Raw genomic sequence first — 113,435 nt, 5'->3', positions numbered from 1 at the left:
TCGTTCTTCAGGAGCCGGCTCAGCGGGGCGTACAGGGCCCGGACCAGCTCGTCCGTGACGGCGGGAGCCCCCTTGCCGTCCTTCGGGGCGGCCCCGGCGTTCCCCGTCTCCGTTACGGGTCCGGGCTCGGCGTCCCCGCCGCCCTCCGGTTCCGTCACCGGGTCGGGCTCGGGCGGCGGCGGTTCCTCGACGGCCTCCGCGATCTCGGCGGCCCGCTGGACGACCGGCCGCGAGGTGCCGGAGGCCGGTGCGCCCCGGAAGACGACGCTGCCGTCGGCCATCCGCTGCGCCACCCCGGCGGCCACCGCGACGGCCCCGGCCGAGAGCCGTCCCCGCGCACTGCCGGAACCCGGCAGGGAACGCGCCACCGAGACCGGCACCGGAGGCCCTCCGGCTGCCTGCCGCTGAAGGGGCGCGGCGGAGGCGTGCAGGGTGCCAGTGGGGGCGGACAACGGGGGCGCGGGCCCCACGGAGACCCCGCGACCGTTCATCGGCCCCCCGCCCTCCACCCCGGTCCACCGGACCGGGACGCCCTCGGGGGGCGAGGCGGACCCGCCCGGGTCCGACGCGGGTCCCCCGGCGGGCCCGGAACGCGGCTCCGCGGCACGCTGTACGTCGACGTTCCGCGGAACCAGGGGCCGGTCGCCCAGGAGGGGGGCGACGGGCCCGCTGTCAGGCAGGGCGGGCGGGGCGGGGGGCGGACCGGAGAGGCCGGGCGGGCCGGCCGACCGCTGGACGGAACTTCCGGCATCTCCGGCGTCAGCCCCATCACCCACGTCACCCACGTCGCCCGCGGATGCCGGCGCGCCCACCGTGAGGTCATCGGGACGGCTCGGGGACACCTCCCCCACCAGCGGATCGTCACCGAGCAAGGGAGCGGTGGGCTGGTCCGCTCCCCCCGCCCGAACGGCATCGGGAAAGCCGGGCACAGCCGGGGCAGCGGGCGGAGCCTGGCTCGCGGATCCATCCGGGGCGGAGGCGGCCCGACGCTGGGCGGTCGGCGGCAGACCGGGCAGGGGCGCTCCGAGCCCGGGAGCCCGCCGGGGCCGCTCCCCCGCAGGAGGCATCGCAGTCCGCTGAACGCCGATGCTGCCGGATTCCGGACCGGGTCCTGCGGCGGGCGGCCGCACCGGAGCCGGAGGTTCCGGCACCACGGCCCGCTCACCCACCAAACGCCGTACCGGCAACTCCTCCACGTCCCCGGGACCGCCCCCGGTCCCCGCGACGGACGTCATGGCCGCGCCCTCACCCTCGTCACCCTCGTACGCACGCTGTACGGGTACGGGTACGGGTACGGATTCCGGTACAGGTACGGGTACGGGTACGAGTGCGGGGAGGGCCGGCAGCTCCGGCGAGCGCGCGGACACGGCACCGACCCCCGTCACCGCACCCGGGCGCGAGCTCTCGGCGGCTCCCCGCAACGGCATGTCCACGGAGCGCTGGGCCGCGACCGGCGACGGCGGGGCGGTCTCCGCGACACCGACTCCGTGCACGAGCCCACCCGGAGCGTCCGGGCTCACCAGATGTCCGAGCGGGGTTCCGAGCGCGGTGTCCTGTCGGGTGGTGAGTGATGCCTCGAACGCCTGTGGTCCCAGCGTCAGTTGCTGCCCCAACACCATCCGCTGCATCGGCGCGATCCGGTTCACGTCGACACGGTCGGCGCGATCGGCCACCGGCGCGGGCACCGGCACCGGCCCACCACCGGAGGCACTACCGGAGGCATCACCGGGCGCGGCTCCGCCACCGAGTCCTCCCCGCAGCCAGGACATCAACCCCATGAGCTTCTCGTCCTCCCCTGCACGGTGTGTGCCGCCCGGCCGCCGCTAGTGCCCGTTGAGGCGGGCGACCTGCGCGACGAACTTCAGGCGTTCCGGATGTTCCAGGTCCAGCAGGTCGTCCAGCGGCCAGTGGAAGTGGTAGGCGAGGTACGCGACCTCCTCGTAGAGCAGGTCGGCCGCGTACGTCACGATTCCCCCAGGCGGCCACCGGCGAGATTCACCGCGAACTCCTCGTCGCAGGACGGGCAGGTGACGGCGGCGCGGGTGTGGCCCTCGGCGTTGATCCGGCGGTAGAAGTCCTGGAGGAAGGCCAGATCGGAGGCGAACAGATCCTCGATGACGCCGGGGTGGATGTCCTCGACCGTGCCGATGCGCGTCACGACCCGGGAGATGAGCACCACCGACAGATAGGCCGAGTTCTCCCTCACCCGGTCGTCCCGCAGGGGGACCAGCTCGTCGCGCGCGGTGGCGAGCCGCATCACGCCCGCACGGTGGACGGTCCCCGAATCGTCGACGTAACCGCGCGGCAGCTCGAACCCGAACTCCGTTCGCAGTGGATCCTGTTGACGCGCCGAGCCGTCCCGCGATCCGGCCGCCCCGGCCTCGGCCTGCTCCGGCCGCTGGAACTGGACCGAGCGGCGCATCAGTCGAGTTCCATGCTCTCGTAGGTGATCGCCAGTTTCTCGGTCAGCACCGAGGTGTCGCCGGCCTTGAGGGTGCCGATCTCCAGGGACTTCGGCCAGGCGTTGATGAGCTTGTAGCGCTTGATCGGCAGGCCCTCGTAGTCGTAGACGATGACGGCGCCGTTGCGGCGGGCGTTCGTCATGCGGCCGAACCGTGAGTCCTTGATCCACCGCTCGAAGCTGGTGTCCTCGGTGAGCCCGCGCGTCACGGTGACCTCACCTGCCTTGGGGCGGCCGGGCAGCTTCTTGATGGCGTACTTGCCGTCGAAGGTGTTCTGCTTCAGCTCGATGACGTCCTGCTCCATCTTCAGACCACTGACCTCGGTGATCTGCTTGATGATGACGCTGTCGAATTCGAGGCCGAAGGAATGCCCGACGGAACTGTCGAGATCGGGAAGTGGCACAGCAGACTCCTTACGCCGGGCTCAGGAACGGGCTGTCAACGGTCGGCGGTCGGCGGTCGGCGGTCGGCGGTCGGCGGTCGGCGGTCGGCGGTCGGCGGTCGGCGGTCGGCGGTCAACGCGTCCGCGGCGGATCGTCATTCGTCGACACCACCGCTGCCGCCGGTCAGCTGGGAGAGCCGGAACACCACGAACTCGGCCGGTTTGACGGGGGCGACCCCGATCTCGCAGATGACCTGACCCGCGTCGATGCTCTCCGGGGGGTTCGTCTCACGGTCGCACTTCACGTAGAACGCCTCCTCGGGGGTCAGCCCGAACAGCGACCCCTTGCGCCACTCGTTGACGAGGAACGCCGAGACGGTGCGCCGGACACGCGCCCACAGGGCGTCGTCGTTCGGCTCGAACACGACCCACTGCGTACCGGCGAGGATCGACTCCTCCAGGTAGTTGAAGAGCCGCCGGACGTTGAGATATCGCCAGGCCGGGTCGGAGGCCAGCGTCCGTGCGCCCCACACCCGGATGCCCCGCCCGGGGAAGGCGCGGATGCAGTTCAGCCCGATCGGGTTGAGGAGGTCGTGCTCGCCCTTGGTGAGCTGCGTCGCCAACGCGACGGCTCCCCGGACGACCTCGTTCGCCGGTGCCTTGTGCACCCCGCGCGTATCGTCGTTGCGCGCCCAGACCCCGGCGATGTGCCCGCTGGGCGGTACGAGGGTGGCGCGGCCGGAAGCGGGGTCGGCGACGCTGATCCAGGGGTAGTAGAGCGTGGCGTACTTGGAGTCGAAGTTGGCCTGCCCGGTGCGCCAGCCGCGGATCTGCTGCGGGGTGAGACCGGGCGGCGGATCGAGGATGGCCACCCGGTCGCCCATCAGCTCGCAGTGGGAGACCAGCCCCTGCTGGACGGCGATGACCGACTCCAGGTCCAGCAGCCCGCGTTCGTACGCGCTCATCAGGTCGGGCACGGCGATCATGGTGACCTCGTCGACCGCTTCGAGGCCGCCGAGCCCCGTACGGCGGTCGGCGTCGCCGACGTACACGTCGGGGGCCATCGCACCGGAGCTGCCGGCGGCGGGGGCGGCCGGGGCGAGGACCACCGTCTGCGGCGCGGGCGGGGCGGGTGCGGCGCCGCGCCCCGACTCCCGTACCTCGATCAGCTCGGACTTGGCGTTGACGCGGGTGGCGACGTTGTCCTTGCTGCGCTTGGTGGTGACGGAGGGGTACGTCTCCACGACCTGGCCGTCGCGTTTCACGAGGAACCGGAAGACGTCGGCGGGCGGATCGTCGCTCTCCACCGGGGCGACCTCGACGCTGATCTCCCCGCTCACGCCGGGCCGGGGGCGTACGGCGTAGGGCCCGACCGGGACTTCGGCCCCGGCGGGCAGTTCCCCGGCCTGCCCGACCTGCCCGGCCTCGCCCTCGCCCTCGCCCTCGCCCTCGCCAGACCCACCGTTCTCCGCGTACGCCGTGCCGTCGTCGACCCGCACGATGTAGCAGACGCCGCCTCCGTTGGCGAAGAAGCCGTAGACGGCGGACGCGAGGTACGCGCCGTCGACGAAGTCGCCGAACGTGGCCGCGAACTGGCTCCAGTTGGTGATCAGCGTCGGCTCGTCGAACGGCCCCTTCTGCGCGAAGCCGACGAAGGCGGCGACCGAGGTGCCCACCCCTTCGATCGGCCGGGATCCGGACTCGACCTCTTCGACGTAGACGCCGGGGGACAGGTACGACGGCATAAGGGCCTCTCCTCGACACACTCCTGGACGCACTGCTCGACCGTGGGACGCGGGCCATTCTCGCCACTGCGGCGATCACCGGGAACGGGCGGTCGGCCGCCCCGCCGCGCATCGAGGGCTGCCCGATGAGGCAACACGACCGCGCCACGGGTGCCGCCCCGCCCTGCCCCGTACGCGGTCCGCGCGCGCTGCGTACGTCCCCGGATTCCCCGGCACGGTGGCAGCCACCACGCATGCACCACATCCGGGCCACCCGAGCGACCTCATGGCCGACGGGGGCGGGAGGGGCGGGAGGGGCGGATGAAGGCGGTTCCGGAGAAGCCTTCCGCCACCTCGCGCTCCGGCGCACCGCGAACGGGTACGGCGCCCCAGCCGGCCTCCTCACCCCCCGACCGCCGCTCCATCCAGCGGCTTCAACGGCTGGCCGGAAACGGTGCGGTGTCCCGGCTGGTCGCCCAGCGGTACACGGCGCCGGTCAAGCCGTCCCCGGCGCAGTCGCCCCGCTTCCGCAACGTGAGGGCCGACGTGGCGGGGAAGAAGACCCGGCTCGCCGCGCACGCCCCGGCGGCGGCGGAGTCGAAGGCCTCGCAGGACGCGGCGGTGGCCCCGCCGGACGACAAGGAAGCCCAGGGCAAGGCGGCGAACGCCGAGAGGATGAACGCGGCGAAGCCCGGGGAGTTCGACAAGAAGGCGTTCATCGACGCGGTGAACAAGGCGATCGACTCCCAGGCCCCCAAGAACCTCGACGAGGCCGACAAGTTCGCCAAGTCCGGCAAGGCGGACCAGGTCAAGGCGGAGGTCGACGGCAAGGTCACCGACGGCAAGGAGACGTCGGCCAAGGACATCGACACCGCCACCAAGGCCCCGCCCGACACCTCGGCCGCCAAGGACAAGGAAGTCACCCCGCTCTCCCCCGACCAGGCCCCGGGCAACCCGGGCGCGCCGTCCGCGACGGACGCGGTCCCCGAGAAGCAGCCGGCGGCGGTCACGGACTTCTCCGAGGGCCCGGCCGAGAACGACAAGGCGATGGCGGACGCCGAGGTCACCGAGGAACAGCTCGCCAAGGGCAACGAGCCGGAGTTCAGCGAGGCGCTGTCGGCGAAGAAGACCTCCGAGGCGGACGCGGCGAAGGCCCCCGCGAAGGGGAAGGCCGCGGAGGACCAACAGCTCTCCACCGCCAAGGAGAACGCGGCGGCTTCCGGGGCCCAGGCGATGGCGGGCCTCACGGCGACACGCGCCACGGCCGGCAAGCAGGTGGACGGCGGCAAGAACGACACGAAGTCGAAGGACGAGAAGAAGCGCGCCGAGGTCACGGCCAAACTCCAGAAGGTCTACGACGGCACGAAGAAGGACGTCGAGGAGACCCTGTCCGGCCTGGACAAGAAGGTGGACTCGGCGTTCACGTCGGGCGAGAAGTCGGCGCGGGACGCCTTCACGGCCGACCACAAGAGCCGGATGAAGAAGTACAAGGACAAGCGGTACTCGGGCCTCATGGGCAAGGGCCGCTGGGTCAAGGACAAGTTCGCCGGCCTGCCGAAGGCGGCGAACGACCTCTACCAGGAGTCCCGCAAGCTCTACGTCTCCCGCATGCAGACGGTCATCTCCTCGGTCGCCGACATCATCGGCGCCGAACTCGGCAAGGCGAAGGCCCGCATAGCCAAGGGCCGCACGGAGCTGAAGGCGGAGGTGGACAAACTCCCAGCCGATCTACGTCAGTTCGGCGAGGAGGCGGCAAAGGACTTCGCGGGAAAGTTCGACGACCTGGAAGCCACGGTCAACGAGAAGTCGGAACAGCTGGTCCAGGACCTGGCCCAGAAGTACACGGCCGCCCTCAACAAGATCGACGAGGAGATCAAGAAGCTCCAGGAGGCCAACAAGGGCCTGATCGACAAGGCGAAGGACGCCATCGTCGGCGCCATCAAGACGATCAACGAGCTGAAGAACCTGCTCCTGGGCATCCTCGCCAAGGCCGCCTCCGCGATCATGAAGATCATCAAGGACCCGATCGGCTTCCTGGGCAACCTGGTGAGAGCGGTCGGCGCCGGCCTGAACCTCTTCATCACGAACATCGCCGACCACCTGAAGACCGGCGTCGTCTCCTGGCTACTGGGCACTGCGGTGAAGGCGGGCCTGGACCTCCCGGCCAAGTTCGACCTCAAGGGAATCATCCAGCTCATCGGCTCAATGCTCGGCCTGACCTGGGACAACATCCGCACCCGCGTCACCCGCAAGGGTGTCCCGGACGAAGCGATGAGCGCGGTCGAAACCTCGGTCCCGGTAGCGAAGAACCTCGCCGCCGAAGGCCCGGCAGGCGCGGTCAAGGAAATCCAGGCCGAGACGGGCGACCTCAAGGCCACCATCCTCGGCAAGCTGACGACCTATCTGATCCCCACCGTCCTCATCGCGGGCATCACCTGGATCATCTCCCTGCTCAACCCCGCCTCCGCGTTCGTCCGAGCGGTCAAGGGAATCATCGACATCGTCACGTTCATCGTGACGCAGGGCGCGCAGATCGCCGACTTCGTCAACGCGGTGCTGGACGCGGTCATAGCCATCGCCAACGGCGGCCAGGCCGGCGTCCCCAACCTCATCGAAGCCGCCCTCGCCTCCAGCGTCCCCCTCCTGATCGGCTTCCTCGCCGCCCTGCTGGGCATCGGCGGCCTGGCCAACAAGGTCAAGTCGGTCTTCCAGTCGGTGTCCCGACCGGTGACCCGGGCGATCGACAAGATCGTCGACTTCATAGCGAAGAAGGGGAAGGCGCTCTGGGCGAAGCGTAAGGGCAATAAGAGCAAGGCCGGGCCGGGTAAAAAGCAGCCGGGCGAAGGCCGCACCCTGAAACCAGACTGGGTAACCGTCAATTTCTCTGCGGGCGGGCACGGGCATCGACTCTTCGTCGTGGCGGCCGGTGGCAAGGCGACGCTGATGGTCGCCAGCACGGAACAGCCGGTTGCGAACTATCTCAACCGCGTTATCACCGACGAGGAGACTAATGCCGAGACTAAGCAGAAGGCTCAGGAAGCGCTCCAACTGGCGACAACCGCTGGCGGTCAGGCGGACGAGATCGCGAAGCTTGCGGTGCACGTCCCCAAGGCGGAGGAAATAGCGTCCAAGCAGAAAATGTCCAAGGAGCAGGCGGAGCTCTCCGGCGATCAAAAAAAGCTTGCCGACTTACTCAAAGGAATCTTTAAACAGAAGAACTCCATCGAACCTTGGCTCGGTGAACCCGTCGCCGATGTACCGAAGAAACTGCTCGGCTACGACGTGCGGCCGGACAGTGGAACGTTCCTGTACGGCGGGAGCTACTCGTTCCTGCAGATTCAACGCGCAGGCGGGTTCGGGTCGGCCGACGAGAATAGCTTCCCGAAGGTGCACGTCAACCCGGACGAAAAGGTGCAGAAGGACGCGGGCATCCTGCGAGCCGACATGGAGGTGATCAAGGCATACCGCGCCGAGATCGCCACCCACCAAGACAAGCTGAAACACGACGGAGCGCCGGATCTCGAGGGTAATCCCGATGGTCTCGCGAACCAGCTCGAGAAAGGCGCCAACAAACAACGGCCATTCAACATGGGCATCCGTAAGCAGATGGAAGCCATCGTGAACTTCCTTCGGAAAGGTGAAGATCTCACCGGCGTCGAGGTGAAGGTCGGAAAGAAGCGTGTCGACTACACTGCCAAGATGCACATCGACGACAAGTCTCGACACGTCATGATCGAGTACAAGCACGTGACGGGAAAGCTCAGCGGCGAACGCCGCTCCGAGTTGACGGCTAAATTGACAGCTCAGCTCACCGGTCAAATAGAAGGCGGTCGCGGAAAATACACCACGCACATTATCGAATGGCCTGAGTTCAGCGGCCTCGACACCCTTTCACAGAAAGCGTTCCGTGAGGTCATCGAGGACGTCAAGGGATTGGGTAAGGGGATGGACATCGACGTGAGATGGAGCGGGTGATGGCCATGGGTGATTCGTACGCGGCGGGCAGCGAGCTGGTCCTTCAGATAAAAGCCTCCGAGAGCACGGTGCTACGCAGAGCCGTTGCCGCGCTGGGTCAGTTCGCCGGAGAAGGATTTCAGCCGAAAGGTGCCCGCAGTACACGATTCCTCAACGGGGAGGGAGAGGCTATGACGGTCGCCCTCACGCATCCTGCTCACTCGGCGCTCAACTCCTGGGTTCATGTCAGTCTCGGCGATTTCGAGCCGGATGGCATAGGCACAATCTTCATGACGGTCCACCTGGACGAGCCGGGGGACGTTCTCAAGCAGGAATGGGAGATGGCTGTCGCCCTGACATCACAGCTCGTGGCGGACCTCAGCCCGAGCATGGCGCATCTGACGGCATGGCACCTCGACGGGTACGGGCCGATCTACCCGGCCACCCGCCTTCGGCCCGGCTCCAACCTGCCGGAAGAGTTCGGACCGTGGACCTATATCTCCGGTAAGGGGCTCACCGACCAGGTTCGTGTTCGCCTCTCGGCTCTGCCTGGGTACGCTTCCCATACGCTCGGGGATGGCTGGCTGGTGAGGGCCGTCGAAAGCCCCGGTGCCGAGCCGACCGAAGAGTTCCGGGACGCGCTGATGGAACTGGACACCGAACCGATTATCTACCGAGCGGCTCGTCTCGCCGCCGCTTGATCGGGTAGAGCGGCGACTGGGGCCGCTCGATTACCCTGCCATCGAGCTCCAGGCCGCAGTCGGCCCGACATAAGCCTCTCCGTCGCCCATTAGAGACTCTATTAGAATGAGCCCATGAGCGAAGACGTCACCTACCGGCCCGGCGAAGGCCCCACCGCCAACGTCTCCGTCAGCCTGCACTCCGGCAACATCGCTGCCATCCGCGCGCGCGTCGGGAAGCGGGGGTTCTCCGCGTACGTGGACGCCGCCGTGCAGCGCCAGATCGAGCGCGACAACCTCGCCGAGCTGACCGCCGCCCATGAGGCGGAGCACGGAGCCTTCAGTCAGGCGGAGATCGACGCCGCCCGCGCCCTGCTGCGCGGAGACGCCGACGGCGGCGTGGGGAGCGCGGCTTGATGAACCGGCCGGGCACTCTCGTCCTGGACAGTGAAGGGCTGTCGAAGGTGGTCGCCGATGACCGCCGGATCATGGCCTTGGTGCGCGGGGCGGAACAGGAGGACATGCGGGTCGTGACCAGCATCCTCACTCTCATCGAGGCGCACCACGCGCGGGTGAACTCGGCCCGCTTCAACTGGGCCGTGTCCCAACTGAATGTGGAGCCGGTCAGCGAGGAGATCGGACGTACGGCGATGGCCCTGCTCGTCGACGCGGGCCTGCACGGGCACAAGTACGCCATCGACTCCGTGGTCGCCGCCACCGCGCTCCACGCTCCGAAGCCCGCTGTGATCCTGACATCCGATCCCGAGGACCTGACCATGCTCTGCGGCGACCGCGTGCGCATCGTCAAAGTCTGATCCCCTCTTTCAGGACCTTCAGGTCACCAGCTCCAGATAGGGCCCGAACTCCGACGCAAGCGTCAGCCGCCCCAGCTTCTGGTACTCCCGCTGGATCGCGCGGATCGCCGTCTCCATCGTCACCGCGCCCCCCGCATCCGCCGCCAGGTACGCCGAAGTCACCGCGATCGAGCGGATGTTGCCGCCCGCCAGCTCAAAGTTCTCGGCGCAGAAGGGCAGGTCCAGGTCCGTGCCACGCGGGAGGGTCGGGCCCAGGCAGCGGTCCCAGAGGAGCAGGCGTTGTTCGGGGTCCGGGACCGGGAAGTCGATGACCAGGTCCAGGCGGCGGGTGAAGGCGTCGTCCAGGTTGGCGCGGAGGTTGGTGGCGAGGATGGCCAGGCCGTCGAAGGACTCCATGCGTTGCAGGAGGTACGCGCTCTCCACGTTGGCGTAACGGTCGTGCGCGTCCTTCACGTCCGAGCGCTTCCCGAAGATCGCGTCCGCCTCGTCGAAGAGGAGCACGCCGTTCACGCCCGCCGCCTCCGTGAAGATCCGCTCCAGGTTCTTCTCCGTCTCGCCCACGTACTTGTCGATCACCGTCGCCAGGTCGACCGTGTACAGGTCCAGCCCCAGGTCCGCGGCGATCACCTCCGCCGACATCGTCTTGCCCGTGCCGGAGTCGCCGGCGAACAGCGCCGACACCCCCCGGCCCCGGCCCCCGCCCGGCCGCATCCCCCACTCCCCCAGCACCCGGTCGCGGTGCCGGGCGCGGGCCGTGAGTTCGCGGAGCTGGGTGTGGGTGTCCGGCGGGAGTACCAGGTCGTCCCAGGTCACCGTGGGTTCGATGCGGCGGGCCAGGCGGTCCAGGCCCGCCGCGTTCTGGGCGCGGGCCCCCTGCCGTACGTGGTCCGGAGTGAGTTCGCCGCCGGCCAGACGGGCCGCTTGGGCGGCGGATCGGGCGGCTCCGGTGATCTGTTCCGGGGTGAGGAGGAAGGGGGCCAGCAGGTGGTCCGGGGCGATGGTGGGCGGGAGCGGCGCGTCCTCCCGGAGCCGGTACGCGTCCCGCCACAGCGCCCCGCGCGCCGACGGCTCCACCCGGGGCGCGTGCAGCAGCAGGGGCGGGGCGACCGACCAGGACGCGTCCCAGGGCGCCCGGCCCACCAGGACCGTCGGGACCGGGGTGGCCGTGAGGAGCCTGAGCAGCCCCGGGCGCTCCCGGGACACCGCGTCCAGCGGCGCGCAGACCAGCCCCGCCCCGGTCAGGCGCGCCTCCCGGACCAGGGTGTTCACCGCCTCGGCGGGTGACGGGTCCTCCGCCAGGCGGCCCAGGTCCAGGCCCAGGACCCCCCGGCCCGCCCGGGTCAGCGCCGACGCGGCCAGCGCCGTGCCCGCGCCGCCCTGGTCCTCGCTCAGGTAGGCCAGCCGGACGCCGTCGGCGAGGACCCCGGCGAGCGGGGCCGGGTCGCCCACTCCGGGCACGGCCTGCCACGGGGCCAGCAGGTCCGCCAGTCGCGGGTCCGGGGTGTCGTCGCCCAGCAGGTGCGCGGCCACCCGGTCCGGCACCCGCAGCGCACGGCTCAGGAACGGGCGGTTCAGGTCCTCCGCCAGCAGCAGACCGCCGGCCCGTAGCGGCGCCCCCGCGGCCAGCCGGGCACGGGCCGCGGGGTCGGAGAGAGCCACGCCGCACAGGCCCAGGGCCAGCCCGATGGACGGGCGGCGACGGGACACGTCGTCGTTCAAATAGCCGTAGAAGGCCTCGAAGCGGTCGTCCAGATCCGGTACGAGCGCGATGAGCAGGATCTCCGTATCGAGCGCGGTGAGGCCGAACTCCCGTGAGAGGCAGACCAGTCGGGAATCCTCGTCCTCCTCGACAGCCCCCTCCCCGTCCAGCCCGACAGGTTCTCCCGCGCTCACCCCGCCCAGCCCGGCGGGCTCGCCCGCCCCCTCCCCGTCCAGCCCGGCAAGCCCACCCAACGGCCCGTCCACCGACGGGAACCCCCTCGCCCCCTCGTCGTCCAGCAGCCGCACGATGTTCTCGTCCGTCAGATAAAGCCCCCGGAAGTCGTCGTCCGGGTCCGGATCGGTGCTCCGCCGCAGCTCCACCGCGTGCCGGATCCGCCGCTCCACGGCCGCCGCACAGGCGAGAAGAGACCGAAGGTCCGGGTCGACAGCATCACGCGCGGGCTTGTGCTCCGCGCCCCCGTCGGCATCCAGCCCGCTCATGCCTCCCGTCCCGACGACCCCGCTCATGTGTCCCGTCCCGAAGGAGGCGTAGGAGTGCCGCTCTCCTCCACCGGCCTCCCCCGCCGCTCCGTGATGCGCAGCGACACCGCCCGGCCGCGCGCCCCGCCCGAAGGCGCGGAGAAAGGCTCCCGGGCCGGCCGACCGGGACGCGCCCCGTACACCGGCAGCCCCGGCCGCCCCGGCTGCGCCTCCGTCGCTCCCACACCCGCGCTCTCCCCGGGCACCGGCGCGGGCATGTCCCCGAACCCTGCCCGCAACCCCTCGTCGCCCACCGGCGGGCCCGCCTCGTAGACCGGCGAGGCCGTCACCGGAACGCTGATCACCAGGTCCAGCGAGGGCTTCAACTCGCCCCCGAGCGCACTCCACACATCGGCGAACGACCGGTCCTCCGGCGGTGGCAGGGCGATCGACATCGGGACGGCGGCCCCGACCTCGGCCAGCGAGCCCGCCAGCCGCTCCGGCGGCAGCGCCTCGTACCGCAGCAGACACGCCAGCAGGGAGGAGAGCAGGCGGTGTTCGTCCTCCGGGCGCTTCGTCCACGCCGTGATCAGGTACGACAGCTTGAAGAAGCGGGGCGGGCGGCGGCGCGCGACGATCGCCCCGCGCTCGTCGTACTCGTTGTGCAGGCCGCGCTCCCGCCGCCGCATGTCCTCGCGGATGTCGTAGAGGTAGAGGTTGACCATGGGCGCGTTGACCTTGGCCGCCCACTCCCGGGTCGGGGCATCGAAGACCACCGAGATCTGGCGGCCCTCCAGCACTTCGGCCCGGATCAGGGCCCGCAGGACGTCGTCCACCTCATGGATCATCCGGGGACCGCTTTCGACGCGAAGAGTGACCTCATGAACGGCCCGCGAAGTCCGGTGGCTGGAGGTTGTGCTGCACGACCAGGACCGGCTTCCGGAGGCGCGGGAGATCGCGGGCCTCCGCCCGCAGGACGCGCGGGCCCAGCGTGTCCTTGCGCAGGACCAGCACCTGCACCTCGAAGGTGCCGTCCCGGCCGACCCGTACACCGGACCGGTCCGCGGTGATGCCGATGTTCCACGTGAAACGTACGGTCTCGCCCGGCGGATAGTCCTTGCCCCGGGCCAGTACCGGCTGTCCCGGTTTCGCGACCTGCGGGGTGACCGTCAGCGAGGGCTTGAGGACCCTCAGCCGGTCCACGTCCCGGTTGTTGGCCGTACGCCCGTCGGGCAGGGCGCCTCGCACAGTGGCCCGTACGTCACCGGTAACCGCCGCCCGGTAGGTCGCCCTCTGTGTCACCTCGACCCGGTCCCCTGCGGCGATCGTGCAGGGCCGCGCCGCCGTGCACCGGCTCAGTCCGGGCAGGCTCCGGTCCTTCGACTCGCCCGTCCTCGGCCAGGCCGTCCCGAGGACGACGCCGGTCGCCGTGTCCGGACCCGCGTTGGTGATCGTGAACCGGGCGGTGGCAGGCCGCCCCACGTACGTACGGTCCGGGCTGACATCGGCCCGTACCGCGAGGTCGGAGGCCGGAGGCGGGGGAGGCGGCGGAGGAGCAGGCGGGTCCGGGGGGTCCGGCGGGACGACGGGTTCCAGCACCTCGAACCGCGCCGTGTCCGCCCCCGTGTTGCCCGCCGCGTCCGTGGCGGAACAGGTGACCGTCGTCGTTCCGACCGGGAAGAGCGCCCCGGACGGCGGGGCGCAGGTCACCGGGAGTTCCCCGTCCTGCGGGTCCGTCGCCGTGGCCGTGTAGTCGATGCGGACGCCGTCGTCGTCGGGCGCCCTGGCCGTACGGTCGTCGACGGTGACGACGGGCACGTCGACGTCGTTCACGGCGATGCTGATCTGCTGCTGGAATTCCGGATCGGCAACCGCGGCAGGTCCGACCGTGTCCGTGCCCGGAATCTGGGGGCCGAGCAGGAACTGCACGGTGCAGGTCAGCGTCGTGCCCTGCGGGGCGTCCTCCGACACATCGATCGTCTCCGCGAAGTGCGCGGTTTCGCCGCTGGTCAGTCGGCGCACGGGCGGGTCGAGGGTCACCGTCAGATGGGGGTCGCAGTCATCCAGGTGGTAGCCGACGGACGTGGGCAGGTTCTTGAAGCCCGCGATGACGGCATCGGTCACTCTGTCGCCCGGGATGCCGCTCAGCATGCTGCCGTCGGTGACGTCGACGATCCGCTTGGCTTGATCGGGCTCGTGGTAGGGGTCGTGATAGGTGGGGCTGCTGTAGCCGTCGCCGTTGAGGCTATCGCCGTCCTCCGTCGTCACGTCCACGGCGATGAGGCGTACGCCCGCGTCCTGAAGGGCGATCACCGCTTGCTGGAACGGGATCCCGTTACTCGGATCGTGGCTCGACGCGTCGCCGACGAGGACGATCACGGGGCTCGCCCCCTCCCGGAAGACCGTCTTGCCGTCCGCGCCGCCCGCGACCTTCCACAACGCGTAGAGCCAGTCCTCGGAAGGCCCCTTGCTCTTGAAACCGCGCGAGGTGTCCAGCTGGTCGACTCCGATCTGGACGTCCTCGATGTTGTCCGTCAGTTCCTGGAGGACAGCGAACTCCGCCGTCGGGTCGTCGATCTCGTCGCCGTACGTGGCCACGGCGAACCGTGAGTCCGGCTGCTCCGCGAGGACCGCCGAGGTGATGCTTTTCAGGCCTGTCTGCACGTCCCCGATCGGTACTTTCATGCTTCCGGTGCCGTCCACCAGCAGCACCACATCCGGCCGCGGCGGAATCGCCGGGGTCCGCACCTGCTTGTCCACCCCCGTCGAACCGCCCGGGTCGAGCGCCTCCTCCAGGGTCGCCGGGGTGACCCACGGCTCCGGCCGCATGGGCACGGCGGACGCCACACCACTCGCGCCCGAGGCGGGGGCGAGGCCGGCGGCCAGCAGGAGAAAGGCGCACGCCACCGACCGGCGGCGCGCCCCGGGACGGCTGCCACGCCGGGGTCCCACGCCGGTACGGCGGCCCGCCCGCGCTCCCGGCCCGGTGCTTGGCTGAAACCACCGCACAGCGTTCCCCTCCCCGTGTCCTGCCCAGTACCCGGAGACCACCGTGGCGCGCCGGCCGTCCCCGTACAGAGAGAGGCGAGCCACTTCCGCGGGAAGGCCGAACTGCCCGATGGTGCAACGGCGCCCGTGCCGCCGTGGAGCCGTGCCGCCATGGAGCCGTGAGGCGGTGACGCGGTGACGCGGTGACGCGGTGACGCGGTGACGCTCAGATAAGCCCTTGCCGCATCGCGTACGCCACCGCGTGGGAGCGGTTGCGCAGTTGCAGACGGGTCATCACCGAGTGCAGCACGTTCTTGATCGTGCGCTCGGAGTAGGCCAGCTTCGTCGCGATGTCAGCGGTGTCGTACCCCTCGGCGACCAGGCGCAGCACGTCCACCTCGCGCGCGGCCAGGCCGGTGAAGTGCAGGCCGCGCGGACCGAGCACCTGACCCTGGAGCCTGCCCACCTCTTCGAGGAGGCGTCCGAGCAGGTCGGAGGGGAGATGCCCCTCGCCCCGCGCCACTGTGCCGATGACCTGCACCAGATGGTCCGGTGTCGACTCGGACCGCCTGACGACCCCCGCGACCCCGCACTCCGCCGCGCTCACCAGCTTCTGTTCGTCGATGTCCGTGGTCACCAGCACCGTGCGGCAGGCACTGGTGCGCTGGATGTTGCGCAGGACGCGCAGGACCTCGTCGTCCACGGTGTCCACCACCATGACCACGACCTGGGGTGTTGGTTCGCCGTCGTCCCGGTCGACGACGGCGACCTCGGGACGGGCCCGTAGCTGACTGGCCACTCCGGCCTGGGAAATCGGGTCCTGCGCGCGTAAAACGACGGTGATGCGCTCCATGCGAATGCTCCCCCTGGGCACCAGCCGGAAGCATCACACTGCAGGCACAAGCTCCACAGCTGTATTCGTCCGCCCCATCAGTGTGAGGCGGTCTAGAGATTCCCGTTCTTACCCGTGAGGAAACTAGAAGGTTGCCTCGGGCACCACATCTGCCCGAAAGTGTTCCTCCGCGACCGGTGCCCGGCCTCCGGCCCGGTCCTACGGTCCGCGTATGAGTCTTACCGCAAGCCTCGACGCGTCGTCCGTCACCGTCGCACCGGGCGAGGAGACGACCCTTCCCCTGCAGATTCTCAACTCCGGCCGGACCGTCGAGGAATACCACTTCGAGGTGGTCGGTGCCTGTGCCGCCTGGTCGGCGATGGAGCCCGCGGTCCTCTCCCTGTACCCCGGCGACTCCGGAACCGTCTCCCTGGTCATGCGCCCGCCGCGCGAAGCGACGGTCCTCGCGGGCGAGAGCACGTTCGGGATCCGGGTGATGCCGACCGGCGACCGGAGCGACACCGTGGTGCCCGAGGGCCGGGTGACCGTCCTGCCGTTCACCGAGACGACCGCCGAGCTGGTCCCGCGCGGCTCGAACGGCTCGCGGAGCGGACGGCACCAGTTCGCCGTCGACAACCGGGGCAACACCCCGGTGACCGTACGGCTCGGGGCCCGGCCCGGTACGGAGCAGGCCCAGGTGGTGTTCGCCGCCTCCGAGCTACGGATCGAACCGGGGCAAGCGGAGTTCGCGAAGCTGCGGGTCCGGCCGGCGAAGCGACTGTGGCGCGGTACGCCGGTGACGCACGCCTTCCAGGTGTTCGCCGCCCCGCAGCCGCCCGAGGGCGAGGATCCACCCGCCCCGGTGCTGGTGGACGGCTCCTACCAGCAGGATCCGATCCTGCCGCGCTGGCTGCCCCGGGCCCTGCTCATCGCGGCTCTGCTGATCCTCGTCCTGGTGGGGCTCTGGTACGCGCTGCTGCGCCCGGCGGTGAAGTCCGCGGCCCGGGAGGCGGTCACTCCCGAGGCGGTACGGTCGGCCGCCGCGGCCGACAAGAGCAAGGCCCCGGACGGGGGCGACCCGGGCGGTGCGGACTCCGGGGGCGGCGACTCCGCCGGTGCGGGCACGGACGGCGGCTCGGCCGGCCCCACCCCGTCACCAGGTCCTTCCGCCCCGGGCGACAGCGGCAGCGGCGGAGCCGGAGGCGACGCGGCGTCGGGTGCCCCGACCAGCGCGCAGGTCCGGGTACGGGACGGGGTGGGCGGCGGCCCGAACACCGGGACGGCCCTGGAGGTACCGGCCGGCCACACCTTCCAGCTCACCGACATCGTGGTGCAGAACCCGCAGGGCGACGCGGGCACGGTCACCGTCACGGCCGGCGAGGGCACCCGTGTCCTGAGCCTCGGTCTGGAGAACTTCCGCGACTCCGACTACCACTTCGTGACCCCGATCCTGGTACCCGCGGGCGGCAAGGTCACGATGACGATCGACTGCAGGCGGGTCGGCAAGCCGGTGGGCGCCCCGGCCCCCTCACGGTGCTCGTCCTCGATGTTCCTGGGCGGGACGATGCGCGCGGACACGGCAGGCTGAAGGCCGCACCTGGACCGTCCGACGCACACCCCCGTCAAGCCGGGGACCTGCCGACCGACTGACCAGCCGACCGACCGACTGACCTGCCGACCAGCCGACCGGCTGAAGGCTGAGGGCTGAGGGGCCGTATCGGAGGGCTGCGAAGTGCGCGTCCTCAAGCCGGGGGCGTCTCCTCCTCTTCCTCCCCGGGCTTCTTCTCCGCCGCACGCTGAACGAACGACCCCTGTACGTCGGCGGGTTGCTCGTCCTCGTCCTCCGTGGCCGCCCGCTGCACGGCGGAGGCGGCGGCGGAGGGCGCCGGGGCGGAAACGGAGGCGGCGGGGGCGGCCTCCGGCGCGGGACCGGCCAGCACCCGGTCCGCGTTCGCGACGGCTTCACGCTCGAACCGGTCCGAAGGGTCGCTGACCCTGATGCCGCCCGGGGCCTCGGTTCCCTCCACCGGACCGTTGCGCTGCTGGATCACATGGGTCAGCTCATGGGCCAGCGTGGTGCGGCCCTGCGGCGATCCGGGGTCGTAGGCGTCGCGCTGGAACACCACGTTGTTGCCCACGGTGTACGCGTGCGCCCCGACGCCCTTCGCCGACTCGTGCGCGGCGGAGTCGTGGTGGACGCGCACGTCGGAGAAGTCCGCGCCCATCCGGCTCTCCATGTCCGTACGGGTATCGGTGTCCAGGGGCGAACCACCGGAGGAGACCACGTCGTGCACCGGCGACCGCTGCTGCTCGGCCCGCCCCGCCCGCCCCGTCTGCTCGGCCTGCTCGGCCTGATCCGCCTGATCCGCCTGTTCGGCCTGCTTGGTGGCGATTTCCGCGGTCGCCCCGGACCGGGCCCGCTGGACCATCGCCCCGATCGCCCCGTTGCCGGCCGTCCGCTGGAGCAGCCCCATCCCGGCCGCCCCGACCACATCGGCCCGGCCCGCGGCGGCGGCCCGGAAGACGTGGTGGGCCTGCTCGACGGGCGCCTCCGCAGCGGTTTCGCCGCGCCGCTCATCGCGCTCGTGGGCCTGTTCCCGCCCACCGTGTTCGCCGTGCTCACCGTGTCCGCTGTGTTGGCCGCGCTCACCATGTCCGCTGTGTTCGCCGGGTCCGTGATGTCCGTAGTGCTCGTGGTGCTCCTGCTCGATGTCGTGCGCGTCCATGCTCATCTCCCCTGACCGCGCTGTCCTCGGCATCCCACGATTGCGGCGCGGCCCCCGGGCCGTCCAGCCCGCGCCCCGGCCCGGCCGGGGCATCCGGAACTGCCTCATCGGGCAGCGCGGCGGCACGGCCGGACGCGCGCACCTCGGCCGTGCCCGCCGCCTCCTTACTCCCTTCGGCCGACAGAGAAGAGGCCATCGGCGCAGTCCAGGTCGCCATCGGCGCAGTCCCGGTCGCCGTCGTCCGCCGTGCTCGCGATGATCGGCAGCATGACCACGAGCGACAGCGGCAAGAACATCACCCTGCGGATCGCCCAGAATCCGCAGGCCGACGAGCTTCTCGGCCGCAGCCCGCTGGCCGCCCTGGTCGGCATGCTGCTGGACCAACAGGTGCCGATGGAGTGGGCGTTCACGAGCCCGTACACCCTCGCGGAACGGATGGGCTCCGACGACCTGGACGCGGGGCGGATCGCCGCCTATGACCCGGACGCCTTCACCGAGCTGTTCACCACCAAACCGGCCCTGCACCGCTACCCCGGCTCCATGGCCCAGCGGGTGCAGCAGCTGTGCCGGTTCCTGGTGGCGGAGTACGACGGCGACGCGAGCGCGGTGTGGCGGGACGCGGCGACCGGCGACGACCTGCTGGAACGCCTCAAGGCGCTGCCCGGATTCGGCGACCAGAAGGCCCGGATCTTCCTGGCGCTGCTCGGCAAGCAGCTCGGCGTACGCCCGAAGGGGTGGCGGGAGGCGGCGGGCCCGTACGGGGAGGCCGGGTCGCACAGGTCGGTCGCCGACATCACGGGCCCGGAGTCGCTCGTCGAGGTGCGCGCGTACAAGCAGAAGGCCAAGGCGGCGGCCGGAGCGGCGGCGAAGGCGACCAGAGCGGCGAAGAAGCCGGGCCCCCGATCGTCGACCGGGAAGTGACGTGGTCGAGCGCCGGATCAGGCCGACCCCTCTCTCTTACCGATCAAATTCGGCCACATCTGTTCACATGCGCCACCCCACTCGCTAGCTTTCGCAGCACATTCGTTCAGCCGTTCAGTTACTGAACCGCTCGAAGCACCGGCGGTTCAGCTACTGAGCCGCTCGGAGCGCCGACGGTTCAGGGACTGAGCCGCTCAGAGCACCAGCCGTTCAGACCGGAAGGACTCCTGTGCACGCAACACGTCGCAGAGCCATGGCTGTCGTGGCCGCCACCGCCCTGGCCACCCCGCTCCTCCTGGCCGCGTCCCCGCACCCCGGACGCCCAGCGCCGCACGACCCCGGTAAGGAAGCAGCCAAGCTCTCGCGGGAGTTGGTGAGGAACGCGTCCGCACGCGACGCCTACCGCCACCTCCAGCAGTTCCAGGCGATAGCCGACTCGACCGACGGCCACCGCGCCGCCGGCTCGCTGGGCCACGACGCCTCGGCGGCATACGTCTACCGCCAGCTCCAGCGGGCCGGGTACAAGGTCTCGTACGAGAACTTCCGCTTCACCTACACGGAGACGCTGGCCGAGAAGCTCTCCGTGGTGACACCGACGCCCCGCGACATCACGATCAAGGCCATGACGTACACGCCGTCGACGAAGACGGGCGGCCTGACGGCAGCGCTCGTCCCGGTGCCCGTGGACGCCACGACGGGCTGCGAAGCCGCCGACTACGCGTCCACGACCTTCACCGGCAAGATCGCGCTGATCAAGCGCGGCGGCTGCTCCTTCGCCGAGAAGCAGGCGGCCGCCGCCCAAGCGGGCGCGGCCGGGGCGGTCATCTACAACAACGTCGAAGGCGTCCTGTCCGGCACGCTCGGCGAGGTCGCGGCGGGCCGGATCCCGACCGGCGGCCTCACCCAGGAGGAGGGCGAGAAGCTCGCCGCCGACCTCGCGGGCGGCGAGGTCACGGTCTCCTTCGAGATCCGCGAGCTCCAGCAGGACCGTCCCACCCGCAACGTCATCGCCGAGACACCCGGCGGCAGCACGGAGCGGACCGTGATGCTCGGCGCCCACCTCGACTCGGTGACCGAGGGCCCCGGCATCAACGACAACGGCTCCGGCTCCGCCGGCCTGCTCGAAGTCGCCCTGGACCTGGCGAAGTCGAAGAGCAAGCCCGCCAACAAGGTGCGGTTCGCCTGGTGGTCGGCCGAGGAGAACGGCCTGATCGGCTCGGAGAAGTACGTCGCGGCGCTCTCGGAGAAGCAGCGCGAACAGATCGCGCTCTATCTGAACTTCGACATGATCGCCTCGCCGAACGGCGCCCAGTTCGTCTTCGACGGCGACAACTCCGATCAGGTCGGCGAGGGCCCCGGCCCTGAGGGTTCGGCCCAACTGGAGCGCGACATCAACGAGTTCCTCGACGGCAAGGACAAGCCGCACGAGGGCACCGACTTCACCGGCCGCTCGGACTACGGGCCGTTCATCGAGGTCGGCATCCCGTCCGGGGGCACGGACACCGGGGCGGAGGGCATCAAGACGGCCGCCCAGGCCAAGGTGTTCGGCGGCGAGGCGGGGATCGCGTACGACCCCTGCTACCACGCGGCCTGCGACGACCTGGACAACATCGACATGGGCCACTTCGACACCAACATCGACGTGATCGCCAACGCCGTCGGGACGTACGCCCACGACCTGCGCTCCCTGACCCGCCCGGTCACTCCCGACACCGGCACGGGTACCCCCGGCAGCGGTGGCAGCGGTGGCGGCCTGCGCGAAGGGCACGGCCGGGTCGCGGAGTAACGGCCGCCCGGAACGGATCGCGTGAGCGGCAGACCGCGAGCGCGGTGAACCAACAGTGAGCCCCGGTGCGCGATCCGCACGGATCGCGCACCGGGGCTCACTCGGGCGACCCGCCGGGCCTGCTCGGGTGACCCGCCGTACCAACTCAGGTGACCCGTGACCCGTGTCCCGTATCCGGTCCTATTCGGTGCTATACGTCCTTTGCGCCGGCATCGCGCCGCGCTTCCCTGGCTGCGCCCGGTGGCCCCTGCCCGGTAGGCTTTCCGTGTGATCTTCAAGCGCATCGGAAATGGGAAGCCATACCCCGACCACGGCCGGGAAAGCACCCGGCAGTGGGCGGATGTCGCGCCGCGTCCGGTTCGCCTGGACCAGCTCGTGACCACCAAGGGCCAGCTGGACCTGGAGACCCTCCTCGCCGAGGACTCCACGTTCTACGGCGACCTGTTCGCCCACGTCGTGAAGTGGCAGGGCGACCTCTACCTGGAGGACGGCCTGCACCGGGCCGTCCGGGCCGCGCTCCAGCAGCGCCAGGTGCTGCACGCCCGCGTCCTCGACCTGGGCTGACGCCGCCTCCCGGCCGCCCGCGTGCGCCGCCGCGGGGGCGCCCGCACACCCCACCCGGGTTCCACACCCATCGAAGACGGCTTCGGGCCTTTCGGGTGTTTTCACGCTCATCCGGGTGCCATACGTTGATCATTTTGTACGCATCGTCACCGGGTCGCACTACGCTGCGTCCATGAGCATGCTCACTCCCCCCGGCATGGGCGGAAAGTACCGCATCACGGGCGACACCCATCCCCGTATGCGCCGCCCCCGGCACCGCCACAGGCTGGTTCTCGCGGGCATCGGAGCCGTCGCCGCCCTCAGTCTGGCCGGCTGGGGCACGCTGCAGCTCATCGACGTCTTCACCGGCGGCGACAAGAGCGCCAGCGCGGCCGACCACAAGCGGGACTGTCCCACCCCGAAGCCGTCGGCGGCCCCCGTCAAGGCCCTGCCGAAACCGGCCGCCATCAAGGTCAACGTCTACAACGCGACGACGCGCAGCGGGCTGGCCAAGTCCGCCGCCGAGGAACTGAAGAAGCGCGGCTTCGCCATCGGCGAAGTGGGCAACGCGACGAAGGCGTACGACAAGAAGGTGCCGGGCACAGGCGTGCTGCTCGGCGCACCGACCGCGACGAACGGCAGTTTCTCGGTGCTCGGCACCCAGCTGGCGGGCATGGTGCAGAAGACCGACACCCGCAAGACGGGCGAAGTCGACCTGATCCTCGGGGCGAAGTTCAAGGCGTTCAGCACCCCGCAGGAGGCCACCGCCGCGATGGCGACCCTGACGAAGCCGGCCCCGGCCCCGACCCCGTCTTCCTGCTGACCCCTGAGACACGAACTGGCCCCTGACACACGAAAGCGCCCCGCACCGGCACCGTACGGAGACCGTCCGTACGACACCGGGACGGGGCGCGCGTTCTCGTGGCCCGGACCGATCCGGAGCTACTCGGCGGTGCCGTACATGCGGTCTCCCGCGTCCCCGAGGCCCGGCACGATGTAGCCGTTCTCGTTGAGCCGCTCGTCGACGGAGGCGGTGACGACGGTGACCGGGGTCCCGGCCAGCTCGCGCTCCATCACCTCGACACCCTCGGGTGCCGCGAGGAGGACGACGGCGGTGACATCGTCGGCCCCGCGCTTGATCAGCTCGCGGATGGCCGCGACGAGAGTGCCACCGGTGGCCAGCATCGGGTCCAGGACATAGACCTGGCGGCCGGAGAGGTCCTCGGGCATCCGGGTCGCATACGTCTCCGCCTGGAGCGTCTCCTCGTTGCGGATCATGCCGAGGAAGCCCACTTCGGCGGTCGGCAGCAGCCGCACCATGCCCTCCAGCATGCCCAGACCGGCGCGCAGGATCGGGACGACCAGGGGCCGCGGGTGCGAGAGCTTCACCCCGGTCGTAGGCGTCACCGGGGTCTCGATGTCCACCAGCTCGGTGCGCACATCCCTGGTGGCCTCGTAGGCGAGAAGGGTGACCAGCTCGTCGGCGAGCCGCCGGAAGGTCGGGGAGTCGGTGCGCTTGTCGCGCAGCGTGGTGAGTTTGTGCGCCACCAGCGGGTGGTCGACGACGTGGATCCGCATGTGTCAACAGTAACCGCGCCGCCCGGCACTCTGCGCTGGCATCAACCACCTGTTCGGAGGGAAGGTGGGGGCATACGGACCCAGCACCGGGGTGGTGTATCGATGGCTGACGGGGAACTGCGGCGCGACCCGGCCGCGCGCGGACCGCGCGACGCGCGCGACGCCGAGGGCGCGGCGGGTGACGTCGAGGACGCGCAGGAGAGTGACGCGGCCCGCCGTCGCCGACGCGCCCACTTCCTCCGCGAGCTCCACGAGGCGAAGCAGCTGCGCGACCGGGTACAGCCGCGCCGCGCCCGTGCGGCGCGTATGCGGCAACAGATGCGGATGCGCACGTTCCGTTGGTGAATCCTTCTCGTACCACCGGCGCACTCCCCCCGCCGATCCGCTCGTCAGGGGGACGGCCGACCAGGCACTCCTGGAACTGATGGCCGACGCAACGGCCGAAGAGGTCTCGCACGGCGCTTGTTTCTGCCACGATGCCGATTGGGCGGGGCCAAGGACGGACGGATCACCGTTCGCCCTCCCGTCGGACCGATTCGCCTATGACCAGTGGGAGAGTCACGGTGTACTTCGCCGCACTGCTCGCGCGCACCGAAGACGGGTGGGAAGCGAGCGATACAGAGCTCGACGATGTGGAGACCCTGTCCGATCTGACGGATCTGGCCCGGGAGGCCTCGGTGGACGAGGACACGGTCCTGGTCTACATCGAGCAGGAGGACGCCTGGTTCGGCGTCGTCCGGGTGGACGGTGAGGAGGACCCCCGAATCTACGTCTCGGACGCGTCCGCCGCCGCCCGCTCCTCGTACGGGGAGATCCTGCTCACCGACGAGATCCTCGGCCGCGAACCAGGGACCGAGGACGAGATCGCCGCCCTCGAGGAGCTCGTCGACCTCGACGGCACCGAGGACGGCGCACCGGAACGCGCCGCCCCCGCGGCCGTCGACCCGGACGAGGACGGCCCCGACCCGGACGCCGTGCCGCCGGGACCGATCGGAGAGCTCGGGGTCCTCGCCGACCTGGGGATGTCCGAGAAGGAGCTGCTCACGCTGCAGACCGACGCACTCGCGGAGATCGCCGAGGCCGTGGGAGCGGCGGAGGTCCTGGAGTCGGTCCGCTAGCCAGGCGTTCCCCTCCCCCTCCACCACCTGTCCCGTCCGTCCCGTCCGTCCCGTCCGTCCCGTCCCATCCGTCCTGTCCCGTCCGCTAGGGTCCGCGGGTGACCGCCGGACCGCCGAACCCTTCACCCGAGCCCGCCCCGGGTCCCGTACGCGTACCCGAGCCCGACCCCGTACGCGACCCCTGGCAGGCCCCAATGCGCCGCGCCCTGGCCGAGGCCGAGCGGGCGGCGTCGGCCGGCGATGTGCCGGTCGGCGCCGTCGTCCTCGGCCCCGACGGCGTCGAGCTGGCCGCCGCCCACAACGAACGCGAGGCCACCGGCGACCCGACCGCACACGCCGAGATCCTGGCCCTGCGCCGAGCCGCCGAGACCCACGGCGAGTGGCGCCTGACCGGCTGCACGCTGGTGGTCACCCTGGAACCCTGCACGATGTGCGCGGGGGCCCTGGTCCAGTCCCGCACCGCCCGGGTCGTCTACGGAGCCCGCGACGAGAAGGCCGGCGCGGCCGGCTCCCTCTGGGACGTCGTCCGCGACCGCCGCCTGAATCACCGCCCGGAGGTGATCGGCGGCGTCCTGGAGGCGGAGTGCGCCGAGCAGCTGACGACCTTCTTCCGGGCCCTCTGACCAGGTACGGCCCCGACCACTGACCAGGTGCGGCCCAGCCACCCGACCAGGTGCGGCCCAGCTACCGACAACCGATTTCTATCCACGCCCCGCCATGGTCTAAGCTCTCTCTCGGTAGCGTGTCCGAGCGGCCGAAGGAGCTCGCCTCGAAAGCGAGTGTGGCGTAACCCGTCACCGTGGGTTCAAATCCCACCGCTACCGCTTGTGGAAGGGGCGTCCGACTGATCTCAGTCGGGCGCCCCTTCCGGCGTTCGTCTCGGCTGGCGTTTCCGTGGGTCCGAGAGTCCGAGGGCGCCCTTCACGCCCTGCTGGGCCGGATGGCCTCGGCCGGGTCCCGCAGCCATACCTGCTGGCCCCGGTCGGTCACGGTCAGCCCGAACTGCCCGGCGTCGGGCCGCCCCGCCGACTCGTACTCCCACCAGACCTGCTCAATCTCCTCCCACAGGAACCCCGGCCCGTACTGCCACACCTCCTCCCCGGTGGCAGCCGTCGCGGCGCTTCCGTTCTCACGCGTCACCCACACCCGGGCACCTTCGGCAGTGTCCTGGTGGATGAGCCGTACGCCGGGCAGCCGCGCCCCGGCGAACAGGGCGAACCCGAGGTCGAGGAGCCGGGCCGGGTCCAGACCCGCCGCACGGGCCCGCCCCTTCCCCCGCACCTCATGCAGATCAGGCACACGGTGGGCTCGCATCGGCAAGTACGCGGCCCCGCCGCAGAACGGCCCCACCGCCGTACCGTCGCCCTGAACACGGAGCTGGACCAACGCACCCGACCAGAACTCCCGGGCGAGCGGGGCCACGACAACCCCACCGGGCCGGACCTGCCGCAGCAGCGCGTACGGGACATACCGCAACGCGCACGTCACAATCAGCCGGTCGACGAGCCCCAGACCGGGCCACGACTGCTCACCGTCCCCGACGCGGAGGTACGGCCGGTAGCCGGACTGCGCCAGGGCGTCGGCCGCCTGCGCGGCCACGACCGGGTCCACCTCGACGCTGTGGACCAGATCGTCGCCAAGCCGTTCACAGAGCAGCGCGGAAACGTACCCGGTACCAGTTCCGATCTCCAACACACGCTGTTCGTCCTCGACTTCGAGGAGCGTGAGCATCCGGGCGACCATCGAGGGCATCGAGTTCGACGAGGTAGCGATGCCCGGGCCGTCGTCAACTCCATCATCGAGCTGGGTGACGACCGGCTCGTCACTGTTCACCAACGCCAGCCACGCGTCCGGTCCCACGACGAGCTCGCACCGGTCGGGCAACTGCCGCCACACATCCGCCGGAACAAACCGGCTGCGCGGCACCGCCTCGAACACCCGCCGCCACCCGGCAGTGAGCAGCCCACGATCGGCCAGCTCCCGCACCAGCGACGGGTACGTAGGGACCTCCTGCGCCGTGTTCACGGCTGCGGAAAGCACTGAGGGCGGCTGCCGTCCGGAAACGGCTTCGGCTCCGACGGCGGCGCCCACGGCTTGTCCGACGGCGCCCCACCACGCTTGCCACCTTCGGCTCGTACGGGGGTGGTGGTCATCGTCCATCTCCTCTGATCGGTGAAACTGATCGGCCGGCAGGGCCGTGAAGCCGGTAGACCCCGTACGGCGGAAACAGATCGACCCGACACGGACAACCACCCTCGGCACACCCACGACACAGCAGATCCCGGCCACCCTCGGTACGCCGTACGGCAGTGACCCGAGCGCGCCAACACGCCTCGCACATACGGACATCTGTTGCTGAGAGGCTGATGCTCATCCGGCTTTCCGGCAAGCGGTGGTCGCCGCATGGCACGGGCAGGCACAATCCGGCCGCAGGCACAGAGCGTGCACGCCGGCCAGATCCGTCACCAACGCACTCCGGCAGACCACGCCGTACGGACCGTCCGCCCCCACCGACAACCCATCCAGGTCAGCCACCGCACCCTGATGCACGTCGGTGGCGGTGATCGGATCACCACGCCACAGCAACGTCACCTCATGCTCCGGGCAGTAGGCCCCGATGTCGTCCTCGACCGGAACGTCGTGCGCGTCCCCCTCCGCGTAGCACCTCACCCGCGCGCCTCCCGCCAGGCCCGGTACGCCCTTTCGCCACTTCTTTGCGGTCGCTTCCCCTTTACCCCGGTCACAACGCCCCCGCTGTGGCGGACCTCGAAGCCGCGAGCAGGCGCGCGATACGGTCGGCGCACGCCCTCTCGCGTCCCCGCTCGGCGATCTCGTAGAAGAAGGTTGTGACGTAGCGCCCTCCCTCGGCGACGATCTCCTCGGTGAGGAGGCCGTGCGGCGGGTTCGTGGCGTGCGGTCGAAGTCCGGGGCCGTGCAGTCGAAGTTCGGGTTCGAGGCCGACTACCCGCAATCCGTGATTGCGCAGGTGCCCCGCCAGTCCCCGCAGGTCGGTGGCGTTCATGCTTCGACGGTCTCAACTGCGTCCGGACCTGGGAATATGACGACCTATGACACGGAGTGGATCATGAGGACGGTGACGATCACGGGAACTCGTGAAACGGGCCACAAGACCCTCGCCGAGTACACCGACCTGTTCGAGCAGTACCTCGAACCCTTCGCTCCGGAGGCGCACTTCTACGTCGGCGGTGCCGTGGGCATCGACTCACTCGCCCTTCTCTGGCTCGCCGACCGGACGACGGCGGCCATCACGGTCGTCGCGCCGGGCACCATGAACCAGCAGCCGGGCGAGGCGCAGGAGGCCGTCGCCCGTACGAGGGGCCGCATCACGGAGATCGTGGAGCTGGCCGCGGCCGAACTCCGTTCCCCGGCCTACCACGCACGGAACCGGTGGATGGTCGACCGCACCTCAATGACCATCGGGTTCCCCCACGCCACGGAGCCGTCGACCGGCACATGGCAGACGATCAACTACACAGCCGAGCAGGGAAAACCACGACTGATCGTGCCGGTGTAGCGACGCACGGTCGCGGGGTGCGTCACCATGGCCGTATGGGCAACCGGGCCGCGGGGGCGGCAACGCTGAAACGCTTACGGCACACCCGCGGCCTCTCCCTGGCCGGTGCCGCACGGGCGCTCTCCCAGATCGCCGTGGCCCTGCATCACCCGCGCCTGCCCGCCGTGGCTAGCGTCCAGCGTTCCGTTGCCCGCTGGGAGTCGTCAGCGCCGGCGCTCCCCGACGAGCGGTATCAGCTTCTCCTCGCTCACCTCTACGCCCGCACCCCGGCCGGGCAGATGGCAGTAGGTCCCGGGTCCGACCTGGCTGAGCTGCTCGGGGCACTGCTCGATCTCGGCGAGAGCGAGTCCCGCGTCGCCGTTCTGCGCACCGCGCTCGTCCGTACGGCGACGGACACCGGCGGCATGCCGGCCTTGCTCTCCACGCCCCTGCGGGCCGGCCTTTCTGCTGCCCTGACCGACCCCGGCCAGGTGACCGAGGAGACCGTGTCCGGGCTCGGTGCGGTCGTGGCCGACATCAACGCGCAAGTGGGCGCGGTGCCGATGGTCCGTCTGCAACTGCTGGTGACGCCCGTGATCGACGCGTGCCGCCGTATGCAGGCAAGGGCGCTCCCCGGCCCGCTGGTTGGTCACGTCCGCGCGGTCACCGTCGCCGCCTGTTCCCTGGCCGGCCGCCTGGCGTTCGAGAACAGGGACGATCAGGCTTCGCGGGCTCTGTACGCCACAGCAACCGCACAGGCCGAGCAGCTCGGAGACACGTGGCGGCAGGCATCCGCGCATATGAGCCATGCGCTCGTGACGCTCTACTCGTCACTCGACCTCTCTGACGCCCAGCGGCTCGTCGACCGAGCGGTGCGTGCGGCGCGCACGGGGGACAGCCTCCGGGTACGGGCGCGAGCGCACGCGCTCCAGGCCGAGGTCGCCGCGCGGGCGGGGCTGAAGCGGCAGGCACAGGCGGCGCTCGGGCTGGCGTGGTACGACATCGAGGGCCAGCCCGACGACGATCCGTCGGGCAGCAGCTTCTCGGCGGGGCACCTGCGGGGGTTCGAGGGGATGTGTGAGCTGTACGTCGGTGATGCTTCGGTCGCACATGACCGGTTCGCTGTTTCGGCGGCCGCGTTGGTCGCTCCTCGGGAGCAGGTGCAGCGCGCGATCGTGAGGACCGATCAGGCTCTCGCCCGCATTCGGATGGGTGATCCTCGGTCGGCTGCTGAGCTGCTGCACGAGTGCGTGCTCTCGGCGACGGCGACCGGCGGCCGAGTGCCGGCGATTCGGCTGCGCAGGGCCAGGATGGAGTTGCGACCGTGGCGACGGGAGGACTTCGTCACCGACCTGGACGATCACGTGATGGACGTGCTGGGGGCGTGACGTGCGGCGGCTACCACCCGACCACCTGCCCGGGCTCCGTGGCACGATGCCCCGGTCGGCCGGGACCTTGCGGAGATCCTGGCACCGGTGGCCGAGGGGAAATGACGATGAGCAAGGATCCGCTGCCGGACGAGGAGATCGCCCTGAGGCTGGCCGAGCTACCGGGCTGGATGCGTGAAGGGGAGTCAATCACCCGTACGTTCAGGATTCGATACCACGGCGGCGTCGCACTGATCGTGAACGTCGCAGACGTCGAACGGCTCGTCGGGCACCATGCGGACATCGACCTGCGCTGGGACCACGTGCGGTTCGCCAACACGACACACGACGCCGGGCACCGGCTGACCGGAGCAGACTTCGACCTGGCCGCACGAATCGACCGGATCGCGGCGGCGCACCAGGAGCAGCCTCACAACGCCTGACCAGGGCACGCAATCCGCCTCGCTGAGGCGGGAGAGGAGGAAGTCGTGGCTGACGACCTGTCTGCGGTGGGCCGCTTCCTGTACGAGGCGGGCACGCTCAAGCAGACGCGGCGCACCGGGTGGTGGATGGCCGGAGTACGTGATCCCGAGAGTGTTGCCGAGCACTCGTGGCGTACGGCGCTGATCGCGACGATCATCGCGAAGCTGGAGGGCGCGGATCCTGCCCGCGCTTCCTATCTCGCCGTCTGGCACGACACGCAAGAGAGCCGGACCGGCGACGTGAACCACCTCGGGAAGAAGTACGCGCCCGCCGGCGACCCGCAGGAGGTCACCGCCGACCAGACGGCGGGCATGCCCGAGGTGCTGGCCTCGGCGGTCCGCGAGCTGGTCGCGGAGTACGAGGCGAAGGAGTCACCGGAGGCGGTCTGCGCCCGGGACGCGGACAAACTGGAGTGCATGCTCCAGGGCATCGAGTACAAAACCCAGGGCTACGAGAACGCCCAGCGGTGGATCGACAACAGCCGAGCCCGTCTCGTCACCGATACCGCCAACCGCCTGGCCGACGAGCTTCTGGCGCAGGGGAGCCTTGATTGGCTGCGTACCGCCCTTGGCGAGGGCAGGAAGTAGCCCTCCCTCGAAGCTCGGGTCCTGAGCTTCGGGCTTCGGGACGGTCGAGTCACTCTTCCGGGGGTACGTGAGCGAGGCCCCGGCCCGAAGCTCGGGTGCCGGGACTCGGGCGTCGGGATACGGGACCCGGGGTTCGAGCGCCTTCTTTAACCGGTTGGTAGAAGAAGGGGGTTGGGGAAACCTCCCTTACCTCCCCTACCCCGTCACGGCCAGGAAGTATGACTAATCGTGACGGCTTGCGGCGCAGTGTCACGACTGCTTACGGTGCGAGAACCAAACGACCCCGACGCGGTGTAAGAGCACCAGGCCGGGGTCTCACCGCAAGATCGATAACCCAGAAAGCCGATCCCATGGCTACCCAGCACCTTAGCTCTGCCCTGACCGTTCCAGCGGCCTCGCCTGCATACCCGATGGCGAAGTCCGGCTACGGCAAGCGCTCCGCGCCCGACCAGCAGGCGCGTACGCGAACCGACTTCGCGCGCCTGCCGACGCGAGAGCGGTACGTCGCCGGGTTCGTCGACCACCTCCCCGAGGGCGCGGCGATGAGCGTGAAGACCCTGGCGAAGCAACTCCCGCTCTACGGGCAGCAGGCCATCTCCACCGCCCTCACGGCCCTGTCCGTCGCCGGGCACCTGCGACGTGTCCGGTGCCCCGTCGGCGCGGGCGACGAGACCCGCTGGGTCTTCCGCACCTTCTGGTCGCGCACCGCCCGCGACAACGAGTGGTGGAACACCTACCTCGCCACCGAGAAGGCCGCCCTGGCCACAGCCCCCGTACCGGAAGCCTCCACCCACGACACGGCACCGCCGCCACTGTGGGCCCCGGCCGAGGAAACGTCGCCGCCACCCGCACCGGAGGGCCCCGGTCCGGAACCGGACCCCGAGCCCACCTCCGTACCGCAGCAGCGCACCCCGGCCCGGATCTCCGATGCCGAGCCCGCGCCACCCGCCCCGGACGCCGTTCCCGCGAGGCCCCACTCCGCCGGAACCAGCCCCGCCTACCTCGCCCTGGCCCGTCTCGGTCGTGACGATCACCGCCTCACCCTCTCCGCCGACGACTGCACCGCCCTGGAAGCGCAGGCAACGCAATGGCTCGACCGGGGCGTGAGCGTCGACTACCTGACCAGCGCCCTGACGGCGGGGCTCCCCGCCAAGGTCGACAGCCCCCTCGGCTTCCTCCGCCGCCGCCTGACCGACAAGATCCCGCCCCGGCTGACCACCGAGAACACTCAGCCAGCCGCCCCCGCCCCCACCCGCCGCATCCTCGTGGAATGCACCGACTGCGGACGCCCCGGCCGGCCACAGGCCCTCCCCGACGGCCTCTGCCACCCCTGCCGCGAAACCCACTCCGTGGACGGCGAGAACACGCCCACCCCAGCCGAGATCTCCGCCGTCAGGGCCCACATGGCCAACCTCCGCGACCTACTGAAGACACCTTGAGCCAGCCCAGCGGACCAGAACGCGTGTCCCGGCGCCGGAAATCACCGCCGAACGCACGCAGTGAAGCCCAAGCCCGAAGTCCCGGACAAGATGATGAGCAACCTCGCCATAGGGAGAATGAACCTCCCCGCACGACCGACGGAGGCAGAATTACGCTCTGACACGCCCAGCCTCGAACGGTGACCGCTTTGCCACACAGGGGAAATATGTCCGCTTCTCAAGAAGTAAGTAAAAACAGCCCCTCGGCCACATAAACCCGCAGGTCACGAACTGTGGTCCCCGCGCATGCGGGGGTGGTCCCTTCGGGTTGTCGCGCAACGCACTGCGGCCACCGTGGTCCCCGCGCATGCGGGGGTGGTCCCCACATGGTCCCGCTCGCCGAATCGTGGGACTCGGGGGCCTCCGCCTGGACCCCGGCGCGGCGCGAGGCCTACGCGAACGACCAGGGCGCGCACACGTCCCTGGTCACGGTGACGGCCCGCTCCAACCGGCAGAAGTCCGACCAGGACCCGGCCGACTGGATGCCGCCGTCCCCGGAGGCGCAGTGCCGGTACGTAGGGCAGTGGGTAGCCACCAAGCTCCGCTGGCAGCTCACTGCGGACGACCGCGAGCTGGAGGCGCTGAAGGTCTACGCCGACGGCCCGTGCGAGGACACCATCGTCCGCTACACACCGGCCGCCTGACCACGCCCGGCCTCCCGGGCCCCGGCCCGGTGAAGCTGCGGCGGCGGGCCGGGGGGAGACCGGCGGCCGGAGGGCGCCGCGTGATTCGGCCGATCCGGTGGCCGGTCACTGGATAGGGTCGGGGGAGTCCGTGCCGTATGGGTGTGCGGGTCAGGGCGGGTCTCTGGAGTACGGCCCGAACCGACGGTGCCGGCGGCGGAAGCCACCGGGACCGCCTGCGCTCGGCTGCTACCGCCGGCCGCGTCCAGCTACGCCTGCTGCGCTGCGGTGCCCAGGCACACCGAATGGTGGCGGATCGAGGGGTGCGGGGTGGGCTTCCGCCGGCGCTCGCGTACTAGCGATGGTTGAGATGCTTGCGCGCGACGTCAGCGAACGCGCTGATAGCTGACTTCAGGAGTTCGGAGTGTTCCCGGGGAAGATCCGCCGGCGTGGAGGGATGCAGGCTCCCGTTGGGATCGTCGAGACCGTCCTCGATACCGCTGAGTGTGGCGCCTAGTCGCTCGGCTGCGGCCTGAACGGCACGGGCGGCCGCTGCGACGCGCGAGGGCCCCTCCAGCTCGACCTGACGAGCTGCTGCCGCCACCGGCTGAGGCTCGGCTGCGGACGAGATCGCCCGTCGAAGGGCAGACCGTTCAGAGCTGCTGTGCCGGACCGGGAGACCTTCCAGCTCGTTGAACAGGTCATCGAGCAGGAAGCCCGCGCTTTCCAGCACTGCTCTGGTCCCGGCCTCGTAGGCATGTGCGGCTTTCAGGAGCTCGGAGTACACCTCGCGTTGCGCGGTACGGCGCGTGACGTCGAGCGATCCGAGATAGGCGCTGCGGGCCGCCTTTGACGCTCCGACCACAGCAGCGGCACCGCCGATCAGAGCGCCAGTGAGAGCGCTGCCCGCCCCGATCAGCGCGATCATCAGCTCGTTCTCCATAGGCGGATCCTGCCGCGAACCGGCTGGACCGTCTACGTCCGGGTCGCTCCGTGGTAGTCGGCGCGCGGCATGGCGGTGTCGAGTGGCTGGACCTGGACCTGGACGTCGCGGCCGGTCCGGGGTGCGTGCAGGACGCGGTCTTCTCTGGCGTAGAGGCCGACGTGGTACAGGTTGCCGCGGCTGACGGGCCGTTCGGAGGTGGCGTTGTACTGCGCGGCCGCCGTCCGGGGTAACTGGACGTCTGGCCAGTACCCGTACTGGACCAGCGACGAGCGGACTGTGCCGCTGCATGCGTCTGGCCTCTTCAGCGAGCGAGGTGACCAGATGTCATCCCCGCGCGTGCGGGGCTGTTCCCGAGGCGGCGCTCACTTGGACTTCCTCTCGGCTGTCATCCCCGCGCGTGCGGGGCTGTTCCCGTCTTCTCCGTCTCCCAGCCCACGACGATCGCGTCATCCCCGCGCGTGCGGGGCTGTTCCCTCGTCCCGGCTGCCCGCCTGCCGTGCGGCGGTGTCGTCCCCGCGCGTGCGCGGCTATTCCCCGGCGACGAACGCCACCGAACCGGCCGATCTTCCGGCACCGGCCACTCTCGCGGAGAGCCCCGAACACGGGACCGACGCGCCTTCGGCGACGAGCCCGGTGCGCTGAACCACCCTGCATGAAACCGCCCGCCCGGAAGCCGGCACACCGTCCCGGCCCGCCAACGCAAAGCGCCCGGCCGCCGTACAGAGGATGTACGGCGGCCGGGCGCTCCGGCTTCACGGTTCAGGTCGGGGGAAGCGGCGTCGGGGGGACAAGCCGCTTCCCCCGATGAGAACAGGGCCTGCTGGTCTCCGCCGCGGTCAGGGGGGTATCGCGCGGCGGTGACCCCACAGAGAGGCCCCGTTCCGGCCGTCCGGGTCCTGCCTGGTCCCGTCGGGCTCGGTATCCATCCTGCCGGGCGACCGGAGCCGTGAGGTCGGGCAAAAGGCCTTGATCCCGGGGCCATAGGTCCTTAAAGGGTGCATCAGTGATCGAAAACGGTCACCGGATACGGCCATCCGTGCGGATACAATCGCCCGATCGCACGCGGGGTCGATGGGGAGGCAGGACTGTGGCCAAGGCAAAGACGATCATCATCTACATACTGGTGGTCTTCGTGCTGTACACGATCATCATGTCGCCGCGGCGGGCCGCCGAGCTGGTCCAGGTAGGGTTCGAGGGCATTTCCACCGCCGCGCAGAGCGTCGGTGACTTCATGTCAGAACTGGTGAAGTAGGAGACGTCCGATGATCCGCCACCTGGTCCTTTTCAAGCTGAACGAGGGCGTCGAGCGGAACGATCCGCGGGTCGTCGCCGGGGACCGGGCCTTCCGGGAGCTGGAGGGGCAGGTTCCGGAGCTGGAGTTCTGGGAGTGCGCCTGGAACATCACCGACCGGCCGATCGCGTACGACTACGCCATCAACTCCGCCGTCGCCGACGAGGACGCGCTCAAGCGGTACATCGAGCACCCGGCCCACCAGGCCGCCGCGGGACAGTGGCGGGAATTCGCCACTTGGGTGATCGCCGACTACCCCTTCTGACACCTCTCCGGCGCCGGTTCGTCCCGGTTCCAGCGACCCCTCGCCGTACAGGCGGGGGGTTTCTTTGTTCCGTTTAAACCCTTATGAACTCAACACGGCGCTATGAGGTGCTTGCACACAGTGGACATGTCTTGTGATGCTATGACCGCTTTTGACGGATGAGTTGATCGTAGTTGACCGCAAAGGGGTGGCGTCACCGTGCCGGCCAGTACAGCGCCTCAAGTGCCTCCCCAGACCGTCCAGACCGTCCGGGCCGAGGACATCCAGACCGAGACCCCGGACCCCTCGGCCAGGCCCTCCAAGGCCCGCGGCGCCGATACCAGGGCGCTTACCCAGGTCCTCTTCGGCCAGCTCAAGAACCTGGAGCCGGGCGCTCCGGAGCACCGCCGGGTCCGGGCCGCCCTCATCGAGGCGAACCTCCCCCTCGTGCGGTACGCCGCCGCACGGTTCCGCAGCCGCAACGAGCCGATGGAGGACGTCGTCCAGGTCGGCACCATCGGCCTGATCAACGCCATCGACCGGTTCGACCCGGACCGCGGGGTCCAGTTCCCCACGTTCGCGATGCCCACCGTCGTCGGCGAGATCAAGCGGTACTTCCGCGACAACGTGCGCACCGTCCACGTCCCCCGCCGGCTGCACGAACTGTGGGTCCAGGTCACCGGCGCCACCGAGGATCTGACGACCGCCCACGGCCGGTCCCCGACCACCGCCGAGATCGCCGAGCGGCTGAAGATCTCCGAGGACGAGGTGCTGGCCTGCATCGAGGCCGGACGCTCGTACCACGCGACCTCGCTGGAAGCCGCCCAGGAGGGCGACGGGTTGCCCGGACTCCTCGACCGGCTCGGTTACGAGGACCCCGCGCTCGCGGGCGTCGAACACCGCGATCTCGTCCGGCACCTCCTCGTCCAGCTCCCCGAGCGCGAGCAGCGCATCCTCCTCCTGCGCTACTACAGCAACTTGACCCAGTCTCAGATCAGTGCGGAACTGGGCGTCTCCCAGATGCATGTGTCAAGGCTTCTCGCCAGAAGTTTCGCCCGACTGAGATCCGCAAACAGGATCGAGGCGTAACCGGAACGGGTAGACCGTCCACAGAGCAGTTCTGACGGCATAAAAGGGCTACACCCCCTGTTTCCAGGGCGGATTCGGCGCTGACTTGTCGACATGTCACTACAGCGTGTTGCCGACATGTGACATTCTGCTCGAAGCGCGTTTGCCGCAGCTCCGCCTCCGGTATTCAGGTGGAGGCTGCGTTCCTCCGATGGTCGCGGCCACCGCGACCGTCCGCGACCTCAAGGGGGTGGCATGTCCGAAGAACAGGGCAGCTCGAAGGTGCTCACGCTCACGAAGAGCGTGCCGGCACCAGCCGTGCTCACCAGCTCGCCGGAAGCCATCGACACCCGCACGCTGTCCCGCTCCCTGTTCCTGCGGCTAGCCGCGCTCGGCCCCGCCTCGGGCCCCGAGGGAACGGACAGTCCGGAGCGGACCTATGTGCGGGACACACTGATCGAGCTGAACCTCCCGCTGGTGCGGTACGCCGCGGCGCGGTTCCGCAGCCGCAACGAACCGATGGAGGACATCGTCCAGGTCGGCACGATCGGCCTGATCAAGGCGATCGACCGGTTCGACTGCGAACGGGGCGTCGAGTTCCCCACGTTCGCGATGCCCACCGTCGTCGGCGAGATCAAACGCTTCTTCCGCGACACCTCCTGGTCCGTGCGGGTCCCCCGCCGCCTCCAGGAGCTGCGGCTCGCCCTGACCAAGACCAGCGACGAGCTCGCGCAGAAGCTCGACCGCTCGCCGACCGTGCCGGAGCTGGCCCGCGCGCTCGGAGTCTCCGAGGAGGACGTGGTCGACGGTCTCGCCGTCGGCAACGCCTACACCGCCTCCTCCCTGGACTCCCCCTCCCCCGAGGACGACGGCGGCGAGGGCTCCCTCGCCGACCGCCTCGGGTACGAGGACTCGGCGCTGGAGGGCGTCGAGTACCGCGAGTCGCTCAAGCCGCTGCTCGCCAAGCTCGCCCCGCGCGAGCGCCAGATCATCATGCTGCGGTTCTTCGCGAACATGACGCAGTCGCAGATCGGCGAGGAGGTCGGCATCTCCCAGATGCACGTCTCCCGGCTGCTGACCCGCACGCTCGCGCAGCTCAGGGAAGGGCTTATCGCGGACTGAAGCCGACCGGCAGAGCTCTGCTGATCCCTGCCGATCCCTGCTGATCCCTGTCCATCTCTGCCGATCCCTGCCGACACCCATGGAACCCTGCCGATCTCTGCAGCGGGGTTCAGATTTGACGATCCGTCAGCCACACTGACGCGATGCGACGTCAGACATTCGGTTCGACCGGCCGCCGGGGCACCGTCATCGCCGCCTCGGCGGCCGCGCTGTGTCTGGGCGGCGGCTTCCTGGCCGCCTGCGGCAGCGGACCGGGCGACGACGGGTACGTGGCCGTGGGCGCCGCCGACGGCGGGCACCGGCCGGCGGGCGGCGACGGGAAGCCCTCGGGCGAGGTGACGCTGGTCCCGCTGGACGGGAACGGCGACAACGGCGGCGGGAGCGGTGAACGCGGCCCCGGCGGTCGCGGGTCCGGTAAGCCCTCGTCCACGCCCTCCTCCCCGGGCGCAGGCGAGCCCGGTCGCACCCAGGACAGTCCCGGCGGGGCGCGTACGGAGACGCCGGGCGGTCAAGGGGGCGGCTCCCTCGACGGGCCGGGCACGAAGCCCTCTGAACCCTCGAAGCCGGGCAGCGGATCCGGGCCCCCCTCGTCGGACGGGCCCTCCGCCCCTTCGCCTCCGGGTGACGGCACCCCCGGCACCCCCGGGACCCCCGGCACCCCGGAACCTCCCGTTCCGCCCGCGACCCCGGCCGCGCTGACGTTGAGCGCACCGCAGCGCACTGCGGCGGACAAGCGGTGGTGCGAGAAGGTGACCGTGGAGTTCCGCAACACCGGCGGCTCCCCGGCGCGCTCGGGGACCGTCACCTTCGCCACGCACATCATCGGCGCCCTCGGCGTCGACTGGGCGACCATCACCTCGTCCCAGCCTCTGCCCGCCCCGATCGGCGCGGGCTCGGCGCGCTCGGAGACGTACACCGTCTGCGTGGAGTCCTGGCGGGTCCCGTTGGGGATGCGCGTCGAGACACAGGACGTCTCCGCCGCGTGGAAGTGACGCGTAGGAGTGACCTGTGAGGTGAAGTGACCTGTGAGGTGACCCGTGGGCCTGCCCCGCGCTGCCCCGGGGCGGCCTCGTGCGAGCGCGGGTCAGCCCAGGGCGAGCCAGGCCACCGCACCGAGGACGACGACGACCGCGATCACCGCCGCGATCACCCCGGCCTTCGGCCCGGAAGAGGTCGCCGCGGGCTGCTGCCGGCGCTGCGGCTCGCCCTCGTCGACGAAGGCGCGGAACATCTGTGTGCTGCCCGCCGGGTCAGGGGTGCCCTCGGGGCCCGACTGAGGGGCGTGGGGGTTGTGTGCCATGGGGCAGGACCCTAGCGAACTCGGGCCCACGGCCCAACCCCCGGGCCACCCGGCACCCCGTCCGACCTGCGCCGGCGCGGCCGGGGAACGGGCTTGACCGGGACCCTACGGAGCCTTTTGCGTTCCTTTACTTCTGCAAGGCCATTTTCGTTTGCCTGCAGCAACCAACCGCTTTTATCGTTGCCCTAAGCAACAAGATGGTCGCGAGTGTGTTGGGGGTTCCCGTGGCCGCACGGAGCAGTTACGAGGAACTGGCCCGGCAGCTCAGCGCCGTCGGGGCCGTCAAAAGGGGGCTCGCCCGCGCGTTGCCCCCGGAGTGCCCCGCAGGCTCCGCCGCCGTGCTGACCCTCCTGGACCGGCACGGCGAGACGCGGATCAGCCGGCTCGCCGAACTGCTCTCCGTGGACATGTCGGTGACCAGCCGCCACGTGGCCCATGCGGCCGATCGCGGCTGGATCGAACGGTCTCCGGACCCGGCGGACAAGCGGTCCCGCATCCTGCGGCTGACCCCCGGCGGGTACCAGCAGCTCGACGAACTGACCCGGCGGACGACCGAGGTGTTCGCCCACAACCTCCAGGACTGGTCCGACGACGACGTCGGCCGGCTCATCGCGCTGCTGTCCCGGCTGCGCGACAGCTTCGCCTGTCGTGGATCCGGCGGCTGCGCCCCCGGACGTCACACCGGCGAGTGCAGGACCCGCCTCGGCGACGAGGTTCACACCCGTACACCTGTGTAACAGAAGCAAATTCGCACGGATAAGGAACTCAATGGCTACGACCACACCCACCGGTGTGCGGGGCGGCCACGCCAAGCACGGAGGGCACGCGGGCGCCACCGCCTCCGGCGCCCCCGACGGAACGCCGATGACACACCGGCAGATCATGGAGGCGCTGACCGGGCTGCTGCTCGGCATGTTCGTCGCGATCCTGTCGTCGACGGTCGTCTCCAACGCCCTGCCCGAGATCATCTCCGACCTCGGCGGCGGCCAGAGCGCCTACACCTGGGTCGTGACGGCCTCGCTGCTGGCCATGACCGCCACCACCCCGCTCTGGGGCAAGCTCTCGGACCTCTTCAGCAAGAAGCTGCTGGTCCAGATAGCCCTGGTCATCTATGTCCTGGGCTCGGTCGTCGCCGGTCTGTCGACCAGCAGCGGCATGCTCATCGCCTGCCGGGTCGTCCAGGGCATCGGCGTCGGCGGCCTCTCCGCGCTCGCGCAGATCGTCATGGCCGCGATGATCGCCCCACGCGAGCGCGGGCGTTACAGCGGTTACCTGGGCGCGGTCTTCGCCGTCGCCACCGTCGGCGGTCCGCTGCTCGGCGGCGTCATCACCGACACCAGCTGGATGGGCTGGCGCTGGTGCTTCTACGTGGGTGTGCCGTTCGCGGTCATCGCGCTGATCGTGCTCCAGAAGACCCTGAAGCTCCCGGTCGTCAAGCGCGAGGGCGTCAAGGTCGACTGGACCGGCGCGTTCTTCATCAGCGCCGCCGTCTCCCTGCTCCTGGTCTGGGTGACCTTCGCGGGCGACAAGTACGACTGGTTGTCCTGGCAGACGTATGTGATGGTCGCGGGCTCGGTCCTGCTCGGCCTGATCTTCGTCTTCATCGAGTCGCGGGCCGAGGAACCGATCATCCCGCTGCGCCTCTTCCGCAACCGCACCCTCACGTTGGCCTCGATCGCCTCGCTGTTCGTCGGCATCGCGATGTTCTCGGGCACCGTCTTCTTCAGCCAGTACTTCCAGCTGGCGCGCGGCAAGTCGCCGACGATGTCCGGCGTGATGACCATCCCGATGATCGCGGGCCTCTTCCTCTCCTCGACCGTCTCCGGCCAGGTCATCACCAGGACCGGGCGCTGGAAGGCGTGGCTGGTCGCCGGCGGCTTCCTGGTCACGGCCGGGCTCGGGATGCTCGGCACGATCCGGTACGACACCGCGTACTGGCACGTCGCGGTCTACATGTTCGTCATGGGACTCGGCATCGGCATGATGATGCAGAACCTGGTCCTCGCCACCCAGAACCAGGTCGCTCCCGAGGACCTCGGTTCCGCGAGCTCCGTCGTCACCTTCTTCCGCTCCCTCGGCGGTGCGATCGGCGTCTCGGCGCTGGGCGCGGTCCTGGGCAACCGGGTCACCCACTACGTCGAGGAAGGCATCGCCGACCTCGGCCCCAAGGGTGCGGCGTTCGGCCACGGCGGTACCGGGGGCGGGGGCATCCCCGACCTGGACAAGCTGCCCGAGCCCCTGCGCCTGGTCATGGAGGCCGCGTACGGGCACGGCGTCGGCGACGTCTTCCTGTACGCCGCTCCGGCCGCGCTCGTCGCCTTCATCGTGACGATCTTCATCAAGGAGGTCGCGCTGAAGAGCAGCGTGACGAACGACTCCCCCGTCGATGCCCCGGCCGCCGCCGGGACGGCCGAGGTCCCCGTACCCGCCGCCGTCGGCGCGGCCGGGCTTGCCTCCGAGGGCGCGGCCGGGGTCATCTCGCTCGACACCGCCGAGACCCCCGCCCCTGACCTCGCCCCTGATCCCGCCCCTGATCCCGCTCCTGCCTCCGCCTCGTACGACACCGTCGACGGCGTCGACGGCATTCAGGGGGGCGCCTCGGTTCACGGTGTGGTGCGCGGTGCGGAGGGCGCTCCGGTGGCCGGCGCAGCCGTCACCCTGATCTCGCTGGGCGGCCGGCAGCTCGGACGCTCCGTGGCCGGGCCCGACGGCGGCTACACCCTGGACGCCCCCGGCTCCGGCAGCTACGTGCTGATCGCCTCCGCCGACGGCTTCCGGCCGCAGGCGTCCACGGTGGTCGTCGGCGAGGGGCCGCCGGCCTTCGACATCCTGCTGTCCGGTACGAGCGGACTGGCCGGAACGGTCACGGCCGCCCAGTCCGGCGCCCCCGTCGACGGCGCGATGGTCGTCGTGGCCGACGTCCGGGGCCACGTGCTGGCCACCGGAGCGTCCGGGCCGTCCGGCGCGTTCGCCTTCGGCGAGCTGATCCCGGGCTCCGTGACCGTCGCGGTCAACGCGGCCGGCTTCCGTCCGCTGGCGCTGCCGGTGGAGATCGGCGGCCAGGGCGTCACCCGCGTCGAGGCCGCGCTGCGGTCCGGCGCGCTGGTCCGGGGCGTCGTGCGGGCCGGGTCCGCCCGGAGTCCGCTGACCGATGCGCGGGTCACGCTGATCGACGCGGCGGGCAACGTGGTCGCCACCGCGACGACCGGCGAGGACGGGGCGTACGCCTTCACCGACCTGGACGCGGGCGAGTACGCGGTCATCGCCACCGGCTACCCGCCGGTGGCCGGATCGCTGACCGTGAGCGGCCCGGTAGTCGACGGGCACGACATCGAACTCGCGCACCCGGGGCAGTGATTGCCCCCCGGACTGATCACTTCGGGCCCTCAGGCTGATCACTTCGGATTGATCACTTCGGACTGAGGCCTGGGTACCGGCCCCTTCGATACAGGCTCGCTCGCGCCCAGAGGAATGCGCGCGAGCACGTGAAGGGATCGCGAAGACCCCTGGTCGGACGGCACTTCCAGCGGAGAGGCTGTCACGACCGGGTGGAAATGGGCCCCGGTGGCGGGTACGGCGAGCAGGGGACGGCCTGCCGTAGCCTCCCCGGGGCCCGACTCATGTGGCCCCGGCCTCCTTCGGGCCGGCCGCGGGTCATCGAGCTAGGAGAGAGATACGGGATGGGACTTCGCGTACAGGTACGGACGCGGGACGGCTGGGCGGTCCAGCACGCCGTCGTCACCGTCACCGACATGACCGGCGCCCAGGTGCTGCGTGCCGCGGCCGACGAGGAGGGGGCCGTCCGGACGGACGGTTCCCTGATGGCCGGCGCGTACACGGTGATCGTCACGGCGGTCGGGTACGCGCCCGCCGCCTCCACCGCCCTCGTCACCGCGAGCGGCCGGATCGAGGGCGGCCAGATCGTGCTGGCCCGCCAGGGCGGGGTGGAGCTGCCGCCGCCGGGCGTCTGGTCGCTGGACCCCGCGCACTCCTCGGTCGGCGCGGTCGCCCAGCACCTGGGGATCTCCAGTGTGCACGGCCGCTTCACCGACTTCGGCGGCCGGATCGAGATCGCCCAGGACGTCTCCCGCTCCCGGGTCGACGCGGTGATCAGGGCGGCCGGTATCGACACCGGCAACGAGATGCGGGACAAGCACCTGCGCTCGCCCGACTTCCTGGACGTGGACCGGTATCCGGAGATCACCTACAGCTCCACCGCGCTGGACCCGGCAGGACCCGACCGCTGGACCGTGCACGGCGAACTGACCATGCACGGCGTCTCGCGCCCCGTCGACCTCTACCTCAGCTACCTCGGCACCGGGCCCGACCCGTGGGGCGGGGTGCGCGCCGCTTTCCACGCCACCGCCGAACTGCGCCGCGCCGACTTCGCGATGAACTACAACCAGGTCGTCCAGGCGGGCATCTCCGCGATCGGCACGACCCTGCGCGTGGAGCTGGACATCCAGGCGGTACAGGGAGAGGCGCTGCCCGGGCAGTGACCCGGCCCGGTCGTAGGGTGGTGGGCATGGCACCGAACATCGCGACCAACACCTCCGTGGAGCTCGACGAGTTGCTGGCGTTCGTACGCCCCCGGCACCGGGCGGTCCTGCTCACCACCCGGGCCGACGGCCGCCCCCAGGGCTCCCCGCTGACCTGCGGCGTGGACGACGCGGGGCGGATCGTCATGTCGACGTACCCCGAGCGCGCCAAGACCCGCAACGCGCGGCGCGACGACCGGGTCAGCGTGATCGTGCTGTCGGACGAGTGGGACGGGCCGTGGGTACAGGTCGACGGTTCGGCGGAGGTCATCGACGCCCCGGACTCCGTCGAGCCGCTCGTCGAGTACTTCCGGAACATCTCGGGCGAGCACCCTGACTGGGACGAATACCGGGCGGCGATGGTGAAGCAGGGCAAGTCGATCATCAGGGTCACCCCGGAGCGCTGGGGTCCCGTCGCCACCGGCGGCTTCCCGGCCCACCAGGCCCCGGGGAGCTGACCCCGCGATGACCGGAGAGAAGAGAGAGGCCGGAGAGGCAGGAGAAGCCGGGAAGGCCGGAGAGGCCGGGAACACCGGGCCTGTTCCGCCGATACCCGTCCCGGGGCAGCCGCCCCACTCGCTCCTCGGCTGTGGGCTGCCCGTCCCGGCCCCGCTGCCCGCGCCCGACGCCCTCACAAGAGCCCGGCTGCTCGTCGCGCCCACGCTCGACAGCGGTCTGGTGCGGGAACTGGAGCGCATCACCGGGCGGGACGCGGAGCCGCTGAAGGACGTCCCGCCGCCGGGCGACGCGCCTCTCCTGTGCGTGGGCGAGACACTGCCCGACGCGCTGCGGACGAGCCGGCTGCTCTGGTTCCACAGCGTCAACGCGGGGACCGACCCGCTGTTCGCCGGAGGTACCTGGCCGGGCTCGGCGCTCCTGACCAGGACCGTGGGCCGGATGGGCGAGCGGATGGCCCAGTACGTCCTGGCCTGGATGCTCGCCGAGTGCCAGTCCGTACCGGAGTTCACCGACCGGCACGCCCGCGCGCACTGGGAGCGCCTCCCCTCGGAGCTCATCGTCGGGCAGACCGCGCTGATCTACGGGACCGGTCGCATCGGCGCGGCCGTCGGGCGGCTGCTGGGCGCCTGCGGGGTCAACACCGTGGGCGTCGCCCGCACGGCACGGTCCGGGCCCGCGCCGGGCAACGCCCGGGTGGTGCCCGGCTTCGACCGCGTGATCGGGGCCGCCGAGGACACCGAGGTGCTGGGCGAGGCCCGCTGGGTGATCTCCACGCTGCCGCTGACCGGGGCCACGGAGGGCTTCTTCGGGGCCGACAGGCTCGCGGCGGTGCGCGGGGCGACGTTCGTCAACGTGGGGCGGGGCGCGACCGTGGACATGGGGGCGCTGGAGACCGCGCTGCGGGACGGCCGGCTGCGGCGCGCGGTGCTGGACGTGTTGCCGAAGGAGCCGGCCGCGCCCGGCGACCCGGTGTGGAACCTGCCCCGTACGGTCATCACCTCGCACTCCTCGGGGATCACCACCGACGAGGACGTCTCCGTCGACTTCAGCGCCTGCTGGGAGGCCGTGACGGCGGGCCGCCGGCCCGAGCTGACGGTGGACGTGGTGCGCGGGTACTGAGCGTTCCCCGGAGAAGCGACTACCGGGCGGGCGAGCCCGACCGGTCGCGCACCGCCTCGATGCCCGCGATCAGCAGATCCAGCGCGAAGACGAAGTCCCGTTCGCGCATCTCCTCGACCGTCTTCCCGCCCCGGGCCGCCATCAGTTCGTCCGACGTCTCGGTGATCCGCCGCAGGTGCGGCTGCGCCCTGATCGTGCCCATCGCCTGCTGGTGGTACTCGTCCTGGGTCAGCCCGGTCGCGTCGCACCGCGCCTTGAAGTGGCCCTCGACGGTGCCGAATCCGTACACGAACTGGAAGACCGCCGAGAGCGCGCCCGTCTGCCGTTCCAGGGGCAGTCCGGTGGCCCGGACGACGGTCTGGACGGCATACGAGAACAGCATGGAGTTCGGGCCGATGTTGAGGAAGGTCCCGGCCAGCGGGGAGATCCAGATGTGGCGGACGAGGAGTTCGCGGTAGCTGCGGGCCAGCTCCCGCAGCCGGTCCCGCCAGTCACCGTCCTCGCGGGGCGGGGCGATCTCGGCGTAGACCGAGTCGAGGGCCAGCTCCAGCAGGTCGTCCTTGGTGTCGACGTACCAGTAGAGGGACATCGCGGTGACGTCCAGCTCGGCGGCGAGCCGGCGCATCGAGAACTTGGCGAGGCCGTCGGCGTCCAGCAGCCGCACCGACGCCTCGGTGATCCGGTTGCGGTCCAGGCCCGCCGGGGACTCGGACCTGCGGGAGCGCGAGGGAGCCCCACGGTCCAGCCACACGCTGGTCCGCGCGGCGTCGTTCGCGCGGCCGGCCCCGGGCTCCGGCCCGGACACGGACTCACGGTCGGACTCGGACACCATGGCGCACTCTCCTCGTCTTGCGCGGACCGCTCCGCCGAGCGGTCCTGTCGGAAGGGCGGGACCGAGCCGTCCTGCCGGAAGGACGGCGGACCGGACACTGGTGGTCCGGTCCGCGCGTCCGGTTCGATGCTATGCCGCCGGTCCCGTCGAGTCCGCCCGGTCCCCGGCCTTCGCCGCACCGGTCATCCCCGTCCCGGCCATCCCCGTCCCCGCCTTCACCGCACCGGCCTTCGCCGCACCGGCCGGCAGTGCCTTCGCCCGCTCCACCCGCTCGGCCCGGTGCAGCAGGAGCGCGGCGAGCAGCCCGCCCGCCAGCACCGCGACCGAGCCCACCAGCTGGCTGACCTCCAGGCCCGAGGCGAAGGCGTCCTTGATCTGCTCCCGGGCGGCGGGCCCGTCGGCGGCGGCCAGGGCCGCCGGCAGCGAGGCGGCGCCGACGGCGGCCGGCACGAGAGCGGCGAACCGGGCGTTCATCACGGCGCCGAGCACCGCGACCCCGAGTCCGTTGCCGAACTCCGCGAGCGTGCCGTTGACCCCCGCGCCCACCCCGGCCTTCTCCGGCGGGATCGCGCTCATGATGGCGTTGGCCATCGCGGGCATCGCCAGGGCGATCCCCGCACCCATCACGACCAGGCCGAACAGCATGCCGCCGTACCCGGCCCGCCCGAGCAGCGCGATCGCGGCGAGTCCGGCCGCCAGACAGCTCATCCCCGCCGCGATGACGACCGGCGTCCCGATCTTCCGCACGAGGCGGGCGCCCAGGCCGGTCAGGTTGAGGGCGACCACCGTGAGCGCCATCGGAGCGGTACGCAGCCCCGCCTCCAACGGCCCGTACCCGAGCACGAACTGAAGGTGCTGGGTGAGCAGGAAGAGCGAACCGCCCATGCCGAAGGCGACCAGGATCGCGCCCGCCACCGCGCCGATGAACTTCTGGTTCCGGAAGAAGTGCATGTCGAGCATCGGGTTCGGGATGTGGAGCTCCCACCGGACGAATCCGGCCATCACGACGATCCCCAGAGACGCCGTCAGCAGCACCCGCACGGACGTCCAGCCGTGCTCGGGCCCGGAGATGATCGCGAAGACGACGGCCGTCATGCCGATCGTGGAGAGCAGCGCGCCCAGCAGGTCCGGCCGCTCCCCCCGCCCGTTCTTCGACTCCGGTACGAGCCGGACGACGGCGGCCAGGGCGATCAGGGCGACCGGGATGTTGATGAGGAAGATCGCGCCCCACCAGAAGTGGTCGAGGACGATCCCGCCGAACAGCGGTCCCGCCGCGAAGCCGAGGGAGTTGACGGTCGACCAGATCCCGATCGCCTTGACCCGCTCGGCGTCGTCGAAGATCTGGACCACGACGGCGAGCGTGGTGGTGATCAGCAGCGCGCCCCCGATACCCATCCCGGCGCGGGCCGCGATGAGCTGGCCCGAGGACTGGGAGAGCCCGGCCGCGAGCGAGCCGACGCCGAACAGGGCGAGGCCCACGATCAGCATCTTCTTGCGCCCGTAGCGGTCGGCGGAGCTGCCGGCGGTGAGCAGCAGACCGGACTGGACGAGCGAGTAGGCGTTGATCATCCACTGCACGTCGGCGGTGGAGGCGTTCAACTCCGTGGTGAGGGAGGGGATCGCGACGTTGAGGACGGTGTTGTCGAGCAGCACGGTGAGCTGGGCCAGGCAGATGACGCCGAGGATCAGCCAGCGTTGCGGATGCCCCTGGGGGGCGAGGTCTGATCTCTGTGCGACGGGCGCCGTCATGCGGGCTCCTTCAGCTCCCGGTGCGGCGACAGCTCGCTCCGGAGTAGTTGTACGGCGTACGGGACGTAGGCGATGTACACCGTAAGGCAGTTGCTGTACGTCGTACAAGTCGGTATCCGTGGAGCCGGACCGGCCGCGCCGGAGGACCCGCGCGACGACCGGGCGGTACGGTTCTCGTCGCTGACCTGACAAGGTGCGCGATTTTCGGCCGGTTGGAGAGCCATGTCGCTGCGTCGCCGTACCTCTCGCACCCCTCAACTCCTGCTCGTCGCATCCCTCTTGGGCGCCCTCATCGCGCCGCCCGCCGCCGCCACCACGGCCCGCCACCCCTCCGGCGGGGGCCTGCCGCTACGGGTCGCCACATACAACATCCACGCCGGGGCGGGCATGGACGGTGTCTTCGACCTGGACCGCCAGACGGCCGAACTCCGTTCGCTCGACGCTGATGTGATCGGGCTTCAGGAGGTCGACCGGCACTGGGGCGACCGGAGCGGATGGCGGGATCTCGCGGGAGAGCTGGCACAGCGGCTGCGCATGCACGTCTCCTTCGCCCCGATCTACAGCCTGGACCCGGCCCGACCGGGCGGCCCTCGGGCGGAGTACGGGGTGGCCGTGCTGTCGCGGCACCGGATCGTGAGCGCCGAGAACCACGAGATCACCCGTCTCTCCACCCAGGACCCGAACCCGGTCCCCGCCCCCGCCCCGGGGTTCGGCGAGGTCGTCGTACGGGTACGGGGGCTGGCCGTGCACGTGTACGTGACCCACCTCGACTACCGCCCGGCCCCCGCCGTCCGCGTCGCCCAGGTCGCCGACACCCGGCGGATCATGGCCGAGGACCGGGGCCCGCGGATCCTGCTCGGCGACTTCAACGCGGAGCCCGCCGCACCGGAACTGGCCCCGTTGTGGCGGGAGCTGACGGACGCCGACCCGGACGCGCCCACCTTCCCGGCACGAGACCCGGTCAAGCGGATCGACTTCGTGGCGGTGTCGAAGGGCGGGCCGAGCACCGGGATCACGGTGCGGAAGGCGTGGGTGCCGGAGACCCTCGCCTCCGACCACCGGCCGGTGGTGGCGGACCTGCTGGTACGGGGAGGAGGCAGCCGATGAGCCCACCGACGAGGGCCGGACGGATGAGTTCGGGGCGGGGCCCTCGAGACCCCAGGCCAACGAGACCCAGAGCCCGGCCGATGCAACCTGGGCGGGGCCTACGAGACCCGGAGCCCGGCCGATGAGTCCCGGACAGTCCGGGAGTCTCCAGTTCCGGCCCGAAAGCCTCCTTTTACGGCCGGCGCGCGTCCTCCTGTCCGAGGGCCGCGCCCGGTCCACCACCCGCGGTCGCCCGCCGCGGGACACCCCCCGTGGGGCAGGCCTCCGACAGCACACGCGGTACCGGACGAAGAAGGACGACCCATGACCACCACCCCCCTGCACGAACTGCTGGACACCCACATCGCCAAGGGGTCGATGCCGGGCGCGGTGGCCCTGGTCGCCCGGGGCGGACGGACCGAGGTGGTGTCGGCCGGTACGGCCGGCCTCGCCGGGTCCGCGCCGATGCGGCGGGACTCGCTCTTCCGCATCGCCTCGGTCACCAAGCCGATCGTGGCGGCAGCCGCCATGACGCTCGTCGAGGACGGCCTGATCGCCCCCGCCGACCCGGTCGCGGCATGGCTGCCCGAGCTGGCCGCACCCCTGGTCGTACGGACTCCGCGGAGCCCGGTCGACGACGTGGTGTCGGCGGTCCGCCCGATCACCCTGCTGGACCTGCTGACCTTCCGGGCCGGATACGGCTTCCCCTCCGACTTCTCGCTCCCGGCCGTCGCCCCGCTGTTCGCCGAGCTGAAACAGGGCCCGCCACAGCCGCAGGCCGTCCCCGCGCCGGACGCCTGGATGGCCGCGCTGTCCCGTGTCCCGCTGCTGCACCAGCCGGGCGACGGCTGGCTCTACAACACGTGCTCCGACATCCTCGGCGTCCTCATCGCCCGGGTCGCCGACCGCCCGCTGCCCGCGTATCTGGCAGAGCGGCTGTTCGAGCCCCTCGGCATGACGGACACCGGGTTCGCCGTGGAGCCCGCCGCGCTGGACCGGTTCACGGGCTACTACCGGGCCGGGGCGGACAGCGGAAGCGATCCGGTACTGGTCGACGCCCCGGACGGGCAGTGGAGCAGCCCGCCCGCCTTCCCGTCCGGCGCGGGCGGCCTGGTCTCGACCGTGGACGACTGGGCCGCCTTCGGCCGGATGCTGCTCGCCGGAGGCCTGAGCGACGACGGCCACCGGGTGCTGACCGCAGAGTCGGTCCGCCAGATGATCACCGACCACCTCACCCCGGACCAGCGCGCCGCGAGCGGACTGTTCACGGAGGGGCAGGGCTGGGGGTTCGGCGGTGCGGTGGACATCGAGATCGCAGCCCCCTGGAACGTCCTCGGCCGCTACGGCTGGGTCGGCGGAACCGGCACCACAGCGCACATCGTCCCGTCCACGGGCACCGTCGCCGTCCTGCTCACCCAGATGGAGATGTCCGGGCCGGCCGCACCGCAGGTCATGCGGGACTTCTGGACGTACGCGGCCGGGTTCTGAGCCCGGCCGCGTACGCCCCGGGCGTCAACCGGTGGACTGCGTCGGGTCGTAGAACGTGGCGCTGCCGACGGTGAACTCGGTGCCGACGGTGAACTCGGGCTCTCGGTGACCTCGGTGACCTCGGTGAAGTTCTCCGTCACCCAGGAGGAGATCCGCGACGAACCGGCGGCCCCGCGTCTCGCTCTCCCGGCGGGCCGCGACGGCCGAACCGACCGTGCACGAACATCCGGTTGAGCGCACGCCCACCTGCCCGACCTCCGTGCGCGGGTCGGCCCCGGCGCCCGGCGGACACGACGAGCCGGCTCCGCGGCGCCCATGGCCGCCGCGGCACCGCCCACCGCCCCTCGCCTACTCACCGGGCTTGATCAGATACCCCGCGCCGCGCCGGGTGTGGATCATCGGCGCGCGCCCGGCGTCGATCTTCTTGCGGAGGTAGGAGATGTAGAGCTCGACGACGTTGGCCTGGCCGCCGAAGTCGTAGTTCCAGACCCGGTCGAGGATCTGCGCCTTGCTGAGCACCCGGCGCGGATTGCGCATCAGGAAGCGCAGCAGCTCGAACTCGGTGGCCGTGACGTGGATCTCGTCCCCGCCCCGGCTCACCTCGTGGCTGTCCTCGTCGAGCACCAGGTCCCCGACGACGAGCGTGGACTCGCTCCGCCCGGCGGCGACGGCCGCGCCCGAGCGGCGGATGAGCCCACGCAGCCGGGCCACGACCTCCTCCAGGCTGAACGGCTTGGTCACGTAGTCGTCGCCGCCCGCGGTGAGCCCGACGATCCGGTCCTCGACGGCGTCCCGGGCGGTCAGGAAGAGGACCGGCACGTCGTCGTACTCGCGGCGCAGCCGGCCCAGCACGGACAGCCCGTCCATGTCCGGGAGCATCACGTCCAGGACCACCGCGTCCGGGCGGAAGTCCCGCGCGGCCCGGACGGCCCCGGCCCCGTCCCCGGCGCTGCGCACCTCCCACCCCTCGTACCGCAGGGCCATCGAGAGCAGCTCGGCGAGCGGGGCCTCGTCGTCCACGACCAGGACCCTTACGGGGGTACGGTCCGGCCTGAGCAGTTCGGTACGCCCCTGGGGCGAGGTCATCGTCGTCATGGGGACCACTCTCTGAGACACCCGTGAGAGAAGCCTGACCCGTTCCTGTGAATTGCCTGAGAAAGCCGTCCGCCGCGTTGATTTCGAGAGAGGCACGTCCGGGGACCGTCAGAACCGGGTGGGAACCGTCAGGACCGTCAGAACCGGGTGGGGACCGTCAGAACCGGGTGGGGACCTTCAGAACCGGGTGGGGAACAGCGCCTCCGCGTTCCCGTGACAGACCGCCCGCAGCCACTCCTCCCCCAGCCCGAGCCGCTCCAGCGCCTGGAGTTGATGGACGTACGGGTAGGGAATGTTCGGGAAGTCGGTCCCCAGCAGGATGCGGTCCCCGAGGTCGGCGAGCCGCCCCCGCTCCGCCGCCGGGAAGGGGCTGAACCCCTCGCTGAAGTCGGTGAACGCCATCGTCGTGTCGAGCCGGACCTCCGGATACGCCTCCGCCAGCGCCAGGAACTCCACGTACTCCGGCATCCCCATGTGCGCGACGACCAGCCGCAGCCGGGGATGACGCGTCAGCAGCCGCCCGATCGGCCCGGGCCCGGTGTGCGCGCCCGGCGTGGGCCCCGACCCGCAGTGCATGACGACCGGGATGCCGGCCTCCGCGAGCAGCCCCCACACGGGCTCCAGGAGCGGGTCGTTGGCGTCGTACGCGCCGACCTGGAGGTGCGACTTGAAGACCCGCGCCCCCGCCTCGACGGCCTCCTTCACGTACACCTCCACGCCGTCCTCCGGGAAGAGGGTCGCGGTGTGCAGGCAGTCGGGGGTCCGGGCGGCGAAGTCGGCGGCCCAGCCGTTCAGCCAGCGGGCCATGCCGGGCTTGTGCGGATAGAGCATGGAGGTGAAGCGCAGCACCCCGAACGACCGCAGCAGCTCCAGCCGCCGCTCCTCCTCGTACCGGTAGGTGATCGGCCACTCCAGGCCGGTGAGCGGCCCGACGGCGTCGAAGTAGGCCCATACCTTGCGCAGGACCTGCTCCGGCATGAAGTGGGTGTGCACGTCGATGATCCCGGGCAGCCCGAGCCGCTTCCAGAACCGCACCACGTCGTCGCTCTCCGGCCCCACGGACGCTCTCCCTCGGTCGACGGTCAGAACAGCCCACCCTGCACACCGCCGCCGCCGATGTCGATGAGGGGGACACGTACATCGCTCTCCGCCGCCCCGGGCACGGCCCCTCCGGAAGCGCCCCTTGCGGACGCGCCCCCTCCCGGCACGGCCGCGAGGTCCCACCCGGTGATCAGCCGCGTGTCCAGGACGACCACGCCCACGCCGTCCACCGCCAGGTGCAGATCGGGCCCGGCCGCCGCGACGAGCCGCCCCGCGACGACGCCCCCGTCGACCAGCTCCCGCACCGACCGGACGGGAGCGGGCGCCCGGTCGATCCCGAAGACCTCCGCCTGATCGACGACCTCGAGGGGCAGCCGCTCCAACGACTCGGGCCGGCCGTGCCCTTCGAGGCGCCCGGCCCGCCCGTACAGCTCCGCCACCTCGGCGGCCCGCTCCTCGCGCCCGGGCAGTCGCCCGCGCACCGCCCGCTTCCTGGCGTACGGGATCCGGTCGGGCACTCCGAGGGCCGCCCGCAGCACCTCCTCGGTCCGCCGGGCCGCCATGAGGGGCCCGCGCCCCAGCCAGCTGAAGACCACGGCCCCCTGCTCCCTCAGCCGGGCGGCCCCGCGCTCCTCCCCGGTGATCCCGACCTTGACCATGCCGGGACCGAACCACGCGAGGTACACGCGGTACGTCCGGGGGTCGTCCGCCATCGTGTCGGCGGCCACCGAGTGCGCCCGGTCCAGCCGCGCGCACTCGGCGCACCGCCCGCCGGTGGAACGCCCCGGCACCACGGCGCCCAGCGGGCACACGTTCCCCCGGGCTCCCACACAGCGCCGCTCCCCGAGAGCCCGGAACCCGAGGCCGGCCCCGTACGCGAGCACGCTCACCCGCCGGTCACCGCCCCTGCTCCACCCCAGCTCGGGCACCTCGCCGGGCCACCGCACCCCGGCGCACCACCACCCTCCGGACACCCCGACCCCGCTCTCCTCCACCGGCACCAGATCACCGGTCGCGCACCGGTCCGGCGATGCTACGCGCAGCCTCCGACGCCCTGGATCCGCCGCCGCATCGCGGCCATGCGCCGCTCGAAGCGCCGGTGGAACCAGATCATCCAGCCCATGAACGCCACGCCGAAGCCGAGGCCCCACAGCCCGATCGGCACGTTGCCCGCGGCGAACCAGAGGAACGGCATCCCGAAGAAGATCAGCCCCAGCAGCGGGAAGGCCCACCACCGGCCCTGCCAACGCCCTCCCCGCTCCCGCTCCCGCTCCCGCTCCCGCTCCCGCTCCCGCTCCCGCTCCCGCTCCTGCTCCTGCTCCTTCGAGCCCACCGCCGACCTCCGAGCTGGACGCGTCCGTCATGCCCCGCACCTCGTCGGCTACCCCGCCACCACGGCGAAGGCTCCGGCCGTGGCGGCGGCCGGTAGACGAACGCCACGTCCGTTCCCCGATCCGTGTCCGATGCGAACGCGTCCCCGCCCCTGGTGTCCATGGGCGGCGAGATCCTGACGAGGCAGCACCCACGCAACCCGACCACCGCCCGCGCGGGGAGAACGCCAGAGGCCCCCAGGATTTCTCCTGGGGGCCTCTGGCCTGCTGTGCACTCGGCAGGATTCGAACCTGCAACCTTCTGATCCGTAGTCAGATGCTCTATCCGTTAAGCTACGAGTGCTTGGCGTTCCGGGCTTTTTCTTCCCGGTCGGCGTTGCGAGAACAACATTACATGACCTGCGCCGTGACGCGAAATCCATTGGCTGCACCACTGCCGACCTGCGGAAACGGCCTCCCGAGGCTCATCTCGGCCACCCTCCCGAACCAGCCACGATCCGGCCCCGGAACACCCTCCCCGCCCTCGCGTGCCCCGGAACGACCGAAGCCCCGCGCCAGGGGCGCGGGGCTTCGGGATGGAGCGGAGGCGGAGGGATTTGAACCCTCGATGGGCTTTAAGACCCAAACCGCATTAGCAGTGCGGCGCCATAGACCGGACTAGGCGACGCCTCCTCCACACACCTCGCGCGGACGCGAGTGGTGCGTGCAGATGATGACACAGTCGAGTGTCGTGCCACCAATCGCGGCCAACGTTACTAGGCCTCCGGGGGCCGGGGCAAAGCAGTTCGGCGTGGTGGCGCAACGTCCGGGCGCGGTGCGCGTTAGAGAGGGATGGGGGCCCCGGTCTCCGTCAGTTGTCGTCGCCCGTCAGTCGTCCGTCAGCCGTGGCTCCGGGGCGGGGCCGTGATCGTCCGTGACCGCCGCCCGTGGCCGACCGTGCTTGCAGAGATCCTGGAGCTCCCGCATGCTGCGCCGTCTCGCCCTCACCGCCGTCGTCTCGCTCGCCGCGCTCGCCACCGCCGTACCGGCCTCGACCGCCTCCGGCCCCGCGTCCTCCGGGCCCGTGCCCTCCGCCGTGCCCACCACCGGCCCGTTCGCCGCCGCCCGGCCCGCCCTCGGGCCGCTCCCGCTGCCGGTTTCGGAGCTGCCCGGGTTCCTGAACGGCGGGGTGGGGGAGGGCCCGGGTGAGGCGGGCGAGGTTCTGACGCGGCTCACCGTGTCCGTCGAGAACACCGGGGTCGCCGGGGCCGACGGCACCTTCGAGCTGGAGTGCGGGCCCACCGGGGGCAGTCACCCGCAGGGTCAGGCGGCCTGTGACCGGCTGGCGGAGGCCGGCGCCACCCGGTCCGGGCGGCAGGAGCTGTTCCGGCCGACCCCCGAGGGCACGATGTGCACGATGATCCACGGCGGCGACGCCACCGCGCGCATCGTGGGCACCTGGGAGGGACGGGCCGTGGACACCACCGCGAGCCGCCGTGACGGATGCGAGATCGCGCGCTGGAACAGCCTCGTGCCGGTACTCCCGGACGTTCGATAGTCCGTCAGCGGCGGCGTAGAGGCGTTGGTCCGTCGGCGGCGGTGCCTACGGCGGTCGCCCTTCCGTGCAACCGCCGTAGGCGGCTCCAGGGGCCCAGCAGGACCTGAAGGGCCTGGCCGCACCGCGCGTCCGCGCACGTCACCGGGTGCGCGGACACTCACGTCATGGGCCTGCGGCATCCACGGCGCGCACAGAACCTTGGTGAGAGCTCCCCCTCATCCGCCGCCCCCGGGGCCTCCCCTGCCCTTAGACTCCTCCAGTGACAGTGCGCGGCCCGAGGAGCAAGATGGGGCCCGCTGTCGGCAAGGTGCGGTAATCAGGGAGGAAGCGTCGTCGTGAGCAGCAGGCCGTCCCGAGGCACTGCTCGCCTCGCAGCCATACTCGATGCCCTTCCTGACGGACTTCTGCTCGTCAATTGCAACGGCACGGTCGTCAACGCCAACACCATCGCCCTCGAAATGTTCGAGACCCCGGGCACCGCGCTCGTCGGTCGCGGACTGCTCGATCTGCTGCCGGAGTTCGACTCCAGGCTGATCCCGGGTTCGATGCGCCGACCCGAGACCGCGGACGAGCAGGGCAGGACCAAGCCGACGCGGATGACCGCGCGGCGCACCGACGGCAACGAGTACCCCGTCGAGGTCACCAGCGCGAGCCTGGAGAGCGGGCAGGCCGCGTACAACGACATCCACTCCAGCTACACCGGTGACGAGCTGCTCATGCTCGTCGTGCGGGACCTCTCCGGCACCGTCGACACCGAGGCGGAGCTGGCCCGTTCGCAGCGGCAGACCGAGATGATCCTGCGGGCCGCCTCCGAGGGCGTCGTCGGCACGGACACCGACGGGCGCGTCGTCCTCGTCAACCCCGCCGCCGCTCAGATCCTCGGCTTCCGGGCCAGCGACCTCGGCGGCCAGGAACTGCACCCGCTGATCCTGCACTCGCGGGCGGAGGGCGAGCCGTTCCCGTACGAGGACTCCCCGCTCGCCGACACCCTCAAGTCCGGGCGCAAGCACCGGGTGCGCGGGCAGGTGCTGTGGTCCAAGAGCGGCGCGCAGGTGCCGGTGGACCTCACGACCGCGCCGGTACGGGACGGGGACCAGCTCGTCGGCGCGGTGATGACGTTCACCGACCGCCGGCCGTACGAGGAGTTGTCGGCGCAGCACGAGAGCGTCGTCGCCGAGCTGACCACCAGCCACTCCGCCGAGGTCACCGCGCTCAAGGAGGCGCACGCCGCCGGGCTGGCGGCGCTGAAGGAGGCGCACGCCGCCGAGCTCGCCGACCGTAGCGAGCGGTACGCCGCCGAAATCGAGGGACAGGCCGAGCTGCTGGCCTCCCTGGGCGCCCAGCACTCCCAGCTCACCGCCGTCCTCGGCGGTTCGCTGCGCGGGCCGCTGGAGGAGCTGCGCGGCGAGCTGTCCACGCTCGCCTCCGACCCGGCCGGGCAGCTGTGGCCCGAGGCCAACCAGATCCTGCACCATCTCGCCGCCGGGTACGCCCGGATGACCACGCTCGTCGACAACGTGCTGGGGTACCAGCGCCTGGACGCGGGGGTGGAGGGGCTGCGCAAGGCCCCGGCGATGGTGGACGGGATCGTCACGGGCGGTATCGACGGGGCGGTCGAGCTGATCGGTCCCGGACGCGCCCAGTTCGCCGTGCACGCTCCGCCGATCGAGGCCGAGGTCGACGCGCCCCGGCTCGCGACCGCCATCGCCCACCTCGTCGCGGACGTCTGCGGTGTCGATTCGACCGGCAAGACCCGGGCGGTTCCCGGAGGCGGCTATGTCGACTCCACCGTGGTCGTGGCCGCCGCCCAGCGCGGTGACGTCGTACGGATCGAGGTGCGCGGCCCGTTCGCCGGGGGTGACCCCGTGCATGGGCCGATCGTGCGCGGCATCGTCCGGGCGCACGGCGGGGTCCTCCAGACGCACGAGATGCCGGGCATGAGCGGCAGCGCGTACGTGCTCGACCTGCCCATCGGCACCGCGTCCGGCACGATCGCGCCCCCGGCGGGGGACGGGAACGCCCGGCCGCAGGAGCCGGCGCCCGCCACCGCCCCGCCCGAAGGCCTCGGGGCGCCGGGCGTCACGAGCGGCGGCCGCCGCCGGGCGCGCAGGTCCTCCACCGACGCGTTCCTGGACAGCCCCGGCGGTACGCCGGAGAGTGTGGGCGACAACGCGGCCGGCACCGTGGATCCCGCTCCCGAGGACCATCCGGCCGCCGAGCCGACCGGGCGGCGGCGAGCGCGCCGCGGACCGGCCGCGCCCGAGGAACAGCAGGCCCCCGAGCTCATCCCGGCCCCGCAGGGCGAGGGTTCCGGGCGTCGGCGCGGCCGTCCCAGCCCGGCCGAGGCGATCCCGGGCACGGTTCCGGCAGACGCCGGGTCCGCCGTGCGGGAGCAGCCCCGGCCACCGCAGCGGGGGGCGCTGGCCCTGACCTCCGCCCCGTCCGCGGCGCCCACCGCCCCGTCCGAGGGGTCGGTCGTCACCGCGGCCGAGAACGCCCAGGGTGGTGGTCGCCCGCAGCTCGGGCAGACCGTGCCGCCGCAGGGTGTCCCGGTGGATCCGCAGCAGCCCGTACCGCCCACCGGACGGCGGGCACGTCGTGAGGGCGAACCCGCCCGCCCCGCCCTTCCCGCCCTTCCCGCCCTCACCTCCGGCAACAGCGGCAACAGCGGTAGCAGCGGTAACAGCGGTAACAGCGGTAACAGCGGTAACAGCGGCAATGAAGGCTACGGCGGCTACGGAGGTCACCCCGGCCCGGAGCAGCCCCAGCAGTCCGGAGGGCGGCGTGCCCGGCGCGCGCTGGCCGCTGCCCAGGAGCGCACCGCGGCCGAGGCCGGACCGCGGACCGCCTTCGCCCTGCCGCCTGCCGACGCGGACCGGGCGCCGCTCGCCCCCGACGCCCCGGTGGCCCCCGGCGACGGGGCGAGCACGCACCACGCGCGTACCGCACCGGAGGCCGGTCACACGCCCCCGCAGGCGCACCCCGTCGCCCCGGCGCACACCGGCCCGCAGACGGACGGAACCTCCGGGCAGGACTTCCCCGGCGCCCCCGCAGCGGCCCACCGCCCCGGGGCGGCGCCCCACGCGCCCGGCCCGCACGACGGTGGCGTACCGAAGGCTTCGAGCCCGGCGCCGGAGCTCGCTCCGTGGGGCGACACCGGGCAGACCGCCCACACCGGCACCGGGCGGACCACCCACACCACCGGCGTCGCGGCCGTCGCCGATCCGGTGGCGCACCCGGCCGACGATGACGCGGGCGTCCCCGCCCCGGACGCGCGGCGGCAGCCACTGCCCGCCGAGGAGCCGATGCCGGACGGCAGCAACCCCGACTCGACGCAGGGGAGGGCCTTCAGCGTACGAACGCTGGGCCAGGGCGTGCCGTTCGCCCAGCACCTCGCGCATCAGCAGAACCAACCGCAGAGCCTCGGCGGGGCCGGCCGGCGCCGCAAGCTCGCCGCTCCGCCGGAGGGCGACCGCACCCCGGCCCGGGCCGCCGACGACCGGCCGGGCCCGGCCGAGCCCACGGGTCCCGCGCAGGCTTCCGGGCCGCAGCAGAACCAGACCCGAACCCATCCCCAGGATCAGGACCGGCGGCCGGACCGGGCGCAGGAGTCCGGTCGGCCGGGTCAGCCGGCGCAGGCCGGGCCCGGTGCCGCCTACGGCGAGGGGCAGCTGCTCGCGCCGCCCGTCGCGGAAGGGCGCGCGTACGCCATAGGGGCCCCCGACGAGGGGGCGGAGGGTCCCGAGCCGCTGGACGGGCCCGGGGGCGCGGTCGAGGTCGCCAACCGGCCGCACCCGCACCCGGTCGACGACGAACTGCCGCCCGAGCCGCTGGACAACCCGCGTCGGCTGCTGGTCTGGCCCGCGCCCGACGTGCCGACCCAGCAGGCGCTCAGCGACCGGGGCTACCGTCCGGTGATCGTGAACTCCCGCGAGGAGGTGGACGCCCAGATCGCCGCGTTCCCCGCCGCGCTCTTCGTCGACCCGCTGACCGGCCCCATCACCCGTACCGCGTTGCAGTCGCTGCGTCAGGCGGCCGTCGCGGCCGAGGTCCCGGTGCTGGTCACCGCCGGTCTGGGGCAGGCGACCCGGGAAGCGGCGTACGGCGCCGACCCGGCCGTCCTGCTCAAGGCGCTGGCACCCCGTGACAGCGAACAGCATCCCTCGAGGGTGCTCCTGATCGAGGAGCACGAGGAGATCGCGGTGGCGCTGACGCAGACCCTGGAGCGGCGCGGAATGCAGGTGGCGCGTGCCACGACGGACAACGAGGCCGTCGACCTGGCGGGCCGGATGCGGCCGAACCTCGTGGTGATGGACCTGATGCAGGTACGCCGCCGACGCGCCGGGATCATCGACTGGCTGCGGGCCAACGGGCAGCTGAACCGGACGCCGCTGGTCGTCTACACCTCTACCGGGATGGACCAGGCTGAGCTGCCACGGCTCGCATCGGGCGAGACCGTCCTCTTCCTGGCGGAACGGTCGACCAGCGACGAGGTCCAGTCGCGGATCGTCGACCTGCTGGCGAAGATCGGCACCAACTAGACGGATGCGGAAGGCAGAAGAAAGCAGAACAGGGCGAGGGCGGTACGGGTGTCCCGTACCACCCCCGCCCTGTTTCACGTGAAACCGAAAGGAACCGAAGCCTCAGAGCCGGGTGACGTCTGAACCGGGTGACCTCAGAGCCGGGTGACCTCAGAGCCGGGTGACCTCAGAACTGACTGACGTCAGAGCTGAGTGACGTCCAGCTCGCCTTCCGCGTACTGCTTGCGGATCGCCTTCTTGTCGAACTTGCCGACGCTCGTCTTCGGCACCGCGGCGATCACCGACCAGCGCTCCGGCAACTGCCACTTGGCGATGCCCGACTCGGCGAGGAACGCCTTCAACGCCTCGTAGTCGGTTCCGGCGGCACCCTCCTCGAGGACGACGGTCGCGAGCGGCCGCTCGCCCCACTTCTCGTCCGGCACGGCGACGACGGCCGCCTCCGCGACGTCCGGGTGGGCCATCAGCGCGTTCTCCAGCTCGACGCTGGAGATCCACTCCCCGCCCGACTTGATGACGTCCTTGGCCCGGTCGGTGAGGGTGAGGTAGCCGTCGGTGCTGATCACGCCGACATCGCCGGTCTTCAGCCAGCCGTCCTCGCTGAACTTGTCCTCGGGGCGCAGGTGCTCGCCGTCGGCACCGCCGTAGTAGGCGGCGGCGATCCAGGCTCCTCTGACCTCGAGTTCACCGGCCGACTCGCCGTCCCACGGAAGGTGTTCGCCGCCGGGGCCGACCAGCCGTGCCTCGACCCCGGCGGGGAAGCGGCCCTGGGTGACCCGGTAGGACCACTCCTCGTCGGCGCTCAGGCCGGCGGGCGGGCGGGCCATGGTGCCGAGCGGCGAGGTCTCCGTCATACCCCAGGCGTGGCAGAGCCGGACGCCGAGCTGCTCGTACGCCTCCATCAGCGAGGGCGGACAGGCCGCGCCGCCGATGGTCACGTTGGCCATGGAGGTGAGGTCGCGCGGGTTGGCGGTGACCTCGGCGAGCAGGCCCTGCCAGATGGTGGGAACGGCGGCCGCGTGCGTCGGGCGCTCGCTCTCGATCATGTCGGCGAGCGGGGCGGGCTGCAGGAAGCGGTCCGGCATGAGCATGTTGGCGCCGCTCATGAACGTGGAGTGCGGCAGCCCCCAGGCGTTCACATGGAACTGGGGCACGACGACGAGCGTGGTGTCCTTGTCGGTCAGCCCCATCGACTCGGCCATGTTGACCTGCATCGAATGCAGGTAGATCGAGCGGTGCGAGTAGACGACGCCCTTGGGTTCGCCCGTGGTACCGGAGGTGTAGCACATGGCCGCGGCCTGGCGTTCGTCCAGCTCCGGCCAGTCGTACGTGGTGGGGCGGCCCGCGATCAGTTCCTCGTACTCGTGCACGCGCGGCGTGACACCGGCGAGGGCGGAGCGGTCACCGGGGCCGGACACGACCACGTGCTCGATGCTCGGCAGGTGGGGCAGCAGCGGCACGAGGAGCGGCAGCAGCGAGCCGTTGACGATCACCACCTTGTCGTCCGCGTGGTTGACGATCCAGGCGAGCTGCTCGGGCGGCAGCCGGAGGTTGAGGGTGTGGAGCACGGCGCCCATGGAGGGAATCGCGAGGTACGCCTCGACGTGGACGGAGTTGTTCCACATGAGCGTCGCAACCCTCTGGTCGCCGTCGACGCCCAGCTCGTCGCGTAGCGCGTTGGCCAGCCGGGTGGCGCGCGCGCCGATCTCGGCGAAGGTGACACGGTGCGGCTCGGGTTCGCCGGTCCAGGTCGTGACCTGCGACTTCCCATGAATCGTCATCCCGTGGCGCAGGATGCGGGTGACGGTCAGCGGTACGTCCTGCATGGTGCTCAGCACGGCGTCCTCCCGGTAGGCGCTACGCGGCAGTAAGGTTCCGCTGATTCTGCGCACATACCATGCGGTATGTCACTACTCGCGGGAAAATTCCTGCCGGGGAGCCGGGTTCGGGGCCCTGTGGCCGAACCTGCTGGGTCGCCCGGATTCCGTGCCGCGTCACCCGGATCCCGTGCTGGGCCGTCCGGATCCCGTGCCGGGCCCTCCGGATCCCGTGCCGGGCCGTCCGGATCAGCGGACCGGCGTCAGTTCCGGGTCCTCGCGGAGTTTGCCGAGGGCACGGGAGACGGCGCTCTTGACCGTACCGATCGACACGCCTAGCACCTCCGCCGTCTGGGCCTCGCTCAGGTCCTCGTAATAGCGCAGGACGACCATCGCGCGCTGGCGGTCCGGGAGCTTGAGCACCGCGCGCCACATCGCGTCGTGCAACGACTGCTGCTCGGCCGGGTCCGGCGCCGGAAAGGCCTCCCGCTCGGGCAGCTCCTCGCACGCGAACTCGTCGACCTTGCGCTTGCGCCACTGCGAGGTACGGGTGTTGAGCAGCGCCCGCCGGACGTAGCCGTCCAGCGCCCGGTGGTCCTCGATCCGCTCCCACGCGACGTACGTCTTGGCGAGCGCGGTCTGCAGCAGGTCCTCCGCGTCGCACGGGTTCGCGGTGAGCGAGCGCGCGGTACGCAGCAGGACCGGTCCACGGACCCGTACGTACGAGGAGAACGACGCGTAGGACGCGTGGGGGTGGCCGGCGGCGGTGGCGGAGGCCGCCCTGGAGGCGCCCGTGCAGACTGGCGTGGTCATGTACCCAACGCTAGGAGCGGGCACCGCCGAGGGGATCGCCCCCAGGTCCCGAAGCGTCGTCCGCCTCAGGTTGTAGGGGGTGTGCACCCTGCACCTCCTGAAGGTGGACGGGCCTCCGCCCGCCCGTAAGGGTCCGCCCCCGAGAGCCTCCCGGGGGCGGGGCATCGCCGCTCAGCCGTCCGCGCCGATGACCAGGCCCGACGTCGGAACCCCTGTACCGGCCGTGACCAGCGACCTCGCCGCCCCCACCACCTGGTTGACCGAGGTCCCGCGGATCTGCCGGACGGCCTCCGCGATGCCGTTCATCCCGTGGAGGTACGCCTCCCCCAGCTGACCCCCATGGGTGTTCAGGGGCAGGGCGTCGGCCGCGACGAACGCCCCGGCCTCGCCGGGACCGCAGAAACCGAACTCCTCCAGCTGCATCAGGACGAACGGGGTGAAGTGGTCGTAGAGGATGCCCACGTCGATGTCGGCCGGGGACAGCCCGGAGCTGCGCCAGAGCTGCCGGGCGACCACGGCGGTCTCCGGCAGGCCGGTCAGCCCGTCCCGGTAGAAGCTCGTCATCTGTTCCTGCGACCGGCCCGCGCCCTGCGCCGCCGCGACGACGACGGCGGGCGGGCACGGCAGGTCCCGGGCGCGCTCCAGGCTGGTGACGACGAGAGCCTGGCCGCCGTCCGTCTCCTGGCAGCAGTCCAGCAGTCGCAGCGGCTCCACGATCCAGCGGGAGGCGGCGTGGTCGGCGAGCGTGATCGGCTTCCCGTGGAAGTACGCCGCGGGGTTCCGCGCCGCGTGCCGCCGGTCGACCACCGCCACGTGCCCGAAGACCTCCGGATCGAGGCCGTACGCGTGCAGGTAGCGCTGGGCCGCCATCGCCACCCAGGAGGCCGGGGTGAGCAGCCCGTACGGCAGGTTCCAGCCGAGCGCCGCGCCCTCGGCGGTGGGCTCGCGCCGTTGGACGCCGGAGCCGAAACGGCGGCCGGAGCGCTCGTTGAAGGCCCGGTAGCAGACGACGACGTCAGCGACCCCGCTCGCCACCGCCAGGGCGGCCTGCTGCACGGTGGCACAGGCCGCGCCGCCGCCGTAGTGGATCCGGGAGAAGAACGACAGCTCGCCGATCCCGGCCGCCTGGGCGACGGTGACCTCGGGGCTGGTGTCCATGGTGAAGGTGACGAGCCCGTCCACGTCGGCGGGGGTGAGGCCCGCGTCGTCGAGGGCGGCGCGGACCGCTTCGACGGCCAGCTTCAGTTCGCTGCGGCCGGAGTCCTTGGAGAACTCGGTGGCCCCGATGCCGACGATCGCGGCCTTTCCGCCGAGTGAGTCGGCCCTGCGGATGCTCATGCTCCGGCCCTTTCGCCGCTCGGCGCCGGGAGGATCACGGTGACCGTGCCGGTGACGTGCCGGCCGATGCCGTTGTCGCCGGCGACCTGGACGGTCGCTTCGGTGGGTCCACCGGCTGATGCCCCGGCTCGCCCACCGGCGGTCAGCTCGGTGATGCGGCCGGTCAACCGCATGACGTCCCCGGGATAGTTGGGAGCGCCGAGGCGGATCGCGACCTTGCGGAGGACGGCGGTCGGGCCGAAGTGGTCGGTGATGTAGCGGCCGACGAGCCCGTTGGTCGTGAGGATGTTCATGAAGACGTCGGGGGAGCCCTTCTCCCGTGCCAGGTCCGCGTCGTGGTGCACGTCCTGGTAGTCGCGCGAGGCGATGGCCCCGGCGACGATCAGGGTCCGGGTCAGCGGGATCTCCAGAGGCGGCAGCTCATCACCGACGCGGTACGCCCGCGTCACGACGCGTCCTCCTGACAGCTGTCCCCGAGCAACAGGCCCAGCTCCTGAAGGACTTCGCTGCCGCAGCCGAGATACGCGTCGAGCTGACGGCCCCAGAGGAAGTGCCGGTGCACCGGATGGTCGAGGTCGGCCCCGGTGCCGCCGTGCAGGTGCTGCCCCGCGTGGACGACCCGCTTGCCCGCCTCCGAGGCCCACCAGGCAGCGGTCAGCGCCTGTGCTCCGCACTCCCTTCGCTCGTCGTGCCGCCAGGCCGCCTCGTACGCGGTGACCCGGATCGCCTCGGTGTCCATATGGGCATCGGCGGCGCGCAGCAGGACGCCCTGGTTGGTGGAGAGCGGGCGCCCGAACTGCTCACGGGTGGAGGTGTGGTGGACCGCACGGGCGAGTGAGCCCGCGCACACCCCGGCCTGGAGTCCGGCGAACGCGGTACGGGCTGCGGCGAGGACGGCCGCGTACGCCTCCGGCCCGTCGCCGAGCCGCTCTCCGCGCACGCCGTCGAGCACGAGCCGCCCCGCCGACCAGGGCGCGGTCGTCTCCACCGGCACCACGGCCACGCCCGGCGCGCCCGCTTCGACGATCCACAGGGCCCGGTCGGCGTCCACCACCAGCACCAGGGTGGCATCGCGCAGCCAGGGCACCCAGGGCGCCGCCCCGTACAGCGCCCCGCCCGACGTGCGTACGCCGCCACGGGCCGGGAAGGCTCCCGTCGCCACCGCCGTACCGTCGCGCAGGCCGGGGAGCAGGCGCTCGCGCTGCTCAGCCGTGCCGTGCTCGGCGACCGCGAGCAGCCCGTACACGCAGGTGGCCGCGAACGGGACCTGGGCGGTGGTCCGGCCCTGTTCCTCCAGGAGCAGGACGAGGCCGAGCAGCCCGACGTCCTCGACCGCGCCGGGCAGTCCCGCCGCGCACAGCTCCTTCCACAGCTCCGCGTCCGTTCCCGTGCCGGCCGCCGCCAGCCGCTCGTGGGTGGACAGGTCGCCGAAGACGCGCGCGGCCAGTCCCTGTGCGGCGGACTGTTCCTCGCTCGGGGTGAAGTCCATCTCAACCGCCTTCGCTCGCCCGGAAGACCGGTAGTTCCAGGTCGGGGTCCGTGACGAGGAACTCCAGGTGTACGGGCATGCCGACGCGGACCTTGTCGTACGGCACACCGATCACGTTGCTGACGATGCGGACGCCCTCGGCCAGTTCGATCAGCGCGACGGCGTACGGTCCGCCCTCGCCGGACGGGCTGAAGGCGGGGAACGGCGGGTGATGCATCACGACATGGCTGAAGACCGTGCCCTCCCCGCCCGCCTTGACCGTGTCCCACTCCGCGCCACCGCAGGCGTTGCAGCCGGGCAGCCAGGGGAAGCGCAGGGTCGCGCAGTCGGTGCAACGCTGGATGAGGAGCCGACGGTCGGCGACTCCGGCCCAGAACCCGGCGTTGTCGCGATTGATCACCGGCCGGGGGCGCGGCGGAGGGCCGGCGGACCGTTCCTGTCGCGCGGGGCGGTACTTGAGGATGCGGAAGCGGTGCGTTCCGGCGGGTTCGCCGTCGGCTCGGACGTCCGTGCGGGTGGTGACGAAGTAGCCGGTGCCGAGCTTGGTCGTCTTGCGCCGGGAGACGGACTCGATGACCGTGTCGAAGGTGATCCGGTCGCCGGGGCGCAGCGGTCGCAGGTACTCCTGCTCGCAGTCGGTCGCGACGACGGAGGTGAAGCCGCCGCCGTCGAGCAGGGCGAACATCCCGTCGTACGCGGCCGAGCGGCCCGTGCCGTCCGTGTGCCCGGAGAGCCCGCCCATCGTCCACGCCTGGAGCATCGTGGGCGGGGCGACGGCGTCCGGACCCCGGTAGGCGGCCGAGGTGTCGCCCATCGCCTCGCACCAGTGCCGGATCATGGGCTCGTTGACCGGGTCCTTGCCCCTGCCCCCGGTGGCGGCGGCGCGGCCCTCGTAGGCGGCGAGCTGCTCGTACAGCTGATCCCGCACGTCAGACCCCCGGCCGTCACGCTCCCGCACGTCACGCTCCCGCGCGTTCATCGCTTGCTCCGGGGCATCCCGAGCCGGGCCGTGGCGACGATCTCGCGCTGCACCTCGCCGACACCGCCCCCGAAGGTGTTGATCTGCGCCGCGCGGTTCATCCGCTCCAGCTCACCGCCGGGCCCGAAGCAGCCGGGAGAACCACCCCGGAGCAGGGCGGCGTCGCCGACGGCCTCCTGGCACATCCGGTAGACCTCGACCGCGCTCTCGGTGCCCGCGAACTTCACCCCGCTGGCCTCCCCGGGGGCGGGCGCCCCGGCGCCGACGGCGTCGACCAGCCGCCAGTTCAGCAGGCGCGTCGCCGCCAGCCGGGCGTACGCCTCCGCGAGCCGGGCGCGCACCCACGGCTCGTCGATCCGGCGGCGCCCGGTCACGGGATCGGGGGTACGGGCGTGGGCCAGGGCCTCCTCGTAGAAGTCCTCGGCCTGCATGCCGATCGCGGCCAGGGCGACGCGTTCGTGGTTGAGCTGGCTGGTGATCAGCGGCCAACCCTGGTCCTTCGCGCCGACGAGGTTCGTGGCCGGGACGCGTACGCCGTCGTAGTAGGTGGTGGTGGTGGTGACCCCGCCCACCGTCCGGATCGGCGTCCAGGAGAAGCCGGGGCAGTCCGTGGGCACCAGGATGATCGAGATACCTCGGTGCTTGGGGGCCTCCGGGTCCGTACGGCAGGCGAGCCAGATCCAGTCCGCCTGCTGGGCGTTGCTGGTGAAGATCTTCTGGCCGTCGATGACCCAGTCGTCGCCGTCCCGCACGGCACGGGTCCGCAGGGCCGCCAGGTCCGTACCGGCCTCGGGCTCGCTGTAGCCGATCGCGAAGACGAGGTCGCCGCCGAGGATACGGGGCAGAAAGTACGCCTTCTGCTCCTCGGTCCCGTACGCCATCAGGGTCGGGCCGACGGTATTGAGCGTGACCATGGAGACCGGGGCGCCGGCCCGGTACGCCTCGTCGAAGAAGACGAACTGCTCGTCGGGTCCCCGGCCCCGGCCACCGTACTCCTCGGGCCAGCCGAGACCGAGCAGGCCGTCGGCACCGATCCGGCGGAGCAGCCGCCGCTGTTCGCCCGCGTCCGGCCCGGCGACACCGCCGCCTCCGCCCGTCCCCCCGTCCGCCCCCTCATCCTTCCCTCCGCCTTTCCCTCCGCCCGACGGATCGGGCATCAGCGCGCGGAAATACGAGCGGAGTTCGGCACGGAGCCGCTGCTGGCGTTCCGTCGGAGCGAGATGCACGGAGGGGCCTCCCGAGCTGCGGATACGGAAAAGCCGGAACGCTCCCGTCCGGTGACCGGCGTACCCGGCGACCGGCGGCCCACGTTCCGACGTTTCTGACTGTCCGTCAGATACTGGTCCCTGTCAAGACGGCGGCAGCCCGCGCGAGGACACCTGAGTGCCGTCGCGCGGGCTGCCGTTCAAGCTGCCGGAACCCACCCCCCGGGAGGTCCCGACGACGGTGTCACCCGAGGAGGATCACCAGAAGAAGGGCGTGAAGTTCACCGCGACACTGTGGTCCGACTGGTCGATCGGCACGAAGGCGGAGTTGCTCACCTGCGCGGACGTGTTCTGGTTCGACGCACCGGCCCCGACCGCCTGCTGCTGGGTCGTGGACGAGTTGCCGGCGTTGTTGCCGCCGACACCACTGGCGCCGACCGTCGCCACCGCCGCGTTCGATCCGTCGTTCGCGAAGGAGCCGTTGTCCGCCATGGCGACCCCGCCGCAGAGCGCGACGGTCAGCGGCAGAGCAGCGACAGCGGCGAGGGCGCGAGCGGTACGGATACTTGCCATGTCATTTCCTCCAGGAAACGGAATTGCGGCTTCATATTCGACTGGTCCCGGGGGAGTTGGCCGACCACCCCGGTGCTGTTCACAACGTCGCGAGACCAGAGTTGCCCAGCGCGCCCCCGGTGAACTCCTCACCACCTCCCGATTACCCCGCACGCATGAAGAAGAGCGGATAAACCTCCTGAACCGCGCGAAAGTTCAGGTCAGCGAGGTAACCCCGGTGACCCGTTGGCACGCCCGGGAAGAAGCGTTCCGCCACTTGCCTCTCGCGGACGCCTCCACCCCCACTCCGCACCTCCCCCCTTCCCTTCTTCGAACGAGTGTACGAATATGAATCCATGGCCACCATCGACCGGCAGACCCCCACCCTGGCCCTCGCCCACGCCCTCGCCGCCGCCGGGCGCGGGCTCCCCGTCTTCCCCCTGTCCGCGACCAAGCTCCCCGCCCTGCGCTCCCCGCACCGCGGCGAGCAGCGCCCGGCGCACTGCCGGGGCGAGTGCGGGCTGCCGGGGCATGGGGTGCACGACGCCACCACCGACCCCACGGCCGTCCGCGCCCTCTTCGCCGCCACGCCCCGGGCCACCGGTTACGGCATCGCCTGCGGACGGGCCCCGCTCCGCCTCATCGGCATCGACCTGGACATCGACCCCGCGCACGGCGGCGACGCGGCGGGCGCGCTGCGGCAGCTGGCCCTCCAGCACCTGTTCACCATCCCGCCGACGGTCACGGTGCTCACCCCGAGCGGCGGGCGCCACCTCTGGCTGACCGGCCCCACCGACGCGACGGTCCCCAACTCCGCCGGCCGCCTCGCCCCGGGCATCGACATCCGCGGCAGCGGCGGCTACCTGGTCGGCCCCGGCTCGGTCACCACCCACGGCCGCTACCGCCTGGCCCCCGGCACCGCCCACCTCACCCCGGCCCCCTGCCCCCGCGCCCTGCTCCGCCTCCTGACCCCACCGCCCGGCCGCACCCCCCGCACGGGTGCGAGCCCCGTCTCGAGCACCGCGTCCGGACCGGCAACCGGGGCGGACTCCGTCGCACCGGCCACCGTGGCCCGTCGCGGGGAGGGCCTGGTCCAGTTCGTCCTGGCCGCCCACGAGGGCCAGCGCAACACCCGCCTGTTCTGGGCGGCCTGCCGCGCCTACGAGCACGGCTTCGGCGACGCCCTGGCGGACGCGCTCACCGCCGCCGCCGGCCGCACCGGACTGCCGGAACACGAGGCCCGCGCCGCGATCGCCTCGGCGGCACGACTGACCTCGGGACGGGACGGGCAGCGGGACGGCACCGCCTGATGGCCCCCACCCTGCGAGGGGACCGGCGGGCTCCCGCCCACTGCCGACTCCCGGCAGGAAGCAGCCTCGCGGTGTGCCCATCACGCTCCTGCACGCCGTGATTCTCGCCAGGAGTACCGCCTGGACGCCACGCCGTTACAGGTGAGGGGCCGGCACGTTGCCCAAAACACGTGCGTGAGTCCGGACAACCCTGCCTCCGACTCACGAGTCACACAGGCGCCTGACTTTTCCTGTGATCTGCCTTGGTCCGAAAGGGGCCTCTCCTCTGTGATAACTCGTACCCGGCTGTCCGCGTTGGCCGCGGCGGCCGCGCTCGCCACCACCGGCGGCCTGATGACTGCCGCCCCCGCCTCTGCGGCGGTCACCTGCACCTCTCCCGTCTGGAAGGCGCAGTACTTCGGCAACTCCACCTTCAGCGGCACGCCGAAGCGCACCGCCTGCGACACCGCCATCAGCGAAAGCTACGGGCGCGGCGACCCGGCCGGCGTCACGCTGCCCAAGGACGACTTCTCCGTCCGTTGGTCTCTCGAACGTGACTTCGGCTCGGGCGGACCCTTCCGGCTCTCCGCCGCCACGCAGGACGGCATGCGCGTCTACGTCGACGGTGTGCGGAAGATCAACCTGTGGAAGAACGTCTCCACCACCGCCCGCAAGACCGTCGACCTGACCATCCCGGCAGGCAAGCACACGATCCGCGTGGACTACGTCGCCTGGACCGGCGTCGCCAACGCCGCCTTCACGTACACCCCGCGCACCGAGACCGCCGTCGACAAGGTCAAGCCGCTCGCCCCGACCGGCCCCGCCGCCGTGTACGACTTGACGACGACCAGGACCACCCTGCGCTGGAGCGCGAACAAGGAGATGGACCTTGCCGGGTACCGCGTGTACCGCCGGCTGAGCACCACCAACTGGGCCAAGGTCAGCGGGACGCCCCTGCTGACCACCCGGTCCTTCGCCGACGCCCCGCCCGCCACCGGCCAGACCTTTCTGTACGAGGTCCGCGCCGTCGACAAGGCGGGCCGCGAGTCCACCGGCAGTCCGGACGTGACGGCGACGACCGTCGACCGCACCGGGCCGGCCGCCCCCACCGGACTGGTGGTCACCACCGGCGACGGGTGGTACGACACCCTGAACTGGCAGAAGGCCGCCGACACGGCAAAGTACGAGGTGTACGCCTCGCCCGTGCCCACCGGACCGTTCGAGCTGCGCGGCACGACGACCACGACGTCGTACCGGACCGGTGGCGCCGTGAACAAGAACACGTACTACCGGGTCCGGGCCCTCGATGCGGCCGGCAACCCGGGGGCGTACGCGTCGGTCACCAGCGACGGCGTCGACCGGATGTCACCGCAGTCCCCGACCGGCCTCAACGTCGTCGCCCGCCCCGGCTACACCGACCTGCACTGGTACCAGCCCGACGGCTTCTTCGAGGACTACGACAACGGCGGGTACTACCGCGTGTACCGCTCGCCCGGCAAGACGTTCGACCCGGCAGCGCGCACCCAGGTGAACTGCGTCGCGGAGCAGAGCGACGACGCCGGCAACGGCGGCAACTGCTACGACGTGGACATGCCCGCGAACACGTACGTGACGTACGCCGTCACGGCGGTGGACCCGTACGGCAACGAGTCGGCGTACTCCGCCCCGCTCGTCGTCCGCACCGGCGACACCGTGGCGCCCGGCCCGGTCACCGGCGTGAAGGTCACCCCGCGCAACGACGGCATGCTGGTGAACTGGGCCGCCTCACCCGAGGACGACATCGACGAGTACGTGGTGTGGAAGGGCGTCCGGCAGGCCGGCGGCACGGTCAAGTGGCTCGGCCCCGACACCTGCTCGGAGGGCACGAGCAACTGGCTCGCGATCCTCTGCGGCAACCTGCCGGACGGTGAAACGCACGTGTACGCGGTGGTGGCCAAGGACCACTGGGGCAACACGCTGCACCCGAGCGATCCGAAGGTCACCGTGGTCGAGGCCACCGAACTCGACGTCCGGCCCTCCGTGACCGTCACCCGGGACTGGAGCCTCGGCACTCTGGGCCACAACCGGACGGCCCCTCGTCCGTCCGTCGACTGGCAGTGCACCGACATGACCCGCTGCGCCACGGTCACCGGCTACCGTGTAAGCCGGTGGAACCCGGCGGCCAAGGCGTACGAGCCCCAGCACGACGGACTGCTCCCAGCGGGCTCCCGGACCTGGCAGGACGCCACGGCTACGAAGGGGGACACGTACTTCTACACGCTTGAGGCCGTGACGGCCGACGGCACCGTCGTGGGGACATACCCGTGGTACACCGTCTTCCAGGACCGCGTCTGAGAGACGTGGGGGCCCGTCCTCCGAATCTTGCGATCGACCGGTCCCAGGGGCGGGGCCGCCCCTCGAAATCCACGATCCCCGCAACTCCCTGAAATCCAGGGTGTTGCGGGGATCAGTAGAACCCGCCACACCATCCTCCGGGGCGCCGCTGTGTTTCGCCAAGGCGTCGACGTCCACAACTTCCCCCCACCGGGGCTGGGCGAGAAAGTCTCCGATGCCGCCTGCCGTTGCGGGTCCCGAGGAGAGGGCCGGACTACGACATCGGCCTCTCCCCGGCCCGGAGGCACCCCACCGTGCCGGTCATCGCCCAGCCCCGGCACTATGCCGGATCGGGGACCTACGTCGCCGAGCCCCGGCAGCGCGTGAGAGTCGTCCGGTCGTCGGCACGTGAGCAGCCCGGTCGTCGGCACGTGACTCGGCATCCAGAAGGCCGCACTCGTGACGCACATCCGGCGGACGTACTACAGCGACGAGGGCCGCCCCGTGGAGACAGCGGACATCGTGGTGCCCGCAGCGCACTGCGAGATCGTCTACGAGATCCCGATCAGCCGCTGACGAGCCGACCCCGGCAGCTCCAAAGTCGCGGCCCAGCCGTGCCCCCCGCGTGCCCCTTCCGTGCCCGAAAGAGCGGGAAACCAGGGGGAACAGCGGTGCCCGGTGGGGACCGGGCATGGCAAAGGCCCCTGACCATACGAACTGGTCAGGGGCCTCTCGCCTGCGGTGGGTGTGGGATTTGAACCCACGGTCACATCGCTGCGACGACGGTTTTCAAGACCGGCAACTCAAACGCACTTGCAGGCCCCTGACCTGCACAATCGATCCGACATCACCCCGCCTGGGCTACACGGGCCCGTGTATGGCCCATGAGCACGCCAAGGCCGTGCTCGTGGGCATCACTCGACTACCCACAGCGTCCGCTAGTGCAGAGCGGCGCCTTAAGCGTCCCTCGTGCGCACCCGTGACACACGGGGCTTCACCAGCTAGCCTGACCCCGAATCGATCATACGTTCGGTTTAAGTTGAAGCACCAAAGACACGCTGCGGTTCATTTTCACGCATGAAATGCTGTCCGGGGGTATAGTCTCGCCGCATGAGCGAAGAGCAGGATGCGCTGGACGGCCTGAGGGAAGCAGGCGTTCTGGCTGGCATTGGGTGGGCGGCCAAGTCTGCGTACGCGCGGGCCATGCAGGACTATGACCCCGAAGCGGGCCATGGACCTGGCGTGGTCGGCTACACGGCCCACGACCTTCTCAAGAACAGGCAGGACCGCGTCTTCTCATGCGGCCGGTACGCCGTTAGCTCACCCACGGAGGCAACTGCCGGCATGGACGTGGTGGAGCACGGTCTCCTACCGGGAGAGTACGAAACCATGCCTCGGATTACTCCGGGGCTGGTCACGCGCTCCAACCTCAACGGCTCGCCGGGTTGGCGCTTCGCCAACCTCCGTTGGCTGCAGGCGTCGTTCACCTTCGGAGGCGTCGACGAGATCCCGTGGCCACGGAAGAGTCCTACCAAGCGGGGCGTGGCATCTCAGCCCGACCCCGACCCCGAGCCCACCCTGTTTGACCTCGACCCCAGTTTCGCGGAGCTCGTCTCAGAGCTGGGTGACGGGGAAGCCGACCTTGAGGGCCTAATCACTTTGGTCCTTGCCCACTCGGTCCAGCGAGAACTCAACGTTCGGGAGCTCTTTCTGGGGCGCTCCCGGCTCAACTCTGGGGGCGGCCGAGCGTGGTATTGGAAGCATGATCTACTCAGTTACACCCCGGAAAATCTTGACCGAAAGCCGCGGCCAGCCCTGCCCGCTCCCCGCCAAGGGGCTGACGCTGTGGCCGATGCCACCGTTCGCCTTCGTCGTCACAGCAACGAAGGCAATAGTAAACAGTGAAACGAGCGGACGTTCATGGAATCTACTCGCCCCACCGAAGTACGGGTCGGTGACGCGTCTCGCCTATTCGATGGGCGCCGACTGACGCTGGCGCGCCAACTCGCAGGCCTCCGGAAGAGCGCCTTGGCCACTAAGATCGGGAAAAGCCCGACCGCCATCGCGGCCTATGAAAGCAACGCCAAGCGCCCCGCAGCCCCTACGGTGGCTCAGCTATGCCTGACGTTGGGCGTGGAGCCGGGTTTCTTCCTGCCGGGTGCCCAGCGGGAATCAGCAACAGAACCCGTGCCGCACTTTCGGTCCCTGCGGTCTACTTCGCAGCTCGTCCGTGACCAGGCTTTGGCATACGGCGTGGTTGCGGGCGATGTGGGTGTTGCGTTGGAGCGCCATGTCGAGTACCCAGACCCTGATATCCCTCGCCTTAATGTCGATGTCGATGACGAGGACAGCGACCTTCCGGAGCAGGCTGCCCGCCTGCTACGGGAGCACTGGGGTCTACCCGTGGGGCCGGTGGGCCATCTGGTCAGAAGCGCCGAGAATAACGGCGTCTTGGTCGTGTATAGCCCAGTTCAGGCTTCTACGGTTGATGCATACTCCTTCGAGAATTCGCACCGTCCTACCGTGGTTCTGAACCCTGCCAAGAACGACTACTTTCGGCAGCGATTCGATGTCGCCCACGAGCTAGGACATTTGGTCATGCACCTCGATGCAGAACCGGGGGGAAGAATCGTTGAGTCTCATGCACATCGCTTCGCTGCCGAGTTTCTCATGCCAGCAAAGGAAATCGCAGAGGTGCTGCCCGCCCAGGCAAATTGGCGCATCCTTGGGAGCATCAAGGAAGAGTGGAATGTCAGCCTCCAGTCCCTCCTGTATCGAGCCCGCTCTCTTGGCGTGATGTCTGATGTTACCTATAAAAACGCAATGGCCTACTTGTCATCTAGAGGATGGCGCCGCCAAGAGCCGGGGCCAAGCCCCGCTCCCGAGCAACCCTCCCTATTCGCCAAGTCGGTTGAGATTTTGGAAGGGGTTGGCGTCAGCGAGGCGGAGCTAGCCCAAGATGCACGTGTTCCGCTAGAGCTATTTCGCACTATTACTGCTCGCCAGCCACGCTGGGGCGAATACGAAATCTCAGAAAATAGGGACAAGGCTTTGCCAGCAGGTGTAATTTCCCTTTTCGCATCGTGACACGGTTACAGATGACTTAGGTAGGCCGTAACAGGGGGTCCGATCGGTGTGCGCTTCCGATCGGACCCTCCCGTGCGTCCCTGAACGAGGGCCTGACTACGCTCAGCAGTGAGATTGCACTGAGCAGTTTTGGATACGGCTCGCTCAGGCGCTTCCTCGTGAGGTTGGCACGGCGATGTGCAACTGCTGGTACCCGTAGATGGCAGCGTGAAAGGCTGCAGCGATCTCGCGGGCCCGTGCCTCGCTCCCAACCTGATGGATAGAGATGTACTCAGTGCTGAAGTTGGCTCCGCCTGCTGCAGCACCAGTGGCCACTAGCTCCTCAACGGCAGACTGCAGTGCCTTAGCTGCCTCGCCAGTGACAAGCGGCCTGGCGATGACGTCAAGCACCACGCTCCAGCGCGTCCCTCGCCGAGTGATACACACGAAGTTGGAGTTTTCGGCCTTGGCCTTCTTGTAAGCCGCACGATGGTCCTCCTCTGAAGTGCAGTCGGGTATCAGCGCTGCGGGGAGCGGCATTCCAGGTGTCATCGGCATGAAGCCATAGTGGCAGCCACCCTTCGACTCGGGGGCCGGTTAGTGCATAGAGGTATGGCCTTAAGTGCAGGCGGGTAACACGTCGTGAGCACTTCCGTGATTGCGCTCGTTGGCGTCACCGCTGTGGCCCCGTCTCCACCAACACAGCTCCCCATGCCACATGTTGGTACCCTGAACGCCTGCGTTCGGCTCTCAATGAGACGGAAACATGAGATGGGCGCGGCCTCGCAATGAGGCCGCGCCCATCTCTGGTTTGTCCTGGTCAGGAAGGGAGGAACCCCGGCTTCTCCCTTCCCAGGTCTTGTAGTTGGTTCAGGTAGTCCTGCGCCGTGGGCTCGGTGCTGTAGCGCTGCCGCATGACGGCCGCGAGTTCCCGACTGGTCATGATGAGCGAGGGGACGGACTGACGGTCACCCTGAAGTGCCCGCTCACCATGAAGGAGGGCCTGTTCGAGGTCCCCCTCGCGCGCGGCGGCAACTCCCAGGGTCACTCGTGCTTCGGCGTTGCGCATTGGTGAGCGCTCCGTGCCGTCGAAGTCAGTACCGGCCCTCAGAACCTCTTCCGCGAGCGTCCGTGCAAGCCGGTCCTCCCCGACCAGCCGATAGCAGTCCATCGAGTAGAAGTCGAACTTCGCAGGGTCCACCACAAAGTGGTTGTCAAGGTTCTCGGGATGCGGCATCCCCTCAAGCAGGCGCCGCCCTTTGTCGAGGGCTACCTCAACCTGCCGGCGGTCTCCAAGGCGAGCCCATGCCTTAGCTTCCTGGCCCGCAAGCTGCACGGCAACACTGTGGTTCGGCGCTGTCTCTGCTCCGGCTTGCGCAGCTGAGATGACGCCTCGATAGTCGCCGGTCGTCAGGGCGAACCAAGCCCGCATCTCATGCGCCCATCCGGCTACCTCGGGGTGGCCGGCCTCAGTGGCGAGCGAGAGGGCGGCGCGGCGTGTCGACTCTGCGGCGTGCCGGTCCCCCATGTCGTACTCGACGCAGCCGACCAGGAGCGCGAGCCAGCCGGACAGCGCTAGCACCTCTCGATGCTGGGCAAGCGTGAGGCTCTTCGTGTGTAGTTCGACAACCCGGCGCAGCCACTGCCGTCCCTCGATGATGAGCTGCCCACTCGGCATGAACGGGTACTCCGAGCACAACCGGTCCGTTGTGATCCGCAGAGCGTCGAGAGTGGCACCATCGACGTCGGACCGGTTGAGACGACTCACGATCTCCAGAGTCTCCATACCGCTCGCGGCCAGGATCTCCTTCTCTCCGTCTCGACGAGAGGGCGCTGGGAAGAGCGCGTGAGTCACCGTGCCAAATACGGCCGCGATGATTGGTTGGTAGAAGTCGTTCGGTGCCTGGCCTGACTCCCAGCGCTTCCACTGGCGAATCATGCTGTCCTCTGCGGGCAGCTCCGTGGGGGCATGCGCCCGGAGGGCCCTGACCGCGTCGCGCTGCGACCAGTCGCGGGCCTGTCGTTCGGCTGCGATACGCCGCGCCCATGCGGGCCTGTCGTCAGTCATGCGCCCTCCTCCGAGTACCTGTACCCCGAGTCTCGCGCGCGAGGCGGGGGGACAGGGAAGGGGACAGGGGGGTGTCACCGGACATGTCCCCTACTCCGCTCTGCCGTCCCCAAGCTGTCACTTACCCCACACCCTCCGTTACTCCCATGCTGGTTGCAGATCAATCGCCACCTGGTTCGGAGCGGTTTTCCAGCGCTTCAAGCCGTTCACTCAACGCCCGGAGCTGGGAGTGGATTTCCTTGATGTCATCACGTACGTCGCCGTTGGGGGTTGACCCGTCGCTGACGAAGTTGCCCAGGTTCCCCGCCGACACGATCAACCCCTCGGCACGGAGCGTGGCTAGCCCGTTCTGGATGGTCTGGCTTGCGTACCCGAAGCGGTCGATCAGCTCTCGCTGAGACGGGAGTTTCTCCCCCGGCTTCATCTTCTTGATGTCGCTGCGGAGTGCGTCCGCGACCTGCACCGCCTTCGGCTTGGGCCCTCTTGTGACAGTCATGCCTTGAGGTTACCCACTACAGCGAACTAGTGCGCATCACTCCATGAGGGTTGTGCACCACAGCAGACTAGTGCAAGCTAGTCGACAAGAGATCGCCCCGATCTAAAAGGGGCAATCGCTTGACCTGCATGTACCGCAGTACCAGCGCCCGGAGGGCCCCGTGAAACGGGTTCGAAGGAAGCGCCTGTTCCTTGACAACTGAATGAGGATCACGCCGCCTCTCCTCGGCCAAGTAGGCGGCCACGCGGTCTTCCGCGTGATGTACAGCGCAACCTCGTACCTGTCCGCAGCGGGTTCATGCTGCGGCCGGTTGCCCGATCCGCCTGTCTCGTACAGGCGGTGAGGGGGAGCCGAAGAACGACCTTTCCTGCTTCACCTCATCTGAACGGCGCGCGGCCCCGGTGCAGGAACACCGGGGCCGCTGGTCTGGGCCGTTCCACCGACAGGAGAAAACGACCCATGAAGAACATTGTGGCCGGTCGCATCGCGACCAGCACTACCGAGTTCATCGAACTGGCCCTCGGTACCCCGCTGGATCTGTGGCTGGGTGTGGAGGGCGAGAGCGAGACGGAGCGGACGGCCCGCATGGACGCGGCCCGCGACATCCTCGCCGACAACCCCGACTTCCCCGACCGCGTGAGCCAGGTCGCCGCCGAGGCGATCGAGGCCCACGCCCCGGAGCTGTTCAACGTCACCCTGCTCCCGGCGCGCCGTCCGGCCGGCCGACGGCAGTACCGGGGCGGTGTCGCGGCATGACCACCACGACACAGGAAACCGTGCGGCCGGCGGTTCCGCCGCTGACCCGCCCGGAGATGGGCCTCGCCGGGTTCGGCGCTCTCGCCGCGGCCGGTGTCGGCGCGCTCGGGCTGATCTCTTCCTTCGACGCCGTGTCGGACGCGGCGGCGGGGTGGGGGTTCGGCGAGGCGTGGATGGTGCCGGTTGGGATGGACGTCGCGATCCCGGTGTTCTCGGTGGCCAACCTGCTCCTCATCCGCATGGACATGCCGTTGGCGTGGGTGCGCTTCGTCCCCTGGATTCTGACCCTGGTGACCTGCGGGCTGAACGTCTCGGCTGGGCATGGGCTGTGGGCAAAGGTGGCGCACGGGACGATGCCGCTGCTGTGGGTGGTGTTCTCCGAGATCGGCGCGCACATCTATGCCTCCCGCATTGGCGCGGTGACCGGACGCCGTATGGACAAGATTCGTGCCTCCCGGTGGCTGCTCGCCTTCCCCTCCACGTTCGCCCTGTGGCGGCGGATGACGTTGTGGGAGGTCACCTCCTACGCTGACGCCCTCACCCGCGAACGCGAACGCCTGCTGGCCCGTGCCGAGCTGCGCGAGCGGCACGGCCGCCGGTGGCGTTCGCAGACCCCCCGCAGGGAACGCGTCCTGCTCAAGCTCGGGGAGCTCAACCCGGCGGCCGAGCAGGAACCGGCCGCCCCGTCGGAGCCTGACACGGCCCCGGCTCCGGAACCACTCGATGCCCCGGAGATTGAGCCGAAGCCCAGGACCAAGCGGCCTCCGCGCCGCCCGGTCAAGGCGAAGCAGCCGAAGCGGACCCCGGAGGAGATCCTGGCCGAGGCGCGGGAGGTCACCACGGCGTGGCCGGACGCGGCGCTGACCGCTGACGGCATCCGTACGGCGGTGCGCGTCTCGCAGGCCACCGCCCGCACCCTGCGCGACACCCTCAAGGCCGAACGCGCCGCTCAGCCCCTGCACAGCGTCGACACCGAGCAGGACCACGACGGTGCCGGTGCCGGTGACGAGCAGGCCGGGGCGGTGGCGGCATGAGCATCCTCTTAACCGCTCTCGCCACCGCCGGTCCGCTCGCGGCCGGGTGGTCGGTCCACACGGTGTGGCTGCGCCGCTCCCTGCGTAGCGCTCGCCGTGACCCGCTCACCGGGCTCCGCACCCGTGACGGCTTCACTCGCCGCGCCAACGTCCTGTTGAAGGACCCGCGGGCGGTGGTGGTTCTCGCGGACGTCGACCACTTCAAGCAGATCAACGACCAGTACGGCCACGCAGCGGGGGATGCCCTGTTGAAGGCAACTGCGGACCGGCTCGTCCACTACGTGGGCCGGACCGGGGTCGCCGGACGACTGGGCGGTGATGAGTTCGCCGCTGTCGTCATCGACACCCACGGCACCATCGGCGACCTGCTCGCCGTCCTGCACGGCGTGCTCGCCCGCCCCGCCGACGGCATGAACCCGGCGGTGCGCACAACGGTGTCGCTCGGCTGGGTCCGCGCCGCCGACCACCCCGGCGAAGACCTCTCCAGTCTGCTGCGGCGGGCCGATGAGGCGATGTACGCGGCGAAGCAGGCGCGGGCCGGGGTCCGCCGGGCCGGGCTCGGCAGGCTGCTCGCCACGTGGTCGGGGCGTCGTGCCGGCCGACGCGGCACCGCCCTCGCCGGACCCCGGGACGCGGCCTGATGTCCCCGGCATTCGGCAAGTGCTACGACCCGACCGGTGCCGTGCACGGGGTGCCGACGTTCCCGTGGAAGTACGCCCCCGACGGCTACGCCACCCGCCGCCAACTCCGCGCCCGAGGACTGCGCCCCGGCGGCCAGCCCGTTGCTGCACAGGTGATGCGCCGCGCCTCCCGCCGCAAGGGCGGGGTATCGGTCGCCTTCCTCTACCGCCTCGACCTCGCCAAGCCCGTCCGCCCCATGACCCCCGGACGGGCCGCATCTCTCGCCGCCGCGATGCGGGCCCGCCGTACCTGCCCGCAGTGCCGGACGGACGTCGGGTACTGCATCCCGACCTCGCTCGGCATGTGCCCCGGCTGCGCCTACCCCAACCACTGAGGGAACCCCATGACCACGAACATCACCGCCGAACAGCTCATCGCCAAGCACGCCACTGACATCGCGTTCGTCGCCGAGCAGGAGCCCGCCACCACCCTGGAGGACTTCAACGAGCAGCTCGACACCGCCGCCGAGCGCCTGGGCCCGACGTGGGCCGACATCAACGGCGCCGAGGAGCTGGACACCGCAGTCACCTACCTCGCCGACGCGATCCAGAGCACCGACGACGCCGAGCGTGCCGTACTCGTGAACCGCGCCGCCCGCTACCTCACCAACGTCGACGACGTGGTTGAGGAGTACCGGGAGATGGTCTGACCTGCCGCAAGGTCGCCCCGATGGTCGTAGCGCGGGTTCGACTCCCGTGCGGGGCACGCACCCGCTCTGCCGGGGCCCGGACGGTCGGCCTACCACAGCGCCGTCCGGACCCCTCCCAACCCTGTCGTCCGGGAAGGACAGTCAGTGAATCACGACGACGAAAGCGAACTCTTCAACCGACTCGAAGCCGACATGAACACCCCCACCGAACCCGACTCGGTCGGGGATGTGGTCGACCTCGACAAGGCCCGCACCGCCCGCGCCGAGTCGGCCGACCCCGCCACCGGCCCGTCGGCCGACCCCACGCCCGACCGGCCGGACCGTGAGTCGGGTACCGAGTCGGGCGACCCGACCGAGCCCGTCATGGTCGACGGACCCACCGAAGTCGGCCCCGGCTTCATGGGCCGACTCATGGGGGCGAAGCGGCGGGCGATCGTCCCGGCCTGGCTGCGGTCGGGCAAGGAGTTCCGGACCGCCGCGAAGTGGGCGGGCGGGCACTACGGCCATCTGGCCGGGTATCACGCGTTGCGCTCCCCGTACTACGCCGCCAGGCTCACGTTCCAGGCTCCGGTCGGGGCGGCGAAGTTCGTGGGCGCGAGCATGCGGTGGGTGGCCGACCGCGAGGGAGAGCCCGTCCGCCTCGCCTCCGTCCGGCGCGAAGACGCAGCCGAGTACCTCAAGCTCTCCCGTCAGCGCGACGGCCGGGTACGGCTGCGTACCGTCGTGGCGACGCTGGCCCTGTTCGTCGGGGTCGGGGCAGCGGTCGCCATCTACGTCCTCGCCCCCGGCTGGCTTCAACTCCTCACCGTCGGAGCGTTGTTGATGGCGCTCGGGTCGGCCGGCACGCAGGCCGACGCTCCGGTCATCACCCGGGCGGTGGAGATGACGAAGGCGCCCAAGCTCACCTCCGACATCGTCCTGCGCGCCCTCGGTGCGCTCGGCATTTCGGCTATCAGCCAGGCTCAGGGCAAGGGTCGGGACGGGTTCACATTCACCGCCCCGATCACCCGCGACGGGCCCGGGTGGCGTGCGGAGGGCGACCTCCCCTACGGCGTCACGGTCACCGACGTGATCGAGCGCCGCGACAAGCTCGCCTCCGGCCTGCGCCGCCCGCTCGGGTGCGTCTGGCCCGAAGCCGTCCCCGACGAACACACCGGCCGCCTCGTCATGTGGGTCGGGGATCAGGACATGTCGACCGCCGCGAAGCCTGCGTGGCCGCTGGCCAAGGGCGGCTCCGTCGACCTGTTCAAGCCCGTCTCCTTCGGCACTGACCAGCGGGGACGCTGGGTCGACATCACCCTGATGTACATCGCCGGGGTCATCGGCGCGATCCCCCGCATGGGCAAGACGTTCCTTCTGCGTCTGCTCCTGCTGATCGCCGCTCTGGACGCGCGTGCCGAGGTCCACACCTACGACCTCAAGGGCACCGGCGACCTCGACCCCGTCGGCGAGCGGGTCTCGCACCGGCACCGGGCCGGGGACGATGACGAGGACATCGAATACGCCCTCGAAGACCTGCGGGCCCTGCGCGCCGAGCTGCGCCGCCGGGCCAAGATGATCCGGTCCCTGCCGCGGGACATCTGCCCGGAGTCCAAGGTCACCTCCGAGCTGGCGAACAAGAAGGAGCTGGGCCTGCACCCAATCGTGATCGGGGTGGATGAGTGCCAGGTCTGGTTCGAGCACCCCAAGCACGGCGGGGAGTTCGAGGAAATCTGCACCGACCTGGTCAAGCGCGGCCCTGCGACCGGGATCGTGCTCCTGCTCGCCACCCAGCGCCCGGACGCCAAGGCCCTGCCCACCGGGATCAGCGCGAACGCGTCGGCCCGGTGGTGCCTGAAGGTCATGGGCCAGCTCGAAAACGACATGGTGCTCGGTACGTCGTCGTACAAGCGGGGGATCCGGGCGACGATGTTCAGCTGGAAGGACAAGGGGATCCACTACTTCGTCGGCGAAGGTGCCGACGCCCGGATCGTCTCGTCCGTCTACGTCGACGCCCCCACCGCCGAGGTGATCGGGCTGCGGGCCCGCCGCCTGCGCGAAGCAGCCGGAACCCTCACCGGCCACGCCGCGGGCGAGTCGTTCGAGGACCGGGAGACGAGCGGGTTCGACCTGCTCGCCGACATCCTCGCCGTCGTGCCGGCCGAAGAGCCCAAGCTGTGGTCCGAGACCGTCGTCGCCCGCCTCGCCGACCTCCGCCCGGACGTGTACGGGGGCTGGGAGCCGGAGCAACTGGCCACCGCGCTCAAGCCGCATGGCGTTCCCACCGGTCAGGTGTGGGGCAAGACCGAGGCCGGGAAGGGCGCGAACCGGCGCGGTATCGAACGCGCCCGCATCCTCACCGCGATTGCGGAGCGTGACGGAAAGCGGGACGCGAGCTGACCCCGCCACGCCGCTAGACCTAGCAGCTACCCCCGCTAGGTCTAGCGGCACCGCTAGCGGCCCATACGCCGCGTGATCAGCACGCTAGTACCTAGCACCCCACCTGCGAAAACCCCGGAATCCGGCCTGGGAGGCCCTTGATGACCCCTGCCCTGCTCGCTAGCGCACTCCTCATGTTCATCACGCTCAGTTACGCATCCCTGTGTGCGGTCGCGCCGTTCGGGAACTGCCGCCGCTGCCGTGGCTGGGGGTTCGCGATGAAGACCGACCGCAAGGGCCGGGCCAAGCGCGGCAAGGACTGCCGCCGCTGCAAGGCCACCGGCAAGCGCATCCGGATCGGCCGCCACCTCTACAACGTCGCCGCCCGCCTCCACCGCGACGGCACCCGCTGACCACCCCCACCCATCGCACCGTCGACCGCCCTCGGAAAGGGGCCCATCGTGGCCGTCACCGTCTCCCTGGTCCTGCTCTTCGGACTCGTCCTGTTCTTCCTGCTCCGCTCCAACTCCCTCGGCTGGGGCTCCGCGTTCATCGCCGTGATGTTCGGGTTCTTCCTCGCCTCCACCGGAGCCTCCGCACCGATCAACGAACTCACCACCGCCGTCATCGACGCCATCCCGGACCTGTAGGAGGCATCGTCATGAACGAACCTCTCGTCCAGCGTCACTGGGCCGCGCTCGCGGCTCCGAGGGTGGCCCCGGCCATCGGCACTTCCACGGTGCTGATCCTCGGGCGGATCTGGAACGCCAACGGGGCCGAACACTCCACCGGCAACGCCGTGCTGATGGTCGCCCTCGCGGCCGGTGCCGCAACGGCCGGCGCGTTCGCCGCCGTCGGGCACGGCGGTGGTGACGGGGTCCTCGCCGGGACCGCGTTCGCCACCTCCGGAGCCCTCGCCCTCGCCGGGGTCTCCGGCTACGCCGACGGCTGGTCGCTGCCGATCCTGCTGTGGGCGGTGGCCACCGCCGTCGCGTACGGGATCGCCGCCCGCTACTGGCGCACCGACCGCCGCAACACCCTCGCCCACCACCGGCAGAGCGTCGTCCGGCGCGAGGACCACGCCCACGTGGAGCGCGTCGAAGCCCTCCGCGCCGGAGCCGAGATCGAAGCTGCCCGGGCCGGGGCCGCGTACGCCGAGCAGCTCGTCACCGCGCTCATCACCCGCGCCGCCCTCCCCGGCTACGACCCCGCCGCGCTCACCCGCGCCGGGCTACCCGAACTCCCCGCCGTCGACATCACCAAGGAGCACTGAACCGTGTTCGAGATCCGCATCATCTGCGAGGCCGCCGACCGCGAGGCCGTCGTCAGCGGGCTGCGATCCAAGTTCGACATCGGCTCCGTCCGCAGCAGCTTCTCCCGCACTTTCGGTGGCGAGCGCCTCTACATCACCGCCGAGCTCCCCGCCGCCAACACCTGGCCCACGCCAGAGGATGCCTACGCTCTCGCCCCGAGCATCGTCCGTGAGATTGGATGGACCGCGCAGGCAGCAGCGGAAAGGCCGTTCGGCACGGCGGCGACGCGTGAGTTCTGGCTCCGCAAGGCGGCCCTCCTGGACCGCATCGCCCTCGCCGACGAACGCGAGGACGCCCCCGGCGACGCGGCCGAAGCCGCCACCGAAGCCGCCCGCCGCCTCATGGACCTCGACGGTGCAGGAGTGATCCGCAACCCGCGCCACTACACCCGCCAGCAGTACGTCCGCTGGACCAAACACCAGTAGCTACGCCAAGGGCGGCCCCCTCTCGGCAAAAGACCGGGGCCGCCCTTGTCTCCCAGCCCTCAACAGAACTGGAGACCTCCAGCATGACGCATGACCGCAAGGCCACGCTGCTGTCCGCGGCCCTGGCCGCCGCAGAGCGCGGCTGGCCCGTCTTCCCCATCCGCCCCGGCGACAAGCGCCCTGCCGGGCACCCGGAACGGTCCTGCCCCGGCACCGGCCGGTGCGCGGACGGTCACCGCACCCCGGAGCAGCGAGCCACCCTGGACGCGGACAGCATCCGTGCCTGCTGGGAGTCGGCCCCGTACAACGCCGGGATCGCCACCGGCCCCGCCGACCTCGTCGTGGTGGACCTGGACCTGCCCAAGGACGCTGACGACACCGCACCGTCCGAGTGGGCGGGCATGGCCGATGGGCTGGACGTGTTCGCCGCACTCTGCGAGCGCGCCGGTCAGCGGATGCCGACCGAGACGTACACCGTGCGCACCCGCCGTGGCGGACAGCACCTGTACTTCACCGCCCCCGAGGGAAAGACGCTACGCAGCACGGGCGGCACCCTGGGGTGGAAGGTCGATACCCGGGCTTGGGGCGGGTACGTGGTCGGCGCCGGAAGCCTGGTCGGCACCGGGGGCTATGAGGTCATTCACGAGGCCCCGGCCGCCCCCCTCCCTGCGTGGCTTAGTGACCTGCTCATCACCCGGCCCGCACCGGCCCCGATGCCCCTGTCGGAGCTGTCGGCCCGGATGCGCAACGCCACCGCCTACAGCACCACGGCCCTGCGCGGGGAGCTGGAAAAGGTGCTGTCCGCCCGTGAGGGCGGTCGTAATCGGTCGGTGTACTTCGCCGCCTACGCCCTGGCCCGCCTCATCCGCACCGAGGACCTGACCGAGGCCACCGTCACCAGTGAGCTGATGAGCGCCGGACAGTCGGCGGGCCTGTCCGCGTCCGAGTGCCGGACCGCGATCCGCTCCGGCCTCGTACGGGGCGGCGCACGGGAGGCGAGTGCGGCATGAGCACACAGCCTGTGGACAGTGCGGACCTGTGGGCCGGATTCGCCGCCCTGGACGCACAGCAGGAATCCGCGGCGGTGTGGGACGACCCGATCCCGCTGACCGCCCGCCGCGAACTGCCGGCGTTCCCCACGGAGGTCTTCCCGCCCTGGCTCGGTGACTTCGTGCGCGGGGTCGCGGAGGAGACGCAAACGGCGGTGGATGCTGCGGGGTCGCTCGCTCTCGCGGTCCTGGCGACCGCTGCCGGAGGCCGCGCCACCGTCCATGTCCGGGGCCGGTGGCGGGAGCCGCTGAACCTCTTCGTCGTCATGGCCCTGCCTCCGGGCAGCCGCAAGAGCGCCGTGTTCGGGCTGATGACGGACCCGCTCTACACGTGCGAGAAGCTGATGGCCACAGCGGCGGCCGGGGCCATCATCGAGGCCGAACTCACCGCACGCCTCGCCAAGGAAGTCGCGGACAACGCAGCCACCAAGGCAGCCCGCGCGGACGCCGACAAGCGCGATCAGCTCATGGCCGAAGCCATCAGCCTCGGACAAGCCGCCGAAGCCGTCACCGTGCCCAACAAGCCCCGGCTGCTGGCCGACGACGCCACCCCGGAAGTCATCTCCTCACTCCTCGCGGAACAGGGCGGCAGGCTCTCCGTCATGTCGGCCGAGGGCGGGATCTTCGACATCATCGCCGGACGCTACTCCGGCACCCCCAACATGGAGCCCTTCCTCAAGGGCCACGCCGGGGACCGGCTGCGGGTGGACCGTAGGGGGCGTGAGGAGTTCATCGACTCCCCCGCACTCACCATGGGCCAGACCGTTCAGCCCTCCGTCCTGGAGGACATCAGCCGCATCAAGGGAGCGGGGGACAGGGGCCTGTTGGGCAGGTTCCTGTACTCCCTCCCCGAGGACCTGGTGGGCTATCGGGAAGTCACCCCGGAACCCCTGGCCGAGGACGTGGCCGACCTGTATGAGGAGCGCGTCACCTCCCTGGTGATGTCTCTGGCGGGCTGGACCGATCCGGCTGTACTCCAGCTCGCACCCGAGGCCAACGAGGCCCTGGCCGCTTACGAGCGCAGGCAGGAACCCCGGCTGCGGAAGCGGGGCGGGGACCTCGGGCACATTAGGAACTGGGCCGCGAAGCTGGGCGGCGCGACTGCCCGGCTCGCCGGGCTGCTCCACCTGGCCGCGCACACCGAGAACGGGCACACCCAGCCCGTCACCGCCGACACCATGCGCGACGCCATCAAGCTCGCGGACTACTTCACCGGCCACGCCCTGGCGGTGTTCGACCTCATGGGAGCCGACCACACCGCCAACCGCGCCCGCACCGTCCTGGACCTGCTCCGGGCCAACCAGTGGGCCGAGGTCAGCAAACGCGAGGTCATGACCAAGCTCTCCCGCGCCGAATTCTCCACCGTCGCGGACCTCGACCCCGCGCTGGACCTGTTGGAAGACCACGGGTACGTCCGGGCCCAACCCGTCGCCAAGACCGGAGGACGCGGCCGCCCGCCCTCCCCGCGCTACCTCACCCACCCCCAGCTCAGCGAACCCACCGCCTGAACCCCGCCACAGAAACCACAGAATCACAGAAATAACCCCACGCCACCCCTGACCTGCGACAACACCGCCCCGAGCGGCCCCGGGGCGGCTGCCACAGAAACCCGCAGAAGAACCACACAAATACGAGCCGCCCACCGGCCCCTTATTTCTGTGGAACTTCCCGCGCTTTCTGTGGCAGCCCACCCCCACCACCAAAACCGCAGGTCAGACCACCCAGACAGGGTTTCTGTGTATTACGTGGTTTCTGTGGCGACCAGACGTCTCGAAGGAGCCCACACGATGGCCCGCCCCCAGATGCTCAAGCTCCCCGAAGTCCTCGCCGAACTCAACATGTCTCGCGCCGCGTTCTACCGGCTTCGCGCACGGGGCCTCGCACCCAAGCTCATCAAGCTCCCGAACCACCAGGTGCGCGTACGCCGAGCCGACCTTGACGCCTGGCTCGCCAGGTACGAGGAAGCCGCCTGAGTCCGCACCGACCTGACCAAGAGAGGGCCCGCTACGGCGGGCCCTCTCTTCATGGAGACACATGCTCACCTTCGATGTCGTCATCTGGTCCATCCGGCAACGCAAAGGCCGGCCGAAGCCCTGGGAACTCCGCTGGCGTGTGGGAGCCGAGGGGCACTCGAAAAGCTTCACCCTCAAACCGCAGGCCGATGGTCGCCGCTCTCAGCTCATGGCTGCTCTGCGAGCGGGCCAGCAGTTCGACGAGGAGACCGGTCTTCCTGAGAAGGAGCTTGCCGCCCTCGCAATGCCAACATGGTTCGAGCACGCCAAGGCGTACGCGCTGATGAAGTGGCCCGGGGCGGCTGCGAAGCATCGAGCGAGCATTGCGGAATCCCTTGCAGTTGTGACACCCGTCTTCACGACTGGGCCCAGTGCCCGACCTGATGCCCGCGTACTACGTACCGCTCTGTACCAGTGGGCGTTTCGAGCCGTGGACGGCCCGAAGGATCAGATCGTCTCGCGCTCCGACGCCCAAGAACCCCCCGACGACGTCCGGAAGGCACTGGAGTGGGTTGGGCAGCATTCGATGCGGGTGGACGAAGCCGCGAAGCCGGAGCACGTGCGAGCGGCGCTCACGGCCCTTTCCCGGCTCCTGAACGGCAAGCCTGCGGCGGAGAACACCGCCAACCGGAAGCGCATGGTGCTGAGCAACGCCTTCCGCTACGCGGTTGAGGAACGGGCCCTCCTCATCCGCCACCCGTTCCTCTCGGTGGACTGGGCAGCTCCCCAGACCTCAGACGAGGTCGATTTCCGGTGGGTGCCCGGCCCTCGACTCGCTCGCGCACTGCTCGCCGCCGTGGCCGCGCAGGGAGAACGTGGTGAGGAACTGGAGGCGTTCTACGGAGCTGTCTACTACGTGGCGACGCGTCCCGGCGAAGCCGCGGCACTCAAGGAGTCGGACTTCATCCTGCCTTCGGAGAGCGAGCCGGAGGCGTGGGGCGAAGTGCTCGTTTCGGAGAGCCACCCGGAGGTCGGGGGAGGCTGGACCGACAGCGGGAAGTCCCACGACGAGCGCGGCCTGAAGCACCGGGCTCGGAAGGCTGTACGGGCGGTTCCCGTCCCGCCGGTATACGTGCGCATGGTCCGCGCCCACATCGCGCGCTTCGGCGTCGCACCGGACGGTCGGCTGTTTCGGGCGGTGCGCGGCGGCCGTCTGACGTCGAACGAATACTCCGACGCCTGGAGCGAAGCGCGGAAGGCAGTGCTCAGCGAGCAGGAGCTTCGGACCGCGCTGGCAGAGGTCCCGTACTCCCTGCGGCACGCCGCGATCTCGCTGTGGATCAAATCCGGCATGGACCCGGTGGAGGCCGCCTACCGCGCCGGCCACAGCCTCGCCGTGCTCTACCGGTTCTACGCCAAGCTCCTCAAGGGCGGGTCGGCGGCGGCCAACCGGCTAGTTGAGCTGGGGCTTCGCGCCGAGGAGTAGGGCTGATCCTGGCCCGCCTATGGCCCACACGCCCTGGTCGGCACCGGGAATCAGGGGCATGAGGTGAGACAAGGTGAACGCAGAGGGCGGGCCCCCGTTCCGGAGACCCGCCCTCTGACCTGCTACTTCTCTCACCTGGCGGTGGGTGTGGGATTTGAACCCACGGTGACATCGCTGCCACGACGGTTTTCAAGACCGTTCCCTTAGGCCGCTCGGGCAACCCACCCCGCGTCGGTGGTCCGGTCGCTGTGCAAGCCGATGGGCCGCCAGGCCCCGCGTGGGGCCCGTTCGACGCGTGGGACAGCCTAGCCGGTCAGCTGTCGCCCTCGCGCTGGCCCAGGGTGACTTCGGCCGTGGCCGTCTTGCCGTCGCGCTCGTACGTCAGGGTCACCTTCTCGCCCGGCTTGCGGGTCCAGATCTCGCCGATCAGGGTCGGGCCGCTGTCGATCACGGTGTCGTTGAACTTCGTGATCACGTCACCCGCCTTCAGGCCCGCCTTGGCCGCCGGGCCGTTCGGGCTGACGGCGGGGGTGCCGCCCGATCCCTCGGCGGAGATGGCCGCGCCGCCCGTCTTCTCTTCCATCGTGACCGTCGCGCCGATCACCGGGTAGACCGGTTTGCCGGTCTTGATCAGCTGCTCGGCGACGTTCTTGGCCTGGTTGACCGGGATCGCGAAGCCGAGGCCGATGGAGCCGGCCTGGGACTGGCCGAGGCCGCCGCCGGTCGACTGGATCGCGGAGTTGATGCCGATGACCGCGCCCGTCGCGTCCAGCAGCGGACCGCCGGAGTTGCCCGGGTTGATCGAGGCGTCGGTCTGCAGGGCGCTCATGTACGAGTTCTTGTTGCTGGAGCCGTCCCCGGACGCCACCGGGCGGTTCTTCGCACTGATGATGCCCGTGGTGACCGTGTTGGAGAGGCCGAAAGGCGCGCCGATCGCGATCGTCGAGTCGCCGACCGCGACGCCCTCCGAGTTGCCCAGCGGCAACGGGGCGAGGCCCGCGGGAGGGTTCTTGAGCTTCAGTACGGCCACGTCGTAGCCCTGTGCCCGGCCGACCACCTCGGCGGCGTACTTCTTGCCGTCGGAGAAGGTCGCCGACAGTTCGCCGGACTCCGCGGCGGACGCCACCACGTGGTTGTTGGTGAGGATGTGACCTTCCTTGTCGTACACGAAGCCCGTGCCCGTGCCGCCCTCTCCCTGGCCGCCCTGCGCGTCGACGGTGACCACGCTGGGAAGCGCCTTCGCCGCGACCCCGGCCACCGTGCCCGCCGGGCGCTTCAGGTCCCTCGGGGTGTCCGACGCCGAGATGGTGGTCGAGCCGCCGCCATTGCCGTCGTTCCGGTCGGCCGCCCAGAACCCGAGGGCTCCGCCGATGCCGCCCGCGACGAGGGCCGCGACGGCCACGGCCGCCACCAGACCGCTCCCTCGAGCCTTGCCGCTCTTCCTGCCCGGGGAATCGGAGCCGGGCGGGACGGGAGCGCCCCAGACCGGGCCGTGACCGCTGCCGTTGCCGATACCGCCGGTCGCGTGACCGGCACCCCCGTCGGCGTACGACGGGACGGCGGGCGGAGGCGGCGGCCAAGACGCGGCGCCCGCGGGGACCCCGGGCTCCGCTCCGTATCCGGGTGTCGCTCCGTACGGGGAGTGCTGGGGCGGCCGCGGCGGCTGGGACGGCGCCGGGTGAGCGCCCTGGGCGTACGCGGGCGTGGTCGGAGCGCCCGGGTAGGCCGGGGAGCCCTGGTGCGTGGGGTCGTGGCGCGGCGCTACGGCGTGCGCCGGTGCTCCCGGTGTCTGTGCCCCCGCGCTGGGGGCGTGCGGGGCGGGCTCCGCTGCTCCGGTGTCGTGCGCGGGAAGACGCGCGGTGTCGTGCGGCGTCTTGTGCGTGGCGTCCTGATCCGGGTTCCGGGCCGGGATCTCGGCCGGGGCAGGCGGCGGCGTGGCTCCGTCGGTCACCGGTTCGGGAGTGGCGGCCGGCCCGGGAGGTGCGGACGGAACGGACGGCACGGCCGGTACCGCGTTGCCCTCGTTGCCCTCGTTCTCGGTGCTCACAGCTCTTTACTCCTCGGTTCCACTCGGCATCCAGTCGGCGTTCGGCAAGAAATCCGCTGTGCTCGTGTCTGCGGTCAGCTTTTCCCACGACACGTCGGGCCACTGTAAGCAGGACCTGTGCATCCGCACACCAATCTTTACATCCGACAAAACAGACCTCCAGGGTGACATGTGCTCAGCCATCCCCGCGGCGATGACACCATGGCGCGGGTGACCCACGCACGGCAGCGCAGCGCGCACACCTCCATCCAGGTCATCGCCCACCGCGGGGCCTCCGACGATGCCCCCGAGCACACCCTGGCCGCCTACCGCAAGGCGATCGAGGACGGTGCCGACGCCTTGGAATGCGATGTCCGGCTCACCGCCGACGGCCATCTCGTCTGCGTCCACGACCGGCGGGTGAACCGTACGTCCAACGGGCGCGGCGCCGTGTCGGCGCTGGAGCTCGCCGACCTCGCCGCCCTCGACTTCGGCTCCTGGAAGGACCGCGAGGAGTCGCCCGACTGGGATCCGGTACCGGGCGAGCTCACCTCCGTACTCACCCTGGAACGGCTCCTGGAGCTCTTCACCGAGGTCCGCGCCACCGGGCGGCCGCTGCAGCTGGCCATCGAGACGAAACACCCCACCCGCTGGGCCGGACAGGTCGAGGAGCGGCTGCTGCATCTCCTGAAGCGCTTCGAGCTGGCCGATCCGCCTGCGGACGGGCCCTCCCCCATCCGCGTCATGAGCTTCTCCGCCCGCTCCCTCCACCGCGTCCAGGCCGCCGCTCCCACGCTGCCGACGGTCTACCTGATGCAGTTCGTCTCGCCCCGGATGCGCGACGGCCGGCTGCCCGCCGGGGCCCGGATCGCGGGGCCGGGCATGCGGATCGTGCGCAGTCACCCCGGATACATCGAACGGCTGCACCGTGCGGGGCACCGGGTGCACGTGTGGACCGTGAACGAACCGGCCGACGTCGACATGTGCGCCGAACTCGGCGTCGAGGCGATCATCACCAACCGCCCCAAGCAGGTTCTGTCCCAACTGGGCCGCATTTAGCACGGATGAGGACCCACCAGGGCCCCGACCTCGACCGTTACGGGGTGTGCACCGGCGCACTCACTGCGGGTTCGACCGTCACGAGTGCGTCACCGGGAGTGCATTGGCCGGTTTCCGGTGCAGCTCAGTGGGGCATCCAACCCGTGGCGTGGGGCAAAGGAGGTCTCGGGGGTGGCGTTGGTGGTGGCACAAGAAGTGCCCGCGTCGTCGAGCATGGCCATTCCTCATGGCCCTGCCGGCGTAGGGCAGGCACGACGCCGGATGCGTGAACAGTTGCGCGGCAACGGGGTGTCGGACGCGGTCGTCGACGACGCCGTTCTGATCCTTTCCGAACTTCTCAGCAACGCCTGCCGACACGGCAGGCCTCTGGGGCGGCACACCGACGTGGGCGACGGAGATGTCCGCGCCGCCTGGCGGATGGACACCGCCGGCGCACTCACCGTGGAGGTCACGGACGGCGGCGGCCCGACCCGCCCGGTGCCGGCCACCCCTTCGGTGACGGCACGCGGCGGCCGGGGCCTCAACATCATCAGCGCCCTGGCCCAGGAATGGGGCGTACGGGACGACTCGTCCGGCGAGGTCACCGTCTGGGCCCTGGTCTCCTCCAGGAAGCCGCCCGGCATCGGCGGCAACGGCTCAAGGACCAACGGATCAAGGACCAACGGATCCGGCACCCATGGCATCGGCTCGAACGGCATCGGCGGGCTCACCGGGTTCGAGGAGCTTGGCCTCTCCGAGGCCTTCGACGACGTGGGCTGAGCGCACGACTCACGTGAAGGCCTGGCGCACGAACGAGGCACGCCGCGCACGCGGACGACATGGGCCGAGCATGCGGACGACGTGGCCGGGGCGTGCGGATGGCGTGGGCCGAGCCCGTACTGGGGACGAGCGAGGCTTCCCGGGCGGCTAGGCTCGCGCCGAGTCCGCACTGTCGCAATCGGGAGAATGCCCACCATGGCCAAGAAGCGCCCTCAGTCCAAGGCCGGGAAGCAGCAGCTCAAGGACGGTGAGATCCCGGTCGTCGGGGCCCGTGAGCCCTGCCCGTGCGGATCGGGCCGCCGTTACAAGGCGTGTCACGGACGCGCCGCCGCCCAGGCCGTGACCGAGCTCGTGCACCGCCCCTTCGAGGGACTCGCGGGCGAGTGCGACTGGGTCGCGCTGCGCGAGCTGGTGCCCGCCGCCACGGTCGAACTGACCCTCAAGGACGGGCTGCCCGAGGGAGTTCCGTCGGTGACGCTCGCGACGGTGCTGCCGATGGCCTGGCCGGCACTGCGCCGAGACGATGGTTCCGTCCTGCTCGCCCTGCAGAACGACACCTCCTCGGGCGACCTCAGCCGCGACCTCGCGGACACCCTCCAGCGCGCGCTGGAGGCCGAACCCGGCTCCCCGGTCACCGCACGGCGTGTGCCGGCCGACGGTCCGCGCCTCCAGGACCTCCTCGCCCCGGACGCCTCATTCGAGCCGAACGTGCACTCCGGGTTCGAGTTCTGGGTTCCGGACGCGGAGAACGCCACGCCGGAGGTGTCCGCCTCGCTGGAGCGCGCGAACGCCGCCGCGATCCCGACGACGCTGCTGTCCGGCGTCGACGCCGCGTACTGGTGCGAGACCCCGGACAAGAACCACCTGCGCTGGGTCATGCCGCACCCCGAGGAGCAGCTCCTCGACGCGCTCGCCCGGCTGCACGCCGCCGGCACCTCCTCACTCGGCGACGGCACCCGCCTGGTCGGGTCGTTCCGGGCGCACGGACTCGTGGTCCCCGTCTGGGACCTGCCCAGCTCGATGGGGGCCGAGGCGTGCGAGAAGCCCGCCGTCGAGTTCGCCGAGCGGCTGGCGACGGCACTCGCGTCCGACGTCCCGCTCACCGCCGAGGAACGCCGCGCCCGGGGCGGTCTCACCAACCGCCAGGTGACCCTCAGCTGACAGTGACGACAGGGCCCCGCAGACGGTGACCCGCATCACAACTCGCCGTACTCGTAAGTAAATCGGCGTCCCTACGGGCGAGATCGAATTTGCGAACGGCAGATCTCTTGTTACGGTTCTAGAAGCCCGGTCGCTGGTGCATCCCCCGTCGCCAGCGACCGGGCGTCTTCGTTTCCGGCTGCGGCCCGCCCTGCGACACCCCCGGGCGCGGAGGCCGCACCACTCCTGAGACCGCGCCCGCCGAGCCGGAGCCCGTCACGTCGGAGCCCGCCGCACGTCAGGGTCCGGTCCCCGCCACGGCCCGTCCCGCCATGGCCCGTATGCCCCTGTGGCCGGCCCCAGTCAGCCCTTGGCACCCTGCGGCCGCTCGGATCCGGCGCGGAGCAGCAGCGGCACCTCGTCCACGGGCCCGGCTCCCACGAACTCCGCCACCGCCGTCGCGGACCGGGGCGCGCCCGAGGACGGGACGCGCGGCGTCTCGCAGATGCCCGGCTCGTCGTTCGCGGCCGGCGCACAGTGCAGCTCCACCGTCCGCCCGCCCGGCCCCAGCAGCGTGAGCACGGAACGGATTTCCTCCCCGGTCACGTTCCGGTAGTAGGCGCGCGCCCAGGTCTCGCCGTCCTGGGTCATGACGCAGGTCTGCGCCTCGACGCCCTCCGGTGCGACCAGTTCGGGGCCGCACCGGGCCACCGCGTCCGGGCGCCGCCCGCCACCCGTGCCACCCGCGCCACCCATGCCGCCCATGCCGCCCATGCCGCCCATGCGATCGTCACCGCCAGAAGAGGGCGAACGATCAAACTCGGGCAGGAATCCGGCTGCTGCGCTCATTCTCGATGGGGATTTCAGCAACGCCGGAGAAAGAGCGGCGGATTCGCCTCCGGACGGTCCATCAGAAGTCTTTGCCCGTACATTTCCTGACGGTCCGCCAGGGACTCTCGCCTCGGCCGCCGGATCACCCGGTACGGCATCCGGGGCAACAGCGGGATCCGCGGGAGCGACCAGCGGAACCAGCCAGACGAACACGGCGACAGCAGTGAGACCGGTCATGCGGATATTCATGGTGGCCCCACCTGGCGACTGCGCGGAAATCCTGACGACGGGGCGACGATATCGGCGCAATGCAGGCCGCCGGGTCGCTCGGCACCCGTTCACCGGGGATCCGGCCCGGCTCACACCCGTTCGAGTGAGCCGGACACCATGCCCCGGCCCCTGTGGAGCCGGACCCTGTGTGCGAGGAACCGTGAGCCAGGCACTTCTTGGGCGCCACGGTTGCCGCCCGGCCGGTCAGTGGGCGAGCCGACTACCGCCGCCGGGGGCGCCGGTGCTCGCCTCGACCAGGGCGTCCAGGACCGCTTCCACGTCCGGGAGCCAGGGCGCCGCGACCGCGGGAGCCTCGCCCTTCGCCCGTCTGCGGGACACCGGGGCGGCGGCGGAGGCCGCCTCCGCCGCGGGGGGCCGCTCCCAACGGACCTGACCCGCGCCGATCCGGGACGGCGGCAGGACGAGATAGCCGCCCTCACCGTGGAACCGGAGGGAGCTGGGCACCCAGTCCTTCGCGTACAGCAGTTCACCGAGCCGTTCCAGGCTGTACGGGGCCACCAGCAGCGACCACCGGGTGGGCGTCGCCACGACGGGGCCGAGCCGCATGCCGAGGGCGTCGAGGTCGCTCAGCGCTCTGGCGCCGACCACGGCGGGCAGGCTCACCGCGCAGGGCGCACGGCCGCCGGTCGCCAGCATCACGGGGGCGGTGGGGCGGTGGGTCCACCACCAGCGCACCATGCGCTCGTCCGTGGTGGCCGCCAGCAGTCCGGGATCGAAGGGGTGTGCGCCCGGTACGGCGCAGTCGGGTTCGGGGCAGGCGCAGCCGGGGCCGCCACTCTCGCCGGGCGGGACGGCCTGCGCCGTCCCCACTCCGGGGAGCACGGGCCATTGCCATACGGTGGCGCAGGTCAGGGCCGCGTCGAGCCGGGCGGCACCCTCCTTGCGCCGGAGCCGGAGCCTGCGTCGCCTTCCGAGGATCTCGCGCATGAGCGCTCGTTCCTTTCCGTTGAACGCCGAGTCCACATGACACCACGCGTGTGTGACACCACGTGCGTATCTCTTCGCTGTGCGTACGTGCTCATCAGTTCTGCGGTACGGGCGTGCCGTCGATACCGAGCGTGAGCCGAGCCGAGCCGAGTGGAACCGATCCGAATAGAACCGATCTGGGGTGGAACAGAGCAGAGTCGAGCGGAGTCGAACCGAACGGGGCCGAACTGACCGAACGGGCCGAACTGACCGAGCGGAGTCGTGCTGCCCTGGCAGAGTCGTGCGGGTCGAACCGTGCGGGTCGAGCCGGACCGGCGATCGCTGGGCGAGGGCGGCACGCACCTCGCCTACCGCTCTGGTGCGAACCCCGCCGTCCGGGGCGGGTACGACACCTTCACGGGTAAGGACGCCCGAACCCGCTGCCGGGTTCCTGGGCGATCACAACCGCACCCGCGCATCACCGTTTACGTACCCAGCATGCCCGGAATGACGCTCCTCCGGCGACTTGACCCCGGAGGTACCCCTGTTGAGCAGGCTCAGTCGATCGTAAATAGCACCCATAGGGTGCATTTTTCGGCCAAGTTAACCGACATCGGGAGAGCATGAATCACCCGGTACCCGAAGGGACAATACTGGACATCAGGTTACTTGTGCGTGTACATGTGGATGCATTGATAGTGGCGCAGAATCACATGGGGGTTTGCGATGCTATTCGACGCATCACACGGGTCGGAAAGCTGGCTGCCATGAGCGCCCCACACCTGCCGAAAGTGGCTGGAATCAATCCAGAGGTTCCGGTTTCAACGCACAGTGCCGCCCCCTTGACGGAGGTTCCGGGACCGCCCGGAGCCTTCATCCAGGACCGGCTCGCGGGCTGGGTCTCGGACCTCACGACCCTGCACGAACTCACCGAGCGGCTGGCCGGGACGAGCACCCTCGACGGCGCCCTGAACGAGCTGCTGCACGCCGGAGCCGCCCTCGTCGGCGCCCGTCGCGGACTTCTCGTTCTGGAACCGGCGAACGGCGAAGGTCCCTCAGCCACCCTCGGCCTCGGGCTCAGCCACGCCGAGCTCGGCCACATCGAGACCGTGCCGCGCGCGGCCACCGCACTCGGCCGGGCTCTCGACGGGCTACCGGACACCGCCGACGGGGTCGCCAGCCCCGACCTGCTCGGCGAGAAGGACCTGGACCCCCGGCACCGCGAGGTCGCCGCCCGGCTCGGCTACGCCGCCGGCTACGCCCTCCCGCTCACCTCCGAGGCGGCCGGCCGTCTCGGAGCGGCCCTCTGGCTCTACGACGAACCGGCCGAGCCCACACCGAAGCAGCGCCATCTCGCCGGCCTCTACGCGCGCTACGCCACCGAGCACCTGGCCCGCCTGATCGAGCTGGAGCGGGCCCGCGCGGACGTCGCCGCCGTCGCCGAGGAGCTGCTGCCCAGCCGGCTGCCCCGGATCCCCGGCGTCCGGCTCGCCGCCCGGCACCGCACCGGCCCCCGGGGCGGCGGCGACTGGTACGACGCCCTGCCGCTGCCCGACCGCACGCTCGGCCTCGCCGTCGGCTCCGTGGGCGGGTCCGGACCGAGCACCATGGCCGCCATGGGCCGACTGCGGGCCAGCCTGCGGGCGTACGCCGTGATGGAGGGCGAGGACCCCGTCGCCGTCCTCTCCGACCTGGAACTGCTGCTGCGGCTCACCGAACCCGCGCGGACCGCGACCGCCCTCTTCGCCTACTGCGAGCCCGCCGCGCGCAGGGTCGTACTGGCCGGGGCCGGGCACACCCCGCCCCTGGTACTCGGCGAGCGGCGCTGCGAGTTCGTCGAGACCACGCTCTCCGCCCCGCTGGGGATGCTCGCCTGCTGGGAGGCGCCGAGCGTGGAGTTCAGCCCGGCGCCCGGCGAAACGGTGCTGCTCTACACGGACGGGCTGCTGCGCCGCACCGGGGACGCGATGGACCGCGCCTTCGCCCGTCTGCACTCCGCCGCCGCCTCCGTACCGAAGTCGGACCGGCACGATCCGGCGGCCGTCGCCGATCACGTCCTGCGCACGATGCTGCCCGACGGCCTCGACCGGAGTGAATCCGCCGAGGACGTCGTGATCCTCGCCGCCCATTTCGAATGACCGTCCCTTTCACATGACCGCCCCATTCGACTGACCGCCCAGGCCGGCAGACCGCTCACACCGGCCCGCCGCCCCCTTCGACTGATCCGTCGGCGGTCGCTCCGGTAGCAGGTCCTTCGGCCCTGGGACCCCTTCCGTACGCCCGTACGATGGGTGATGGTCCAGTGTCGTACTCAAGGAGAAACACATCGTGTCTGAGGAGCTCATCCCGGAGAACCCGGAGCAGGAGACCGAGGAGAACGAGGCAGAGGAAGCGGTCAAGCAGCGGAAGAACGGCCTGTACCCGGGCGTCTCCGACGAGCTCGCCGACAACATGAAGTCGGGCTGGGCCGACACGGAGCTGCACGGCCTCCAGCCGATCGCCCAGGCCGAGCACACCGCCGCCCGGCGCGCCGCGCTCTCCGCCCGCTTCCCCGGCGAGCGCCTGGTCGTCCCCGCGGGCAACCTGAAAACCCGCTCCAACGACACCGAGTACGCCTTCCGCGCCTCCACCGAGTACGCGTATCTCACCGGTGACCAGACCCAGGACGGCGTTCTCGTCCTGGAGCCTGCGGGCAGCGGCCACGAGGCGACCCTGTACCTGCTGCCGCGCTCCAACCGGGAGAACGGCGAGTTCTGGCTCGACGGCCAGGGCGAGCTGTGGGTCGGCCGACGCAACTCCCTCTCCGAGGCCGAGCAGCTGCTGAACATCCCCGCGAAGGACGTCCGCGAGCTGACCGCCGCACTGACCGAGGCCACCGGCCCGGTCCGCAATGTGCGCGGCCACGACGCGTCCGTCGAGGCCGCCCTCACCGACAAGGTCACCGCGGAGCGCGACGAGGAACTGCGCGTCCACCTCTCCGAGGCCCGTCTAGTGAAGGACGCCTTCGAGATCGCCGAGCTGCAGAAGGCGTGCGACGCCACCGCGCGCGGCTTCGAGGACGTCGTCAAGAGCCTGGACAAGGCCGAGGCGACCAGCGAGCGCTTCATCGAGGGCACGTTCTTCCTGCGCGCCCGCATCGAGGGCAACGACATCGGCTACGCCTCGATCTGCGCCGCCGGTCCGCACGCCACCACCCTGCACTGGGTCCGCAACGACGGCGACGTCCGCGCCGGCGAGCTGCTGCTCCTGGACGCCGGCGTGGAGACCAACGACCTCTACACCGCCGACGTGACGCGCACCCTGCCGATCAACGGCACGTTCTCGCCGCTCCAGCGCAAGATCTACGACGCGGTGTACGAGGCCCAGGAGGCGGGCATCGCCGCCGTGAGGCCCGGCGCCACCTTCCGCGACTTCCACGACGCCTCGCAGCGCGTGCTCGCCGAGAAGCTCATCGCGTGGGGCCTGCTCGGCGACCTGGACGTGGACAAGGTCCTGGAGCTCGGCCTCCAGCGCCGCTGGACCCTTCACGGCACGGGCCACATGCTCGGCATGGACGTCCACGACTGCGCCGTCGCGCGCACCGAGGCATACGTCGACGGCGTCCTGGAGCCGGGCGTCTGCCTGACCGTGGAGCCGGGTCTGTACTTCCAGGCCGACGACCTGACCGTGCCCGAGGAGTACCGGGGCATCGGCGTCCGGATCGAGGACGACATCCTCGTCACCGAGGACGGCAACCGGAACCTCTCCGACACGCTGCCCCGCCGGGCGGACGAGGTCGAGGCCTGGATGGCGCGGCTGAAGGGCTGACCCACCGCCGTACCTCTTGGGAGGGCGCGTCGCTCACTACACGGTGAGCAGCGCGCCCTCGCGCCATTTCAGGACCTTGTCGAAGCGCACCACCGCGCCGTGGCCCGGCCGGTTGCCGAACTGGACGTGGTCCGAGAGCTGCTGGATGAGGTCGAGGCCCCGGCCGCTCTCGGCTTCGGCGTCCCGCGGGTGCTGCGGGTGCTGCGGGTGCTGCGGGTGCTGCGGGTGCTGTTCGGAACGCGCGGCTGGGCGAAGCACGCGCCGGGCGGGAAAGCCCGGCCCCGAGTCGCTGACCTCGATACGGCATTTCTCGCCGTCCAGATAGGCCGTGACCCGGTACTGCCCGGTGTCCGCGGCAGGGCGTCCGTGTCCGGAATCCCCCGGCTCTCCGAGAGCCGTCCGGTCACCGCCGTGTTCGACGGCGTTCGCACAGGCCTCGCTGAGCGCGACCGACAGGTCGAAGGAGATGTCCGGGTCCACCCCCGCGGTTTCCATGGTGCCGAGCAGAAAACGACGGGCGAGCGGAACGCTCGCGGCTTCGCGCCGCAAATGGAGAGACCACCAGATGCTCATCTTTCAGCCTCCTGGCTGCGGCTCGACGTATCGATACGTATTGCCTCCCTCGGCACTTCGTAAGCACGGATCTGATGGGAAAGCCCTCATTCGGCGGATGTGGGTATTTGGCCGCCCGGTGTATGGACCGCCTGATACCGGGTCACCGGGTGTCCGTCCGGTGCCCCGGTGCGCGCCCCCCTGTCCGTACATCCCCCGCGAACAGGCTCAACAAGCACGGTTGGGGACGGAGTCTGAACTTCCGGACCTGCCGTACCGCGCGGGGGCGTGCGGTGCGATGATGTCCCGGTCATGTCCACGCCTCTCGCACACGCAGGAGCCGGTCTGCGGCTCATGAGGGCCGCGGTGTTCACCGCGGCCTGCGTCGGGCTGTCCGCGGCCGGACACGCGCTCGCCGCCGGAGCGCCCGTCCCCGCGTGGACACTGCTCGCCGGATTCCTCGGCGTCCTCGCCGTCGCCACGGTCCTCGCCGGACGGGAACGTTCCCTTCCGTCGATCGTGGGCGCGCTGGCCGGGGGGCAGATCCTCCTGCACGTGCTCTTCGCGTACGGCAGCCACACCGGTGCCCCGGCCGTCGCCGCACCCACGGGCGGCGACAACCCGCTCATCCGGTTCGCCGCCGGTCTCGTCTGCGGGGCCGGCCCGGAGCAGCTGACCGCGACCGACGCCCACCGCATCATCTCCTCCGCCGGCATCGACCCGTCGACGCTCACGGGGGCCCACGGCCATCTCGCGAACGACGGGGCCGGAGCTGTCGGGACCGCCGCGTCGGCGGCCCCGGACAGCGCCTTCGGCATCGCGCAGGTCTGCGCCGCGGTCTCCGCGCTGCTGCCGAGCCTGCCGATGTTGCTGGCCCACGTCCTCGTCGCGCTCGCCACCGGCTGGCTGTTGCGGCGCGGCGAGATCGCCCTCTTCCAACTGGCCCGGCTCTCCGCCCACAGCGCCCAGGCACTGGCGGCCGGGGCCCGGCTGCGGTCCCTGCGTGCCGCGCTCGCCCTCGTCCGCGCACTGCGGGCCGGGGCGCGGACACAGCTCATGGCCGGGCCGCGGCTTCCGCGCCACTGCGACGAGGTGCCGGTACCGGCCGTCGGGGATCCCTTGCAGCACCTGGTGATCAGGCGCGGGCCTCCGGCCCCCTACGCCCTCGCAGCCTGACGCGACGCCTCCACCGACCCCGCGGGACCCGCCCGTGCACGTCCCTGTGCACACACGCCCACGGAACCGGACCACGAGGTGTCGTGATGCCGCCGCGCACCCGCGCGCCGGACCACCGTGTTCCGTTTCCCCTGTGGAGATTCCTGCCATGAAGCTTTCCCGTATCGCCCTCGTCGGCGGTGTCGCCGCGTCCACCGTCCTGCTGATCGCCGGACCGGCCGCCGCCCACGTCAGCGTCCAGCCGGTCGGCGAGGCCGCCAAGGGCGGATACGCCACGCTCAACTTCAAGGTCCCCAACGAGCGCGACCAGGCCTCGACGGTGAAGCTCGAAGTGAACTTCCCGGCCGACCACCCGCTGTCGTCCGTCACCCCGCAGGCCGTCCCCGGCTGGAAGATCGACATCACCAAGAGCAAGCTCGACAAGCCTCTTGAGGTGCACGGCAAGAAGATCGCCGAGGCCGTCTCCAAGGTGACCTGGACCGCGGACGAGGGCGAGATCGCCCCCGGCTACTTCCAGCAGTTCCCGGTCTCCGTCGGCGCGCTTCCCGAGGACGCCGACCAGCTCGTCTTCAAGGCGATCCAGACGTACGACAACAAGGAAGTCGTCCGCTGGATCGAGGAGCCCTCGGCGGGCGGCGAGGAGCCCGACAGCCCGGCCCCCGTCCTGAAGCTGACCGCCGCCGCCGAGGACAGCCACGGCGGCGCGGCCGACGACGCCAAGAAGGCGGACGGCCACAAGGCCGCCGACACCGACGCGTCGTCCAAGGGGAGCAGCACCGTCGCGTCCTCCTCGTCCAGCGACACCACCGCCCGCACGCTGGGCATCATCGGCATCGTCATCGGCATCGGGGGCATCGCGTTCGGCGTGCTCGCCGGACGTCGCCGCTCGGCCTGACCGGCCGGTTCCCTCACCCGCACCACGTTCAGGACACCTCATCCCATGCGCAACACAAAAGCAGTGACGGCCGTGGCCTTCGCCGCCGCGGCCGCACTGGCCCTCTCCGCCTGCGGCACCGGTGACGACAAGGCGGGCCCGCCCGTCGTCGACGTCAGCGCCGCTCCGAAGGACAAGGCCGCTACCGTCCTCGACCAGCCGTTCACCAAGCCGAACCTCGTCCTCACCGACACCGACGGCAAGGAGTACGACCTCCGCGAGGCGACCAAGGGCAAGCCGACGCTCATCTACTTCGGCTACACCAGCTGCCCCGACGTCTGTCCGCTGACCATGAGCAACATCTCCCTCGCCAAGCGGGAGCTGCCCAAGGCCGATCAGGACAAGCTCCAGGTCGTCTTCGTCACCACCGACCCCGAGCGCGACACCCCCGCCTCGCTCGGCAAGTGGCTCGCCGGCCAGGACTCCTCCTTCACCGGTCTCACCGGCGACTTCCCGACCATCCAGGCCGGGGCGCGGCAGATCGGCATCGGCATCGACGCGCCGACGAAGGACAAGAACGGCAACGTCGTCTCGATGCACGGCGCCCAGGTCATCGCCTTCTCCCCGAAGACGGACCAGGGGTATGTGCTCTACGGCGAGGACACCAGTCCCGAGGAGTACGCCAAGGATCTCCCCAAGCTGATCAAGGGGGAGACTCCGTGAACCGCCGGGCCGCTCTCGCCGGCGGCCTCGCCCTCACCACGGGGCTGACGCTGGCCGGGTGCTCGTCGGGGAGTGAGCCGGAGCTGAAGGTCGTCGGCGCGTATCTGCCGCAGCCCGTCAGCGACATGGCGGCCGGTTTCCTCGTCGTCCAGAACAACGGCGGCACCGGGGACCGGCTCACCTCGGTGACCAGTCCGCTCTCCGACGACGTCACGATCCACGAGACGAAGAACCAGAAGATGCGTGAGGTCTCCTCGTTCGAGGTGCCCGCGGGCGGCGAGCTCGACCTCGAACGCGGTGGCAACCACATCATGTTCATGAAGCTCAAGCAGAAGCCCAAGCAGGGCGAGAAGGTCTCCGTAGAGCTGCACTTCGAGAAGGCCGGCCCCATCACGGTCGACCTGCCGGTGAAGGAAACCACCCACAACCCGAAGAAGCAGTGAGGGACTGAACCGATGTCTGCCACCGCCCCGCACGCCGGACCGTCCCCGATACGACGGCCCGTCGCCGCCGCCGCGCTCCTCGCCGCGCTGGTCAGCCTGGTGTTCGGGCTGCTGCTGGCCGGCGCGGGCCCGGCGTCCGCGCACGCCGCCCTCACCGGGAGCGACCCGCAGGACGGGGCGGTGGTGGACACCGCGCCCAAGGACGTCACCCTCAGCTTCTCCGAGGCCATCGCCGTGGGCGACGACTCCATCCGGGTCCTCGACCCCAGCGGCAAGCGCGCCGACACCGAAGCCGAACCGCGCGACCTCTCCGAGGGCGGCACCGTCCGCTACGGCGTCGCCCTCCACTCCGGCCTCCCGGACGGCACCTACACCGTGGCCTGGCAGGCGACCTCCGCCGACAGCCACCCGATCTCCGGCGCGTTCACGTTCTCCGTCGGCGCCCCGTCCGACACCTCGGTGGCCCTGTCCTCCCAGGGGGCGGGCGGCGGCCCGGTCGGCGTCGTCTACGACATCGCGCGCTACGCCGCGTACGGCGGGTTCGTGCTGCTCGTCGGCGGCAGCGCGTTCGTCCTGGTCTGCTGGCGGCGCGGCGCGTCCGCCCTGCCGATGCAGCGGCTCGTGGTCCGCGGCTGGCTCACGCTGACGGCGGCGACCCTGGTCATGCTGCTGCTGCGCAACCCGTACACCGGCAGCGGGAAGTTCGCCGACGCCTTCGACCTCGTCGGCCTCCAGTCCGTCCTGGACACCAAGCCCGGTGCCGCACTCGTCTCCCGGCTGCTGCTGCTCGGGGCCGCAGCCCTGTTCATCGCCGTGCTGTTCGGCACGTACGCCCGGCGCGAGGACGAGCAGGAGAAGAAGGACCTCACCTTCGGCCTCGCCGTCGGAGGCGGGGTGGTCGCGGCGGGCATCGCCGCCACCTGGGCGATGTCCGAGCACGCCTCGACCGGCATCCAGACGTCCATCGCCATGCCGGTGGACGTGGCACACCTGCTGGCCGTCGCCGCGTGGCTCGGTGGACTCGCCTCGCTCCTGGTGGCGCTGTACCGGACGCCGGACATCGGGAGCGCCGCGGTCCGGCGCTTCTCCACGGTCGCGTTCGGCAGCGTCGTGGTCCTGGCGGTGACCGGGATCTACCAGTCCTGGCGGCAGGTCGGATCCTGGTCGGCGCTGACCGGGACGCGCTACGGACAACTGCTGATCCTCAAGGTGGCGCTGATCGCCGTCCTGCTCGCCGCCGCCTGGTTCTCCCGGCGCTGGACAGGGCGGCTGACGGACACCGCCGTCGCCTCCTCCGAAGCCGGGTCCTCCGGAGGAGGCGAGGAGGAGGACGCCGCGACCGAGCCGGAGACCACCGCCCCGGCCACGTCGGCAGAGACCTCCGACGACGACGTCGTCCCCGAGCGTGCCGCACAACTGGCCCGTCAGCGGGCCGTCCTGACCGCGACCAAGAAGAAGCGGATGCGGGACGCCGACCCGGACCGTTCCGGGCTGCGCCGCTCGGTCCTGGCCGAAGCCGCCGTCGCCGTCGTCCTGCTGGCCGTCACCACCATGCTGACGTCCACCGAACCGGGCCGTACGGAGGAGGAGGCCGCGGGCGGCGCCACCGCGGCCACCGCCCCCGCCGCCGGCGGCCCGGTCAACCTGAGCATGCCGTTCGACACCGGCGGCCAGAACGGCAAGGGCACCGTGCGCATCGGCATCGACCCCGGCCGCACCGGATCCAACGATCTGCATGTGTGGATCGACGGCAGCGACGGCGAGCCGATGGACGTTCCCGAGCTGAAGCTGGCCCTCACCCTGGAGTCGAAGGACATCGGCCCGCTGCCGGTCGTCCCTGACCGGCTGGCCGAAGGACACTGGTCGGCGAGCGGTGTACAGATTCCGATGGCCGGGGACTGGAAGGTCGACGTCACGGTACGGACGTCGGACATCGACCAGGTCACCATCGACAAGAACGCGAAGATCGGCTGAGCACGGTGAGCAAGACCAAGAAGCAGACGCCGGACGAGACCGCCGCCACCCACTCCCCGGGCAGCCCCACCACCGGCTCCCCGGGCGGCGACAGCACCAGCGGTTCCGGAGTATCGCGGCGGCGGCTGCTGGGCACGGCGGGCGCCACGGGGCTGGTGCTGGGAGCCGGAGGCGGGGCCGCCGGGTACGCCGCCACCCGCCCCGAGGAGACGGCCGCGCTGACAACCGTCGGGGCGACCGAGTCGATGTTTCACGGGAAACATCAATCGGGGATCACCACTCCGCTTCAGGCCCGGGGCCATCTCGTCGCCTTCGACCTCGCGGCGGGCGGGGGTCGCAAGGAGGCGGCGGCTCTGCTGCGGCGCTGGTCGGCGGCGGCGAAGGAGCTGATGGCGGGCCGCCCCACGGCGGGCGGGCCGGACGGCCCCGGGCACGACACCGGGATCGCCCTGGACGCGGGGCCGTCGTCCCTGACCGTCACCTTCGGCTTCGGCCGTACGTTCTTCGCGCGCACCGGTCTGACCACCCGCCTGCCCGCCGCGCTCGACCCGCTGCCCGCGTTCTCCGCCGACGCGCTCGACGCAGAGCGGTCGAACGGCGACCTGTGGGTGCAGATCGGCGCGGACGACGCGCTGGTCGCCTTCCACGCGCTGCGGGCCCTCCAGAAGGAGGCCGCGGGCACGGCGCGGGTGCGATGGCAGATGAACGGCTTCAACCGCACCCCCGGCGCGACCGCCCGGCCGATGACCGCCCGCAATCTGATGGGCCAGATCGACGGGACCGGAAACCCGCGGCCGGCCGACGAGGACTTCGACCGGAGCGTCTTCGTCCCCGCGTCCCCCGGGAAGCCGCAGGAGTGGATGGAGGGCGGTTCGTACGCCGTCGTCCGCCGGATCAGAATGCTCCTGGACGACTGGGAGAAGCTTCCGGTGGAGCGCCAGGAGCGGGTCATCGGACGGCGCAAGGCGGACGGGGCGCCCCTGAGCGGGGGGACCGAGACCACGGAGATGAACCTCGACAAGGCGGGCCCGGACGGCAGGCTCGTGATCCCCGACGACGCCCACGCCCGGATCTCCTCGCCCGAGAAGAACGGCGGGGCCGCCATGCTGCGCCGCCCGTTCTCGTACCACGACGGCATCGCGGAGGACGGTACCGCGGACGCCGGGCTCCTCTTCGTCTGCTGGCAGGCGGACCCGTTCCGCGGTTTCGTGCCGGTGCAGCGCAAGCTCGACCGGGGCGACGCGCTGTCGCCGTTCCTCCGGCACGAGGCGAGCGGGGTGTTCGCGGTGCCGGGCGGGGCGGCGGAGGGCGAGTACGTGGGACAGCGGCTGCTGGAGTCGTAGGGCGCCCGCGCCCTCTTCGCTCCGGCCCAGAAGCGCTCGTGGCATGGCCTGCCCGCGCCCTCCCGACCGCATTCTGAGACAGCGCGGCGGGCCTCGCGGGGCGCATTAGGGTGACCGTATGTCAGCCACGCGCTACGCCTATCTCGGTCCCGAAGGCACCTTCACCGAGGTCGCCCTCCGTACGCTCCCGGAAGCCGCCACCCGGGAACTCGTCCCGATGGTGTCCGTGCCGGCCGCCCTGGACGCCGTGCGCGGTGGCGAGGTGGCGGCGGCGCTCGTGCCGATCGAGAACTCCGTCGAGGGCGGCATCACCGCGACACTGGACGAGCTGGCCGGCGGGGAACCGCTGATGATCTATCGCGAGGTGCTGCTGTCCATCACCTTCGCCCTGCTGGTACGGCCCGGGACCAAGCTGTCGGACATCAAGACGGTCACCGCGCACCCGGCCGCCCAGCCGCAGGTGCGCAACTGGATGTCGGCCCACCTCCCGGGGGCTCTGTGGGAGTCGGCGGCGTCCAACGCGGACGGGGCCCGGCTGGTCCAGGAGGGGCGGTACGACGCCGCGTTCGCCGGGGAGTTCGCCGCCGCGACCTACGGCCTGGAGCCGCTGGTGACGGAGATCCACGACGCGGAGAACGCCCAGACGCGCTTCGTCCTGGTGGGCCGGCCCGCCCGGCCCTCCGCACCGACCGGCGCGGACAAGACCTCCGTGGTGATCCGGCTGGGCGACGACCGTCCCGGCGCCCTCCTGGAGCTGCTCCAGGAGTTCGCGGTGCGCGGCGTCAACCTGATGCTGATCCAGTCCCGCCCGACCGGTGAGGGCATCGGCAACTACTGCTTCGCCGTGGACGCCGAGGGGCACATCGCGGACCGGCGGGTCGGGGAGGCCCTGATGGGTCTGAAGCGGATCAGCCCGAAGGTGCGGTTCCTCGGCTCGTACCCGCGGGCGGGCGTCTCCCCGGACGAGGTGCGGCCGCTGCGGGCGGGCACATCGGACGCGACGTTCACGGAAGCCTCCGACTGGCTGGCGCGCAGCCAGGACGGCCGGATCTGACGGAAGGTGCGGGAGGAGCCACCGGCACGAGAAGTGCGCGGGGGCGGCCTCCTTGAGCGCTTCGCAGCGGTGCGATCTACAGATAGTCACGCTCTCCGGGGAGTTATCCACAGGAGAGTTCTCGACCTGGGGACAAGTCGACACCCCAATGCGACATCGTCGACAAATCAACCCAGCAACCCCGGAGTCATCCACAGACATGCGAGGCGGCATGAGTCGACGTGAGTCGCCTATGTCCCCTCAATTCCCTTGATCAACTCTTTGGGGCAAGGAATTCCCACGCGAACGAGCCCGTGGAACGCGTTTGGGCGGGGATTCCACGGGGCTTCGTCCGAGTTCCGGAACAATGTCCTCCTGCATCCACAGAACTTCCACACAGCCTGTGGATAACTATTCCGGCACGGAACCCTCTGTGGACAACAGCGGCCGACACACCCCTCAACTCCCGCCCACCTCAAGGCCGATACGTCAAGGCGGGCCGCGCCTCCTGCCCCGTTCAGGGGACTTAACCGCCATTATTGACACCCGCGACCTTCACCCCGAGCCTTCCCTCCAGCCCCCCTTGGCCTTCTCCGGCACCGGGGCCGTCCGCGATTCCCCCTCAGGAATATCAATTCCGGCAATTCGGTCATAGTGACACGCTCGGCAATATCGGTTCGAGTGCGAGATCCGCACACCGGTAGCCTGGAGGGGTGATTGACCTTCGCCTGCTCCGTGAGGACCCCGACCGTGTTCGCGCCTCCCAGCGCGCCCGTGGAGAGGATGTCGACCTCGTCGACGCCCTGCTCTCCGCCGACGAGCTGCGCAGGTCGTCCGGCGTCCGCTTCGACGAACTCCGTGCCGAACAGAAGTCCCTCGGCAAGCTGATCCCCAAGGCCACCCCCGAGGAGCGCACCGAGCTTCTCAAGAAGGCCGAGCAGCTCAAGGCCGGCGTCAAGGCGGCCGACGCCGCCCAGGACGAGGCCGACGCGAGTGCCAAGCGGCTCCTGCTCCAGCTCGGCAACATCGTCCACGAGGACGTGCCGGTCGGCGGCGAGGAGGACTTCGTCGTCCTGGAGACCCACGGCACCGTCCGGGACTTCGGCGCCGAGGGCTTCGAGCCCAAGGACCACCTGGAGATCGGCGAGGCGCTCGGCGCCATCGACATGGAGCGCGGGGCCAAGGTCTCCGGCTCACGGTTCTACTACCTCACGGGCGTCGGAGCGCTCCTGGAGCTCGCCCTCGTCAACGCGGCGATCGCGCAGGCCACCGAGGCCGGGTTCGTCCCGATGCTCACCCCGGCGCTGGTCCGCCCCCGCGCCATGGAGGGCACCGGCTTCCTCGGCCAGGCCTCGGAGAACGTGTACCACCTGGAGAAGGACGACTACTACCTGGTCGGCACCTCCGAGGTCCCCCTCGCCGCGTACCACATGGACGAGATCATCGACGCCGACAAGCTGCCCCTGCGGTACGCCGGGTTCTCCCCGTGCTTCCGCCGCGAGGCCGGCACGTACGGCAAGGACACCCGCGGCATCTTCCGCGTCCACCAGTTCGACAAGGTCGAGATGTTCTCGTACGTCGACCCGTCGGACGCCGAAGCCGAGCACCGCAGGCTCCTGGAGTGGGAGAAGCAGTGGCTCACCGCCCTCGAACTGCCCTTCCAGGTGATCGACGTCGCCACCGGTGACCTCGGTTCCTCCGCCTCGCGGAAGTTCGACTGCGAGGCGTGGATCCCGACCCAGGGCAAGTACCGCGAGCTCACCTCCGCGTCGAACTGCGACGGCTTCCAGGCCCGCCGCCTGTCCGTCCGGATGCGCGAGGGCAAGAAGGTCCGGCCGCTGGCCACGCTGAACGGCACGCTCTGCGCCGTACCGCGCACGATCGTGGCGATTCTGGAGAACCACCAGCTTCCCGACGGTTCGGTCCGGGTGCCCGAGATGCTCCGTCCGTACCTGGGCGGGCGCGAGGTCCTGGAACCGGTCGCCAAGTGACCTTCCCCTACAGGCTCGTCGCGACCGACCTCGACGGCACCCTGCTGCGCGGCGACGACACGGTCTCCGAGCGCACCCGCGAGGCTCTGGCCGCCGCCACGGCGGCCGGCGCCGCGCACATCATCGTCACCGGACGTGCGGTCCCCTGGACCCGGCACATTCTGGACGACCTCGGTTACGAGGGGCTCGCGGTCTGCGGTCAGGGCGCGCAGGTCTACCACGCGGGCGAGCACAAGCTGCTGACCTCGCTGACCCTGGACCGGCAGCTCGCCGGTCTCGCGCTGTCCAAGATCGAGGCGGAGATCGGCCCGCTGCACCTGGCGGCCAGCCGCGACGGGCTGGACGGCGAGGTGCTGGTGGGCCCCGGCTACCAGGTGCAGGAGGGGCCGCTCCCGTACCTCTTCGTGGACGACGCCACCGAGATGTGGACCGCCCCCCTCAACAAGGTCTACATACAGCACCCGGAGCTGGACGACGACGCGCTGGCCTTCGCCGCACGGGCGGCGGTCGGCAGCCTGGTCGACGTGGTCATGGCCGGGGCCGGCGTGGTCGAGATCCTGCCGCTGGGCCTGAGCAAGGCGACCGGCCTCTCGCTGGCCGCCCGCCGGCTCGGCGTGAAGGCGGCCGACACGATCGCCTTCGGCGACATGCCGAACGACATCCCGATGTTCGGCTGGGCCCACCACGGCGTGGCCATGGCCAACGCCCACGACGACCTGAAGGCCGTCGCCCACGAGATCACGGCGTCCAACGAGGACGACGGCATCGCGGTGGTGCTGGAGGAACTGCTCCGCTCGGCGCCCGTCGCCTGAGCGATGCCGTACGCACGGGGCAGCGAGCCGACAACGGCCCGGCACCGTTTCCCATGGTGCCGGGCCGCCGGTCTCGGCGCCGCCCGCCGCGGCGGCGCAGATCCTTCGGCGCGTTGCGTCACAGACGGCTCCCGCCCTGTGGGCGGGAGCCGTCTGCCGTACGCGCGAGTCTCAGGCCGCGGCCTGAGAGACCGGGGCCCTCACTCCTCGCCCGCCAGCTTCAGCGCCCGCAGCTTCTGGCCCGCGTACCAGGTGGCGGCGACCGTGACCGCGACCAGCAGGACCGTGGCGAGCGGCAGGCCGACGTCCGAGGTCACCGCGCCGTCGCCCGCCACCTTCTGGGCGACCGCCAGGGACCACTGCTGGACGCTGAGCGTCCGCGCGCCGGGCACCAGGCTGCCGAACAGGGCCTCCCAGACCAGCGCGTAGACCAGGCCGAGGACGACCGCGTGCCGGCTGACCGTGCCGAGCAGCAGGAACAGGGCGCTGTACGCGATCGAGGCGACCAGCGCCGCGATCGTGTAGGCGACGGCGACCTGCTGGCCGTTGCCGTTGAGGATCAGCCCCGCGAGAAGCGTCGGCAGGGCGGAGAACACCATGGTCACCGCGATGGCCACGATCAGCTTGGTGAAGATGATCGTGGGCCGCTTCACGGGCTTGGCGAGCAGGTAGACGATCGAGCCGTCGTCGATCTCGGGGCCGATCGCCCCGGTGCCCGCGATCACGCCGATCAGCGGCACCATCGTGGCGATGGCGAAGCCGCCGAGGACGTCCGCGGCGATCTGGTCATCGGCTCCGGCGAACATGCGCACGGCCGCGGCGATGACCAGCAGCAGTGCGGGCAGGACGAACAGGATGGCGGCCCGGCGCCGGCCGAGCAGGGCCCGGTAGGTGAGCCGGGCGACTGTGGGGTCGTACATGACGGTGCACAGCTCCTTTCAGGCCACTACTCAGGCCGCTACGAGATAGGAAAAGACCGATTCGAGTGATTCATCGGACGGTGAGACGGTAAGCAGTCGGATGCCCTGCTCCCGGGCCACCCGCGGCAGCAGTTCGGTGAACCGCCCGAAGTCGACGGCCTGGATGCGCAGCGCCTTCTCGGTCACGTCGACCTCGATGCCCGCCGTGGACGGGTCGGCGATGAGCGCGGCCGCGAGGGCCCGGTCGTCGCTGGAGCGCACCAGGTAGCGGTGCGGCCGGTCCGTCATCAGCCGGCGGATCCTCCGGAAGTCACCGGACGCGGCGTGGCGGCCCGCCACGATCACCTCGATGTGCGAGGCCAACTGTTCGACCTCTTCGAGGATGTGGGAGGAGAACAGGACCGTGCGCCCCTCGTCCCCCATCCGTCGCAGCAGTTCCATCAGCTGCATCCGCTGGCGCGGATCCATCCCGTTGAACGGTTCGTCCAGGAGCAGCACCGAGGGCTCGTGGACCAGCGCGGACGCCATCTTCACGCGCTGGCGCATGCCCTTGCTGTACGTGGAGATCTTGCGGTCCTGCGCGTACTCCATCTGGACCGTGGCGAGCGCCTTGCGCGCCTCGGCCTCTCCCAAACCCTGGAGTTCGGCGTTGGCGACGACGAATTCCTTGCCGGTGAGGAAGTCGTACATCCCCTCTCGCTCCGGAACGATACCGATCTTCTTGTAGACGTCCTCGTTGCGCCAGATCGGCCGGCCGTCGAGCGTGACCTTCCCCGTCGAGGGGGCGAGGAAGCCGCCCATCATGTTGATCAGGGTGGACTTTCCGGCGCCGTTCGGGCCGAGAAGTCCGGTGACGCCGGGCCCTACGGTCATGGAGACGTCGTTGACGGCGACCACGTTGCCGAACCAGCGCGAGGTGTGGTCGATCTCGATGGTGGTCACAGCCCGACCCTCCGGTAGCGGCGCATCAGGACGGCGTACGAGCCGGCGACGAGCGCGAGAACAACGATCAGATAGACCACACCGGTTCCGGCTCCCGGGCCTTCCCCTCCGGGGAAGGCGGTGGAAGCGCCGAGGAACGCGGTCTGGACGCCGTCGATCAGGGTGATCGGCGAGAAGAGGCCGAGCCACTGCACGGCCCCTGCCGACCCGGTATCCCAGGCGATGGCCTGGACCGTGGAGACGGCGCCGTAGGTGATGGTCAGGAGGGCGATCACCGCGGCGACGCCGAAGCCGCGCCGCGGGGTCAGGGCGGCCATCACGAGGCCGAGCCCGGCGAACAGCACGGACAGCAGCGCCACCGACACCAGTCCCTGGCCGAACCACTTCGTCTGATCGGCGAAGTCGAACTTCGCGAGCAGAGAGCCCACATAGAGGATGAGCAGCGGCGCTCCGGTGAGGATGAAGAGCGCGGCGGCGGTGGCGGCGAACTTCGCCATCACGTAGTCGGCGCGTTCGATCGGCCGCGAGAAGTACAGGGGGACGCTCTTGAACCGGAGGTCCCTGGAGACCGCCTGCGGTGCCTGGGCGGCGATGAACAGGCCGATGACGGCCTGGAGGTAGATCGCGTACGAGGTGTACTTGACCACCAGCTTGCTGGCGTCCGGGGTGGCCATGGAGACCGCCACCAGGATCGCCGCGACCAGCGCCATCACGCCGAACAGCAGCATGGGCAGCACCTTGGACTTGGCGGAACGGCCCAGTCCGAAGGAGCCCCGCAGCGTCTGCGAGAACAGCGATCGGCGGGCGTAGGCCCGGCCGAGCCGCGGGCCGTCGTAGGAGCGGTAGCCGATGTTGTGGATCCGGGAGGCGTCGCGCCCGGTCGCGGCCTTGGTCTCAGTGCTCATCGCGACCACTTCCCTTCTGCTGTACGGCCCCGGCGGTGGCGGCCGCGGCCGGGACGGCGGTGCCGTGCGCCCCGCTCTGTCGTGTCCCGCCCTGTCGCGTCCCGCCCTGTTCGGTACGGAAGACCTCGGCGATGTGGTGGCGGCGCTGTTCCATGCGGACCAGGCCCAGCCCGAGCCCGGCGACGCTGTCGCGGACCAGGTCGTACGTGTCCTCGCCGGCCGCCTCGATCAGAAGGATGTGGCCCGCACCGGGCAGCCCCTCCGTGTCGATCCC

104 protein-coding genes, 5 tRNA genes and 2 pseudogenes (2 of these 111 cut by a window edge) are annotated in these 113,435 nt (G+C 70.7%); 66 read left to right on the top strand and 45 right to left on the bottom strand.

Going from position 1 to position 113,435, the window contains the following annotated elements; all coding sequences use genetic code 11:
• The 5 genes from ACZ60Q_RS08720 to ACZ60Q_RS08700 form a co-directional block, all read right to left on the bottom strand.
• Nucleotides 1-491: the 5' portion of a hypothetical protein gene (locus tag ACZ60Q_RS08720; RefSeq protein WP_469630337.1), read on the bottom strand. It extends 52 nt beyond the left edge of the window; the window shows 491 of its 543 coding nt (coding positions 1-491); it begins with the start codon at nt 489-491; its stop codon lies beyond the left edge, outside the window.
• A 1,332-nt stretch (nt 492-1,823) separates the two neighbouring features.
• Nucleotides 1,824-1,967 (bottom strand): DUF6760 family protein, encoded by a 144-nt coding sequence (locus tag ACZ60Q_RS08715; RefSeq protein ID WP_007457431.1) that lies wholly within the window; start codon nt 1,965-1,967, stop codon nt 1,824-1,826.
• Nucleotides 1,964-2,422, bottom strand: coding sequence for a hypothetical protein (locus ACZ60Q_RS08710; protein WP_469630334.1), 459 nt, complete (start codon nt 2,420-2,422; stop codon nt 1,964-1,966). Before ACZ60Q_RS08710 ends, ACZ60Q_RS08715 begins: the two co-directional genes overlap by 4 nt.
• Nucleotides 2,422-2,865 (bottom strand): phage tail protein, encoded by a 444-nt coding sequence (locus tag ACZ60Q_RS08705; protein ID WP_469630331.1) that lies wholly within the window; start codon nt 2,863-2,865, stop codon nt 2,422-2,424. The genes ACZ60Q_RS08710 and ACZ60Q_RS08705 overlap by 1 nt, the downstream gene beginning before the upstream one ends.
• A gap of 134 nt (nt 2,866-2,999) precedes the next feature.
• On the bottom strand, nt 3,000-4,589 hold the full coding sequence (locus ACZ60Q_RS08700; RefSeq protein ID WP_469630328.1) for a phage tail sheath family protein: 1,590 nt from the start codon (nt 4,587-4,589) through the stop codon (nt 3,000-3,002).
• 300 nt (nt 4,590-4,889) lie between these two features.
• Here ACZ60Q_RS08700 and ACZ60Q_RS08695 point away from each other — a divergent pair, with 300 nt between their 5' ends.
• From ACZ60Q_RS08695 to ACZ60Q_RS08680, 4 genes are all read left to right on the top strand, one after another.
• Nucleotides 4,890-8,543, top strand: a complete 3,654-nt coding sequence (locus ACZ60Q_RS08695; protein WP_469630325.1) for a phage tail protein — start codon at nt 4,890-4,892, stop codon at nt 8,541-8,543.
• Nucleotides 8,531-9,223 (top strand): hypothetical protein, encoded by a 693-nt coding sequence (locus ACZ60Q_RS08690; RefSeq protein ID WP_469630322.1) that lies wholly within the window; start codon nt 8,531-8,533, stop codon nt 9,221-9,223. The genes ACZ60Q_RS08695 and ACZ60Q_RS08690 overlap by 13 nt, the downstream gene beginning before the upstream one ends.
• 114 nt (nt 9,224-9,337) lie before the next feature.
• Nucleotides 9,338-9,619 carry a hypothetical protein gene (locus ACZ60Q_RS08685; RefSeq protein WP_469630319.1) on the top strand — a complete coding sequence of 94 codons (282 nt, stop codon included), beginning with the start codon at nt 9,338-9,340 and terminating at the stop codon, nt 9,617-9,619.
• Nucleotides 9,619-10,017: a DNA-binding protein gene (locus tag ACZ60Q_RS08680; protein WP_469630317.1), complete on the top strand. Its 399-nt coding sequence runs from the start codon at nt 9,619-9,621 to the stop codon at nt 10,015-10,017. Before ACZ60Q_RS08685 ends, ACZ60Q_RS08680 begins: the two co-directional genes overlap by 1 nt.
• 18 nt (nt 10,018-10,035) lie before the next feature.
• Here the strand turns inward: ACZ60Q_RS08680 and ACZ60Q_RS08675 are convergent, their stop codons facing one another.
• The 4 genes from ACZ60Q_RS08675 to ACZ60Q_RS08660 all read right to left on the bottom strand — a co-directional run bounded on the left by ACZ60Q_RS08675 (nt 10,036) and on the right by ACZ60Q_RS08660 (nt 16,039).
• A complete protein-coding gene (locus ACZ60Q_RS08675; protein ID WP_469630315.1) occupies nt 10,036-12,219 on the bottom strand; it encodes an AAA family ATPase in 2,184 nt (727 codons plus the stop codon).
• A gap of 23 nt (nt 12,220-12,242) precedes the next feature.
• A complete protein-coding gene (locus ACZ60Q_RS08670; protein WP_469630312.1) occupies nt 12,243-13,046 on the bottom strand; it encodes a Pvc16 family protein in 804 nt (267 codons plus the stop codon).
• A 31-nt stretch (nt 13,047-13,077) separates the two neighbouring features.
• Nucleotides 13,078-15,027: a VWA domain-containing protein gene (locus ACZ60Q_RS08665; RefSeq protein ID WP_469631268.1), complete on the bottom strand. Its 1,950-nt coding sequence runs from the start codon at nt 15,025-15,027 to the stop codon at nt 13,078-13,080.
• Between the two features lie 385 nt (nt 15,028-15,412).
• Complete coding sequence (locus ACZ60Q_RS08660; protein ID WP_469630308.1) at nt 15,413-16,039, bottom strand: response regulator transcription factor; 627 nt, start codon at nt 16,037-16,039, stop codon at nt 15,413-15,415.
• Nucleotides 16,040-16,250: 211 nt separating this feature from the next.
• Between ACZ60Q_RS08660 and ACZ60Q_RS08655 the strand changes: the two genes are divergently transcribed.
• Nucleotides 16,251-17,606 carry a COG1470 family protein gene (locus tag ACZ60Q_RS08655; protein WP_469630305.1) on the top strand — a complete coding sequence of 452 codons (1,356 nt, stop codon included), beginning with the start codon at nt 16,251-16,253 and terminating at the stop codon, nt 17,604-17,606.
• 154 nt (nt 17,607-17,760) lie between these two features.
• Here ACZ60Q_RS08655 and ACZ60Q_RS08650 read toward each other — a convergent pair whose 3' ends face one another.
• Complete coding sequence (locus ACZ60Q_RS08650) at nt 17,761-18,744, bottom strand: eCIS core domain-containing protein (RefSeq protein ID WP_469630302.1); 984 nt, start codon at nt 18,742-18,744, stop codon at nt 17,761-17,763.
• 267 nt (nt 18,745-19,011) lie between these two features.
• Between ACZ60Q_RS08650 and ACZ60Q_RS08645 the strand changes: the two genes are divergently transcribed.
• From ACZ60Q_RS08645 to ACZ60Q_RS08630, 4 genes are all read left to right on the top strand, one after another.
• Nucleotides 19,012-19,665, top strand: a complete 654-nt coding sequence (locus ACZ60Q_RS08645; protein WP_469630299.1) for an HhH-GPD-type base excision DNA repair protein — start codon at nt 19,012-19,014, stop codon at nt 19,663-19,665.
• 253 nt (nt 19,666-19,918) lie between these two features.
• The gene (locus tag ACZ60Q_RS08640; RefSeq protein WP_469631265.1) at nt 19,919-21,451 is read left to right on the top strand and encodes a M28 family metallopeptidase; all 1,533 of its coding nucleotides are present in this window, start codon (nt 19,919-19,921) and stop codon (nt 21,449-21,451) included.
• 267 nt (nt 21,452-21,718) lie between these two features.
• Nucleotides 21,719-22,015 (top strand): type II toxin-antitoxin system VapB family antitoxin, encoded by a 297-nt coding sequence (locus ACZ60Q_RS08635; protein ID WP_003967677.1) that lies wholly within the window; start codon nt 21,719-21,721, stop codon nt 22,013-22,015.
• A 196-nt stretch (nt 22,016-22,211) separates the two neighbouring features.
• Nucleotides 22,212-22,817 carry a LytR C-terminal domain-containing protein gene (locus ACZ60Q_RS08630; RefSeq protein WP_469631262.1) on the top strand — a complete coding sequence of 202 codons (606 nt, stop codon included), beginning with the start codon at nt 22,212-22,214 and terminating at the stop codon, nt 22,815-22,817.
• A 119-nt stretch (nt 22,818-22,936) separates the two neighbouring features.
• Here ACZ60Q_RS08630 and upp read toward each other — a convergent pair whose 3' ends face one another.
• Nucleotides 22,937-23,572: a uracil phosphoribosyltransferase gene (upp, locus tag ACZ60Q_RS08625; RefSeq protein ID WP_469630296.1), complete on the bottom strand. Its 636-nt coding sequence runs from the start codon at nt 23,570-23,572 to the stop codon at nt 22,937-22,939.
• A 102-nt stretch (nt 23,573-23,674) separates the two neighbouring features.
• Between upp and ACZ60Q_RS08620 the strand changes: the two genes are divergently transcribed.
• From ACZ60Q_RS08620 to ACZ60Q_RS08605, 4 genes are all read left to right on the top strand, one after another.
• Nucleotides 23,675-23,917 carry a hypothetical protein gene (locus ACZ60Q_RS08620; protein ID WP_469630294.1) on the top strand — a complete coding sequence of 81 codons (243 nt, stop codon included), beginning with the start codon at nt 23,675-23,677 and terminating at the stop codon, nt 23,915-23,917.
• Between the two features lie 218 nt (nt 23,918-24,135).
• Nucleotides 24,136-24,690 (top strand): tRNA adenosine deaminase-associated protein, encoded by a 555-nt coding sequence (locus ACZ60Q_RS08615; RefSeq protein WP_469631260.1) that lies wholly within the window; start codon nt 24,136-24,138, stop codon nt 24,688-24,690.
• Nucleotides 24,691-24,884: 194 nt separating this feature from the next.
• Nucleotides 24,885-25,313, top strand: a complete 429-nt coding sequence (gene tadA, locus ACZ60Q_RS08610; protein ID WP_469631257.1) for a tRNA adenosine(34) deaminase TadA — start codon at nt 24,885-24,887, stop codon at nt 25,311-25,313.
• A gap of 113 nt (nt 25,314-25,426) precedes the next feature.
• Nucleotides 25,427-25,514 (top strand) — tRNA-Ser (locus ACZ60Q_RS08605).
• Nucleotides 25,515-25,611: 97 nt separating this feature from the next.
• Here ACZ60Q_RS08605 and ACZ60Q_RS08600 read toward each other — a convergent pair.
• Both ACZ60Q_RS08600 and ACZ60Q_RS08595 read right to left on the bottom strand, forming a co-directional pair.
• Nucleotides 25,612-26,715 (bottom strand): methyltransferase domain-containing protein, encoded by a 1,104-nt coding sequence (locus ACZ60Q_RS08600; protein ID WP_469630291.1) that lies wholly within the window; start codon nt 26,713-26,715, stop codon nt 25,612-25,614.
• Between the two features lie 715 nt (nt 26,716-27,430).
• Complete coding sequence (locus ACZ60Q_RS08595) at nt 27,431-27,712, bottom strand: hypothetical protein (RefSeq protein WP_469630289.1); 282 nt, start codon at nt 27,710-27,712, stop codon at nt 27,431-27,433.
• A 36-nt stretch (nt 27,713-27,748) separates the two neighbouring features.
• Here ACZ60Q_RS08595 and ACZ60Q_RS08590 point away from each other — a divergent pair, with 36 nt between their 5' ends.
• The 6 genes and pseudogenes from ACZ60Q_RS08590 to ACZ60Q_RS08565 form a co-directional block, all read left to right on the top strand.
• Nucleotides 27,749-28,225: a DNA-processing protein DprA gene (locus ACZ60Q_RS08590; RefSeq protein ID WP_469630286.1), complete on the top strand. Its 477-nt coding sequence runs from the start codon at nt 27,749-27,751 to the stop codon at nt 28,223-28,225.
• Nucleotides 28,226-28,260: 35 nt separating this feature from the next.
• Entirely contained in the window at nt 28,261-29,592 is a 1,332-nt protein-coding gene (locus ACZ60Q_RS08585; protein WP_469630284.1) for a hypothetical protein, read from the top strand.
• 107 nt (nt 29,593-29,699) lie between these two features.
• Nucleotides 29,700-30,014, top strand: coding sequence for a 4a-hydroxytetrahydrobiopterin dehydratase (locus ACZ60Q_RS08580; protein WP_469630281.1), 315 nt, complete (start codon nt 29,700-29,702; stop codon nt 30,012-30,014).
• Between the two features lie 45 nt (nt 30,015-30,059).
• Nucleotides 30,060-30,641: an HD domain-containing protein gene (locus ACZ60Q_RS08575; protein WP_469630279.1), complete on the top strand. Its 582-nt coding sequence runs from the start codon at nt 30,060-30,062 to the stop codon at nt 30,639-30,641.
• A gap of 350 nt (nt 30,642-30,991) precedes the next feature.
• A complete protein-coding gene (locus ACZ60Q_RS08570) occupies nt 30,992-32,080 on the top strand; it encodes a MarR family transcriptional regulator (RefSeq protein ID WP_469630276.1) in 1,089 nt (362 codons plus the stop codon).
• A 362-nt stretch (nt 32,081-32,442) separates the two neighbouring features.
• Nucleotides 32,443-32,763: pseudogene (locus ACZ60Q_RS08565) on the top strand (GmrSD restriction endonuclease domain-containing protein); the annotation flags it as partial.
• Nucleotides 32,764-33,097: 334 nt separating this feature from the next.
• Here the strand turns inward: ACZ60Q_RS08565 and ACZ60Q_RS08560 are convergent.
• On the bottom strand, nt 33,098-33,685 hold the full coding sequence (locus ACZ60Q_RS08560) for a hypothetical protein (RefSeq protein WP_469630274.1): 588 nt from the start codon (nt 33,683-33,685) through the stop codon (nt 33,098-33,100).
• Between the two features lie 1,090 nt (nt 33,686-34,775).
• On the opposite strand from ACZ60Q_RS08560, the gene ACZ60Q_RS08555 reads away from it, so the two are divergent.
• From ACZ60Q_RS08555 to ACZ60Q_RS08535, 5 genes are all read left to right on the top strand, one after another.
• On the top strand, nt 34,776-34,940 hold the full coding sequence (locus tag ACZ60Q_RS08555; protein ID WP_176711243.1) for a hypothetical protein: 165 nt from the start codon (nt 34,776-34,778) through the stop codon (nt 34,938-34,940).
• 10 nt (nt 34,941-34,950) lie between these two features.
• Complete coding sequence (locus ACZ60Q_RS08550; protein ID WP_469630271.1) at nt 34,951-35,244, top strand: Dabb family protein; 294 nt, start codon at nt 34,951-34,953, stop codon at nt 35,242-35,244.
• A 198-nt stretch (nt 35,245-35,442) separates the two neighbouring features.
• Entirely contained in the window at nt 35,443-36,312 is an 870-nt protein-coding gene (locus ACZ60Q_RS08545) for an RNA polymerase sigma factor SigF (protein ID WP_469630269.1), read from the top strand.
• A 234-nt stretch (nt 36,313-36,546) separates the two neighbouring features.
• Entirely contained in the window at nt 36,547-37,413 is an 867-nt protein-coding gene (locus tag ACZ60Q_RS08540) for an RNA polymerase sigma factor SigF (protein ID WP_018958648.1), read from the top strand.
• Nucleotides 37,414-37,556: 143 nt separating this feature from the next.
• The gene (locus ACZ60Q_RS08535; protein ID WP_469630267.1) at nt 37,557-38,405 is read left to right on the top strand and encodes a hypothetical protein; all 849 of its coding nucleotides are present in this window, start codon (nt 37,557-37,559) and stop codon (nt 38,403-38,405) included.
• A gap of 92 nt (nt 38,406-38,497) precedes the next feature.
• On the opposite strand, the gene ACZ60Q_RS08530 is transcribed toward ACZ60Q_RS08535, so the two are convergent.
• Nucleotides 38,498-38,713, bottom strand: a complete 216-nt coding sequence (locus ACZ60Q_RS08530) for a hypothetical protein (RefSeq protein ID WP_403756053.1) — start codon at nt 38,711-38,713, stop codon at nt 38,498-38,500.
• A gap of 224 nt (nt 38,714-38,937) precedes the next feature.
• On the opposite strand from ACZ60Q_RS08530, the gene ACZ60Q_RS08525 reads away from it, so the two are divergent.
• The 5 genes from ACZ60Q_RS08525 to ACZ60Q_RS08505 all read left to right on the top strand — a co-directional run bounded on the left by ACZ60Q_RS08525 (nt 38,938) and on the right by ACZ60Q_RS08505 (nt 44,829).
• Nucleotides 38,938-39,450, top strand: a complete 513-nt coding sequence (locus ACZ60Q_RS08525) for a MarR family winged helix-turn-helix transcriptional regulator (protein WP_469630264.1) — start codon at nt 38,938-38,940, stop codon at nt 39,448-39,450.
• A gap of 127 nt (nt 39,451-39,577) precedes the next feature.
• On the top strand, nt 39,578-42,070 hold the full coding sequence (locus ACZ60Q_RS08520) for an MFS transporter (RefSeq protein WP_469631254.1): 2,493 nt from the start codon (nt 39,578-39,580) through the stop codon (nt 42,068-42,070).
• Nucleotides 42,071-42,393: 323 nt separating this feature from the next.
• Nucleotides 42,394-43,212: a YceI family protein gene (locus tag ACZ60Q_RS08515; RefSeq protein ID WP_469630261.1), complete on the top strand. Its 819-nt coding sequence runs from the start codon at nt 42,394-42,396 to the stop codon at nt 43,210-43,212.
• Between the two features lie 26 nt (nt 43,213-43,238).
• Entirely contained in the window at nt 43,239-43,709 is a 471-nt protein-coding gene (locus ACZ60Q_RS08510; protein WP_469630258.1) for a PPOX class F420-dependent oxidoreductase, read from the top strand.
• 136 nt (nt 43,710-43,845) lie between these two features.
• Complete coding sequence (locus ACZ60Q_RS08505) at nt 43,846-44,829, top strand: NAD(P)-dependent oxidoreductase (RefSeq protein ID WP_469631251.1); 984 nt, start codon at nt 43,846-43,848, stop codon at nt 44,827-44,829.
• 19 nt (nt 44,830-44,848) lie between these two features.
• Here ACZ60Q_RS08505 and ACZ60Q_RS08500 read toward each other — a convergent pair whose 3' ends face one another.
• Together ACZ60Q_RS08500 and ACZ60Q_RS08495 are read right to left on the bottom strand one after the other, a co-directional pair.
• On the bottom strand, nt 44,849-45,661 hold the full coding sequence (locus tag ACZ60Q_RS08500; RefSeq protein ID WP_469630257.1) for a TetR/AcrR family transcriptional regulator: 813 nt from the start codon (nt 45,659-45,661) through the stop codon (nt 44,849-44,851).
• A 129-nt stretch (nt 45,662-45,790) separates the two neighbouring features.
• Entirely contained in the window at nt 45,791-47,410 is a 1,620-nt protein-coding gene (locus tag ACZ60Q_RS08495; protein WP_469630254.1) for an MFS transporter, read from the bottom strand.
• 222 nt (nt 47,411-47,632) lie between these two features.
• On the opposite strand from ACZ60Q_RS08495, the gene ACZ60Q_RS08490 reads away from it, so the two are divergent.
• Nucleotides 47,633-48,517, top strand: a complete 885-nt coding sequence (locus ACZ60Q_RS08490) for an endonuclease/exonuclease/phosphatase family protein (RefSeq protein WP_469630251.1) — start codon at nt 47,633-47,635, stop codon at nt 48,515-48,517.
• A gap of 303 nt (nt 48,518-48,820) precedes the next feature.
• On the top strand, nt 48,821-49,984 hold the full coding sequence (locus tag ACZ60Q_RS08485; RefSeq protein ID WP_469630248.1) for a serine hydrolase domain-containing protein: 1,164 nt from the start codon (nt 48,821-48,823) through the stop codon (nt 49,982-49,984).
• A 24-nt stretch (nt 49,985-50,008) separates the two neighbouring features.
• Here the strand turns inward: ACZ60Q_RS08485 and ACZ60Q_RS08480 are convergent, their stop codons facing one another.
• The 7 genes from ACZ60Q_RS08480 to ACZ60Q_RS08450 all read right to left on the bottom strand — a co-directional run bounded on the left by ACZ60Q_RS08480 (nt 50,009) and on the right by ACZ60Q_RS08450 (nt 54,123).
• Nucleotides 50,009-50,230, bottom strand: coding sequence for a hypothetical protein (locus tag ACZ60Q_RS08480; protein ID WP_469630246.1), 222 nt, complete (start codon nt 50,228-50,230; stop codon nt 50,009-50,011).
• Nucleotides 50,231-50,332: 102 nt separating this feature from the next.
• Complete coding sequence (locus ACZ60Q_RS08475) at nt 50,333-51,079, bottom strand: response regulator transcription factor (RefSeq protein ID WP_469630243.1); 747 nt, start codon at nt 51,077-51,079, stop codon at nt 50,333-50,335.
• 177 nt (nt 51,080-51,256) lie between these two features.
• Nucleotides 51,257-52,138: an amidohydrolase family protein gene (locus tag ACZ60Q_RS08470; RefSeq protein ID WP_469630240.1), complete on the bottom strand. Its 882-nt coding sequence runs from the start codon at nt 52,136-52,138 to the stop codon at nt 51,257-51,259.
• Nucleotides 52,139-52,161: 23 nt separating this feature from the next.
• Complete coding sequence (locus tag ACZ60Q_RS08465; RefSeq protein WP_469630238.1) at nt 52,162-53,094, bottom strand: DUF2797 domain-containing protein; 933 nt, start codon at nt 53,092-53,094, stop codon at nt 52,162-52,164.
• A 59-nt stretch (nt 53,095-53,153) separates the two neighbouring features.
• Nucleotides 53,154-53,453 (bottom strand): hypothetical protein, encoded by a 300-nt coding sequence (locus ACZ60Q_RS08460; protein ID WP_469630235.1) that lies wholly within the window; start codon nt 53,451-53,453, stop codon nt 53,154-53,156.
• A 268-nt stretch (nt 53,454-53,721) separates the two neighbouring features.
• Nucleotides 53,722-53,794, bottom strand: a tRNA-Arg gene (locus ACZ60Q_RS08455).
• A 238-nt stretch (nt 53,795-54,032) separates the two neighbouring features.
• Nucleotides 54,033-54,123: transfer RNA gene (locus ACZ60Q_RS08450), tRNA-Ser, on the bottom strand.
• 292 nt (nt 54,124-54,415) lie between these two features.
• On the opposite strand from ACZ60Q_RS08450, the gene ACZ60Q_RS08445 reads away from it, so the two are divergent.
• Together ACZ60Q_RS08445 and ACZ60Q_RS08440 are read left to right on the top strand one after the other, a co-directional pair.
• Nucleotides 54,416-54,988 carry an SSI family serine proteinase inhibitor gene (locus ACZ60Q_RS08445; RefSeq protein ID WP_469630232.1) on the top strand — a complete coding sequence of 191 codons (573 nt, stop codon included), beginning with the start codon at nt 54,416-54,418 and terminating at the stop codon, nt 54,986-54,988.
• A gap of 335 nt (nt 54,989-55,323) precedes the next feature.
• Nucleotides 55,324-59,529, top strand: coding sequence for a hybrid sensor histidine kinase/response regulator (locus ACZ60Q_RS08440; protein ID WP_469630229.1), 4,206 nt, complete (start codon nt 55,324-55,326; stop codon nt 59,527-59,529).
• A 182-nt stretch (nt 59,530-59,711) separates the two neighbouring features.
• On the opposite strand, the gene ACZ60Q_RS08435 is transcribed toward ACZ60Q_RS08440, so the two are convergent.
• The 8 genes from ACZ60Q_RS08435 to ACZ60Q_RS08400 form a co-directional block, all read right to left on the bottom strand.
• A complete protein-coding gene (locus tag ACZ60Q_RS08435; RefSeq protein ID WP_469630226.1) occupies nt 59,712-61,364 on the bottom strand; it encodes a long-chain fatty acid--CoA ligase in 1,653 nt (550 codons plus the stop codon).
• A 228-nt stretch (nt 61,365-61,592) separates the two neighbouring features.
• Nucleotides 61,593-62,156 (bottom strand): SigE family RNA polymerase sigma factor, encoded by a 564-nt coding sequence (locus ACZ60Q_RS08430; protein WP_469630223.1) that lies wholly within the window; start codon nt 62,154-62,156, stop codon nt 61,593-61,595.
• 171 nt (nt 62,157-62,327) lie between these two features.
• Entirely contained in the window at nt 62,328-63,494 is a 1,167-nt protein-coding gene (locus ACZ60Q_RS08425; protein ID WP_469630220.1) for a lipid-transfer protein, read from the bottom strand.
• A complete protein-coding gene (locus tag ACZ60Q_RS08420; protein ID WP_469630217.1) occupies nt 63,491-63,943 on the bottom strand; it encodes a MaoC family dehydratase in 453 nt (150 codons plus the stop codon). The genes ACZ60Q_RS08425 and ACZ60Q_RS08420 overlap by 4 nt, the downstream gene beginning before the upstream one ends.
• The gene (locus ACZ60Q_RS08415; RefSeq protein ID WP_469630214.1) at nt 63,940-64,983 is read right to left on the bottom strand and encodes an acyl-CoA dehydrogenase family protein; all 1,044 of its coding nucleotides are present in this window, start codon (nt 64,981-64,983) and stop codon (nt 63,940-63,942) included. Before ACZ60Q_RS08415 ends, ACZ60Q_RS08420 begins: the two co-directional genes overlap by 4 nt.
• A 1-nt stretch (nt 64,984) precedes the next feature.
• Nucleotides 64,985-65,962 (bottom strand): bifunctional MaoC family dehydratase N-terminal/OB-fold nucleic acid binding domain-containing protein, encoded by a 978-nt coding sequence (locus ACZ60Q_RS08410; protein ID WP_469630211.1) that lies wholly within the window; start codon nt 65,960-65,962, stop codon nt 64,985-64,987.
• On the bottom strand, nt 65,959-67,188 hold the full coding sequence (locus ACZ60Q_RS08405) for an acyl-CoA dehydrogenase family protein (RefSeq protein WP_469630208.1): 1,230 nt from the start codon (nt 67,186-67,188) through the stop codon (nt 65,959-65,961). The genes ACZ60Q_RS08410 and ACZ60Q_RS08405 overlap by 4 nt, the downstream gene beginning before the upstream one ends.
• Before the next feature lie 237 nt (nt 67,189-67,425).
• Entirely contained in the window at nt 67,426-67,740 is a 315-nt protein-coding gene (locus ACZ60Q_RS08400; RefSeq protein ID WP_469630205.1) for a hypothetical protein, read from the bottom strand.
• 335 nt (nt 67,741-68,075) lie between these two features.
• Between ACZ60Q_RS08400 and ACZ60Q_RS08395 the strand changes: the two genes are divergently transcribed.
• From ACZ60Q_RS08395 to ACZ60Q_RS08385, 3 genes and pseudogenes are all read left to right on the top strand, one after another.
• On the top strand, nt 68,076-69,029 hold the full coding sequence (locus tag ACZ60Q_RS08395; RefSeq protein ID WP_469630203.1) for a bifunctional DNA primase/polymerase: 954 nt from the start codon (nt 68,076-68,078) through the stop codon (nt 69,027-69,029).
• A 267-nt stretch (nt 69,030-69,296) separates the two neighbouring features.
• Nucleotides 69,297-71,342 (top strand): PA14 domain-containing protein, encoded by a 2,046-nt coding sequence (locus ACZ60Q_RS08390; protein WP_469630200.1) that lies wholly within the window; start codon nt 69,297-69,299, stop codon nt 71,340-71,342.
• Nucleotides 71,343-71,756: 414 nt separating this feature from the next.
• Nucleotides 71,757-71,897: pseudogene (locus ACZ60Q_RS08385) on the top strand (GntR family transcriptional regulator); the annotation flags it as partial.
• Between the two features lie 157 nt (nt 71,898-72,054).
• On the opposite strand, the gene ACZ60Q_RS08380 reads toward ACZ60Q_RS08385, so the two are convergent.
• Nucleotides 72,055-72,142, bottom strand: a tRNA-Ser gene (locus tag ACZ60Q_RS08380).
• Between the two features lie 289 nt (nt 72,143-72,431).
• Between ACZ60Q_RS08380 and ACZ60Q_RS08375 the strand changes: the two genes are divergently transcribed.
• Together ACZ60Q_RS08375 and ACZ60Q_RS08370 are read left to right on the top strand one after the other, a co-directional pair.
• Nucleotides 72,432-73,226 (top strand): hypothetical protein, encoded by a 795-nt coding sequence (locus tag ACZ60Q_RS08375; protein WP_469630197.1) that lies wholly within the window; start codon nt 72,432-72,434, stop codon nt 73,224-73,226.
• Nucleotides 73,227-73,241: 15 nt separating this feature from the next.
• Nucleotides 73,242-74,408, top strand: coding sequence for a helix-turn-helix domain-containing protein (locus ACZ60Q_RS08370; protein WP_469630194.1), 1,167 nt, complete (start codon nt 73,242-73,244; stop codon nt 74,406-74,408).
• A 144-nt stretch (nt 74,409-74,552) separates the two neighbouring features.
• Here the strand turns inward: ACZ60Q_RS08370 and ACZ60Q_RS08365 are convergent, their stop codons facing one another.
• The 3 genes from ACZ60Q_RS08365 to ACZ60Q_RS08355 all read right to left on the bottom strand — a co-directional run bounded on the left by ACZ60Q_RS08365 (nt 74,553) and on the right by ACZ60Q_RS08355 (nt 76,951).
• The gene (locus ACZ60Q_RS08365) at nt 74,553-74,945 is read right to left on the bottom strand and encodes a hypothetical protein (protein ID WP_469630191.1); all 393 of its coding nucleotides are present in this window, start codon (nt 74,943-74,945) and stop codon (nt 74,553-74,555) included.
• A gap of 262 nt (nt 74,946-75,207) precedes the next feature.
• Nucleotides 75,208-76,455, bottom strand: a complete 1,248-nt coding sequence (locus ACZ60Q_RS08360) for an XRE family transcriptional regulator (protein WP_469630188.1) — start codon at nt 76,453-76,455, stop codon at nt 75,208-75,210.
• Between the two features lie 160 nt (nt 76,456-76,615).
• Nucleotides 76,616-76,951, bottom strand: a complete 336-nt coding sequence (locus tag ACZ60Q_RS08355) for a winged helix-turn-helix domain-containing protein (protein ID WP_469630186.1) — start codon at nt 76,949-76,951, stop codon at nt 76,616-76,618.
• A gap of 459 nt (nt 76,952-77,410) precedes the next feature.
• Here ACZ60Q_RS08355 and ACZ60Q_RS08350 point away from each other — a divergent pair, with 459 nt between their 5' ends.
• From ACZ60Q_RS08350 to ACZ60Q_RS08285, 14 genes are all read left to right on the top strand, one after another.
• Nucleotides 77,411-77,707, top strand: coding sequence for a hypothetical protein (locus tag ACZ60Q_RS08350; protein ID WP_469630185.1), 297 nt, complete (start codon nt 77,411-77,413; stop codon nt 77,705-77,707).
• Entirely contained in the window at nt 77,704-78,741 is a 1,038-nt protein-coding gene (locus ACZ60Q_RS08345; RefSeq protein ID WP_469630182.1) for a DUF2637 domain-containing protein, read from the top strand. Before ACZ60Q_RS08350 ends, ACZ60Q_RS08345 begins: the two co-directional genes overlap by 4 nt.
• Entirely contained in the window at nt 78,738-79,382 is a 645-nt protein-coding gene (locus ACZ60Q_RS08340) for a GGDEF domain-containing protein (protein WP_469630179.1), read from the top strand. The genes ACZ60Q_RS08345 and ACZ60Q_RS08340 overlap by 4 nt, the downstream gene beginning before the upstream one ends.
• The gene (locus ACZ60Q_RS08335) at nt 79,382-79,756 is read left to right on the top strand and encodes an RRQRL motif-containing zinc-binding protein (protein WP_469630176.1); all 375 of its coding nucleotides are present in this window, start codon (nt 79,382-79,384) and stop codon (nt 79,754-79,756) included. Before ACZ60Q_RS08340 ends, ACZ60Q_RS08335 begins: the two co-directional genes overlap by 1 nt.
• Before the next feature lie 9 nt (nt 79,757-79,765).
• On the top strand, nt 79,766-80,071 hold the full coding sequence (locus tag ACZ60Q_RS08330) for a hypothetical protein (RefSeq protein ID WP_469630174.1): 306 nt from the start codon (nt 79,766-79,768) through the stop codon (nt 80,069-80,071).
• 144 nt (nt 80,072-80,215) lie between these two features.
• Nucleotides 80,216-82,450 carry a cell division protein FtsK gene (locus tag ACZ60Q_RS08325; protein ID WP_469630171.1) on the top strand — a complete coding sequence of 745 codons (2,235 nt, stop codon included), beginning with the start codon at nt 80,216-80,218 and terminating at the stop codon, nt 82,448-82,450.
• Between the two features lie 140 nt (nt 82,451-82,590).
• Nucleotides 82,591-82,842, top strand: coding sequence for a hypothetical protein (locus ACZ60Q_RS08320; protein ID WP_469630167.1), 252 nt, complete (start codon nt 82,591-82,593; stop codon nt 82,840-82,842).
• Between the two features lie 48 nt (nt 82,843-82,890).
• Nucleotides 82,891-83,079 (top strand): hypothetical protein, encoded by a 189-nt coding sequence (locus tag ACZ60Q_RS08315; RefSeq protein ID WP_469630165.1) that lies wholly within the window; start codon nt 82,891-82,893, stop codon nt 83,077-83,079.
• Between the two features lie 11 nt (nt 83,080-83,090).
• A complete protein-coding gene (locus ACZ60Q_RS08310) occupies nt 83,091-83,702 on the top strand; it encodes a hypothetical protein (RefSeq protein ID WP_469630162.1) in 612 nt (203 codons plus the stop codon).
• A 3-nt stretch (nt 83,703-83,705) separates the two neighbouring features.
• Nucleotides 83,706-84,167 carry a hypothetical protein gene (locus ACZ60Q_RS08305; protein ID WP_469630160.1) on the top strand — a complete coding sequence of 154 codons (462 nt, stop codon included), beginning with the start codon at nt 83,706-83,708 and terminating at the stop codon, nt 84,165-84,167.
• An 83-nt stretch (nt 84,168-84,250) separates the two neighbouring features.
• Complete coding sequence (locus ACZ60Q_RS08300) at nt 84,251-85,177, top strand: bifunctional DNA primase/polymerase (RefSeq protein ID WP_469630157.1); 927 nt, start codon at nt 84,251-84,253, stop codon at nt 85,175-85,177.
• Complete coding sequence (locus tag ACZ60Q_RS08295; protein ID WP_469630154.1) at nt 85,174-86,724, top strand: YfjI family protein; 1,551 nt, start codon at nt 85,174-85,176, stop codon at nt 86,722-86,724. Before ACZ60Q_RS08300 ends, ACZ60Q_RS08295 begins: the two co-directional genes overlap by 4 nt.
• 279 nt (nt 86,725-87,003) lie before the next feature.
• The gene (locus ACZ60Q_RS08290; RefSeq protein ID WP_030329340.1) at nt 87,004-87,189 is read left to right on the top strand and encodes a helix-turn-helix transcriptional regulator; all 186 of its coding nucleotides are present in this window, start codon (nt 87,004-87,006) and stop codon (nt 87,187-87,189) included.
• A 61-nt stretch (nt 87,190-87,250) separates the two neighbouring features.
• A complete protein-coding gene (locus ACZ60Q_RS08285; protein ID WP_469630152.1) occupies nt 87,251-88,654 on the top strand; it encodes a tyrosine-type recombinase/integrase in 1,404 nt (467 codons plus the stop codon).
• Between the two features lie 136 nt (nt 88,655-88,790).
• Here the strand turns inward: ACZ60Q_RS08285 and ACZ60Q_RS08280 are convergent.
• A tRNA-Ser gene (locus tag ACZ60Q_RS08280) sits at nt 88,791-88,880 on the bottom strand.
• Nucleotides 88,881-88,967: 87 nt separating this feature from the next.
• Nucleotides 88,968-90,701, bottom strand: coding sequence for a S1C family serine protease (locus ACZ60Q_RS08275; RefSeq protein ID WP_469630150.1), 1,734 nt, complete (start codon nt 90,699-90,701; stop codon nt 88,968-88,970).
• 201 nt (nt 90,702-90,902) lie between these two features.
• Between ACZ60Q_RS08275 and ACZ60Q_RS08270 the strand changes: the two genes are divergently transcribed.
• The 3 genes from ACZ60Q_RS08270 (at nt 90,903) to ACZ60Q_RS08260 (ending at nt 93,659) form a co-directional block, all read left to right on the top strand.
• On the top strand, nt 90,903-91,739 hold the full coding sequence (locus ACZ60Q_RS08270) for a glycerophosphodiester phosphodiesterase (RefSeq protein ID WP_469631248.1): 837 nt from the start codon (nt 90,903-90,905) through the stop codon (nt 91,737-91,739).
• 84 nt (nt 91,740-91,823) lie between these two features.
• On the top strand, nt 91,824-92,498 hold the full coding sequence (locus tag ACZ60Q_RS08265; protein ID WP_469630146.1) for an ATP-binding protein: 675 nt from the start codon (nt 91,824-91,826) through the stop codon (nt 92,496-92,498).
• Nucleotides 92,499-92,693: 195 nt separating this feature from the next.
• Nucleotides 92,694-93,659 (top strand): DUF5926 family protein, encoded by a 966-nt coding sequence (locus ACZ60Q_RS08260; RefSeq protein ID WP_469630144.1) that lies wholly within the window; start codon nt 92,694-92,696, stop codon nt 93,657-93,659.
• A gap of 342 nt (nt 93,660-94,001) precedes the next feature.
• Here the strand turns inward: ACZ60Q_RS08260 and ACZ60Q_RS08255 are convergent, their stop codons facing one another.
• Nucleotides 94,002-94,487 carry a hypothetical protein gene (locus ACZ60Q_RS08255; protein WP_469630142.1) on the bottom strand — a complete coding sequence of 162 codons (486 nt, stop codon included), beginning with the start codon at nt 94,485-94,487 and terminating at the stop codon, nt 94,002-94,004.
• A 456-nt stretch (nt 94,488-94,943) separates the two neighbouring features.
• Complete coding sequence (locus tag ACZ60Q_RS08250; RefSeq protein WP_469630140.1) at nt 94,944-95,687, bottom strand: bifunctional DNA primase/polymerase; 744 nt, start codon at nt 95,685-95,687, stop codon at nt 94,944-94,946.
• Between the two features lie 746 nt (nt 95,688-96,433).
• Here ACZ60Q_RS08250 and ACZ60Q_RS08245 point away from each other — a divergent pair.
• Both ACZ60Q_RS08245 and ACZ60Q_RS08240 read left to right on the top strand, forming a co-directional pair.
• Nucleotides 96,434-97,804 carry a PP2C family protein-serine/threonine phosphatase gene (locus ACZ60Q_RS08245; RefSeq protein ID WP_469630138.1) on the top strand — a complete coding sequence of 457 codons (1,371 nt, stop codon included), beginning with the start codon at nt 96,434-96,436 and terminating at the stop codon, nt 97,802-97,804.
• 190 nt (nt 97,805-97,994) lie between these two features.
• Nucleotides 97,995-99,473, top strand: a complete 1,479-nt coding sequence (locus ACZ60Q_RS08240; RefSeq protein ID WP_469630135.1) for an aminopeptidase P family protein — start codon at nt 97,995-97,997, stop codon at nt 99,471-99,473.
• Between the two features lie 36 nt (nt 99,474-99,509).
• On the opposite strand, the gene ACZ60Q_RS08235 is transcribed toward ACZ60Q_RS08240, so the two are convergent.
• Nucleotides 99,510-100,046 (bottom strand): ATP-binding protein, encoded by a 537-nt coding sequence (locus tag ACZ60Q_RS08235; protein WP_469630134.1) that lies wholly within the window; start codon nt 100,044-100,046, stop codon nt 99,510-99,512.
• Between the two features lie 291 nt (nt 100,047-100,337).
• Between ACZ60Q_RS08235 and ACZ60Q_RS08230 the strand changes: the two genes are divergently transcribed.
• The 9 genes from ACZ60Q_RS08230 (at nt 100,338) to ACZ60Q_RS08190 (ending at nt 110,394) form a co-directional block, all read left to right on the top strand.
• Nucleotides 100,338-101,201 carry a hypothetical protein gene (locus ACZ60Q_RS08230; RefSeq protein ID WP_469630131.1) on the top strand — a complete coding sequence of 288 codons (864 nt, stop codon included), beginning with the start codon at nt 100,338-100,340 and terminating at the stop codon, nt 101,199-101,201.
• Nucleotides 101,202-101,349: 148 nt separating this feature from the next.
• Complete coding sequence (locus ACZ60Q_RS08225) at nt 101,350-102,096, top strand: YcnI family copper-binding membrane protein (protein WP_469630129.1); 747 nt, start codon at nt 101,350-101,352, stop codon at nt 102,094-102,096.
• A gap of 45 nt (nt 102,097-102,141) precedes the next feature.
• Nucleotides 102,142-102,798: an SCO family protein gene (locus ACZ60Q_RS08220; protein ID WP_469630126.1), complete on the top strand. Its 657-nt coding sequence runs from the start codon at nt 102,142-102,144 to the stop codon at nt 102,796-102,798.
• Nucleotides 102,795-103,241 (top strand): copper chaperone PCu(A)C, encoded by a 447-nt coding sequence (locus tag ACZ60Q_RS08215; protein ID WP_469630123.1) that lies wholly within the window; start codon nt 102,795-102,797, stop codon nt 103,239-103,241. Before ACZ60Q_RS08220 ends, ACZ60Q_RS08215 begins: the two co-directional genes overlap by 4 nt.
• Nucleotides 103,242-103,253: 12 nt before the next feature.
• Complete coding sequence (locus ACZ60Q_RS08210; RefSeq protein WP_469630121.1) at nt 103,254-105,215, top strand: copper resistance CopC/CopD family protein; 1,962 nt, start codon at nt 103,254-103,256, stop codon at nt 105,213-105,215.
• A 5-nt stretch (nt 105,216-105,220) separates the two neighbouring features.
• Nucleotides 105,221-106,558 carry an iron uptake transporter deferrochelatase/peroxidase subunit gene (efeB, locus tag ACZ60Q_RS08205; RefSeq protein ID WP_469630118.1) on the top strand — a complete coding sequence of 446 codons (1,338 nt, stop codon included), beginning with the start codon at nt 105,221-105,223 and terminating at the stop codon, nt 106,556-106,558.
• Nucleotides 106,559-106,676: 118 nt separating this feature from the next.
• Nucleotides 106,677-107,612: a prephenate dehydratase gene (gene pheA / locus ACZ60Q_RS08200; RefSeq protein ID WP_469630115.1), complete on the top strand. Its 936-nt coding sequence runs from the start codon at nt 106,677-106,679 to the stop codon at nt 107,610-107,612.
• Between the two features lie 692 nt (nt 107,613-108,304).
• Nucleotides 108,305-109,582, top strand: coding sequence for a serine--tRNA ligase (gene serS / locus ACZ60Q_RS08195; RefSeq protein ID WP_469630112.1), 1,278 nt, complete (start codon nt 108,305-108,307; stop codon nt 109,580-109,582).
• Nucleotides 109,579-110,394, top strand: a complete 816-nt coding sequence (locus tag ACZ60Q_RS08190; RefSeq protein ID WP_469630110.1) for an HAD family hydrolase — start codon at nt 109,579-109,581, stop codon at nt 110,392-110,394. Before serS ends, ACZ60Q_RS08190 begins: the two co-directional genes overlap by 4 nt.
• 200 nt (nt 110,395-110,594) lie before the next feature.
• Here ACZ60Q_RS08190 and ACZ60Q_RS08185 read toward each other — a convergent pair whose 3' ends face one another.
• The 4 genes in view from ACZ60Q_RS08185 to ACZ60Q_RS08170 are tightly spaced (at most 30 nt apart) and all read right to left on the bottom strand, a layout consistent with a single transcriptional unit that may run on beyond the window.
• Nucleotides 110,595-111,314, bottom strand: coding sequence for an ABC transporter permease (locus ACZ60Q_RS08185; RefSeq protein ID WP_469630107.1), 720 nt, complete (start codon nt 111,312-111,314; stop codon nt 110,595-110,597).
• Between the two features lie 30 nt (nt 111,315-111,344).
• Nucleotides 111,345-112,256, bottom strand: a complete 912-nt coding sequence (locus ACZ60Q_RS08180) for an ABC transporter ATP-binding protein (protein WP_469630104.1) — start codon at nt 112,254-112,256, stop codon at nt 111,345-111,347.
• Nucleotides 112,253-113,161, bottom strand: coding sequence for an ABC transporter permease subunit (locus tag ACZ60Q_RS08175; protein WP_469630101.1), 909 nt, complete (start codon nt 113,159-113,161; stop codon nt 112,253-112,255). The genes ACZ60Q_RS08180 and ACZ60Q_RS08175 overlap by 4 nt, the downstream gene beginning before the upstream one ends.
• Nucleotides 113,151-113,435, bottom strand: partial view of an ABC transporter ATP-binding protein gene (locus ACZ60Q_RS08170; protein WP_469631246.1) — the 3' portion only. The gene runs 750 nt beyond the window's last position; the window shows 285 of its 1,035 coding nt (coding positions 751-1,035); its start codon lies beyond the right edge, outside the window; its stop codon occupies nt 113,151-113,153. The genes ACZ60Q_RS08175 and ACZ60Q_RS08170 overlap by 11 nt, the downstream gene beginning before the upstream one ends.

The sequence above is a fragment of the Streptomyces sp. NPDC104313 genome (assembly GCF_055583985.1).
The sequence above is the reverse complement of the archived record's forward strand: the minus strand, read 5'-3'. Positions and strand labels throughout refer to the sequence as shown.

Coding starts and splice junctions, on each gene's coding strand:
- ACZ60Q_RS08710 (WP_469630334.1), bottom strand. CDS start 2,422: ATGCGCCGCTCGGTCCAGTTCCAGCGGCCGGAGCAGGCCGAGGCCGGG.
- ACZ60Q_RS08700 (WP_469630328.1), bottom strand. CDS start 4,589: ATGCCGTCGTACCTGTCCCCCGGCGTCTACGTCGAAGAGGTCGAGTCC.
- ACZ60Q_RS08695 (WP_469630325.1), top strand. CDS start 4,890: ATGAAGGCGGTTCCGGAGAAGCCTTCCGCCACCTCGCGCTCCGGCGCA.
- ACZ60Q_RS08690 (WP_469630322.1), top strand. CDS start 8,531: ATGGAGCGGGTGATGGCCATGGGTGATTCGTACGCGGCGGGCAGCGAG.
- ACZ60Q_RS08685 (WP_469630319.1), top strand. CDS start 9,338: ATGAGCGAAGACGTCACCTACCGGCCCGGCGAAGGCCCCACCGCCAAC.
- ACZ60Q_RS08680 (WP_469630317.1), top strand. CDS start 9,619: ATGAACCGGCCGGGCACTCTCGTCCTGGACAGTGAAGGGCTGTCGAAG.
- ACZ60Q_RS08675 (WP_469630315.1), bottom strand. CDS start 12,219: ATGAGCGGGCTGGATGCCGACGGGGGCGCGGAGCACAAGCCCGCGCGT.
- ACZ60Q_RS08670 (WP_469630312.1), bottom strand. CDS start 13,046: ATGATCCATGAGGTGGACGACGTCCTGCGGGCCCTGATCCGGGCCGAA.
- ACZ60Q_RS08665 (WP_469631268.1), bottom strand. CDS start 15,027: ATGCGGCCGGAGCCGTGGGTCACCCCGGCGACCCTGGAGGAGGCGCTC.
- ACZ60Q_RS08660 (WP_469630308.1), bottom strand. CDS start 16,039: ATGGAGCGCATCACCGTCGTTTTACGCGCGCAGGACCCGATTTCCCAG.
- ACZ60Q_RS08655 (WP_469630305.1), top strand. CDS start 16,251: ATGAGTCTTACCGCAAGCCTCGACGCGTCGTCCGTCACCGTCGCACCG.
- ACZ60Q_RS08650 (WP_469630302.1), bottom strand. CDS start 18,744: ATGGACGCGCACGACATCGAGCAGGAGCACCACGAGCACTACGGACAT.
- ACZ60Q_RS08645 (WP_469630299.1), top strand. CDS start 19,012: ATGACCACGAGCGACAGCGGCAAGAACATCACCCTGCGGATCGCCCAG.
- ACZ60Q_RS08640 (WP_469631265.1), top strand. CDS start 19,919: ATGGCTGTCGTGGCCGCCACCGCCCTGGCCACCCCGCTCCTCCTGGCC.
- ACZ60Q_RS08630 (WP_469631262.1), top strand. CDS start 22,212: ATGGGCGGAAAGTACCGCATCACGGGCGACACCCATCCCCGTATGCGC.
- upp (WP_469630296.1), bottom strand. CDS start 23,572: ATGCGGATCCACGTCGTCGACCACCCGCTGGTGGCGCACAAACTCACC.
- ACZ60Q_RS08620 (WP_469630294.1), top strand. CDS start 23,675: ATGGCTGACGGGGAACTGCGGCGCGACCCGGCCGCGCGCGGACCGCGC.
- tadA (WP_469631257.1), top strand. CDS start 24,885: ATGCGCCGCGCCCTGGCCGAGGCCGAGCGGGCGGCGTCGGCCGGCGAT.
- ACZ60Q_RS08595 (WP_469630289.1), bottom strand. CDS start 27,712: ATGAACGCCACCGACCTGCGGGGACTGGCGGGGCACCTGCGCAATCAC.
- ACZ60Q_RS08590 (WP_469630286.1), top strand. CDS start 27,749: ATGACGACCTATGACACGGAGTGGATCATGAGGACGGTGACGATCACG.
- ACZ60Q_RS08585 (WP_469630284.1), top strand. CDS start 28,261: ATGGGCAACCGGGCCGCGGGGGCGGCAACGCTGAAACGCTTACGGCAC.
- ACZ60Q_RS08580 (WP_469630281.1), top strand. CDS start 29,700: ATGAGCAAGGATCCGCTGCCGGACGAGGAGATCGCCCTGAGGCTGGCC.
- ACZ60Q_RS08570 (WP_469630276.1), top strand. CDS start 30,992: ATGGCTACCCAGCACCTTAGCTCTGCCCTGACCGTTCCAGCGGCCTCG.
- ACZ60Q_RS08560 (WP_469630274.1), bottom strand. CDS start 33,685: ATGGAGAACGAGCTGATGATCGCGCTGATCGGGGCGGGCAGCGCTCTC.
- ACZ60Q_RS08550 (WP_469630271.1), top strand. CDS start 34,951: ATGATCCGCCACCTGGTCCTTTTCAAGCTGAACGAGGGCGTCGAGCGG.
- ACZ60Q_RS08540 (WP_018958648.1), top strand. CDS start 36,547: ATGTCCGAAGAACAGGGCAGCTCGAAGGTGCTCACGCTCACGAAGAGC.
- ACZ60Q_RS08535 (WP_469630267.1), top strand. CDS start 37,557: ATGCGACGTCAGACATTCGGTTCGACCGGCCGCCGGGGCACCGTCATC.
- ACZ60Q_RS08530 (WP_403756053.1), bottom strand. CDS start 38,713: ATGGCACACAACCCCCACGCCCCTCAGTCGGGCCCCGAGGGCACCCCT.
- ACZ60Q_RS08520 (WP_469631254.1), top strand. CDS start 39,578: ATGACACACCGGCAGATCATGGAGGCGCTGACCGGGCTGCTGCTCGGC.
- ACZ60Q_RS08515 (WP_469630261.1), top strand. CDS start 42,394: ATGGGACTTCGCGTACAGGTACGGACGCGGGACGGCTGGGCGGTCCAG.
- ACZ60Q_RS08510 (WP_469630258.1), top strand. CDS start 43,239: ATGGCACCGAACATCGCGACCAACACCTCCGTGGAGCTCGACGAGTTG.
- ACZ60Q_RS08500 (WP_469630257.1), bottom strand. CDS start 45,661: ATGGTGTCCGAGTCCGACCGTGAGTCCGTGTCCGGGCCGGAGCCCGGG.
- ACZ60Q_RS08495 (WP_469630254.1), bottom strand. CDS start 47,410: ATGACGGCGCCCGTCGCACAGAGATCAGACCTCGCCCCCCAGGGGCAT.
- ACZ60Q_RS08490 (WP_469630251.1), top strand. CDS start 47,633: ATGTCGCTGCGTCGCCGTACCTCTCGCACCCCTCAACTCCTGCTCGTC.
- ACZ60Q_RS08485 (WP_469630248.1), top strand. CDS start 48,821: ATGACCACCACCCCCCTGCACGAACTGCTGGACACCCACATCGCCAAG.
- ACZ60Q_RS08475 (WP_469630243.1), bottom strand. CDS start 51,079: ATGACGACGATGACCTCGCCCCAGGGGCGTACCGAACTGCTCAGGCCG.
- ACZ60Q_RS08445 (WP_469630232.1), top strand. CDS start 54,416: ATGCTGCGCCGTCTCGCCCTCACCGCCGTCGTCTCGCTCGCCGCGCTC.
- ACZ60Q_RS08430 (WP_469630223.1), bottom strand. CDS start 62,156: ATGACCACGCCAGTCTGCACGGGCGCCTCCAGGGCGGCCTCCGCCACC.
- ACZ60Q_RS08425 (WP_469630220.1), bottom strand. CDS start 63,494: ATGAGCATCCGCAGGGCCGACTCACTCGGCGGAAAGGCCGCGATCGTC.
- ACZ60Q_RS08415 (WP_469630214.1), bottom strand. CDS start 64,983: ATGGACTTCACCCCGAGCGAGGAACAGTCCGCCGCACAGGGACTGGCC.
- ACZ60Q_RS08410 (WP_469630211.1), bottom strand. CDS start 65,962: ATGAACGCGCGGGAGCGTGACGTGCGGGAGCGTGACGGCCGGGGGTCT.
- ACZ60Q_RS08400 (WP_469630205.1), bottom strand. CDS start 67,740: ATGGCAAGTATCCGTACCGCTCGCGCCCTCGCCGCTGTCGCTGCTCTG.
- ACZ60Q_RS08395 (WP_469630203.1), top strand. CDS start 68,076: ATGGCCACCATCGACCGGCAGACCCCCACCCTGGCCCTCGCCCACGCC.
- ACZ60Q_RS08375 (WP_469630197.1), top strand. CDS start 72,432: ATGAGCGAAGAGCAGGATGCGCTGGACGGCCTGAGGGAAGCAGGCGTT.
- ACZ60Q_RS08370 (WP_469630194.1), top strand. CDS start 73,242: ATGGAATCTACTCGCCCCACCGAAGTACGGGTCGGTGACGCGTCTCGC.
- ACZ60Q_RS08365 (WP_469630191.1), bottom strand. CDS start 74,945: ATGCCGATGACACCTGGAATGCCGCTCCCCGCAGCGCTGATACCCGAC.
- ACZ60Q_RS08360 (WP_469630188.1), bottom strand. CDS start 76,455: ATGACTGACGACAGGCCCGCATGGGCGCGGCGTATCGCAGCCGAACGA.
- ACZ60Q_RS08355 (WP_469630186.1), bottom strand. CDS start 76,951: ATGACTGTCACAAGAGGGCCCAAGCCGAAGGCGGTGCAGGTCGCGGAC.
- ACZ60Q_RS08350 (WP_469630185.1), top strand. CDS start 77,411: ATGAAGAACATTGTGGCCGGTCGCATCGCGACCAGCACTACCGAGTTC.
- ACZ60Q_RS08345 (WP_469630182.1), top strand. CDS start 77,704: ATGACCACCACGACACAGGAAACCGTGCGGCCGGCGGTTCCGCCGCTG.
- ACZ60Q_RS08340 (WP_469630179.1), top strand. CDS start 78,738: ATGAGCATCCTCTTAACCGCTCTCGCCACCGCCGGTCCGCTCGCGGCC.
- ACZ60Q_RS08335 (WP_469630176.1), top strand. CDS start 79,382: ATGTCCCCGGCATTCGGCAAGTGCTACGACCCGACCGGTGCCGTGCAC.
- ACZ60Q_RS08330 (WP_469630174.1), top strand. CDS start 79,766: ATGACCACGAACATCACCGCCGAACAGCTCATCGCCAAGCACGCCACT.
- ACZ60Q_RS08320 (WP_469630167.1), top strand. CDS start 82,591: ATGACCCCTGCCCTGCTCGCTAGCGCACTCCTCATGTTCATCACGCTC.
- ACZ60Q_RS08310 (WP_469630162.1), top strand. CDS start 83,091: ATGAACGAACCTCTCGTCCAGCGTCACTGGGCCGCGCTCGCGGCTCCG.
- ACZ60Q_RS08300 (WP_469630157.1), top strand. CDS start 84,251: ATGACGCATGACCGCAAGGCCACGCTGCTGTCCGCGGCCCTGGCCGCC.
- ACZ60Q_RS08295 (WP_469630154.1), top strand. CDS start 85,174: ATGAGCACACAGCCTGTGGACAGTGCGGACCTGTGGGCCGGATTCGCC.
- ACZ60Q_RS08290 (WP_030329340.1), top strand. CDS start 87,004: ATGGCCCGCCCCCAGATGCTCAAGCTCCCCGAAGTCCTCGCCGAACTC.
- ACZ60Q_RS08285 (WP_469630152.1), top strand. CDS start 87,251: ATGCTCACCTTCGATGTCGTCATCTGGTCCATCCGGCAACGCAAAGGC.
- ACZ60Q_RS08270 (WP_469631248.1), top strand. CDS start 90,903: ATGGCGCGGGTGACCCACGCACGGCAGCGCAGCGCGCACACCTCCATC.
- ACZ60Q_RS08260 (WP_469630144.1), top strand. CDS start 92,694: ATGGCCAAGAAGCGCCCTCAGTCCAAGGCCGGGAAGCAGCAGCTCAAG.
- ACZ60Q_RS08255 (WP_469630142.1), bottom strand. CDS start 94,487: ATGAGCGCAGCAGCCGGATTCCTGCCCGAGTTTGATCGTTCGCCCTCT.
- ACZ60Q_RS08250 (WP_469630140.1), bottom strand. CDS start 95,687: ATGCGCGAGATCCTCGGAAGGCGACGCAGGCTCCGGCTCCGGCGCAAG.
- ACZ60Q_RS08245 (WP_469630138.1), top strand. CDS start 96,434: ATGAGCGCCCCACACCTGCCGAAAGTGGCTGGAATCAATCCAGAGGTT.
- ACZ60Q_RS08235 (WP_469630134.1), bottom strand. CDS start 100,046: ATGAGCATCTGGTGGTCTCTCCATTTGCGGCGCGAAGCCGCGAGCGTT.
- ACZ60Q_RS08230 (WP_469630131.1), top strand. CDS start 100,338: ATGTCCACGCCTCTCGCACACGCAGGAGCCGGTCTGCGGCTCATGAGG.
- ACZ60Q_RS08225 (WP_469630129.1), top strand. CDS start 101,350: ATGAAGCTTTCCCGTATCGCCCTCGTCGGCGGTGTCGCCGCGTCCACC.
- ACZ60Q_RS08220 (WP_469630126.1), top strand. CDS start 102,142: ATGCGCAACACAAAAGCAGTGACGGCCGTGGCCTTCGCCGCCGCGGCC.
- ACZ60Q_RS08210 (WP_469630121.1), top strand. CDS start 103,254: ATGTCTGCCACCGCCCCGCACGCCGGACCGTCCCCGATACGACGGCCC.
- pheA (WP_469630115.1), top strand. CDS start 106,677: ATGTCAGCCACGCGCTACGCCTATCTCGGTCCCGAAGGCACCTTCACC.
- ACZ60Q_RS08185 (WP_469630107.1), bottom strand. CDS start 111,314: ATGTACGACCCCACAGTCGCCCGGCTCACCTACCGGGCCCTGCTCGGC.
- ACZ60Q_RS08175 (WP_469630101.1), bottom strand. CDS start 113,161: ATGAGCACTGAGACCAAGGCCGCGACCGGGCGCGACGCCTCCCGGATC.